The 115343-nt window shown below is 42.4% G+C and carries 113 protein-coding genes and 3 tRNA genes (1 of these 116 running past the window's edge); 32 read left to right on the top strand and 84 right to left on the bottom strand.

What is annotated here, in order from left to right:
- From OQY15_RS21790 to uvrB, 16 genes are all read right to left on the bottom strand, one after another.
- Window positions 1-280, bottom strand: the 5' portion of a protein-coding gene (locus OQY15_RS21790; protein ID WP_265794227.1) for an ROK family protein. It extends 593 nt beyond the left edge of the window; only the first 280 of its 873 coding nucleotides appear in the window; the start codon lies at window positions 278-280; its stop codon lies beyond the left edge, outside the window.
- A gap of 32 nt (window positions 281-312) precedes the next feature.
- Window positions 313-1173, bottom strand: a complete 861-nt coding sequence (gene rfbA / locus OQY15_RS21785) for a glucose-1-phosphate thymidylyltransferase RfbA (protein WP_265794225.1) — start codon at window positions 1171-1173, stop codon at window positions 313-315.
- A gap of 17 nt (window positions 1174-1190) precedes the next feature.
- On the bottom strand, window positions 1191-1757 hold the full coding sequence (locus tag OQY15_RS21780) for a DUF3109 family protein (protein ID WP_265794224.1): 567 nt from the start codon (window positions 1755-1757) through the stop codon (window positions 1191-1193).
- A 5-nt stretch (window positions 1758-1762) separates the two neighbouring features.
- Window positions 1763-2539: a DUF3108 domain-containing protein gene (locus tag OQY15_RS21775; RefSeq protein ID WP_265794222.1), complete on the bottom strand. Its 777-nt coding sequence runs from the start codon at window positions 2537-2539 to the stop codon at window positions 1763-1765.
- Between the two features lie 32 nt (window positions 2540-2571).
- Window positions 2572-3087 (bottom strand): DUF2480 family protein, encoded by a 516-nt coding sequence (locus OQY15_RS21770; protein ID WP_265794221.1) that lies wholly within the window; start codon window positions 3085-3087, stop codon window positions 2572-2574.
- Between the two features lie 62 nt (window positions 3088-3149).
- The gene (locus tag OQY15_RS21765; protein ID WP_265794218.1) at window positions 3150-5246 is read right to left on the bottom strand and encodes a SurA N-terminal domain-containing protein; all 2097 of its coding nucleotides are present in this window, start codon (window positions 5244-5246) and stop codon (window positions 3150-3152) included.
- Window positions 5247-5373: 127 nt separating this feature from the next.
- A complete protein-coding gene (locus OQY15_RS21760; protein ID WP_265794217.1) occupies window positions 5374-5946 on the bottom strand; it encodes a hypothetical protein in 573 nt (190 codons plus the stop codon).
- A complete protein-coding gene (locus tag OQY15_RS21755) occupies window positions 5946-7271 on the bottom strand; it encodes a hypothetical protein (protein WP_265794215.1) in 1326 nt (441 codons plus the stop codon). Before OQY15_RS21755 ends, OQY15_RS21760 begins: the two co-directional genes overlap by 1 nt.
- On the bottom strand, window positions 7255-8010 hold the full coding sequence (locus OQY15_RS21750) for a type III pantothenate kinase (RefSeq protein WP_265794214.1): 756 nt from the start codon (window positions 8008-8010) through the stop codon (window positions 7255-7257). Before OQY15_RS21750 ends, OQY15_RS21755 begins: the two co-directional genes overlap by 17 nt.
- Before the next feature lie 89 nt (window positions 8011-8099).
- Window positions 8100-9080, bottom strand: coding sequence for a DUF6427 family protein (locus OQY15_RS21745; protein ID WP_265794213.1), 981 nt, complete (start codon window positions 9078-9080; stop codon window positions 8100-8102).
- 24 nt (window positions 9081-9104) lie between these two features.
- Window positions 9105-10091 carry a glycosyltransferase family protein gene (locus OQY15_RS21740; RefSeq protein ID WP_265794211.1) on the bottom strand — a complete coding sequence of 329 codons (987 nt, stop codon included), beginning with the start codon at window positions 10089-10091 and terminating at the stop codon, window positions 9105-9107.
- 29 nt (window positions 10092-10120) lie between these two features.
- Complete coding sequence (locus OQY15_RS21735; RefSeq protein WP_265794209.1) at window positions 10121-10972, bottom strand: UDP-2,3-diacylglucosamine diphosphatase; 852 nt, start codon at window positions 10970-10972, stop codon at window positions 10121-10123.
- A 235-nt stretch (window positions 10973-11207) separates the two neighbouring features.
- The gene (locus tag OQY15_RS21730; RefSeq protein ID WP_265794208.1) at window positions 11208-13673 is read right to left on the bottom strand and encodes a YfhO family protein; all 2466 of its coding nucleotides are present in this window, start codon (window positions 13671-13673) and stop codon (window positions 11208-11210) included.
- Between the two features lie 87 nt (window positions 13674-13760).
- Window positions 13761-14012: a DUF4834 domain-containing protein gene (locus OQY15_RS21725; RefSeq protein ID WP_265794207.1), complete on the bottom strand. Its 252-nt coding sequence runs from the start codon at window positions 14010-14012 to the stop codon at window positions 13761-13763.
- 98 nt (window positions 14013-14110) lie between these two features.
- A complete protein-coding gene (locus tag OQY15_RS21720; RefSeq protein WP_265794206.1) occupies window positions 14111-14314 on the bottom strand; it encodes a YwbE family protein in 204 nt (67 codons plus the stop codon).
- A gap of 7 nt (window positions 14315-14321) precedes the next feature.
- A complete protein-coding gene (gene uvrB, locus OQY15_RS21715) occupies window positions 14322-16376 on the bottom strand; it encodes an excinuclease ABC subunit UvrB (protein ID WP_322973407.1) in 2055 nt (684 codons plus the stop codon).
- A 66-nt stretch (window positions 16377-16442) separates the two neighbouring features.
- Here uvrB and OQY15_RS21710 point away from each other — a divergent pair, with 66 nt between their 5' ends.
- Genes OQY15_RS21710 through OQY15_RS21680 form a run of 7 tightly spaced genes read left to right on the top strand, consistent with a single transcriptional unit; the run spans window position 16443 to window position 22558 of the window.
- A complete protein-coding gene (locus tag OQY15_RS21710) occupies window positions 16443-17561 on the top strand; it encodes a hypothetical protein (RefSeq protein WP_265794205.1) in 1119 nt (372 codons plus the stop codon).
- Entirely contained in the window at window positions 17542-18186 is a 645-nt protein-coding gene (gene upp / locus OQY15_RS21705; protein ID WP_265794203.1) for a uracil phosphoribosyltransferase, read from the top strand. Before OQY15_RS21710 ends, upp begins: the two co-directional genes overlap by 20 nt.
- 14 nt (window positions 18187-18200) lie before the next feature.
- Window positions 18201-18890 (top strand): YjjG family noncanonical pyrimidine nucleotidase, encoded by a 690-nt coding sequence (locus tag OQY15_RS21700; RefSeq protein ID WP_265794202.1) that lies wholly within the window; start codon window positions 18201-18203, stop codon window positions 18888-18890.
- 28 nt (window positions 18891-18918) lie between these two features.
- Window positions 18919-20238, top strand: coding sequence for a flippase (locus tag OQY15_RS21695; protein ID WP_265794201.1), 1320 nt, complete (start codon window positions 18919-18921; stop codon window positions 20236-20238).
- Window positions 20235-20882 carry an FkbM family methyltransferase gene (locus OQY15_RS21690; RefSeq protein WP_265794199.1) on the top strand — a complete coding sequence of 216 codons (648 nt, stop codon included), beginning with the start codon at window positions 20235-20237 and terminating at the stop codon, window positions 20880-20882. The genes OQY15_RS21695 and OQY15_RS21690 overlap by 4 nt, the downstream gene beginning before the upstream one ends.
- Before the next feature lie 10 nt (window positions 20883-20892).
- Window positions 20893-21654 carry a class I SAM-dependent methyltransferase gene (locus tag OQY15_RS21685; protein WP_265794198.1) on the top strand — a complete coding sequence of 254 codons (762 nt, stop codon included), beginning with the start codon at window positions 20893-20895 and terminating at the stop codon, window positions 21652-21654.
- A gap of 4 nt (window positions 21655-21658) precedes the next feature.
- The gene (locus OQY15_RS21680) at window positions 21659-22558 is read left to right on the top strand and encodes a glycosyltransferase (protein ID WP_265794197.1); all 900 of its coding nucleotides are present in this window, start codon (window positions 21659-21661) and stop codon (window positions 22556-22558) included.
- Here the strand turns inward: OQY15_RS21680 and OQY15_RS21675 are convergent.
- Entirely contained in the window at window positions 22550-23302 is a 753-nt protein-coding gene (locus tag OQY15_RS21675) for a class I SAM-dependent methyltransferase (RefSeq protein WP_265794196.1), read from the bottom strand. The two genes, OQY15_RS21680 and OQY15_RS21675, sit on opposite strands and share 9 nt — an antisense overlap.
- A 99-nt stretch (window positions 23303-23401) precedes the next feature.
- On the opposite strand from OQY15_RS21675, the gene OQY15_RS21670 reads away from it, so the two are divergent.
- The 3 genes from OQY15_RS21670 to OQY15_RS21660 all read left to right on the top strand — a co-directional run bounded on the left by OQY15_RS21670 (window position 23402) and on the right by OQY15_RS21660 (window position 26099).
- On the top strand, window positions 23402-24673 hold the full coding sequence (locus OQY15_RS21670; RefSeq protein WP_265794195.1) for a glycosyltransferase: 1272 nt from the start codon (window positions 23402-23404) through the stop codon (window positions 24671-24673).
- A 12-nt stretch (window positions 24674-24685) separates the two neighbouring features.
- A complete protein-coding gene (locus OQY15_RS21665; protein WP_265794194.1) occupies window positions 24686-25435 on the top strand; it encodes a glycosyltransferase family 2 protein in 750 nt (249 codons plus the stop codon).
- Between the two features lie 100 nt (window positions 25436-25535).
- Window positions 25536-26099, top strand: coding sequence for a type 1 glutamine amidotransferase domain-containing protein (locus tag OQY15_RS21660; protein WP_265794193.1), 564 nt, complete (start codon window positions 25536-25538; stop codon window positions 26097-26099).
- Between the two features lie 66 nt (window positions 26100-26165).
- Here OQY15_RS21660 and typA read toward each other — a convergent pair whose 3' ends face one another.
- Entirely contained in the window at window positions 26166-27971 is a 1806-nt protein-coding gene (gene typA, locus OQY15_RS21655) for a translational GTPase TypA (protein WP_265794191.1), read from the bottom strand.
- Between the two features lie 171 nt (window positions 27972-28142).
- Here typA and OQY15_RS22425 point away from each other — a divergent pair, with 171 nt between their 5' ends.
- The 4 genes from OQY15_RS22425 (at window position 28143) to OQY15_RS21635 (ending at window position 30422) form a co-directional block, all read left to right on the top strand.
- Window positions 28143-28304, top strand: a complete 162-nt coding sequence (locus OQY15_RS22425; RefSeq protein ID WP_265794190.1) for a FeoB-associated Cys-rich membrane protein — start codon at window positions 28143-28145, stop codon at window positions 28302-28304.
- 12 nt (window positions 28305-28316) lie between these two features.
- Window positions 28317-28904 carry a Crp/Fnr family transcriptional regulator gene (locus OQY15_RS21645; RefSeq protein WP_265794189.1) on the top strand — a complete coding sequence of 196 codons (588 nt, stop codon included), beginning with the start codon at window positions 28317-28319 and terminating at the stop codon, window positions 28902-28904.
- Window positions 28905-28991: 87 nt separating this feature from the next.
- Entirely contained in the window at window positions 28992-29522 is a 531-nt protein-coding gene (locus OQY15_RS21640; RefSeq protein WP_265794188.1) for a YceI family protein, read from the top strand.
- Between the two features lie 27 nt (window positions 29523-29549).
- Window positions 29550-30422 carry a pirin family protein gene (locus OQY15_RS21635; protein WP_265794187.1) on the top strand — a complete coding sequence of 291 codons (873 nt, stop codon included), beginning with the start codon at window positions 29550-29552 and terminating at the stop codon, window positions 30420-30422.
- 47 nt (window positions 30423-30469) lie between these two features.
- Here OQY15_RS21635 and OQY15_RS21630 read toward each other — a convergent pair whose 3' ends face one another.
- The 3 genes from OQY15_RS21630 to porV are packed head-to-tail and all read right to left on the bottom strand — an operon-like array spanning window position 30470 to window position 32394.
- A complete protein-coding gene (locus tag OQY15_RS21630; protein WP_265794186.1) occupies window positions 30470-30679 on the bottom strand; it encodes a hypothetical protein in 210 nt (69 codons plus the stop codon).
- A 42-nt stretch (window positions 30680-30721) separates the two neighbouring features.
- Window positions 30722-31201: a 2-C-methyl-D-erythritol 2,4-cyclodiphosphate synthase gene (ispF, locus tag OQY15_RS21625; protein WP_265794185.1), complete on the bottom strand. Its 480-nt coding sequence runs from the start codon at window positions 31199-31201 to the stop codon at window positions 30722-30724.
- Between the two features lie 11 nt (window positions 31202-31212).
- Window positions 31213-32394 carry a type IX secretion system outer membrane channel protein PorV gene (gene porV / locus OQY15_RS21620; RefSeq protein WP_265794183.1) on the bottom strand — a complete coding sequence of 394 codons (1182 nt, stop codon included), beginning with the start codon at window positions 32392-32394 and terminating at the stop codon, window positions 31213-31215.
- A gap of 236 nt (window positions 32395-32630) precedes the next feature.
- Here porV and OQY15_RS21615 point away from each other — a divergent pair, with 236 nt between their 5' ends.
- Complete coding sequence (locus OQY15_RS21615; protein WP_265794181.1) at window positions 32631-34253, top strand: SUMF1/EgtB/PvdO family nonheme iron enzyme; 1623 nt, start codon at window positions 32631-32633, stop codon at window positions 34251-34253.
- A gap of 48 nt (window positions 34254-34301) precedes the next feature.
- On the opposite strand, the gene OQY15_RS21610 is transcribed toward OQY15_RS21615, so the two are convergent.
- The 30 genes from OQY15_RS21610 to OQY15_RS21465 form a co-directional block, all read right to left on the bottom strand.
- Window positions 34302-34805: an acetyl-CoA carboxylase biotin carboxyl carrier protein subunit gene (locus tag OQY15_RS21610; protein ID WP_265794180.1), complete on the bottom strand. Its 504-nt coding sequence runs from the start codon at window positions 34803-34805 to the stop codon at window positions 34302-34304.
- Between the two features lie 3 nt (window positions 34806-34808).
- Window positions 34809-35468: a DUF4159 domain-containing protein gene (locus tag OQY15_RS21605; protein WP_265794179.1), complete on the bottom strand. Its 660-nt coding sequence runs from the start codon at window positions 35466-35468 to the stop codon at window positions 34809-34811.
- Window positions 35465-36169, bottom strand: a complete 705-nt coding sequence (locus OQY15_RS21600) for a 16S rRNA (uracil(1498)-N(3))-methyltransferase (RefSeq protein ID WP_265794177.1) — start codon at window positions 36167-36169, stop codon at window positions 35465-35467. The genes OQY15_RS21605 and OQY15_RS21600 overlap by 4 nt, the downstream gene beginning before the upstream one ends.
- An 8-nt stretch (window positions 36170-36177) precedes the next feature.
- Window positions 36178-37503, bottom strand: a complete 1326-nt coding sequence (locus tag OQY15_RS21595) for a hemolysin family protein (RefSeq protein WP_265794175.1) — start codon at window positions 37501-37503, stop codon at window positions 36178-36180.
- Entirely contained in the window at window positions 37503-38054 is a 552-nt protein-coding gene (locus OQY15_RS21590) for an inorganic diphosphatase (RefSeq protein WP_265794173.1), read from the bottom strand. Before OQY15_RS21590 ends, OQY15_RS21595 begins: the two co-directional genes overlap by 1 nt.
- Window positions 38055-38057: 3 nt before the next feature.
- Window positions 38058-38717 (bottom strand): DedA family protein, encoded by a 660-nt coding sequence (locus OQY15_RS21585; RefSeq protein WP_265794171.1) that lies wholly within the window; start codon window positions 38715-38717, stop codon window positions 38058-38060.
- A gap of 44 nt (window positions 38718-38761) precedes the next feature.
- A complete protein-coding gene (locus OQY15_RS21580; protein ID WP_265794170.1) occupies window positions 38762-40135 on the bottom strand; it encodes an NADH-quinone oxidoreductase subunit N in 1374 nt (457 codons plus the stop codon).
- 4 nt (window positions 40136-40139) lie between these two features.
- Window positions 40140-41606: an NADH-quinone oxidoreductase subunit M gene (locus OQY15_RS21575; RefSeq protein ID WP_265794169.1), complete on the bottom strand. Its 1467-nt coding sequence runs from the start codon at window positions 41604-41606 to the stop codon at window positions 40140-40142.
- 21 nt (window positions 41607-41627) lie between these two features.
- Window positions 41628-43520, bottom strand: coding sequence for an NADH-quinone oxidoreductase subunit L (nuoL, locus tag OQY15_RS21570; RefSeq protein WP_265794168.1), 1893 nt, complete (start codon window positions 43518-43520; stop codon window positions 41628-41630).
- A gap of 21 nt (window positions 43521-43541) precedes the next feature.
- On the bottom strand, window positions 43542-43871 hold the full coding sequence (gene nuoK / locus OQY15_RS21565) for an NADH-quinone oxidoreductase subunit NuoK (protein ID WP_265794167.1): 330 nt from the start codon (window positions 43869-43871) through the stop codon (window positions 43542-43544).
- Window positions 43871-44368 (bottom strand): NADH-quinone oxidoreductase subunit J, encoded by a 498-nt coding sequence (locus tag OQY15_RS21560; RefSeq protein ID WP_265794166.1) that lies wholly within the window; start codon window positions 44366-44368, stop codon window positions 43871-43873. The genes nuoK and OQY15_RS21560 overlap by 1 nt, the downstream gene beginning before the upstream one ends.
- A 75-nt stretch (window positions 44369-44443) precedes the next feature.
- Window positions 44444-44944, bottom strand: coding sequence for an NADH-quinone oxidoreductase subunit I (locus tag OQY15_RS21555; RefSeq protein ID WP_265794165.1), 501 nt, complete (start codon window positions 44942-44944; stop codon window positions 44444-44446).
- 33 nt (window positions 44945-44977) lie between these two features.
- A complete protein-coding gene (gene nuoH, locus OQY15_RS21550; RefSeq protein ID WP_265794163.1) occupies window positions 44978-46015 on the bottom strand; it encodes an NADH-quinone oxidoreductase subunit NuoH in 1038 nt (345 codons plus the stop codon).
- Window positions 46015-47019, bottom strand: coding sequence for a 2Fe-2S iron-sulfur cluster-binding protein (locus tag OQY15_RS21545; protein WP_265794161.1), 1005 nt, complete (start codon window positions 47017-47019; stop codon window positions 46015-46017). The genes nuoH and OQY15_RS21545 overlap by 1 nt, the downstream gene beginning before the upstream one ends.
- Window positions 47020-47034: 15 nt before the next feature.
- Window positions 47035-48402 carry an NADH-quinone oxidoreductase subunit NuoF gene (gene nuoF / locus OQY15_RS21540; RefSeq protein WP_265794159.1) on the bottom strand — a complete coding sequence of 456 codons (1368 nt, stop codon included), beginning with the start codon at window positions 48400-48402 and terminating at the stop codon, window positions 47035-47037.
- Window positions 48402-48914: an NAD(P)H-dependent oxidoreductase subunit E gene (locus tag OQY15_RS21535; protein WP_265794158.1), complete on the bottom strand. Its 513-nt coding sequence runs from the start codon at window positions 48912-48914 to the stop codon at window positions 48402-48404. The genes nuoF and OQY15_RS21535 overlap by 1 nt, the downstream gene beginning before the upstream one ends.
- Window positions 48907-50121, bottom strand: a complete 1215-nt coding sequence (locus OQY15_RS21530; RefSeq protein WP_265794157.1) for an NADH-quinone oxidoreductase subunit D — start codon at window positions 50119-50121, stop codon at window positions 48907-48909. Before OQY15_RS21530 ends, OQY15_RS21535 begins: the two co-directional genes overlap by 8 nt.
- 4 nt (window positions 50122-50125) lie before the next feature.
- Window positions 50126-50626 carry an NADH-quinone oxidoreductase subunit C gene (locus OQY15_RS21525; RefSeq protein WP_265794156.1) on the bottom strand — a complete coding sequence of 167 codons (501 nt, stop codon included), beginning with the start codon at window positions 50624-50626 and terminating at the stop codon, window positions 50126-50128.
- Window positions 50626-51168, bottom strand: coding sequence for an NADH-quinone oxidoreductase subunit B (locus OQY15_RS21520; RefSeq protein ID WP_265794155.1), 543 nt, complete (start codon window positions 51166-51168; stop codon window positions 50626-50628). Before OQY15_RS21520 ends, OQY15_RS21525 begins: the two co-directional genes overlap by 1 nt.
- 107 nt (window positions 51169-51275) lie before the next feature.
- Window positions 51276-51647, bottom strand: a complete 372-nt coding sequence (locus OQY15_RS21515) for an NADH-quinone oxidoreductase subunit A (protein ID WP_265794154.1) — start codon at window positions 51645-51647, stop codon at window positions 51276-51278.
- A gap of 81 nt (window positions 51648-51728) precedes the next feature.
- Window positions 51729-53462: a hypothetical protein gene (locus tag OQY15_RS21510; protein WP_265794152.1), complete on the bottom strand. Its 1734-nt coding sequence runs from the start codon at window positions 53460-53462 to the stop codon at window positions 51729-51731.
- Window positions 53463-53632: 170 nt separating this feature from the next.
- Window positions 53633-54538: a substrate-binding domain-containing protein gene (locus OQY15_RS21505; protein ID WP_265794151.1), complete on the bottom strand. Its 906-nt coding sequence runs from the start codon at window positions 54536-54538 to the stop codon at window positions 53633-53635.
- Entirely contained in the window at window positions 54539-54763 is a 225-nt protein-coding gene (locus OQY15_RS21500; protein ID WP_265794150.1) for a hypothetical protein, read from the bottom strand.
- An 8-nt stretch (window positions 54764-54771) separates the two neighbouring features.
- A complete protein-coding gene (locus OQY15_RS21495; RefSeq protein ID WP_265794149.1) occupies window positions 54772-55593 on the bottom strand; it encodes an energy transducer TonB in 822 nt (273 codons plus the stop codon).
- Between the two features lie 30 nt (window positions 55594-55623).
- On the bottom strand, window positions 55624-56160 hold the full coding sequence (locus tag OQY15_RS21490) for a biopolymer transporter ExbD (RefSeq protein WP_265794148.1): 537 nt from the start codon (window positions 56158-56160) through the stop codon (window positions 55624-55626).
- Window positions 56161-56171: 11 nt separating this feature from the next.
- Window positions 56172-56783, bottom strand: coding sequence for a biopolymer transporter ExbD (locus OQY15_RS21485; protein ID WP_265794147.1), 612 nt, complete (start codon window positions 56781-56783; stop codon window positions 56172-56174).
- 85 nt (window positions 56784-56868) lie between these two features.
- Window positions 56869-57699 (bottom strand): MotA/TolQ/ExbB proton channel family protein, encoded by an 831-nt coding sequence (locus OQY15_RS21480; protein ID WP_265794146.1) that lies wholly within the window; start codon window positions 57697-57699, stop codon window positions 56869-56871.
- A gap of 293 nt (window positions 57700-57992) precedes the next feature.
- The gene (gene pckA / locus OQY15_RS21475; protein ID WP_265794144.1) at window positions 57993-59594 is read right to left on the bottom strand and encodes a phosphoenolpyruvate carboxykinase (ATP); all 1602 of its coding nucleotides are present in this window, start codon (window positions 59592-59594) and stop codon (window positions 57993-57995) included.
- 132 nt (window positions 59595-59726) lie between these two features.
- Window positions 59727-60083 (bottom strand): translation initiation factor, encoded by a 357-nt coding sequence (locus OQY15_RS21470; protein WP_265794143.1) that lies wholly within the window; start codon window positions 60081-60083, stop codon window positions 59727-59729.
- Window positions 60084-60089: 6 nt separating this feature from the next.
- The gene (locus tag OQY15_RS21465) at window positions 60090-60989 is read right to left on the bottom strand and encodes a YegS/Rv2252/BmrU family lipid kinase (RefSeq protein ID WP_265794142.1); all 900 of its coding nucleotides are present in this window, start codon (window positions 60987-60989) and stop codon (window positions 60090-60092) included.
- Window positions 60990-61222: 233 nt separating this feature from the next.
- On the opposite strand from OQY15_RS21465, the gene metK reads away from it, so the two are divergent.
- Both metK and OQY15_RS21455 read left to right on the top strand, forming a co-directional pair.
- Window positions 61223-62491 (top strand): methionine adenosyltransferase, encoded by a 1269-nt coding sequence (gene metK, locus OQY15_RS21460; RefSeq protein ID WP_265794139.1) that lies wholly within the window; start codon window positions 61223-61225, stop codon window positions 62489-62491.
- A gap of 130 nt (window positions 62492-62621) precedes the next feature.
- The gene (locus OQY15_RS21455; protein WP_265794137.1) at window positions 62622-62969 is read left to right on the top strand and encodes a hypothetical protein; all 348 of its coding nucleotides are present in this window, start codon (window positions 62622-62624) and stop codon (window positions 62967-62969) included.
- A 70-nt stretch (window positions 62970-63039) separates the two neighbouring features.
- Here the strand turns inward: OQY15_RS21455 and OQY15_RS21450 are convergent, their stop codons facing one another.
- A complete protein-coding gene (locus OQY15_RS21450; RefSeq protein ID WP_265794135.1) occupies window positions 63040-63852 on the bottom strand; it encodes an SDR family oxidoreductase in 813 nt (270 codons plus the stop codon).
- 508 nt (window positions 63853-64360) lie between these two features.
- On the opposite strand from OQY15_RS21450, the gene OQY15_RS21445 reads away from it, so the two are divergent.
- Window positions 64361-65029 (top strand): ATP-binding cassette domain-containing protein, encoded by a 669-nt coding sequence (locus tag OQY15_RS21445; protein ID WP_265794133.1) that lies wholly within the window; start codon window positions 64361-64363, stop codon window positions 65027-65029.
- Here the strand turns inward: OQY15_RS21445 and OQY15_RS21440 are convergent.
- The 4 genes from OQY15_RS21440 to OQY15_RS21425 all read right to left on the bottom strand — a co-directional run bounded on the left by OQY15_RS21440 (window position 65016) and on the right by OQY15_RS21425 (window position 68233).
- A complete protein-coding gene (locus OQY15_RS21440; RefSeq protein WP_265794130.1) occupies window positions 65016-65945 on the bottom strand; it encodes a class I SAM-dependent methyltransferase in 930 nt (309 codons plus the stop codon). The genes OQY15_RS21445 and OQY15_RS21440 overlap by 14 nt on opposite strands.
- Before the next feature lie 169 nt (window positions 65946-66114).
- Window positions 66115-66188, bottom strand: a tRNA-Asp gene (locus tag OQY15_RS21435).
- 88 nt (window positions 66189-66276) lie between these two features.
- Complete coding sequence (gene prfA / locus OQY15_RS21430) at window positions 66277-67350, bottom strand: peptide chain release factor 1 (RefSeq protein ID WP_265794129.1); 1074 nt, start codon at window positions 67348-67350, stop codon at window positions 66277-66279.
- Window positions 67351-67477: 127 nt separating this feature from the next.
- Window positions 67478-68233, bottom strand: a complete 756-nt coding sequence (locus OQY15_RS21425) for a UDP-2,3-diacylglucosamine diphosphatase (RefSeq protein WP_265794127.1) — start codon at window positions 68231-68233, stop codon at window positions 67478-67480.
- A gap of 201 nt (window positions 68234-68434) precedes the next feature.
- On the opposite strand from OQY15_RS21425, the gene OQY15_RS21420 reads away from it, so the two are divergent.
- Together OQY15_RS21420 and OQY15_RS21415 are read left to right on the top strand one after the other, a co-directional pair.
- Complete coding sequence (locus OQY15_RS21420; RefSeq protein WP_265794126.1) at window positions 68435-69445, top strand: NAD(P)/FAD-dependent oxidoreductase; 1011 nt, start codon at window positions 68435-68437, stop codon at window positions 69443-69445.
- Window positions 69446-69447: 2 nt separating this feature from the next.
- The gene (locus OQY15_RS21415) at window positions 69448-69774 is read left to right on the top strand and encodes a 2Fe-2S iron-sulfur cluster-binding protein (protein ID WP_090560044.1); all 327 of its coding nucleotides are present in this window, start codon (window positions 69448-69450) and stop codon (window positions 69772-69774) included.
- Here OQY15_RS21415 and OQY15_RS21410 read toward each other — a convergent pair.
- Both OQY15_RS21410 and OQY15_RS21405 read right to left on the bottom strand, forming a co-directional pair.
- Window positions 69771-71465: a S41 family peptidase gene (locus tag OQY15_RS21410; RefSeq protein WP_265794123.1), complete on the bottom strand. Its 1695-nt coding sequence runs from the start codon at window positions 71463-71465 to the stop codon at window positions 69771-69773. The two genes, OQY15_RS21415 and OQY15_RS21410, sit on opposite strands and share 4 nt — an antisense overlap.
- A gap of 36 nt (window positions 71466-71501) precedes the next feature.
- A complete protein-coding gene (locus OQY15_RS21405) occupies window positions 71502-71717 on the bottom strand; it encodes a hypothetical protein (RefSeq protein ID WP_265794120.1) in 216 nt (71 codons plus the stop codon).
- Between the two features lie 126 nt (window positions 71718-71843).
- On the opposite strand from OQY15_RS21405, the gene OQY15_RS21400 reads away from it, so the two are divergent.
- Window positions 71844-74696, top strand: a complete 2853-nt coding sequence (locus OQY15_RS21400; RefSeq protein WP_265794118.1) for a M16 family metallopeptidase — start codon at window positions 71844-71846, stop codon at window positions 74694-74696.
- A gap of 52 nt (window positions 74697-74748) precedes the next feature.
- Here OQY15_RS21400 and OQY15_RS21395 read toward each other — a convergent pair whose 3' ends face one another.
- Together OQY15_RS21395 and OQY15_RS21390 are read right to left on the bottom strand one after the other, a co-directional pair.
- On the bottom strand, window positions 74749-76311 hold the full coding sequence (locus OQY15_RS21395) for a GMC family oxidoreductase N-terminal domain-containing protein (protein WP_265794116.1): 1563 nt from the start codon (window positions 76309-76311) through the stop codon (window positions 74749-74751).
- A gap of 119 nt (window positions 76312-76430) precedes the next feature.
- Window positions 76431-77963, bottom strand: coding sequence for a family 10 glycosylhydrolase (locus OQY15_RS21390; protein ID WP_265794115.1), 1533 nt, complete (start codon window positions 77961-77963; stop codon window positions 76431-76433).
- A 219-nt stretch (window positions 77964-78182) separates the two neighbouring features.
- On the opposite strand from OQY15_RS21390, the gene OQY15_RS21385 reads away from it, so the two are divergent.
- The gene (locus tag OQY15_RS21385) at window positions 78183-79091 is read left to right on the top strand and encodes a hypothetical protein (protein WP_265794113.1); all 909 of its coding nucleotides are present in this window, start codon (window positions 78183-78185) and stop codon (window positions 79089-79091) included.
- An 18-nt stretch (window positions 79092-79109) separates the two neighbouring features.
- Here the strand turns inward: OQY15_RS21385 and OQY15_RS21380 are convergent, their stop codons facing one another.
- The 4 genes from OQY15_RS21380 to OQY15_RS21365 all read right to left on the bottom strand — a co-directional run bounded on the left by OQY15_RS21380 (window position 79110) and on the right by OQY15_RS21365 (window position 84955).
- A complete protein-coding gene (locus OQY15_RS21380; protein ID WP_265794110.1) occupies window positions 79110-82826 on the bottom strand; it encodes an ATP-binding protein in 3717 nt (1238 codons plus the stop codon).
- A 27-nt stretch (window positions 82827-82853) separates the two neighbouring features.
- On the bottom strand, window positions 82854-83738 hold the full coding sequence (gene fabD, locus OQY15_RS21375) for an ACP S-malonyltransferase (RefSeq protein WP_265794109.1): 885 nt from the start codon (window positions 83736-83738) through the stop codon (window positions 82854-82856).
- Between the two features lie 159 nt (window positions 83739-83897).
- Window positions 83898-84533 (bottom strand): GTP cyclohydrolase I FolE, encoded by a 636-nt coding sequence (folE, locus tag OQY15_RS21370; protein ID WP_265794107.1) that lies wholly within the window; start codon window positions 84531-84533, stop codon window positions 83898-83900.
- 8 nt (window positions 84534-84541) lie between these two features.
- Window positions 84542-84955 carry a 6-carboxytetrahydropterin synthase gene (locus OQY15_RS21365; RefSeq protein ID WP_265794105.1) on the bottom strand — a complete coding sequence of 138 codons (414 nt, stop codon included), beginning with the start codon at window positions 84953-84955 and terminating at the stop codon, window positions 84542-84544.
- 88 nt (window positions 84956-85043) lie between these two features.
- Between OQY15_RS21365 and mqnB the strand changes: the two genes are divergently transcribed.
- The gene (gene mqnB, locus OQY15_RS21360; protein ID WP_265794103.1) at window positions 85044-85676 is read left to right on the top strand and encodes a futalosine hydrolase; all 633 of its coding nucleotides are present in this window, start codon (window positions 85044-85046) and stop codon (window positions 85674-85676) included.
- A 34-nt stretch (window positions 85677-85710) separates the two neighbouring features.
- On the top strand, window positions 85711-86562 hold the full coding sequence (locus tag OQY15_RS21355) for a 1,4-dihydroxy-6-naphthoate synthase (RefSeq protein ID WP_265794102.1): 852 nt from the start codon (window positions 85711-85713) through the stop codon (window positions 86560-86562).
- 3 nt (window positions 86563-86565) lie between these two features.
- Here the strand turns inward: OQY15_RS21355 and OQY15_RS21350 are convergent, their stop codons facing one another.
- The 7 genes from OQY15_RS21350 to OQY15_RS21320 form a co-directional block, all read right to left on the bottom strand.
- Entirely contained in the window at window positions 86566-86946 is a 381-nt protein-coding gene (locus OQY15_RS21350) for a hypothetical protein (protein WP_265794101.1), read from the bottom strand.
- Window position 86947: 1 nt separating this feature from the next.
- A complete protein-coding gene (locus tag OQY15_RS21345; RefSeq protein WP_265794100.1) occupies window positions 86948-88180 on the bottom strand; it encodes an ABC transporter permease in 1233 nt (410 codons plus the stop codon).
- 31 nt (window positions 88181-88211) lie between these two features.
- On the bottom strand, window positions 88212-88850 hold the full coding sequence (locus OQY15_RS21340; RefSeq protein WP_265794098.1) for an MBL fold metallo-hydrolase: 639 nt from the start codon (window positions 88848-88850) through the stop codon (window positions 88212-88214).
- A gap of 13 nt (window positions 88851-88863) precedes the next feature.
- Window positions 88864-89424, bottom strand: a complete 561-nt coding sequence (gldD, locus tag OQY15_RS21335; protein ID WP_265794093.1) for a gliding motility lipoprotein GldD — start codon at window positions 89422-89424, stop codon at window positions 88864-88866.
- A gap of 36 nt (window positions 89425-89460) precedes the next feature.
- On the bottom strand, window positions 89461-90204 hold the full coding sequence (locus OQY15_RS21330; RefSeq protein ID WP_265794092.1) for a shikimate dehydrogenase: 744 nt from the start codon (window positions 90202-90204) through the stop codon (window positions 89461-89463).
- A 17-nt stretch (window positions 90205-90221) separates the two neighbouring features.
- Entirely contained in the window at window positions 90222-90989 is a 768-nt protein-coding gene (locus OQY15_RS21325) for a phosphosulfolactate synthase (RefSeq protein ID WP_265794089.1), read from the bottom strand.
- Between the two features lie 82 nt (window positions 90990-91071).
- On the bottom strand, window positions 91072-92475 hold the full coding sequence (locus OQY15_RS21320; RefSeq protein WP_265794088.1) for a tetratricopeptide repeat protein: 1404 nt from the start codon (window positions 92473-92475) through the stop codon (window positions 91072-91074).
- 322 nt (window positions 92476-92797) lie between these two features.
- On the opposite strand from OQY15_RS21320, the gene OQY15_RS21315 reads away from it, so the two are divergent.
- Complete coding sequence (locus OQY15_RS21315; RefSeq protein ID WP_265794085.1) at window positions 92798-94339, top strand: aldehyde dehydrogenase family protein; 1542 nt, start codon at window positions 92798-92800, stop codon at window positions 94337-94339.
- Window positions 94340-94365: 26 nt separating this feature from the next.
- On the opposite strand, the gene OQY15_RS21310 is transcribed toward OQY15_RS21315, so the two are convergent.
- On the bottom strand, window positions 94366-94983 hold the full coding sequence (locus OQY15_RS21310; protein WP_265794083.1) for a DUF2807 domain-containing protein: 618 nt from the start codon (window positions 94981-94983) through the stop codon (window positions 94366-94368).
- A gap of 261 nt (window positions 94984-95244) precedes the next feature.
- Between OQY15_RS21310 and OQY15_RS21305 the strand changes: the two genes are divergently transcribed.
- Window positions 95245-98142, top strand: coding sequence for a DEAD/DEAH box helicase (locus OQY15_RS21305; protein WP_265794082.1), 2898 nt, complete (start codon window positions 95245-95247; stop codon window positions 98140-98142).
- Here the strand turns inward: OQY15_RS21305 and aat are convergent.
- The gene (gene aat / locus OQY15_RS21300; protein ID WP_265794081.1) at window positions 98139-98768 is read right to left on the bottom strand and encodes a leucyl/phenylalanyl-tRNA--protein transferase; all 630 of its coding nucleotides are present in this window, start codon (window positions 98766-98768) and stop codon (window positions 98139-98141) included. The genes OQY15_RS21305 and aat overlap by 4 nt on opposite strands.
- A 66-nt stretch (window positions 98769-98834) precedes the next feature.
- Here aat and OQY15_RS21295 point away from each other — a divergent pair, with 66 nt between their 5' ends.
- Both OQY15_RS21295 and OQY15_RS21290 read left to right on the top strand, forming a co-directional pair.
- Complete coding sequence (locus OQY15_RS21295) at window positions 98835-100265, top strand: DUF1800 domain-containing protein (RefSeq protein WP_265794080.1); 1431 nt, start codon at window positions 98835-98837, stop codon at window positions 100263-100265.
- A gap of 1 nt (window position 100266) precedes the next feature.
- A complete protein-coding gene (locus tag OQY15_RS21290; protein WP_265794079.1) occupies window positions 100267-101466 on the top strand; it encodes a DUF1501 domain-containing protein in 1200 nt (399 codons plus the stop codon).
- On the opposite strand, the gene OQY15_RS21285 is transcribed toward OQY15_RS21290, so the two are convergent.
- Window positions 101452-102441, bottom strand: coding sequence for a phosphatase domain-containing protein (locus OQY15_RS21285; RefSeq protein WP_265794078.1), 990 nt, complete (start codon window positions 102439-102441; stop codon window positions 101452-101454). The genes OQY15_RS21290 and OQY15_RS21285 overlap by 15 nt on opposite strands.
- A gap of 50 nt (window positions 102442-102491) precedes the next feature.
- Between OQY15_RS21285 and OQY15_RS21280 the strand changes: the two genes are divergently transcribed.
- The gene (locus tag OQY15_RS21280) at window positions 102492-103373 is read left to right on the top strand and encodes a YegS/Rv2252/BmrU family lipid kinase (protein WP_265794076.1); all 882 of its coding nucleotides are present in this window, start codon (window positions 102492-102494) and stop codon (window positions 103371-103373) included.
- A 1-nt stretch (window position 103374) separates the two neighbouring features.
- Here OQY15_RS21280 and OQY15_RS21275 read toward each other — a convergent pair whose 3' ends face one another.
- The 8 genes from OQY15_RS21275 to OQY15_RS21240 all read right to left on the bottom strand — a co-directional run bounded on the left by OQY15_RS21275 (window position 103375) and on the right by OQY15_RS21240 (window position 109830).
- Window positions 103375-104025 carry a TonB family protein gene (locus OQY15_RS21275; RefSeq protein ID WP_265794075.1) on the bottom strand — a complete coding sequence of 217 codons (651 nt, stop codon included), beginning with the start codon at window positions 104023-104025 and terminating at the stop codon, window positions 103375-103377.
- Window positions 104026-104043: 18 nt separating this feature from the next.
- Window positions 104044-104736 carry a peptidoglycan DD-metalloendopeptidase family protein gene (locus tag OQY15_RS21270; RefSeq protein WP_265794074.1) on the bottom strand — a complete coding sequence of 231 codons (693 nt, stop codon included), beginning with the start codon at window positions 104734-104736 and terminating at the stop codon, window positions 104044-104046.
- Between the two features lie 15 nt (window positions 104737-104751).
- Complete coding sequence (rbfA, locus tag OQY15_RS21265; protein ID WP_265794072.1) at window positions 104752-105135, bottom strand: 30S ribosome-binding factor RbfA; 384 nt, start codon at window positions 105133-105135, stop codon at window positions 104752-104754.
- 17 nt (window positions 105136-105152) lie between these two features.
- On the bottom strand, window positions 105153-106352 hold the full coding sequence (gene hflX / locus OQY15_RS21260) for a GTPase HflX (protein ID WP_265794070.1): 1200 nt from the start codon (window positions 106350-106352) through the stop codon (window positions 105153-105155).
- Between the two features lie 22 nt (window positions 106353-106374).
- Complete coding sequence (trpC, locus tag OQY15_RS21255) at window positions 106375-107166, bottom strand: indole-3-glycerol phosphate synthase TrpC (RefSeq protein ID WP_265794067.1); 792 nt, start codon at window positions 107164-107166, stop codon at window positions 106375-106377.
- A gap of 18 nt (window positions 107167-107184) precedes the next feature.
- Window positions 107185-107757, bottom strand: coding sequence for an aminodeoxychorismate/anthranilate synthase component II (locus OQY15_RS21250; RefSeq protein WP_265794064.1), 573 nt, complete (start codon window positions 107755-107757; stop codon window positions 107185-107187).
- Between the two features lie 10 nt (window positions 107758-107767).
- Complete coding sequence (locus OQY15_RS21245; RefSeq protein ID WP_265794063.1) at window positions 107768-109180, bottom strand: anthranilate synthase component I family protein; 1413 nt, start codon at window positions 109178-109180, stop codon at window positions 107768-107770.
- Between the two features lie 203 nt (window positions 109181-109383).
- A complete protein-coding gene (locus OQY15_RS21240) occupies window positions 109384-109830 on the bottom strand; it encodes a hypothetical protein (RefSeq protein WP_322973403.1) in 447 nt (148 codons plus the stop codon).
- Between the two features lie 188 nt (window positions 109831-110018).
- On the opposite strand from OQY15_RS21240, the gene OQY15_RS21235 reads away from it, so the two are divergent.
- Both OQY15_RS21235 and OQY15_RS21230 read left to right on the top strand, forming a co-directional pair.
- On the top strand, window positions 110019-113033 hold the full coding sequence (locus tag OQY15_RS21235; protein WP_265794061.1) for an amidohydrolase family protein: 3015 nt from the start codon (window positions 110019-110021) through the stop codon (window positions 113031-113033).
- Entirely contained in the window at window positions 113002-114339 is a 1338-nt protein-coding gene (locus OQY15_RS21230; protein ID WP_265794060.1) for an amidohydrolase family protein, read from the top strand. Before OQY15_RS21235 ends, OQY15_RS21230 begins: the two co-directional genes overlap by 32 nt.
- 69 nt (window positions 114340-114408) lie before the next feature.
- On the opposite strand, the gene OQY15_RS21225 is transcribed toward OQY15_RS21230, so the two are convergent.
- Window positions 114409-114552, bottom strand: a tRNA-Asp gene (locus tag OQY15_RS21225).
- Between the two features lie 26 nt (window positions 114553-114578).
- Window positions 114579-114686, bottom strand: a tRNA-Asp gene (locus tag OQY15_RS21220).
- Window positions 114687-114840: 154 nt separating this feature from the next.
- Here OQY15_RS21220 and OQY15_RS21215 point away from each other — a divergent pair.
- Window positions 114841-115317, top strand: coding sequence for an Lrp/AsnC ligand binding domain-containing protein (locus OQY15_RS21215; RefSeq protein ID WP_265794059.1), 477 nt, complete (start codon window positions 114841-114843; stop codon window positions 115315-115317).
- The last annotated feature ends 26 nt before the right edge of the window (window positions 115318-115343 follow it).

Raw genomic sequence — 115343 nt, 5'->3', positions numbered from 1 at the left:
TTGTTCCTTTCATCAGCGAAATACCTTTTTCATAATTGAAAGGTCCAGGCATTGCAATTCCAATATGTATTTGCTCCTCTCCCGAAGTTACGATCAGCGGGGTCAGGGCATCTACCCATGCTTTAATGATTACATCAGCGCCTTCCATGGAGGCTACACGTTCTCTGATCAGAGAACTTTTAACAATTTTGAAATCATCGGCATCAATGTGTGCTGCCGTGATGTGCGAACCTCCAATATCGACTCCTATATAAGGTAGTCTGGGCGATTTAAAACTCATATGCTTGGTTTAACTATATTGTGTTTAGATTATTATTTGATCAATTTTAACAGGTATGCTCCGTACCCGCTTTTTACGAGCGGCGTAGCGATTTTACGCAGCTGCTCTTTATCGATGAAACCCATTCTGAAGGCTACTTCTTCGATACATCCGATTTTAAGGCCCTGGCGCTCTTCAATGACCTGCACAAACTGTCCGGCTTGCATCAGGGAGGCAAAGGTTCCTGTATCCAGCCAGGCGGTACCACGGCTGAGTACTCCCACCTTCAGGTTTCCCTGCTCCAGGTAGGCTTTATTTACATCGGTAATTTCATATTCACCTCTTGGTGAAGGTTTGATATTTTTTGCAATTTCTACAACGCTGTTATCATAAAAGTACAGACCTGGCACAGCGTAATCAGATTTTGGATTTTCAGGCTTTTCTTCAATCGATACCGCTTTATTGTCGGCATCAAATTCTACTACACCATAACGTTCAGGATCTGAAACACGGTAGGCGAAAACGACACCTCCCTCAGGATCAGAACTGGCCTGCAGTAATCTGGCCATACCATCACCATAGAAGATATTGTCTCCAAGTACCAAAGCCACTTTATCTGTTCCGATAAAGTCTGCACCAATCACGAACGCCTGGGCAAGACCATTCGGCTCATGCTGCACTGCATAAGTGAATTTACAGCCTAGACTGCTTCCATCCCCCAGAAGTTTCTGGAAATTGGGAAGATCATGTGGGGTTGAGATGATAAGTATTTCATTAATTCCAGCCAGCATCAGTGTTGACAGCGGATAGTAGATCATCGGTTTGTCATACACAGGCATCATCTGCTTGCTCATGACTAAGGTTAAAGGATGTAGCCTCGTGCCACTTCCTCCTGCTAAAATTATTCCTTTCAAAATACTCGTTTTATATTTTACAGATTTGAAGATACACTATTTTCTAATTCCCTGTACCATTCTTCTCCATATTTTCTGATTAGCGGCCCTTTTAAAAAGGTATAAACAGGAACTTTGAGCTCTCTGCCAAAGGTACATGCATCAGAACAGATGTGCCAGCGGTCGTAATTAAGCACGTCAAACTCGGGATACTGGGTAATCCTGATCGGATACAGGTGGCAGGAAATCGGCTTCTGCCAATCTACAATCCCCTCCTCATGGGCTTTCTCTATCGCACATTTGGTAATTCCGTTTTCAAAAGTTACATAGGCACATTCTTTATTGCCATCCACACATGGTGTAGTGAGGTCGCCATCAGCATCAACTACTGAAGTGCCATACTCTTCTATCGCGGCTATACCTTTCGGGGCCAGCATGTGTTTGATCTTCGGATAAATTTCTGCTAAAATAGCGGTTTCTGCAACCTCGAGGGGAGCTCCTGCATCACCTTCCACACAGCAGATACCTTTACATTTGTTAAGGTTACACACAAAACTTTCGCGGATGACATCCTCATGTATGAGAGTGTTCTGTACTTCTATCATTGTTTTTATTTTTCTTTTGCCAGGGGATATTTTAATCCTGTGGCCGATTTAATTTCCATTGTAACGGCTCCTACAATGATTTCAACCTGGGCCTTTACAGGCACCCTGTTGCCATCATCGGTAATCCAGAGGTATAAATTGCTGTCTTTTCTAAAAATCCTGCCAGGCTCAATTGAAGGGCTGAATTTCAGACAGCGGATATCTCCCAGCTTACTTTTAACGACTTCCTTACCGACATATTTTATTTGCAGCTGATGTATTTCTTTTCCTAAAAAGTAGTTGAGTTTGAATTGTTCACCTATTTTGAGCTTGGTGATATCAAGGCTCCGTGCAAAATAATAGGCAGAAACGAGATCGAAGGTCTGGTTGGTAGGTGTGGTAAATGTACCCTTATTGGAAACGACCTTTTTAGTATCCTGATAAAAGCGTGCCTTATCCTGCCGCTTATATTTGGATTCTTTGATATCCTCCTGATAAAAATAAGGTGTCAGGTCCTCTTTATCAATATAAGAATCATAATGATCCCGGATCTTATAAAAAACGTCGAATGTACCCGATGTACGGGCATCAACCACCAGACGGTACGTAGGCTTATTGTTGAATTTGAGATCAGAGTTAAGTACTTTGATGATACCTTCGGCCGCTGTAATAATCCCGTATCTGAGCTTATACTCCAACACTTCACCTTCCTGAAAAACAGGTTCCTTAACTAAAGGCAACTCCTGTGCCTGAGCATTCATCAGGGCAATCAGGAAGATAGTCAGCAAGTATATTTTTCTCATACCCTGTTTAAACACAAAAAGCAATCCAGAAACTAATCCTTTCGTTTATAGATCGGCACAGTGGAACACGGTTCGCCATACATAATACTTTTAACGACAGGTGTTAACAAGGCTGTAATCTCTACATAGGCAGAAACCGGCACTTCTATATCAGCACAACCCTTGATCACTACACGCTCGTCTTTATAGGCGGAGATATCAATCTTTGACAGTGCTCTTGTAAATAAAACTGCTTCCAGAACTTCTGGTCCGCCAAAGACCACTTCATTGGCAAAAGGTTTCAACCTGTTTGCAAGCAGCATATACGCCCAGGTAGGCACAATGGCATCCGCACTGCAGATGATGGCAACGTTCTTACCGCTGTAAGCCGTCCAGTCGTGGGTTTTAATAAACTCTCTGAAATCCTTTTCTCTAAGGATTAAGCCATGGAAGAGATTTTCTTTGAGATCATATACCACACGCTCACCCTGATGATAATATTCTTCAAGGTTTAAGGTAATTAAACCACTTGAAGCTACCTTATTGACTATATTTTCCTGAATTTCCATGGCCGTAAAATAAAAAAACCGGAAGTAATGTTACTTCCGGTTTCAAAATTACGTATTTCAATCTAATAGAATTTCACTCTATTGTCTTTTATATCACTTTTATCCTGCAATGCCTGGAAAGCAGCTCCTAATGATCTTTGAGCAATACCCTGAAGCATAGATTCTTTTTGTTTGTAAGTGTTTCCAATTGGAGCCGGGTTAGTGAATCCGTTTACAGTAAACACGTACGCTGCGCGCTCGCCATCAATAGGCTTAGACACTTTATTTACAGCTGAACCAAATACGCTTCCGATAAGTTTGTTTTCCTGTGCAGCACCCGGAACGATTGGGTTTGCAAAAACAATATTCTGAACCGGTGTTACAGTTTTACCAAGTTTCTGAGCTACCTGTGCCAGGCTTGATGCACCCTGAGCAGCATTTTTAAGCTTTTCAGTGAGCATTTTTGCTTTAACAGCATTCAATACCATTGGCTCGATATCTTTCTTCACTGCTTCCAGTGGAAGGATACCTTTTGGTTTAATATCAGTAAGGTGAGCAATTACATAAGCATTATCCATTTGATATACTTCTGTAAGCACATCGCCTTTCTCTGCACCAAAAGCATCACGAATCAGCTGACGTGGATTATCAAGACCCGGGGCATAACCCTGACTTCCGGAGATCCTGTCTGCTACTGCTACAGTATATCCTGCTTTTTTAGCTTCTGCAGCGAAGTTATCGCCTTTAACACTATTTAAGAAGGCAGATGCTTTTTTGTAAGCCTGATCTTTAGTTTTGCTGCTTGGAGAAAGGTTTTTCTCGATATATGCCAGTTTAGCAACTTTAGAAGAGCCGATCTGGTTTTCAATTTTAATCAGATGTACACCGAATTGTGAACGTACTACTTTAAGATCACCGGTTTTACCGTTGAAAGCAGCATTCTCAAATTCAGGAACCATCTGACCTCTTGCGAAGGTACCCAGTTCACCACCTTTATCTTTAGATCCATCAACGCTGTACATTTTAGCCAGTGCTGAGAAGCTTCCACCATTCTGAACCAGAGTTTTCAGGGAGTCAGCAAATTTCTCTGCTTTATCTACCCCGCCCATTTTCGCAGCATCCAGCAAAATATGGCTTGCCTTAACAGAATCCGGAGACATACGTGTATCGATAACTTTTACCATCTTGTAAGAGTTACCCGAGAATACAGGTCCGTAGAAGCTACCACCAGGCAAAGCAAACACTGCCGAATCAATTTGCGGATCAAGTTTACCTTTGGTGATGTAAGCGTAAGGAACTTTTACATCAGAGTTGATTGCTGAAAACAATGAATCACTTTTTGAAGCCTGAAAGCCTGCAGCAAGTTTGTTAACCTGTACTTTGGTTGCAGCTGAATCTTCTTTAGTTGGGTTAACACTAAATGAAACGTATTCAAATGAACGTGTTTCAGAAGGGTTTTCAAATTTCTTCTTGTTATCGTTATAATAGTCTGAGTAATCAGCATCTGAAGGTTTAACAGAAGCGTCAGGAATACTTGCGTAATCAAGGCTTACATAGCTGAAGTTTGCCAGTTTATTTCTGTTCTGATATTCGTCGTTAGCTTCTAATGAAGTTACGTATACAGAGTTTTTAACCAGTCCGGCATATTTTTGCTGTAAAGCTTGTTTTTCGATTTCTGCTTCCAGAAGATCCCACTGTTGTTTCAACTGAGGATTTGCAGCACGTTGTTTCAGGGAATTGATTACCGCAGCACGGTCTACCTGACCAGTTTGTGGGTTACCAAAATATTGAACAATCAGCGGACTTGGATTTTTGCCCTGCATTAAGTCGAACAATTCATCTCCTGAGATATCAAGACCCAGGCGTTTGTATTCTTTTGACAATAAAATTGTGGCTAATTCACCATTCCAGGCATTATCAACAGCCATAGCTGTCATTTGTGGATTGGCACTACCGCCGTATTGTTGTTTGAACTGCTGCAGATTCTGATCTACTTTAGGACCGAACTCATCGATGTTGATTTCTTCACCATCTACGGTTCCAACAACTTTTTGTGATGCCGCCCAGAAAGGCTTACCTACGTTAATTGCATCACCAACTAAAAATGCAACAATTGCAAAACCGATGGCTCCTACCAAGATAAAGCCTGCGCGATTCCGCAAAGTGGTCATTAAACCCATAATATCTAATATTTATATTTTTTTTAAGAGGGCGCAAGATACAACTTTTGCCAAAAAAAGAAAACAATTATATTGTTTTGAATAAGTATTTAAAAATTAAGGGAATAAGACAGCAGAAATCTATGGATTACTGTGCCAAATCACCCTTCACATAAGTTTGTCCGGAGCCCTGTTCAAAATCTACAGAGCTGAAATCTTCGGGTGCACTGAAGTTAATTGCATTGAGCACCGTGCCGTCTGGGCGGGTTACGATACCACGTGGTGAAAAGAACATTCTTTTACGCTGATCCCAGGTGAGTTCTTCGGTATTAAAAGTCAGGTCATCCCTCACTACGACTACATTTTTCTTGAAAATTGTAAGCTGTTCAGTTTCTTTCCGGAGGGCATAATCTGAGACGATGGTACCCGTCACCTTTTGAAGGGGATCAAAGAAGGTAATTTTTACGCCCTTGGGCATCTCCTGGTACTTACTCCCGGAGCTGGGTGCTACCTGATCGAGTACGGGCGCATAACCTTTTGCCTTCACCACAGCAGAATCGCTGAAAACGATCTCTACCTTGAGCGACCTGTCTTTGCTCAGTACGAGTTTTTTTGAGGAAATTTCAGCCGCTTTTTTTAAATCATCATCATTACATGAAATTAAAAAAAGCGGTATAAGGCACAATAAAGCTATCCGCGAAAATATGCCTGCAGAATTCATTAGTCGAATTTAAATCTCTGGAACCATCTGTCATTGATGGTGAAGCCCAGGTGCAGGTTGATATAGTTCTCACGCAGGTCGTTGCTCACCATTGTTCCTCTGCGGCCGATCTCAGTAGTAAAGTTCAGCTTGTAGAATGCATTTCTTGAATTGGCCAGCGGAAGGCCCAGACCGAAGGATAAAGCCATCTGCTTAACGTCGTTGTCTGTCAGTTTGATGTACGTTTTATCATAGCTCAAACCGAGACGGTAATCAACTTTACTCCAGTAACTGTTGATGGAAGTGATATCAGGAGTAATCTGACCACCGATTGAAGCGCCTCTGCTGTTCTGCAGACCCTGGTTGACACCATTGATCTTCAGGTCAGACCAGTTGCCCATTCTGACATCGGCACCGATCATCCATTTGTTATATTTCTGAAGTACAATACCGAAGTTGTGCACCAAAGGAAGTTTAAGGTTGGATTTTCCGGTTCCTGTAGAATCCAGAGTTTCGATGGTTGTACCACCGTCTTCAATACCGTCGTATACAAATTTCGTAGCAAGGAATGTTCTTGTAGAATTAACCGTAGAAGCAGATGATCCTGAGTATCCCAGGGTAACGAGCATCTTTGAATTCAGGTGAATATCATACTGGGCACCGTAAGAAAACGCTACGCCACCTACACTGTTTTTGTTTTGCAGACGTACACCATAACTTCCCTGGCCGATCTCTGTATCATTTACCTGCAGGTCTCTGTTTTCGATCATATTTCCGAAAAGATACTCTACGTTAGCACCAATTCTAAAGTTTTCACCAATGCGGTATCCATAACCAAAGTAAGCTTTGGTCAATCCACCCTCACCATTGTATAAACTGGTTACATTTTGTGTAGCAGGGTTTCCTGTTCCGGAGCCACTGGTAACGGTACTGGTTTGTGAATAATTGTAACCTAACTCTGAATATGGAAGGATACCGAAACTCAATGCAGAATGTGTAGTAACGGGAAATGCAAGCGCCAGATGGCTCAGCGTAGCATTAAAACTCCTGTCACTGGCATCACCCTTGGTCAGGTTGGTAATGGTACCAGACATCCCTACATCAATAGTAGCAAGCGTAATTCCAGCATACGAAGCCGGGTTTGCCATATTGACGGTGTTGTATCCTGTAGGTTTATTTACTGCAGTAGAAATACCTCCCATTGCCCTGTACTGTGGAAGGAGGCTCCCTTTGAGGTTTCCAAGTCCGTACCTTGAGTAAGGCGACTGTATTGTAACTTGTGCGTGGACAGAAATGCTGGCAAGCAGCACCAGAACTGCAGTTATATAATTAATCTTTTTGTACATATTCAAATGCAATGACTTCGTTTAATCCTTTTAATACCAAATAGGGATCGTGTATAATTTGAGGCGCAAAGATGCTGTTTTTTAATTGTTCCAGCAAAAATGTAGCGTCGCCACCCGTTATTACTACCTTCAGGTCTGTATTTTTTTTATTCTGGAGGGAAATAAAGCCCTCAACTTCGTTGATTACTCCCTGTAAAACACCATTGGTGATTGCCGTCTGCGTATCTGTTCCGTCGGGAATGCCCTGTAATTCCTTGTCCCATTTTACCAGCGGAAGTTTACCCGTGTAATGATTCAATGCCTCGAACCTCATGTTGATACCCAGGCTGATACTACCGCCAAAATAAGCACTCTCATCGTTGAGCAGATCATAGGTAATACAGGTTCCTGCATCAATAACCAGGCAATTCTGCCCTGGATAAGCATGATGAACCGCTATGACCTTTGCCCATCTGTCCTGCCCCAGAGTTGCCCGTGTCTGATAATGATTCTGCACCCCTGTATTCAGCTGGGTAGAGAAAGGAATATAGTTGGTCGAGCTCTTCAGAATAGACACAATAGCTGAAACATCCTCTTTCACGCTGGAAAGAGTAGAGCTTACAATTTTGTATTTATCAATTAATTCTGAAAGGCTATGCTGGTCAATATGATCAGCGCTTTGGAAAAATACCAGCACTTTATCATCAAAAACAGCCATTTTGCTGTTGGTATTGCCAATATCTATGACCAGGTTATGCATTTATCACTCCCGGGAGAACAACTCCAAACTTCATGTTACAAAGCTATTAATCTTTACCAAGTTTCAAGGCTTCAAACTGTTAAAAAAAGTTAAACAAACAGAAAGACCTGTATTGCAATGACCAGAATAAGAAATAAACTTTCATAAAACCAACGTTTTGTGGCATTAGAAAAATAGTAGGCCAGCAATACTGCTCCGGGAGGCACGCACAATAAAAAATGATATAATTTGAAGGCTGGCTTGGTATAAAAACTGAAGATTGCAATTAAAAACATAAAGAAAAGCATCTGAAATGCCTTTCTTGTGCTGATAAAACTTCTGAAGAAATTTTCCCGCAGCTGGATCATGGCCAGCACCATCATCACGGTTACCGGCACCAGCACGAGGTAATCATTATACTGGATCTTAAGCACTGCAGGGAACCTGTTTTTAAGGGGAAGCCAGATCTTATAAAACATCCCGATGTTATCATTCCAGTAATAAAAAATAGCCAGAAAAAAGATAATACTGAGGAAACCAATCAGCCCTGATACCCATTCGCGCCAGTTAAATGACCTGTATAAAAGCAGGCTCAACCAGATCAGCAGGAGCATCATTACAAAGGGGAAGTAGATCAGTGTACCAAGAGCGATGAACATGCCTACATCAAACATAATCATGATGGCATTGGCAGATTTACCAATTTTGAGAAGCTTGTCCATGATGAGGATCAGCAAAAAATTACAGATCAGCGTGGGGCTTAACACCAGAAACGGCTCGAACAGACTTGCCGAGGTGATGAACAGCAATGCCGGCAGAAAACTCGGTTTAGCCATCAGGGCATGATTGTTCACGATCCTGTTGAAGATCAATGCCTGGATATAAATGAGTATCCCGGCTACAAGTATGTTGGTGACTGTAGAAAAATCATTCCCGATAGGGATCTGGATCATGAATTTGGTGTAAGACTCTAAGAACTCGAAATTCAACCTTTCGGGTGGATTTGCCAGAATAGCTATGCGCATAAAAAATGTATACGCAAAAAGCAGCAGCAGGTTAATAGGGTTTAGCGTTCTGAATTGATTGATCATGAATTGCCAACAAAGTAAAGAAATTTATCTGGCAAACTGCTTTACAACTTTTTCTATCACCATAGCGGTTTCATCAGGAAAATTGAACTGGTGTTCCTGTGTATCTGCCACCCATTTTTTTAAGACCGGCAGCCAGTTTTTATTGCTTCCCCAGATCACAGGAAGTCCCATCCGCTGCAGGGCATATGCATTACATTGCTGTTCGTACTGAAATTTCATGGGTACCACCAGGAGCTTTTTCCCCAGATACAGCGCTTCTGAAGGGCCTTCAAAGCCACCTCCGGTGAAGAGGCCGGTACAGCTGGCAAGGCTGGCGTTAAACTGTTCATTATTTACCGGGCATACACTTACGTTAGCATCAGTGTAACTACGCCTGGTATGTTTGGAAAACACCTGCCATTGAACCTGTGGGATCTGTTTGAGCAAGGGCAGTAGTATGCTGTCGTCTATCGCCGGAAGGTACACAGTATAGTGCCCAAGGTTGCTGGTAATCAGGTTTCTGATTTCAGAACGGATAACCGGGGTATGTATAAAATCATCATAGGGCTTGAAATGAAATCCCACATAATGTGTGGAGGGCGCATAATAATTCATCACCAGCTGGGCCCAGTTAATGCCTTTTGGCTTGGGCACTTTGCCCGATTGAAAGGATGCCTGATGGCTCAGTCCCACGCTTTCTATTCCGCGTAACCTGCATGCCCATGCAGTAACGGGTTCGAAATCGTTGAGAATAAGGTTGTAATCTTTTAGCGGCAACTTGCGCATGTCGTTGATGAATCTCGGTAGATTCATGGATTTCCAGGTTTGGTAATGGTTTACGCCACCCTTCTTACCGAAAATAAAACTAAAGCCGTGAAGCTGGAACCTGATCTCCTGACTTAACTTTACATCTGCCTGTGTACCACTGATGAGCAGATCTACATCACCATGCTGCTGTAACAAAGGTACGATCTCACGTGCGCGGCTGATATGACCGTTTCCTGTACCTTGTATGGCATAAAGTATTTTCATCCTGACCGAATATCTGTAATTTTTCTCCGCTAGACAATTTCTAATTTTATCTTTTGGAGTAAGACACTGACATCCAGTTTACTGTGTAAATCCTCACTATCAGACAGGGCTCCCTCTTCTACCTCATCGGTTTGGAAATCCTTGTTCTCATATTTGAAAATGGTCCATTCTTTATTTGAGTATTCCAGGGCCGTCAGGTTTTCTACCCAATCGCCACTGTTGAGATAGATTACTGAACCACCTTCGGTGCTGATGGTGCGTTTCTCAGGCTGGTGAATGTGCCCGCAGACCACATATCCGTAACCATTTTGAGCAGCCAGTTCTGCAGCAGTCTGCTCAAAACCATTGATAAATTTTACGGCGTCTTTAAACTGGGCTTTGATCTTTTTGGAAAAGCTCATCTTTTCCTGTCCGAACAAGGTGAGGGCCCAGTTGACCACACTGTTGATCAGAATGAGAGAGTCATATCCCACGGCTCCAAGCTTGGCCAGCCATTTGGAATGCTGCATGGTGACATCAAAGATATCACCATGGAAAAACCATGCCCGTTTACCATCCAATTCTAAGACCAGTTTATTCTGGAGGTGAAATCCCCCCATGTGCATGTCTGCAAATTTACGCAGCAGCTCGTCATGGTTGCCGGTAAGGTAATAGACAGGAACACCCTCAGCAACAAATTTCATCAGTTTTCTGACTACCTTCATATGCGTTTCGGGCCAGTATCTTTTACTGAATTGCCAGATGTCGATGATATCCCCGTTTAGGATTAACATCTTCGGCTTGATGCTCTTTAAATACTTGAGCAGTTCTTTTGCATGACAGCCATATGTACCCAAATGAACGTCAGAAATAACAGCAATATCTACTTCTCTTTTCTCCATGATTCATCCGTTTTATACATCATCCTCATCCATTCTCAATTCCCAGGGACTGAAAAAAAATATCACCAGGGCAACCACACAAACCGTAAGAGCTATTTCCTGCATATATTTCCAGTTTATTAGACAAAGATGCAATACACAGGTTAACAAGGTATTAAGGCAATATTATGATATATATAAAAGGGCCGTTACGATAGCGTAACGACCCTTAATATTTGATAGTGGAAGCGAATGTTTAGATCGCCTTCTTCACTTTCTTGTTATCTCTGTAAAATGCAAATCCAAGTCCTAACAACAGCAGGATTGACCCTGCCAGTGAGATTTTCTCACCCGTGTAATAAGAGGTTGGATGGAAGATAAATTCCAGTTTGTGGTTACCTGCTTCAAGCTGTGCAGCGCGAAGAACATAGTCTGCCCTGAAATATGGTCTTTCTTTACCGTCAATCAGCATTGTCCAGCCTTTATCATAATAGATTTCTGAAAACACTGCAATAACATCCCTTGGAGCGCTATATGAATAAATCATATGATCTGGGTGATAGCTGTCAAGTTTGATAGAAGCTGAGGGACCACCGAGACCTGCACGGGTGGTATCCATGGCGCTTTTGTATTTGATATCTACAATAGCTTCCTTTTTAGGATCAAAGCTGCTGATCGCCTTCATTTCTTCATCAGAATTCTGAACAAACTGCACTTTGTCTACAATCCAGGCATTACCTGCTGCAGTTTCATTACGCTGCATTTTGTACGAGCCGGTTTGCTGATCCTGTGTAATGATATATTTAGTGTTCAGCATGTCCAGCACATCCTGATTTACGCTCTTTGTAAACTGGTGGTCTACCAGCTCCTGGATACGTTTTAATCTGGCAGAGTGTGCCCCTCCCACGGTTTTGTGGAAATAGGAAGCATCAGCACTGGTAAATGTAGGGATTGAGGTATCAAACACCCTGTAATCAGGATCTTTATCCGCCATGATGAACGTATCCACATCTCTTGGCTGATAATGATTGGTTAAGGTGCTTTTAGCGACAAAGTTCTGGTTGTTCAGATAACGACGGTCTACCTGCCACATATCAAACAGGATAACTACCGCCAGGATACCGAAAACGACATCGGCTTTCATCTTTTTCGTAATCAGTGCCCAGATCAGTCCGAACCCTATTGCAACGAAAAATACAGTACGCATCGCATCAGCTCTGGCCATATCTACCCTGTCCTGAATTAAAGCATTACCAATCGTTGTAGCGAGGTTCCTGTCATTATTAAACATACGCATGATAGACTCAACCAGCTGATCGTGGTCAGCAGTTCTGAAGCTGAAAAATAATGTAGGCATTACTGCTACCAGTAAGGCAAAACCGCCAGTGATACCGGCAGACCAGGTCAGTTTTTTTATTAAAAATTTCTGATCATATTTACCTTCCTGTGCTTCTTTAATAGCCAACAGTGCCAAAATAGGGAACAATAGTCCTACTACCGCCAGGATAGACTCTACTGCTCTGAACTTATTATAAAGTGGAACATAGTCAAAGAAGAAATCGGAAATAAGCGGGAAATTTTTACCAAATGATAACAGCATCAGCAATATCGTAGCAGATAATATCCACCATTTCATTCGGTCGCGGACGATAAATAATCCGAAAACAAACAGGAAGCAGATAATTGCTCCAAAATAATATGGTCCGGCGGTAAATGGCTTATCGCCCCAGTATACCGGCAGACGTTGCGCAAAATCGGCCGCCTGATCTGGCGTAGCTCCTACCGTTTGTATTGCTTTCGCCACGTTCGAGTTGCCATCCAGACGCTCATTTCCACCACCGTATAGATTCGGGATCAGGAAAGTCAGTGATTCACTTACTCCCTGGCTCCATTGATAAGCATAATCTTTAGGCAGACCATTATCAGGTTCTGCGGCATCATTTTTAAGGTTCGATTTACCACGGATGGTTTCTTTACCATACTCATAGGTAGTCCACAGGTTACTGGCATTGATCATGACAGAAAGCAATACGGCTACACCCAGATAACCTAATACCTTGCCCAGCTCTTTTGTTCTTTTCTCTTTTACAGCTGCATAGATCTCAATTCCGATATAGATCAGAAGGGCAAGCAGCAGGTAATAGGTCATCTGCACGTGGTTGGCCCTGATGTTTAAGGCAAGGAAAAGTGCTGTTAAGCTGGCACCCATCAGATAACGGCCACGAAGGGTGAGTATGATTCCTGCCAGGATTGGCGCAAAAAAGCCGATAGATAATGCTTTATTGCTGTGTCCCGCAGCGATGATAATGAAGTTGTACGACGTAAATGAGAAGGCGATTGCTCCCGCAGCAGCGAGCCATGGGTTGACCTTCAGCACACAAAATAAAAGGTAAGATCCCAGCAAATACAAGAGTACCGTTCCTACCGGATCCGGAAAAGTATCCTTGATCAGGGAGATCCCATAGGTAGTTAAATTGAGTGGATACTGCACCCAGATCTGGTATGCAGGCATTCCTCCAAACATTTGATTTGTCCAGAGAGGGCCTTTGCCATCCTTGGCTTTGTAATCCATGACTTCCTTTTGCATGGCCTTGGCCTGCAAAACATCTCCCTGTTGCGGAACTTTACCCTGCAGTACAGGACTGAAGTACACAAAACATATAATTACAAAAAACGCACTGATGGCCAGATGTATGCCATTCCTTTTTAACCAATTATTCATTAAGGTTTGCTTATATTTAAACTAACCCCAAAAATATAAAATTGATACAGATTAGGAAGTAAAATTGATCGATTAGGGTAAAATAGTTTATTTGACCTCTTCGTATTCTACAAAATCCCCCAGTTTGTCTGAGTTCCCCTGTTTGTGCTGTGGTGGTACATAATCGATCGATATAGAACCTTCCGGCTTTGCCGAAGGCCTCTGACTTTGTTGTGCTTCTGCCTGCTCCTGCATTTTGCCAAAGACACTTTTGAGTACCATTGGAAATACCAGACGTAAGAGCAAACGGATAACCCAGAGTATTAATATAGTGATGAAAAGAAATTTTATAAGCCCCATGTTATGATTCAGTTGATTTACAAATATAGACAGATTTCAGAGCGCAATATTACAATTACGCGGTCATTGTTGCACAATAATTACAATACCGGGGAGATTTAGAAGTCTTCTTCAACGATTTCTGCCACTCTGCCGATCTGCCCATCCTCCAGTCTTACCTTGATTCCCCTTGAATGATAGGGAGAAGAAGTGAGCAGGTTAGCTACGATTCCACGTGTTAATTTACCACTGCGCTGATCCTTTTTTAAGATAATATCTACCTCTAGTCCCGGATAGATATCCGATCTGTTTTTTCCGTCCATTGAATACTTATACTTTTTTTAAACTGCCTTTGCCAAATCTTTCTTCGAATACCTTTTCCATGGCAAACATCTCGTCCCTCAGTCTTGCTGCCATCAGGAAGTCCATATCCTTGGCTGCCTTTGCCATATCCTTACGTGTTTTGTCGATAGACTTCTGCATTTCAGGCTTGGTCATATATTGCACCACAGGATCTGCCGCGATACTCACCTGGTCCACTTCCACATAGGCCGCTTTCCGTTCTGAGTTCTCGGAGAAGTCGAGCACCGACGTTTGCTCCAGGATCGCCTCCCTGCTTTTACCTACGGTTTTAGGTACAATGCCATGCTCGGTGTTATAGGCAATCTGCCTTTCGCGCCTGCGATTGGTTTCCTCCATAGTAATGGCCATAGAGTCTGTTATTTTATCTGCATAGAGGATTACCCTTCCCCGGTCGTTACGCGCAGCCCTTCCGATAGTCTGGATCAGGGAACGTTCCGATCTCAGGAAGCCTTCTTTATCTGCATCGAGGATAGCTACAAAGGAAACTTCAGGTAAATCCAGACCTTCCCTGAGCAGGTTGATCCCGATCAGCACATCAAATTCTCCCAGGCGCAATCCGCGCAGAATCTCTACCCTTTCCAGGGTTTTGACCTCTGAGTGAATATAGCGGCATTTGATATTGAGCCTGTCCATATACTTGGTTAACTCCTCGGCCATCCTTTTGGTGAGCGTGGTAACCAGGACACGGTCGCCCATTTTAATAGTTTTATCGATCTCGTCCAGCAGGTCGTCCACCTGGTTGATGGCCGGTCTTACTTCAATCACCGGATCCAGCAGTCCTGTAGGTCTGATCACCTGCTCAACATATACCCCATCAGATTTCTGCAGTTCATAATCTGCAGGAGTAGCGCTTACATAGATCGTTTGTGGTGCAAGACGTTCAAATTCTTCAAAATTCAAAGGTCTGTTATCCAAAGCCGAAGGCAGGCGGAAACCATATTCTACCAGCGACATCTTCCTGGATCTGTCACCTCCATACATCGCCCGGATCTGAGGTACAGTAACATGGCTCTCGTCGATCACCATCAGGTAATCATCCGGAAAATAATCCAGCAGGCAGAAGGGACGCATTCCCGGTGAACGCCCGTCAAAGAATCTCGAATAGTTCTCAATTCCTGAACAGTAGCCCAGTTCTTTCATCATTTCAATATCGAAGTTCACCCTTTCTTCCAATCGCTTGGCCTCCAGCAGCTGGCGATCTCCAATCAGCTGGTTCTTGCGCACTTCCAGTTCTTCCTGGATGCTCCAGATCGAAGACTGAAACCTGTCTTTTGGAGTAACAAAGAGGTTTGCCGGGTAAACGGCCATATCTTCGAGTTTCTCCAGTGTTTTACCGGTGACCGGATCAATGATACTTAATTCCTCAATATCATCCCCAAAGAAAGATACGCGGTAAGCATTATCCAGATAAGCAGGAAAAATGTCTACGGTATCGCCCTTTACTCGGAAAGTTCCGCGTTTGAAGTCAGTGATGGTCCTGGCATATAAAATCTCTACCAGACTGTGTAAAAATGTATTTCTTGACACCCTGGTGCCTACAGCAAAACGGAATACAGAACGTGAGAAATCCTCCGGGTTTCCCATACCATAGATACAGGAAATAGAAGATACCACAATGACATCTCTCCGGCCAGACATGAGGGCAGAGGTTGTCCTTAACCGCAATTTTTCGATCTCCTCGTTGATGCTAAGATCTTTCTCTATATAGGTATTACTGCTGGGCATGTATGCCTCAGGCTGATAATAATCATAGTAGGACACGAAATAGTTGACCTGATTTTCCGGGAAGAATTGTTTAAATTCTCCGTACAGCTGTGCTGCCAGGGTCTTATTATGACTCAGGATCAGGGTAGGCTTCTGCGTTTGCTGAATCACGTTGGCCACTGTAAAAGTTTTACCGGAACCGGTAACACCCAGCAGTGTCTGATAGTGCTCATCATTATTGACGCCTGAAACCAATTGCTCAATAGCATTAGGCTGATCGCCCGTTGGTTTATAGTCTGAAACGAGGTTAAATTTCATATATATTCAAAGATAAGAATTAATGGCGTATTGATATGTCGTGATTATATCCTAAATTTAATGTTCATGAAGCTACTTGTATATGTCCCCCTACTTACGCCAAGGATAAAGTACATTTTCAACTTTATCTTTAATGAAATCCTTCAAACACAGGTTGGCTTCAGCTCCAATGTTTCAGAATTTAAAAATTCAGCATTGCCCAAAGCTACCTACGGTGATCAGCCCGTGGCCGATGAACCCTTTTTCAGACAATCTGAATTCCTTTTATCACATTCCATATCCCAGCCCAATTTTAAGACCACCACGTTTGGTGACATGATTGTGCCCTTTGCTGTAGACAACAGCAGTTTACCCTTTGATGTTTTTGCGGCTGCCTTTTATTTTGTGAGCAGATATGAGGAGTATCTTCCTTTTACACCTGATCCGGACGGACAGTTTCCGGCAGAGGCCAGCCTGCAGACCAAACTGAAATTACTGGAATTTCCTGTTGTGGACGGGTGGGCGCTGATGCTGAAAAACATGTTGCTTAAGCATTACCCGAACTTATACTTTGGTAAGAAGGAGTTTGAGTTTGTTCCGCTGATCTGCATGTACCCGAAGGCGAAGCTGAGCCCCCTGATCAAGGCCATAAAGCTGTTCAGGAAACTACCTTTTCTGAAACAGGGCCCTGCTGTTACACCGAAAACAGGCGGACTACAGGCCTTTCTGAAAGAACAGCATGACAGTTATAATCTGAATGCTGTTTATTTTTATAAACCCGCACAGGAATTGGATATCGTTTGCGGCAGACAGCTGTCTTTTCCAAAAAGTTACCTTCACCTGATCAAAAGCGGGATCATCAAAGACTACCGCATGGGCTATGCACAAACCATCGGCTTTAGGGCGGGTACCTGTACGCCCTTTTTCTGGTATGACCTGCAGCTGGAGAAAACTACTCACCTGCTGATTCATCCCGTAGCGATAAATGATGAAATATTAAAGCTCAACAGAACGTTCAATATAGATGATGTCCTCCTGACTTGGGGAAGGATGATTGAAAATGTGAAATTGTTAAACGGCAAATTCTATCTGCTCTGGCACAAGGAGACACTACCGGAATTTGGCAAAGGTAAAATCGGAAGAAGATTATACCTGGAATTATTATCCACCTATTTATCTGAACGCAATGATATTCGACTTAAGTAAGACCAACTCTATAGCCAACACCTTCATTGCTGAACTGCGTGATGAAAAAATCCAGCTGGATGCCATGCGCTTTCGGAGGAACCTGGAACGACTGGGCGAATTTTTTGCTCTGGAGATCAGTAAAATGATGACCTATGTACCCACGTCGACACAAACACCGCTGGGCATAGCCAAAACACAGCAGCTGGAACAACAGCCGGTGCTGGCGACGATCCTGCGTGCCGGCCTGCCGATGCAGCAGGGCATGCTGAATATCTTTGACCGTGCAGAAGCCGCATTTATCACTGCCTACCGTAAAACGCATATCAATGCACCGCTGGAGATACAGGTAGATGCAGTATCTTCTCCGGACCTGAACGATAAGGTGGTGATTATTGCTGACCCCATGCTGGCCACAGGCCTGAGTATGGTTCGTTGCTGTAAGGACCTGGTGGCACAGTATAAAGTGAAAGAGTTGCACATTGTTTCTGCCATTGCCAGTGCCGAGGGACTGAAACATGTACGCGCAAATCTGCCTCTCGCAAAAATATGGCTGGGTGCAATTGATGAAGAGATGACCAGCAAATCGTACATTGTGCCGGGTTTGGGTGATGCAGGCGATCTCGCCTATGGCTCCAAATTATAAAATTTAAATGTATAATGATCAAACATATTTTTTTTGACCTCGACCATACGATCTGGGATTTTGATAAAAACGCACAGGAAACTTTAACGGAATTATACCACCATTATCAGCTGGGAGCAATTGGCCTGAACTCCTGCGATGCGTTTATCGAAAGGTATACAGAGAATAACCAGCTGCTCTGGGCAGAATATCATATGGGCAGAATCACCAAAGATACCCTGCGCGCACAACGCTTCCACAAAACATTTATTGAGCTGGGCATCGCTCCCGACCTGGTGCCACATCAGTTTGAAGAAGATTATGTACAGTTCAGTCCAAAAAAGACCAACCTCTTTGAAGGATCAGAGAAGGTGCTAGCCTATCTGCAAAAAAAATATACACTGCATATCATCTCCAACGGGTTTAAGGAGACGACGCTCACGAAAATGGACCGCTGTAATCTGAATCCTTATTTCCAGAATGTGATCATCTCGGAAGATGTGGGTGTGAACAAGCCTGACAAGGCTATATTTGAACACGCCCTGAGGAAAGCAGGCGCCGAGAAGCATGAGAGCATCATGATTGGCGACAGTATTGAGGCCGATATTCGCGGTGCGCAGGATTTTGGTATAAAGGCGATTTTCTTTAATCCGCTGAATAAGGAAAAACCGGCTGATGTGCAATGGCAGATCCTGCACCTCGAGGAATTAATGCTGCACTTCTAAACGCTTTTAATTTCACATCTTTGCGCCAATGAAATTACCCGGTATAAAAGGATTTGACGAAGAGGCGTTCAACAAGTATTTTAAAAATACGGGCTGGCTGATGTTTGGGAAGATCCTGAGTATGGTGGTGGGCTTTGTCATTGCTGGTTATCTGGGTGCATCTTCGTTTGGCGATTTAAGTTTTGCCAGCGCTTTCACAATGATCATAGCTGCTGTTGCTGCACTTGGTCTCGATAGCTTTATTATCCGTGAAATCATTAATGAACCTGCAAAAAAAGACGAGATACTGGGAACTGCATTGCTGCTGCGTTTAGTCGTCAGTCTGCTGCTGATTCCGCTTACTGTTGGAATATATATGATTTTTCATCGCTATGCAGACCAACCCGGAAATTCTTTAACCTGGGTGATCATGATTCTCTCCACTGCCTATTTTTTTAAATCGTTCAATGTTATTGACTCCTATTTTCAATCACAGGTGGCATCAAAGTATGTGGTTAAAGTGCAGAATGTCAGCGTAATACTATCGGCACTGATAAAAATTCTGCTGGTATCATTACAGCTGCCAGTGATCTGGTTTGCTTCCGCATTGAGCTTTGAAAGTTTATCTTTAGCCCTGGGGCTGGTATTTATGTATCATAAACGAGGATTCAGTCTGCTATCCTGGACTTTCAGCCGTTCAAGAGCAATGATGCTTTTAAAGCAAAGCTTTCCCCTGATTCTTTCTGCAGTGATGGTTTCTATCTACATGAAGATTGATGCCGTGATGCTGAAGGAAGTGGGAAGTGCTGAAGTAGGAATCTACAGCGTTGCCGCCAATATCAGCGAGGCCTGGTATTTCATCCCTGTTGCCATTGTAACTTCGGTATTTCCTGCAATCATACATGCACGGAAAACAGACCCGGAGCGCTATACCAAAAGGCTCAAAAACCTGTACGACCTACTTGTATTTATCAGTCTGCCGGTGGCGGTGCTGATTAGTTTCCTCGGAACAGATATTATCAACCTGATTTATAAAGATGCCTATGATGGCGCCGGACAGATGCTGTCAATTCATATCTGGTCTGGCATTTTTGTGTTTCTTGGCAGCGCCAGTTCACAGTATCTGCTCGCAGAAGGCTACACAATGATCTCTTTTCAGCGTACTGCATTTGGTGCTGTGGCCAATATAGTGCTCAACTTATGGCTAATTCCCAAATACGGGGGCGTTGGGGCTTCTGTAGCTACACTGATTGCTTGTATAATCAGTACCTTTTACTTATTATTCATTCCTAAAACTCAGAAGCAGGGCGTAATGATGTTAAAATCATTATTTTTGTTTACTGCATTTCAAAAAATATTTAAACGTTGAACAAACTCAAAGCATTCGCAACACTATTACAAAAGCCGGACAGGTTAAAGGCATTGTTATCTTACGGCCACAAAGGCTACCTGGCAAATATCGGCTGGTTCAGCTCATTCGACAATCAGCAGGCGATGGATCAGCAGGGAGATCCTCTGCCATGGGTTACGTATTCGTTTATTGACTTTATTAAGCCACGTCTCAGCAAAAACCTTAGTATTTTTGAATACGGATCAGGAAGTTCAACTTTGTTTTATGCCAAACATGTTAAAAGGGTGGTATCAGTTGAGCATGATGAAGCCTGGTACAATAAGATTGTAAAATCTAAAGCCCAGAACGCAGAGATGATCTTCAGTAAACTGGAGACCGGCGGCGAATATTCCAAAAAAGCAGCGACTTTGGGGGAACAGTTTGACATCATCATTGTTGACGGTCGCGACCGCGTAAATTGCTGTATCAGCAGCATATCGGCATTGACGCCTGCAGGAGTGCTGGTTCTCGATGATTCAGAACGTCCTGAATATGATAAGGCAAGAACCTTTCTGAAGGACGCAGGATTTAAGGAGCTTTCTTTCTCAGGGATCTCTCCGGGTTTATTCTACCTCAAGGCTACTTCGGTATTTTATAAAGCAGACAACTGTTTACATATATAAACATCAAACCATGTTAAGTAACGACGTAAAATCAGCATATAACGACTTTTACACAAAAGATGACTCGGAATGGCGGATGCTTGGTGCAAAATCCAAGGCGGCAAACATCGTTGCTGTTTGTAAAAGCATAAAGCCGGTAAAAGTGCTTGAAGTAGGTGCTGGCGATGGCAGTATCCTGCATTTTTTAAACGAATGGAACTTTGGTGAGCAGCTCTATGCACTGGAAATTGCAGACACAGGTGTTTCACGCATCAGGGAACGCGGTCTGGACAGGCTGGCAGAAGCCAGGAGTTTTGATGGCTATGAGATCCCCTACCCTGATGATAGTTTTGACCTGGTGATCTTATCCCATGTGCTTGAACATGTGGAACATGAACGGATTCTGATCAGGGAACTGAAAAGGATTGCCAAAAATATTGTTGTTGAAGTACCTCTGGATTATCGTTTTGGAGTAGACAAAAGAATGAAGCATTTTCTGGATTACGGGCATATCAATATGTATACACCTACATCCCTTCGTTTCCTGCTGCAAAGTGAAGGATTGAAAGTAGTTGCCGACACGCTATCAATGACACCGCCCGCAACAACAAAATTCAATGAGTTTGTGAATAAAAAAGCCCCTAAAGCTTTTTCGAAAATCATGAAGATTGAGATGGAATACCGGATTAAAAAAGTGATAGGCAGCATAATGGGCATCAGAAAGGAAGAACAATTTGCCAACGCCTATACCGTTCTTACCCAGAAATCTAACCAAACACTGCAAATATTTTAAGTACATGCAAAGCTTTGCCCCTATTGCCTTATTTGTGTACAACCGGCCTCAACATACTGAACGTACACTGAAATTTCTGAAACAGAACGACCTTGCTGCCGAAAGCAGGTTGTTTATATTTTCGGATGGCCCAAAGTCTGATGCTGACCTGGATAAAGTGACACAGGTAAGAGATCTGTTAAAAACAGTTGATGGGTTCCGGTCGGTAGAGATCATCGAAAGAAAAGAAAACATGGGCCTGGCAAACTCAGTAATTGCAGGTGTGAGCAGACTTGTAAAAGATTATAAGCAAGTAATCGTATTTGAAGACGACCTGATTACTTCTCCCTATACATTAACTTATTTTAATGATGCCTTAAACCGTTACCGTAATGAAGAACAGGTGATGCATATCGGCGCTTACATGTACCACCTGAAAGATAACACACTGCCGGAATCCTTTTTCTACAGAGCTGCGACCAGCTGGGGATGGGCGACATGGGAAAGGGCCTGGCAACATTTTGAGCCCAATATTGATACGCTCATGAGCCAGTTTGACGCTAAAAAGAAACATGAATTCTCCATTGAGCATACCATGAATTTCTGGAAGCAGATGATGGACTTCAAAAACGGAAAAAACAATTCCTGGGCAATCCGCTGGTATGCTTCGATCTTCCTGAAAAACGGACTTACGTTAAACCCCGCACATTCCCTGGTCAATAACATCGGGCATGACGGCACAGGCGTACATTCGGGTATCAATGACATTTACAATGTGGTCATCCATCCCAAACCTATCACTAAATTTCCGGAAGAGATTCAAGAAAATACCGCAGCATACCATGCAATCAGACAATTCCTGAGTACAAGAAAAGGCAGTTTATGGCAGCGGTTAAAACGCTATATCGTACAGCGTTTAAGATAATTTCCTGGCCACTAAAATAATATATGGAGAAAGCTGTCTTGAATTAAAAGGGAATATTTTTGTAAACACCTTGCCCGCAAGCCACAGTGATTTTTTGAGCAGTTGTACTCCGGCAGGCTTTTGTTTCTCATTCTCCAGCCAGAGGCTGAAATGCCCAAAGTATCTTGACTGTATGACCTCCAAACCGGCATCACGGCAAATTTTAGCCAGCAGTTGCGGGTCCATACATGCTATATTGTGTTTATCATAGTTGTCTTTATCGAACGATTTCTGGAACCATCCATTTAATGCCCTGAAGTTTGGAAGGGTAATCAGCAAGGTCCCCCCGGGTTTCACAAAGTCGATATGTCGCTGGATAATATCCCTGGTATCATTGAAATGCTCAATCAGTCCACAGGACAATACCAGATCATATTTCTGTTCTTCAGTGTGATTAAACAAATCCGTTTCAATGATATGGACATCACTTTCATTCAGGTTATTGGCCTGCAGCAAAGCATTGGTAACGGGCTGATGTACAAAGTAATCCAGCAGGGTAACATCCAGCTTAAAATATTTTTTCAGAAAAACGGCATAGTACCCAGGAAAGCCTCCCAGTTCAATGGCTGTTTTCACATTCTGAGTACTGATAATTGAAGCGAGTTCTTTATGGAAAAGGTAATCTGCCGGAATATTGACAGAAAGACCCGTTTTACTCTCCCAGTAATCCACCCAAAATTGTCTGTCCGTTAAAAGGTTACTCATATTTATTTTTATTAAAAGCTGTTGAAGGACTGAGAAAAGATATAATTTTGAAGGGGTGAAAATACATAAACGATCACAATAATATGTAATTTTGACGCATTGAAAGTAATACATTTAAATACATATGAAGGAAACGGAGGCGCCGGCAGGGCATGTCTCCGGCTAAGTGATGCACTGAATGCAAGTGGCGCCGACTCCAATGTGATGGTATACTATCAATTTAAGGAGAGCACTAAAGCTGTCGCATTTAGTAAGTCTCCTATCCAGAAAGCAAGGGCCGTTTTTAATATCCTCTCTGAAAGATATTTGTCGAAAGGTGTCGTAAAAGCATTGAAAACACCATTTTCAATACAATGGTTTGGACGGTCGATCACTAGCCACCCTGCCTTAAAAGAGGCAGACCTGATTCATCTCCACTGGATTAATCATGGATTCCTGCGGCCAAGGGATCTCGCCGCTCTGGAAGAACTGGATAAGCCGATTGTCTGGACTTTTCACGATAGTAACGCCTTTACGGGGGGATGCCATGTACGCTATTCGTGTGAGAACTTTCATAACCAATGCGGCTTCTGCCCGCTACTGAAAATTAGTGGCAAAAATGATATTTCGCATCAGAACTGGCTCAGAAAGAAAAAAGGTTATCAAAATCTTGGATTTCATATTATTGCCCCGAGTAAATGGATGGCAAAATCTATCAAATTCAGCAGCCTGATGGGTGCCAGAGAAGTTGCGGTTATTCCAAACACGATAGAAACGGATGTTTTTAAACCATATGTGAAGGCCGAAGCAAAGAAACTACTCAAGATTGACCCTGACAAATTTGTGCTCATGAGTGGCTTTATGCCCTCAAAGAATGACAAACACAAGGGCACGTCCTATCTCATTGATGCGCTGAATGATCTGGCAAAAAGACCAGGAATCATCAAAGAGAATATTGAACTGCTGATTTTTGGTAATAAGGAGAATGCTGAAATGCCGGAATTCCCTTTTAAAACTACTTTTCTGGGCACTATCAGTAATGACACACATCTGGCTAAATGTTATTCTGCAGCAGATGCATTTATCACGCCCTCTCTTGAAGATAACCTGCCCAACACAGTGATGGAAAGTCTGGCCTGCGCGACGCCTGTAGTAGCCTTTAAAACCGGTGGTATTCCTGATATGGTGGAGCACCTGGTTAATGGTTACCTGGCGGACTACGAATCTGCTGAAGACCTTGCTACAGGTATGGAATGGCTTTATCATGAAGACAGCGCCGCCGAGATCCAGAAACAAGCGCGACTGACGATCCTCAGCAATTTCTCAGAAGAGGTGATTGCCGAAAAGCATATGCTCCTGTACCAGTCGCTCATCAATTTACACCCCCGTTAATGATCAAAACCCATGCAGCCAACGCTTAGTGTTATCACCATCGTTTATAACAATGTAAAGGATATCGAGCGCACCATGCTTTCTGTCCTGAACCAAAGCTATCCCCATATTGAATATATCATTATCGATGGTGCTTCAACTGACGGTACTAAAAAAATTATTGATCAATACAGGGATCAGTTAGCTCAGTATATTTCTGAAAAAGACAATGGTATATACGATGCAATGAATAAAGGTTTATCGCTTGCTACCGGCGACTATCTGTTGTTCATGAACTCAGGTGATGAAATTTATAGTACTGACACAGTAAAGGAGGTCTTTGCAGCTGCTCCCGGTGCGGATATCTATTATGGAGAGACCGAAATGTACGACGAGGGCTGGCACAGCCTGGGTCAGCGCAGACATGAGGCTCCGGAGACGTTCAACTGGAAAAGTTTTAAGCATGGGATGAGTATCAGTCACCAGGCGATCTATGTAAAGCGCAGCCTCGCTGGCCCATACGATCTGCAGTATCAATATAGTGCGGATATTGACTGGATTATCAGGGTGGCTAAGAAGGCCTCAAGTATCATCAATACACATACCTACGTGGCCAAATACCTCACTGGTGGGATCTCCAAACAAAAACATATAGAAAGCCTGAAGGAACGTTTCAGGATCTTCAGCAAATACTACGGTCTGCTCCCCAACCTGTTCAATCATCTCGCCATTGCATTCAACCTCGCACGCTTCTACGTGAAACACAGGCGTACAAACGATTGATCTGCTCCTATAGATAATGCCATTTTAATATCAGTTTTCGATTTCAAAAAACAATACTTTTTGCGAGTTGTAGTATTTGTACATTTTAAAATATACTACTATGGGAACATTAAGTAATCGTAACATAGCTGTTTTATCAGCAAATGGATTTGAAGAATCTGAATTAACAAGCCCGGTTGAAAGACTCAAAGAAGAAGGGGCTACAGTACATATTATATCGTTAGAATCTGGTAAAATCCAGGGTATGAAACATGACCGTGAATGGACGGTGGATGTTGATGTAGATAAAACTGTAGCGGAAGCCAATTCTGATGATTACCACGGGTTGCTGATTCCTGGCGGTGTCCTTAACCCGGATTCATTGCGGAAAGATGAGGGAGCGCTGGCTTTTGTAAGAGAATTCTTTGATGCCGGAAAGCCTGTTGCCGCAATTTGCCACGGACCACAGGTACTGATCTCTGCAGGTGTGGTTAAAGGACGTAACCTCACGTCTACGAAAACGATCAAAATTGACCTGGAAAATGCAGGTGCAGTATGGGAAGACTCAGAAGTGGTAACCGACCAGGGTTTGGTGACTAGCCGCAGTCCGCGCGACTTACCTGCTTTCAATGATAAGATTGTGGAGGAGTTTGCGGAAGGTGTTCATGATGGTCAACACGCATAAGTAAATTAGCAATAAAAAAAGGGGCTGTATCAATGATACAGCCCCTTTACTTTTATAATCTAAATCCTATTGGAATTGTTTTCCTTTGATTTTACGCTCATTCTCTGTTAAGAAGATTTTACGTAAACGCATACTTACAGGAGTTACTTCAATGTACTCATCAGCCTGGATATATTCCATCGCTTCTTCCAGTGAGAATTTAATTGCAGGAGCAATACGCTGACTGTCATCAGTACCTGAAGCACGCATGTTAGTCAATTGTTTTCCTTTAACCAGGTTAACTACCAGGTCATTATCACGGATGTGCTCACCCATAATCTGTCCTTCGTAAACATCAACTCCCGGATCTACGAAGAAACGGCCACGGTCCTGTAATTTATCAATAGAATAAGCAGTTGTGCTACCTTTTTCCATAGAGATCAAAACACCATTTAACCTTCCAGGGATAGTACCTTTCCAAGGCTCGTAAGCTTTGAAACGGTGAGCCATAATGGCTTCACCACCTGTTGCAGTTAATACGTTGTTTCTTAATCCGATGATACCACGTGCAGGAATTTCAAACTCCAAATGCTGAAGATCACCTTTTGGCTCCATGATCAGAAGCTCACCTTTACGTTGTGTCACCAGCTCAATTACCTTACCGGCAACATCACCTGGAACGTCTACGATCAGGGTCTCAACAGGCTCACATTTTTTACCATCAATTTCTTTGATAATAACCTGTGGCTGTCCAACCTGAATTTCGTATCCTTCACGACGCATAGTCTCGATCAATACCGATAAATGGAGAATACCCCTTCCGTATACCAAATAAGCATCCGGAGATTCAGTCTCAACCACTTTCAGGGCAAGGTTTTTTTCCATCTCTTTGTATAAACGTTCTTTAATACGCTGAGAAGTAACAAATTTACCTTCTTTACCGAAGAATGGAGAGTTATTGATAGTGAACAACATGTTCATTGTAGGCTCATCAATTTTGATTACCGGCAGTTGCTCCGGAGCATCAAAATCAGCGATGGTATCACCGATATCAAATCCTTCAATACCTACCACAGCGCAGATATCACCTGATTTTACTTCAGTAGTACGGATCTTTCCAAGACCTTCAAATGTATATAATTCTTTTACTCTTGATTTTACCATTTTACCATCACGTTTAATCAACGTTACCGGTTGGTTTTCTTTAATTGTTCCGCGGTGAACACGTCCAACTGCGATACGTCCAACGAAAGATGAATAATCCAGTGAAGTGATTTGCATCTGCAATGTTCCTTCCAGCATTGGCGGAGGTGGAATGTTTGCTACAACAGCATCAAGTAACGGGAAGATATCTGTAGTTGGTTTAGTGTAATCAGTACTCATCCATCCTTGTTTTGATGAACCGTAGATTACAGGGAAGTCTAATTGCTCTTCTGTAGCTTCAAGGTTGAAGAATAATTCGAAAATCTGCTCATAAACCTCTTCAGGACGGCAGTTCTCTTTATCAACTTTGTTTACAACAACGATAGGCTTAAGACCTAATGAAAGCGCTTTCTGTGTTACGAAACGAGTTTGAGGCATCGCACCTTCAAATGCATCACATAATAACAAAACGCCATCAGCCATTTTCAATACACGCTCTACCTCACCACCGAAATCGGCGTGACCAGGAGTATCAATAATGTTGATTTTAGTGTCTTTATACATTACTGAAACGTTCTTGGAAACGATGGTAATACCACGTTCTCTCTCAAGGTCGTTGTTATCAAGTATCAAGTCACCTGTTTGTTCGTTGTCACGAAAGATAGAACAAGTGTGTAAGATCTTATCAACCAATGTAGTTTTACCGTGGTCAACGTGTGCTATAATAGCTATATTTCTTATTTTTTGCATAAAATGCGCCCTAATTTTGGCGCAAAGATAACGTAAATTTTTAATATATCATCCTATCCGCTAGGGCAATGTCATATATTTTGCGAAAAGGCTAAGCTATACAAGGGCCGTAACAAAAGAAATTGACACTTTGCAGACGGCTGTCGTAGCCCAATTCGTTATTTTTGTTTCATGGACGTGCAAATTATCTTAGTCGGACTTCTATTTTTGGCTGCGCTTTTCTATATTGGCCGCATCATCTACCGATCCGTGGTTCCCAAAAAAGGAGGCTGTGCATCTGGATGCGGAAAATGTGGTGTAGACTTCTCCAACGTGGAGATTAAGAAAAAATAGCTGCCAAATCATATGCTTGACCTGTTTAAAGATTACCTGCAAGAACGCATCACTCTTACCGACGAGCAGTTTGAGCTCATCTCCAAAGAGATAAAAGTTAAAACCTACGAGAAGAACAAAGTAATCGTTTCTCCAGGTGAAGTCAGCACCAAAACCTTTTTTGTAACAGAAGGATTGCTACGCTGTTATTCTGTAGACAGCAAGGCCAAAACAAATGTGATTCAATTTGCACCGGAACGCTGGTGGATGGGAGAAAGAAATGGCTTTTTTAATGAACCCTCTGATTTTTATATCGAAGCCATAGAACCCACTACAGCACTCCTTCTACCCCGTAACTTTTTCAATGATGCAGCACAACACGTACCATGCCTGTATGATCTGAATAGTACCATGTTAAATAACTCTATACGTTTTATGCAAAAACGGATTAATATGTTGTTAAGCGCTACCGCAGAAGAACGTTACCTCGATTTTGTAAAATTATATCCCAACCTTACACTCAGGGTACCCCAATGGATGATTGCCTCCTACCTGGGTATCACTCCCGAGTCGCTTAGCCGTGTACGCAAAGACCTCGCACACAAACACTTCAAAGCTTAACGATTTCTTATCATACATCAACGCCTGCCTGATTGAATAGTTCTAATTTTGGGTATAACAAATAACCAATCTTAAAAACATATAATTATGGCAACTACCAAATGGGCTTTAGACCCAATGCACAGCGAACTTCAGTTCAAAGTTAAACACTTAATGATCACTACTGTTACAGGTAGCTTCAATGACTTTTCTGCAGAATTGACTACAGAGTCTGAAGATTTTGACGGTGCTTCAGTGTCTTTCAAAGCAGGTGTGGATTCTGTGGATACAGGTAATGGCGACAGAGATGGTCACCTGAAAAGCGGCGACTTCTTCAACGCTGAAGAATTTCCGGCAATTACATTTGTATCTACATCATTTACAAAAAATGGCGGCGACTATAAACTGAGTGGAGACCTAACCATTAAGGATGTAACTAAACCCGTTACTCTGGATGTAGAGTTTGGTGGTACTGTTACAGACCTATACGGACAAAATAAAGCGGGATTCAGCATCAGCGGAAAGTTCAACAGAACCGACTTCGGTTTATCATGGAATGCAGCCCTTGAAACTGGTGGCGTAGTGGTAAGTGAAGAAGTAAGGATCTTAGGCGAATTACAATTTGTAAAACAAGCGTAGTTTCTGCGCATATTCATAAGAAATCCAATGAATGCTCATTTAAAATCAGTTTCGGCAGTGTTATCTCCGGCTACTCCTCACCTGGTGGGCGACGGCTTTAAAGTGAGTAACTTCTTCCCAAAGGGATATAAAATTAAAATGAGTCCTTTCTTTTTACTGGATTATAATGCCAAAATGGAAGTGGCACCCACGCCGGCCCAGGGAGGCGTGGGCGTGCACCCGCACCGGGGATTTGAAACTGTAACGTTGGCATATCATGGAGCAATTGCTCATCATGACAGCTCTGGCAATACAGGTGTGATCTACCCCGGCGATGTGCAATGGATGACTGCAGCAAAAGGGATTCTCCATAAAGAATTGCATGAAGAAAAGTTCAGCACAGAGGGCGGAACTTTCCAAATGGTGCAGCTATGGGTTAATCTGCCTTCAAAGGACAAGATGAGTCCTCCAAAATATCAGTCGGTTTCTCATAGCACTGTGAATAAATATGTGCTACCTGCTGAGGAAGGAATAGTTGAGGTGATCGCGGGTGAGTATAAGGGTACGGCAGGCTCCGTCTCTACTTTTACTCCATTACACGTATATAATGCAAGACTGAACAAAGGGGGAAAAGCCTCATTCAGCTTCCCTGCAGATTACAATACCGGATTCCTCGTTGTTGAAGGAAAGATAGCTGTAAATGAAAATGAAGTTGTAGCTGAAAATCAGTTTATCCACTTTGCTCATGATGGTGAGGAAATTCATTTGGAAGCATTAGATAGTAGCATAGTACTGATTTTGAGTGGTGAACCCATTAACGAACCTATCGCTCAGTACGGCCCTTTTTTAATGAACAGACCCGAGGAAATTAAACAGGCACTGGATGATTACAACCAGGGTAAGTTTGGTTATCTGGAATAACAATATCAAACCCATAAAAAAGGAGACCTTTTCAGAGGTCTCCTTTTTTATTTCTTCATACCTGTAGTATCTGTTTGCAAGCTGTCGATCAGTGAGGTATCAGACTCCTTTGGCGGGGTCACATTCTGATTTGCCAGATTTGTATCGATAGTTACTGAATCTGCTTTATTTTCGCTTCCCTTATCACCCATTGAACAGGCAGATAAGAACAATATGCCAGCACTCGCTATAAAAAGGTATTTAGTTACATTTTTCATAAATAGTAGTTTCAATAAAAACCCACTGAAACTGCAATTGTTTTACAATTTTTGTATCAGGCACACAGCATAAGCTACTACCCCCTCTTCCCTGCCAATGAAACCCATGGTTTCATTGGTTGTAGCCTTGATAGAAATATCTTCTATTGGCAGGTTTATAGCTTTTGAAATATTTTCCTGCATCTGAGGAATATGCGGATTAATTTTAGGGGCCTCCAGGCAAAGCATAGCATCTATATTACCGATTGTCCATCCTTTTTCAGCAAGTAATTTAACAGTTTCCTGTAAGAGGATCACGCTGCTTATACCTTTCCAGCGCGGATCAGTATTTTTAAAATGAAAGCCAATATCCCGCAGGTTTGCTGCTCCAAGAAGTGCATCACAAATTGCATGCAGCAAAACATCAGCATCAGAATGACCAAATGCCCCCTTGTGATGCTCCAGTGTTACCCCTCCCATCACAAAAGGATGCTGATCCTTCAACTGATGTACATCAAACCCAAATCCTACTTTTATCTTCATTTGTATTTATATTATTGTTCTGTATCTCCAAAATTGAATAACAGGGAAAACCTCAGCGTGTTTGCCAGAGGGCTTTTCTGAGGATTGGCCAGCAGGTACGATATATTCAATTCCATATTGTTATATCTTATCCCGGTACCCATCGTAAAATATCTTCTATCGCCCTTCTGAGGGTTTTCATAAAAATAACCAGCCCTCAGTGCAAACTTTTTATTGTACCAATATTCCAGTCCAGAGGCAATATTTATCTCCTTAAATTCCTCCCCGGCCCCTCCCGGCGCATCCGTGAAAGAACCAAATATTCCCGCGGGAACGGAACGGTTGGGGTCTCTGCCCGATTGGATACTCCCATCCTCATTATATAATGGCTGAGTGGGAACGAGTAGTTTATTAAAATCCAGAGCAATTGTAATTTCATTCTGGTCATCCAGGATGAAGGTTCCGGCTGCTCCTATCTTCAGGTTAGTTGGGAGAAAGTACTCATCGCCAGCGTCAGAGTAACTCATTTTTGTGCCGATGTTAGAAATATTTACTCCCGCTGAGACAATCGCATCATGACCAAGCAGGTAAGTAGGTTTTTTGAAATATGCCGAAACATCTACCGCCAGTGCCTGACCGGCCCTGGTATCCTGCCCTGCAGAAAACTGATTGGTTGCGATATTGGAATTGATATATCTGAGCGCTGTTCCAAGAGAGAATGAATCCCCAAAACGCCGCGCATAAGTAACATCAACAGCCAGCTCACTGGGACTAAAAGTTCCGAGGTCCTGCTGGTTGACATCGGTTAACTGTATTTTACCCAATGAAAAATAACGCAGGGAAGACCCAATAGTGCTGTTTGCATCCAATTTATAGAATCCGCTCAAATAGCCAAGGTTAATATCTGAGGCTATATTTTTAAGCCATGGACTGTAGGAGATAGAAAAACCCGATTGTTGTTCCAAAAACGCAATTTTTGAGGGGTTAATAGCCAGGGAATTGGCATCAGGTGCAATGGCTACCCCCGCTTCTCCCATTGCGCCTACCCTTGCATCAGGCGTGATCAGCAGAAAAGGAACAGCCGTTCTGATACTGTTGAACCTGCTGCCATTGGCCTGAGATTCGGTGAGCGTCTGGGCATACATCAGCTGAGTGCTATTAAGCACTAAAAGGAGCAATACAGAAAGAAACTGTAATAAGCGCTTGAGATTCATTGTCCGTAATTAATAGATTACCTCATGAAGCACCTTAAGCTGCACAATTTCAGAGAAGTAATATTTCCTCAAATATAATTAAATAAGCAATTCAATTATATCAATCAAAAAGTCCCGGTTGAAAAAGAGCTCAATGCACTGATCTAAAGTCGTTTTAACATCTTATTCTGCAATTCTTTTGGTGCATTGAATTTTTTTTGTGTAAATTTATCCTCATAATTACCCAACTAGGACATATGAAAAAAATATACTTATATTCTTTTGCTTTTTTACTGTCGGCTACAACAGTGATTTCCTGCAAGTCGAACAAAAATGCGACTTCAGAAAAGACCGGATTAGCCTATAACAGAGCAGAAAACGGAGGGTTCCAGGTTAACACCAAGTTCAGGCGCGGGCCCGGACCAGGTCTGGTTGAAATTGAAGGTGGGGTGTTTGTGATGAGCGGTAGTGCCATCGGCATCCCTGGTCAGGAACTGAAAGATTATAACCACAAAAGGGAAACTACAGTTTCATCTTTCTACATGGATGAAACGGAAGTATCAAACACCAACTGGCTGGAGTACCTGAACTGGATCAGGAGGGTAGACCCAACAAATTACGAATATTATTATAATGAACTTCCAGACACGCTGGTGTGGCGCAGACCACTTTCATACAATGAGCCTTATGTAGACAACTACCTGAGACATCCGGCCTATCAGGATTACCCTGTTGTAGGGGTTTCATGGGAACAGGCACAGAGATATTGCTCATGGAGAACAGACATCGTAAACGAATCCCTGCTAAGGGAACAGGGTTACATGTCTTCGTACAAGGATATGTACAGTGCTCAAAGCGGAAAGAAAGGCAGTACAGCTACTATGACGCCACGTCCTACCGGACCATTTACAACGGACCTGTACCAAAATGGCCAGTATGATGACAAAGGTAAAAGGGCAATGAAAGATCTGAGCCCACAGGGAGCGCTTGCTGCTGATGGTAAGCCAGTGAAAGGCGGAGCCACCAGAAATGTAAGACTGGAAGACGGTATCCTGAAACAACCTTACCGTTTACCTACGGAAGCAGAATGGGAATATGCCGCACTGGGCCTGATCGGAAACACAGAATACGAAAATATCAATAACAATAAAATCTATCCGTGGGATGGTTTAGGTATCGCCTCCGCTAAAAGTAAAACCCGCGGTTTGATCCTTGCCAACTTTAAAAGAACCAAGGGTGATTACATGGGTGTGGGAGGTTCACTGAACGATAAGGGAAGTATCACTGTACCTGTTCGCGCCTACGTTCCCAACGATTTTGGTTTATACAACATGGCAGGTAACGTGAACGAATGGGTATCTGACGTTTACCGTTCTAACACATTCGGAGATGCAGAAGCATTAAACCCGTATCGTGGTAACAACTTCCAGGATAAAAAAATCGCTGATCAGGTGACAGGAAAGCTGGAAAAAGACAAATATAACAGGCCAATTATGACCCCTGCTGTATCTGGCAGAAAACAGACCTGGGCAGAAAAACAAGCAGCTGTAGCTGCCAACACTGCAGACCCTCAGGCAAACCCTACAAATGGCACCACCTACATGGCTGACCAGAGAGGCTACCGCGATGAAGAAAACAAACTTTATGGCGAGATTACCCTGGTAAACAATAAATCAAGGGTTTACAAAGGCGGATCATGGGATGACCAGGCACTATGGTTAAATCCTGCAACAAGAAGATACCTGCAACAGGATGAATCAACTGCCGATATTGGCTTTAGATGTGCGATGACAATGTTAGGAGCATCAGAAATCAATCCTGGTGGCAAACCGCAGTTTAAACCTAAACAACAGAAGCCATTTAATGCGAAGAAAAGATAAGGCTTACCAAAGTCAAAAAAAGCAGTAGTTTAACACTACTGCTTTTTTTTATGCCGTAAACTCTATCAGTACCTGCCCTTTTTCTACCTTATCCCCTTTACCCGCAAAAATCTTCTTCACAACACCATCAGTAGTGGCCTTGAGCATATTTTCCATTTTCATTGCCTCCAGTACCAGCAGGCTATCACCTTTTTTTATTTCTTGTCCTTCGCTTACATTAATGCTCAGTACCAGGCCCGGCATAGGTGCCTTGATTTCCAGGGCCAGTTTCCCTGCCACACCATTAAGTCCCATCGCTTTTAACAGGCGATCATATTGGTCTTCCACAGTCACCTCATACAACCTGCCATTTACTTTCACAGCTACCGTTTTATCATCAGGATTCTGCGAAACAATTTCTGCCCGGTAAGATTTATGCTGATGGATCACATGCAGATGCCCGCCTGCGAGTTCCTTAACATTCAGATCAAGGGTTTCTCCATCAAGCTTGACAACACCATTTTCTGCATACAACTCAAAGTCATGGGCATCATTTACTTTTACCTTATACATCTCTTATTGTGTTAGTACATATTCCACTAAATTGGCGCCCATTTTAAGGGCCTGTAACCGCTTATCCTGTGAATCTCCGGGATATGTGCCCGCGTCTTCCCATCCGTTTCCCAAATCGCTCTCATAGGAATAAAAGCAAACCATCCGACCCTTCCATAACAGTGCCAATGCCTGCGGTCTTTTTCCATCGTGTTCATGAACTTTAGGAAGTCCCCCGGGAAATTTATATTTCTGATTAAATACCGGATGCTCGGGTGGCAGCTCTACAAATGATAATTCAGGAAATACCTTTTTCATCTGTATGCGGATAAACTTATCCAGGCCATAGTTATCATCTACATGAAGGAAACCTCCCCCGGTAAGGTATTTGCGAAGATTCTGTGCTTCCTGAGCGCTGAAGGTCACGTTTCCGTGGCCGGTCATATAGATCAGGGGATAGTTAAAGATTTCAGGGCTGCCTACTTCAGCAATAGCCTCTTCTTCAGCAAAATTTGTATGGAGGTTCTGATTACAGAAGGCAATCAGGTTAACCAAAGCGGTTCGGTCCCCATACCAGTCGCCCCCACCACTATACTTCAATCTCGCCAGCTGATAGCTGGGCACCTGATAGCTGCTGAATAAAACAACCAGAAAAGAAGATAAAATCAGTAACTTAATTCTCATCTGTTTAGATAATTCACCTCGAAACAAGCTGCCAATGCTGCAGTTTCCGTTCTGAGACGAGTATTACCTAAAGTTAATGGTTTAAAGTTATTTTGCAAAGCGAGCTGAATTTCGTTTGGTGTGAAGTCGCCTTCCGGTCCGATCAATATCAGGTAGCTGCTTCCCACAGGAGCGATCTCGCTGATATACTGGCGGGGCTCCCCATCAATACAATGCGCAATCATTTTATGATCTGCTTCATGTCTGCTGATCAGGTCTTTTAATGACATCGCCTCATTTAATAGCGGATGATAGGCTTGCAGGGACTGTTTTACTGCTGAAGTGATTACTTTGTTGAGCCTGTCCTCTTTAACAATTTTGCGTTCTGAGCGTTCACAGATCACAGGTGTGATCTGATCTATTCCTATCTCTGTTGCCTTTTCCAGAAACCATTCGAGCCGGTCGATATTCTTGGTCGGTGCCACAGCAATATGCAGACTATGATTTCTTTTTTGGTATTCTCTGGTAGATTTTAAAACACGCAGCGAAACATTTCTTTTAGATTCACCGGTGATTTCTGCTTCATATAAGCCTCCACGCCCATCAATGAGATGAACTACGTCCCCTGTAACCAGACGCAGCACCTTCATGCAATGCCTGCTTTCTTCTTCATTCAGGGTATACTCAGATGAACTGATATCAGGGGTGTAAAAAACGTGCATGTTTGTGATTAATGGTTATCAACCATATCATCCTTAGTGATGACCAGTTCAAGCTTAATGGTCTCGATATTCTGCTCAGTCTTTTTGAGGATCGTGAACAGATAACCGTAACATTCTTCACTGTCGCCTACATCAGGAATCTTGCCAAATGCATGCGAAACCAGCCCGCCTACGGTATCAAAGTCGAGATCTTCCGGCAGGTCATGCGGCAGGTGTTCGTTCACATCATATACCGTAGCATAGGCGTTGATCACAAACTCTGTGTCAGATATTTTCTCAACCGTAGGTTTTTCCTCATCATATTCATCCTGTATTTCGCCAACGATTTCTTCGACGATATCTTCCAGAGTAACCATTCCGGCAGTACCACCAAACTCGTCAATAACGATAGCAATTTGAATACGTTTCTGCTGAAGTTCACTCAGCAGGTCATTGATCTTTTTTGTCTCAGGAACAAAATAAGGCTTTCTGATGATGTCTTTCAACGCCCATTCTTTATTTCCCGCAAGGAGCGGTAAAACATCTTTGGCATGGATGATACCGATGATCTTATCAATAATGTCATCATAGACTGGCATCCTCGAATAACCCTCTCCGATGATCAGCTGAATGACCTCTTCTTTTTCGCTGGACAATTCAATCCCGGAGATTTTGGTGCGCGGCACCATGATATTCTTTACAACACGTTCGTTAAAATCGAACACATTACGGATCAGCTCATGTTCATTGGTATCTAAAGCACCGCTTTCTTTTCCCTGATCAAGCAGGTAATACAATTCTTCGGTACTATGTACCGACTCATGTCCACCAACAGTAGAAATCCCGAACAGTTTCAGTATGATATTGGCAAAGCCGTTCAGCAACCAGATGAATGGTCTGAATACCACATAAAAAACCTGTAATGGAAGAGAGATGAAAAGGGTTGTAGCAACCGGGCGCTGGATAGCAATGGATTTTGGGGCAAGCTCTCCGAATACAATATGCATAATTGTAATAAACGAGAAAGCGATAATTGGGGAAGCTGTTTTTGAGAAGGACTCTATAAACTCGGCATTCTGTGTAAATGAAGTCAACAGGTTGCGTAACAGGTGCTCCATTACTGATTCTCCAACCCAGCCTAGTCCCAGTGATGCTAATGTGATACCCAGCTGCGTTGCAGCCAGGTAACCATCAAGATGTTGTGTAATATATTTAGCAATATTAGCTACTCTATTACCAGATTTAGCTTTAATTTCTATTTGCGACGCTCTGACTTTAACGATTGCAAACTCAGCTGCAACGAAAAAGCCGTTTAAGACGACCAAGAAAAAGGTTAAGAATATTTGAAAGCCCATTAAGAGTTGTTTCTAAATGTACTATTATAAAGTTCAATACTTTCCTCAATTACTTTGTAAGCATAGGAAACGCCCATCAATTTTTCGATAGTTACGTTTTTAAGCTCTAATGCTTTATAGTCCTGGAAGAACCTAACGATTTCTTTCATCTGGTGCGGTGGCAATTCTGCGATGTCATTGATATAGTTAACAGACATATCATTTTTAGCCACAGCGATGATTTTATCATCCTGCTCGCCATTGTCTACCATGTGCATTACACCAATCACTTTTGCTTCGAGCAGAGTAAGTGGATAAACATCTACAGAGCACAGTACCAGGATATCCAATGGATCATTGTCATCGCAGTAAGTCTGAGGAATAAAGCCGTAGTTGGCCGGGTACATCACAGAGGAGAAAAGAACACGGTCTAATTTAATCAGATTAGAATCTTTGTCGATCTCATACTTTGCTTTTGATCCTTTAGGGATCTCGATAATAGCGTTTACCGATTCCGGTAAATTAGCACCTGGAGAAACATTATGCCAGGGGTGATTTAAGTCTATATTCATTTGTTATTCAGTGTTAGAAATATCTTCATTTGTATGTTTTTCAGCCCTTTTTCTAAAAAAGGCAATTGCCAGTGGTAGAGAAGTTATGGTGATAAAACCTATTATAATATACAGGAGGTAGTCATTAATTTCCTTTTCAAATTTCCTGCCAAGAAAATAGCCCAGCAAAGTTAAAGATGTTATCCATAATAATGCACCGCAGATATTATATAATGCGAACTTTTTAAAGTCAAGCTTCACTACACCTGCAAAGATAGGAGCAAAAGTTCTGACGATTGGTACAAACCTGCCCATGATCAGGGCAAAAGCACCTTGTTTGTTATAATATACTTCCGCGGCCTTAAGATAACGCTTTTTAAAAAAAAAAGTGTCCTTTCGGTGATATAATACAGGACCTGTTTTTTTACCAAACCAATACCCTGTAAAATTACCAGCCACTGCAGAAACGATTAACCCGAAGATGAGCAGAAAGATATTGACATCCAGTTTTCCGGTAGCGACGAACATCCCTGCCAGGAACAACAGGTAATCTCCGGGCAGAAAGAAGCCGAAAAATAAACCCGTCTCTGCAAAAATCACGAACATGACTACGTAAAAACCACCTTCTTTGAGTAATTTTTCAGGATCAATATACTGATGTAGGGAAGTCCAGAAATCGTGCATAGTTCAAGTATTCGTAAAACTACAAATAATTTTCCTGAGAATGCTTAAATCAAATTTAAAATTACTGAAGGATAAACTCCCAGAATGACAGTGATAATAACGGATAAAACCAGGACAACCTTATACTGAACAGGAGTCTCCAGATGAACCTCAGCCCCATCTTTGAAGTACATGGCCACAACGACTCTCAGGTAGTAATAGAACCCTACAAGAGCGTTTAAAATCGCAAATGCCACTAAATAGATCTGGTATTCATTCATCACATTCAGGAACATCAGATATTTACCCATAAAACCGCCCGTCAAAGGAATACCGGCAAGGGATAACATCGCTACCGTCAATGCCAGTGCAGTTAGCGGGTTGCGTTTACCCAAGCCATTATAACTTTCAAAATCATCACCACCGGTTTTTTGCTTAACCAGGATCAATACCGCAAAGGCCGTGATGCTGGCAAAAGTATAGGCTGCAGTATACAATAATACATTATTGTTGGATGAAGAGGTTAATGTAACAAGTGAGAACAACAGATAACCTACATGTGAGATACTTGAATAGGCCAGCATTCTTTTGAAATTTTTCTGAAATAATGCCGTAACGTTACCAATAAACAGGGTAAGACAAACGATTACCATCAGCGGTGGCATCCAGAAATCATGCAGTGGTGCAAATGTACCGGCAAAAATACGGATGAAAGCCGCAAAAGCAGCCGTTTTAACCACTGTAGACATGAAGGTGGTGATCAGTGAAGGTGAACCTTCATACACATCCGGAGTCCAGAAGTGAAAAGGTGCAGCACCAACTTTGAAACACATACCGATAAGCATCAGAATCACTCCAGGATAGAATAATGGTGAAACCATCTTGTAATTACCGATCAGATATGAGTTGATCGCTCCAAGGCTGAATGAGCCTGTTGCTCCATAGATCAGTGTAATTCCAAACAGGAGGAAACCTGTAGAGAAAGCACCCATCAGGAAGTATTTTAATGAGGCCTCATTAGAGGCAAAATTATTTTTACGGATACCGGCCAGAATGTAGGAAGAAACTGACATAATTTCCAGACCAATAAATAACATCGACAAGTTGGTATATGATACCATCATCACACCGCCAGAAAGCGCAAATAAGATCAGTGTATAATATTCAGCTTTATTTTCACTGTCCTTTGAGAAGTAATTCTCCGTCAGTAAAAAAATAAATGCCGTGCCTAAAATTAAAAGGGATGAAAAGGCGATTGCAAAATTACTCATTTGCATCATTCCATAGTAAATCGTGTTGTTATCCCATGAAGTAACACAGAAGCCAAGCGCTACCAGCAATCCCAATAAAGTAAGCGGCAGCAACGCTTTTGAAGCCTTAAACAAACCGGCATAAAGCACCGCCAGAGCTGTAACAACAATTGTTATAATGATATTCATTTCTTTATTTTACCGATGTTAATTTTTGATTTACCTGTTCTAATAATTGCTGTACCGAAGCTTCTGATAAATGAAGAATTGGTTTTGGATAAACTCCAAGGACAATAACCAGTGCGCAAATGATCACTAATACTAATGTTTCAGATCCTTTAATGTCTTCAAATCCTATGGTGAGTTCGTTTGTTTTACCAAGCATGATCTGCTGATACATTCTCAGCATATATACCGCGCCGAAGATGATCGTAAGGCCGGCAAAAACTACTGCCCAGATGTTATACTGATACACCCCCATTAGCAGCAGAAACTCTCCTATGAAACCATTGGTTCCCGGTAATGCTACGGTACCCAAAACAATGATCAGAAATGCAATGGCAAGTTTAGGTGCTACTTTAGCAATTCCGCCCAGTTCAGCGATCGTATTGGTCTTAAGTCTGGAAGATATAATATCCAGCACGAAAAACAGACCTACCACATTGATCCCATGGCTAAACATCTGGATCATCGCTCCCTGCATTCCCTGAGTATTCAGTGCAAAGATACCCGCAGATATCAGACCTACGTGAGCTATGGAAGAATACGCTACCAGTCTTTTTGCATTCTTCTGTGTGAAAGCAATCAGCGAAGCATATACAATACCGATTACAGATAATATGATGGCTGTAGTACCCCAATCCTGAACACCCGCAGGCACAATTGGCAACAACCAACGGATCACTCCGTAGATACCCATTTTCAGCATGATTCCCGAAAGCAGCATTGTACCTGCAGCCGGAGCTTCAGTATACGTATCAGGCTGCCAGGTATGGAATGGAAAAACAGGCATTTTAATCGCAAAGGCAATAAAGAACGACCAGAAAATCCAGCACTGTTGCGCAGGATCTAAACTCAATTGATAAAACGCTTGAATATCAAAATTATGAGCTGGGTTCTGCAGGTATAAATAGATAATTCCAAGTAACATAAACAGGGAACCAGCGATGGTATACACAAAGAATTTCATATTTACACGCACCCTGTCTTTTCCGCCCCAGATCGCACAGATAAAATAGATCGGTATCAATGCAGCTTCCCATCCAATGTAGAACAGGAATGCATCCATTGCAGTAAATACGACAAGCAGTCCTGCCTGCATAAATAAAATCAGTCCAAAGAATGATGCCGGGTTTTTGTAGTCATGCTGGTAGCTTGCCAAAATGATAATCGGGATTAGCACATTGGTCAGTAACACCGTGATCAGGCTGATACCATCAATTCCCGCATGGAAATTAATGCCCAGGCTTTGTATCCATGGCAGATTAACCGCAAATTGCGTAGTTGCATCCGGTGTGAACTGAGTGGCAACCGCTACTGCGATGGCCAGTGAAACTAAAGCAAAGACCATGGCCACATGTTTTGCGGCATTGCCGGTAAATGCTGTAACCAGCGCACCAACTAATGGTAAAAATATAAGAAGTAGTAAAACTTGTTCCATTATGTTTTCTTGGACGATCTTTTATAGAGATAAATAAGTATACAATAACAATGAGATGATTCCTGCCACCATCATGAAGATATAGAAACCAACATTTCCGGATTGCAGTAACCTGACACCTTTACTTGCCTCAGATGCACTCCATCCCAGGCCATTCACAATACCATCAACAATCTTTTTATCAAATACACGGTAAAAGAATCCGGACAGTGCATCAAGTGGTCTTCTGATCAGCATATCGTAGATCTCATCAATATAGAATTTATGATATGACAGTCCTGCCAGTGCAGTCCTTTTCGTTTCATCTGAAACAGGAACATGATTCTGTTTTACATATTTAAAGTATGCAATAACGATAGAAATGATCACACCGATTACTGATACTGCCATCAGAATATATTCAGTAGCGAAATCTTCTGCTCCGGCATGATGCGGAATCACAGGTGCGAGCCAGCCCGACAGCCAGTGATGGCCACCCAGTGCTTCTGGTATTCCCAATGCGCCACCAACTGCAGAAAGCACAGCCAGAACGATCAATGGGAAAGTCATACTTGACGGCGACTCATGGATTTTTTCTTCTGCATGATGTGTTCCCCTGTATGTTCCGAAGAAAGTCAGGAAGATCATTCTGAACATATAGAAAGCCGTAAGGAAGGCGGTAAATACACCTATGGCCCACATCACTTTGTTGTGTTCATATACATGCGCCAGGATCTCATCTTTAGAGAAGAAACCTGAAAACGGCGGCAGTCCTGAAATGGCAATTGTACCGATCAGCATCGTAATAAACGTTACAGGAAGTTTTTTACGCAAACCTCCCATATGTCTCATGTCTTGTTCGTGGTGCATGGCATGAATGACCGAACCTGCACACAGGAATAAGAGTGCTTTGAAGAACGCATGGGTAATCACGTGGAAAAATGATCCGTTATAAGCTCCTACACCTAATCCCAGGAACATATAGCCCAATTGAGACACGGTTGAATAAGCCAGTACTTTTTTAATATCTGTTTGTGTAATTGCAATCAGGGCACCCAGTACTGCTGTAGCTAAACCTACAATGGCAATGATATGTTGAACAACAGGCGCAAGGTCAAAAAGCACATTGGAACGTGCAATCATGTAAATCCCTGCCGTTACCATTGTGGCAGCATGGATCAGTGCAGAAACCGGTGTTGGTCCGGCCATCGCATCCGGTAACCAGGTAAATAGTGGCAATTGTGCGGATTTACCGCAGGCACCTACGAATAACAATAAGGCGATCAGTGCAATCGTTGAGTTGCCGGGAAGCATGTTTCCTGCCAGAGGAAAGACTTTTGAAAACTCAATACTGCCGAAAGTGGTAAAAATGAGGAATACTGCGATCAGAAAACCCAAATCCCCGATACGGTTCATTACGAAAGCTTTTTTTGCAGCTGATGCATAACTGGCATTGGTAAACCAGAATCCAATCAGCAGGTAAGAACATAGACCTACGCCTTCCCAGCCGATAAACATCACAATATAATTTGATCCGAGCACAAGTAAGAGCATGAAGAAGATAAACAGGTTCAGGTAGCTAAAGAACTTACCGAATCCTTCGTCATCATGCATGTAACCGATAGAATAAATATGAATGAGGAATCCGATACCAGTAATGATCAGGAGCATGATTGAACTCAGTGGGTCAACCAGGAATGATAGCGGAATTTTCAATGATCCTGCACTGATCCAGTCAAACAGGAAGATCTCATGTGATTTTACGGCATCATTGCCCAGTGCTAAAAAGATACCGATACTAATAACGAAAGAGATGAATATTACGCCACTTCCGATCAGACCGATCAGGTTTTTAGAAAATGTATTTCTTCCCACACCGTTGATCACAAAGCCCAACAAAGGAATTAACGGAACCAGCCAAACTAAATTTATCATTTTATAATTTATTCTTAATAATTACCACTTAAGGCGATTCAATACATTAATATTGGTAGACTGTGTGTTTCTGTAAACCATCACGATGATACTTAGCCCCACTGCAACTTCTGCCGCTGCCAGCGCCATGATGAAAAACACAAATACTTGTCCTGAAGGATCATTGCTATGTACCGAAAAAGCGGTAAGTAATAAGTTAACCGCATTGAGCATCAACTCTACCGACATAAAAATCACGATCGCATTTCTGCGGGTAAGCACGCCTATTACGCCAATAGTAAAAATAATGGCACTTAACCAGATGTAATGGTTAAGAGGTACGCCCTGTAAATCTTGAGTAATGTTTCCCACTATACTTTTTCTTTTTTAGTTAACAATACGGCACCCACCATCGCTGTCAGCAGAAGAATTGAAGACAATTCGAAAGGCAGCATAAAAGGGCCGAATAATTCTTTACCCAGGTTTTTAACCAATCCCAGATTTACGTTTTGTAATACCAGTGGATTAGATACTGCGGTTGCCTTTAATGACCCTGCCAGCGTAACCAGCAGACAACATCCGGCAACAATACCAACTACCTTTACCAGTCCGGATTTCAAAGGCTCATTATCCTTATTGAGATTGAGCAGCATCAGAACAAACAGGAAGAGTACCATGATTGCGCCCATATAAACAATGAAGTTTACCACTGCCAGGAATTGTGCATTCAGCAAGATGTAATGAACGGTGAACGTAAAGAAAGTTACGATCAGATAAAGTACGCTGTGCACAGGGTTCTTCGCGAAAATCACCATCAGTGAAAAGAAGATACTTAAGAAAGCGACCAGATAGAATACTGATGTACCCATTTATTATTTTTGTTTAAGCGCCGAAAGCGGCAAATGTATAAAATTTATAGCTGAAGCCTCAGGCCTCAATTCTTGTTATTTCTGAACTAAAGGCTGTTCTACCAGTTTATCCTTGCCATAGATAAAATCTTTACGCAGGTAATCTGATGGTACAATAGGGCCGTCTAAATAAATGGCTTCTTTTGGACAAGCTTCTTCACATAAACCACAGAAAATGCAGCGCAACATATTGATTTCATATACAGAAGCGTATTTCTCTTCTCTGTACAAGTTCTTCTCTTCAGGTTTACGCTCAGCTGCAATCATAGTGATCGCCTCTGCAGGACACGATAAGGCACACAGTCCACATGCCGTACAGCGTTCTCTGCCGTCTTCATCCCTTTTCAGAGAGTGCATTCCTCTCCAGTTGATCGACATTTCGCGTTCAACCTCAGGATATCTGATCGTCGCTTCTTTTTTGAAAAAGTGACTAATGGTAATAGATAAACCTTTAGTAAGTGCCGGAAGGTAGATCCTTTCAGCAAATGTCAGTGGCTTCTGAATTAATACTTTCTTTTTATTGGTTAATGGTTCCATTAAACCTCCTTTTATATTCCGCAGTACGGATAGTTAAAACTTTTCTACTATTGCAATCACGATACCCGTGATGATCACATTTGCTATTGCCAGTGGCATCAGAACTTTCCATCCCAAATGCATCAACTGATCATAACGGAAGCGGGGGATTGTCCACCTTACCCACATAAAGAAAAATATGAAGGCAAATATTTTAGCGAACAGGACTACCGTTCCGATAAGAGGTGCAATAACAGGGCCCGCAACTGTGGCTACGTAATCCATCCCGGGATAATTATATCCACCGAAGTACAGCGTAGACATCACTGCTGAAGACACAAACATGTTGATATATTCTGCAAACAGGTAAAAACCCAGTTTCATTGATGAATATTCTGTATGGTAACCACCAATCAGCTCTGTTTCACATTCCGGTAAGTCAAAAGGGGCACGGTTGGTTTCAGCAAATGCACAAACGATAAAAAGAATAAAGCCTACAGGTTGGTAAAGCACATTCCAGTGCCAGCCATGCTGCTGCTCTACAATTTCTTTAAGACTAAGAGTATTTGTTACCAGCAATAAGGCGATGATAGACAATCCCATGGCTACCTCATAACTGATATTCTGAGAAGCAGCGCGAATAGCACTGAGCAGAGAGTACTTATTGTTGGAAGCCCAGCCTCCGATCATTACGCCATAAACACTTAAAGATACTACACCAAAGATATACAGTACACCTACGTTAATATCTGTAACCTGTAATGAGATCACCTTGCTACCGATGGTTACCGGGCTTCCCCAGGGAATAACAGCTGTACCGATACAGGCAGTTAACATCGCCAGACCAGGCCCCACCATAAACAACCATTTATTGGCATGTGTTGGTATGATCTCTTCTTTCATAAACATTTTCAGTCCATCGGCCAGTGGCTGGAACATCCCTGCAGGGCCGGCACGGTCAGGTCCAAGCCTGTCCTGTAAAAATGCAGCAACTTTTCTTTCCGCATATGTTGAATACATCGCGATCAATAAACTTATACCGAAAATGACAGCTACAAGTACAAATTTTTCTATTACAAACGTGATATCCATTAGAATTTAGCGGTTTTTTCCAATTCAACTTTGTTAGCTTCCTGTAAACGCAGGTTTTCCTGAATAACAGGCAGAGGTATCATCGTCTCATAGTGATTAGAAGAAATCACAGAGGCATCGCTGATATGCGTAGGGTGTTCGATCACCCAATCATCTGTTTTCTTTTTATCGAAACGGCAGGTATTGCAGATAAACTCTTCTACCTCACCATAGATATCCTTACGTGCAGTTACACGTAACACATCTGCACCTTTATACCACAGCGTTACTTTACCGCTGCAGGTAGGACAATCTCTGTGGGCATCTACCGGTTTTGTAAACCAAACCCTGTTTTTGAAACGGAAAGTTCTGTCCGTTAATGCTCCTACAGGACAAACATCGATCACGTTTCCGGAGAAATCATTGTCAACAGCCGTTTGGATGTAAGTAGAAATTTCAGAATGGTCTCCCCTGTTGAGGATACCATGAACACGTTTATTGGTAATCTGATCAGCTGTAAACACACAACGGTAGCACAAAATGCACCTGTTCATATGCAACTGGATTTTATCACCAATATCTATTCTTTCGAAAGTACGGCGTTCAAACTCATATCTTGTTTTTTGTAAACCATGTTCATAACCGAGGTTTTGCAAATCACACTCGCCAGCCTGGTCACATACCGGACAATCCAGCGGGTGGTTGATGAGCAAAATCTCTACCACTCCTGCGCGGGCTTCCAGCACTTCTGGTGAAGTAATGTTCATCACTTCCATCCCATCCATTACTGTAGTACGGCATGACGCAACCAGCTTAGGCATTGGTCTTGGGTCTTTTTCAGAACCCTTGCTCACCTTTACAATACAGGTACGGCATTTCCCGCCACTGCCTTCCAGTTTAGAATAATAGCACATTGCAGGAGGCACAATATCTCCTCCAATCTGCCTTGCAGCATTCAGGATCGTTGTTCCGGGCTCAACTTCAACAGTTATCCCGTCTATGGTTACCTTAACTTTTTCACTCATTGTTAAAGATATTCTTTAATTTTCTGTAGTCACTTCTGCTTTGGCAATCGGCTCTGCATACTTTGCGATACCGTAATTGGTCTCCTGACTTTTCAGGGGCTCTCTTACATGCCATTCAAATTCATCCCTGAAATGCCTGATCGCACTGGCAACTGGCCATGCAGCAGCATCTCCCAAAGGACAAATAGTATTACCTTCGATCTTTCTTGAAACATCCACCAGCAGGTCGATATCACTCATTTTTCCATGACCGTATTCAATTCTGTGTAATACCTTTTCCATCCATCCTGTTCCTTCACGACATGGCGAACACTGTCCGCAACTTTCATGGTGGTAGAAACGAGAGAAATTCCAGGTATTTCTTACGATACACTGATCTTCATCAAAAGCGATAAAACCACCAGAACCCATCATGGTTCCTGTTGCAAATCCTCCTTCAGAAAGCGATTCATAACTCATTAGTCTTGGTTCGCCATTCGCAAGTTTAAGCGTCAGGTTAGCCGGTAAAACTGGTACTGAGGATCCTCCGGCTACCGTAGCCTTCAGTCTCTTGCCATTGGCAATACCCCCACAGTATTCGTCAGAGTAAATAAACTCTTCAACAGGAAGTCCCAATTCAATTTCATATACGCCTGGTCTTACCAGGTTTCCAGAAGCTGATATAAGTTTAGTACCCGTACTGCGTCCAATACCAATTTTAGCATATTCATCGCCACTCTCGTTGATAATAGGCACAACGGCGGCAATTGATTCTACGTTGTTTACCACTGTTGGGCAACCATATAATCCTGCAATAGCTGGAAATGGTGGTTTAATCCTTGGATTACCTCTTTTCCCTTCAAGCGACTCCAGGAGGGCTGTTTCTTCACCGCAGATATACGCCCCACCACCTGGCTGCACATATAACTCCAGGTCATAACCAGAGCCTAAAATATTTTTACCGAGGAGACCAGCGGCTTTTGCTTCAGCAATTGCTTTTTCCAGAATCCTGATTTGCGGCATCATTTCGCCACGCACATAGATATAAGACGTTTTAGCTCCCAGCGCATAACTAGATACGATCATTCCCTCTATTAAAGCATGAGGAATATACGTCATCAGATAACGGTCTTTAAAAGTTCCCGGCTCAGACTCATCTGCATTACACACCAGATAACGTGCTACGCCTTCAGGTTTTGCCAAAAAGCTCCATTTCATTCCCGTAGGAAATCCTGCTCCACCACGTCCGCGTAAGCCCGACTTTTTAACCTCTTCTACCACTTCGTCAGGGGTTAAGGTTTTTAAAGCCTTTTCAACAGCGCGGTATCCACCTTTCTGGCGGTAAACATCAAGTGTATTGATGCCTGGTACGTTTATATGTTCTAATAAGAGTTTACGTGCCATTATTTTTTGCGTAAGTCTGCTATCAATGTATCTACCTTTTGCTCGTCAAGGTTTTCATAAAATGTGTATTCAGGTCCTATCTGCAACACCGGGCCAAAACCACAGGCGGCCAGACACTCTACCCCTCTCCAGCTGAACAAGCCATCTGCAGTAACTTCATTTTCTTTGACACCCAATGTCTTCTCAATATGGTCCATCACTTTCTCGGCACCTACCAGACAGCAAGGCCCGGTACGGCAAACTTCAAGTGTATATTTCCCTTGTGGTTTTAAGAAGTACATACTGTAAAAAGATGCCACTTCATAAACTTCAATTGGTTCTATCTTCAGGTATTCTGCTACTTTATCCATTGCAGCAGCACTTAACCAGCCCAGCTCAGCCTGAACTTCGTGAAGAACAGGTAATAAGGCCGACTTCTGTTTGCCTTCAGGATATCTACTTGCGATCTCGTCAAACTTTGTGATCAAAGCTGGCGAAAACTCTACAGGTTGTTGTTGTTCTACTTTAAGCATCTAATTCTCCGGCAATAATATTCATACTACTCATGTTGATAATGGCATCAGATAACAGCATTCCCTCACTCATTTTTGCATACATTGAGTAATTGATAAAACTTGGTCTTCTGAAATGCAGACGGTAAGGAGTCCTTCCGCCATCATTGATCAGATAAAATCCAAGCTCGCCATTCCCGCCTTCAACAGCATGATATACTTCAGCTTTAGGAGCATCGATCTCGCCCATTACAATTTTGAAATGGTAAATCAGTGCTTCCATGTTGTTATATACTTCCTCTTTGGCCGGAAGATAAAAATCAGGAACATCTGCGTGGAACACTCCTGCAGGTTCATGTTTTATTTTCTCCATTGCCTGTTCGATGAGGCTAACACTTTGCCACATTTCCTCGTTGCGCACAAGGTATCTGTCGTAAATATCTCCGCTGGTTCCTACGGGAACTTCAAAATCGAAGTCGTCATATGAACAGTAAGGTTCATTTACACGGACATCATAGTCTACACCCGTGGCACGCAGAAGAGGTCCGCTCCAGCTATAACTTAAGGCATCCTCAGGCGTAACACAGGCAACACCTGCAGTACGATCAATGAAAATGCGGTTCCGGTTAAGCAGACTTTCAAATTCTTTAAGCGCAACAGGGAACTCTTTCAGGAACTTATTGATCTTCGCAAAAGCGATATCATTGAAATCTCTTTCAAAGCCACCAATACGTCCGATGTTTGTAGTTAAACGTGCGCCACATACCTCTTCATAGATCTCATAAATATGCTCTCTGAACTGAAAAAGGTACAGGAAAGTAGTTGTAGCGCCGGTATCCTGGGCGATGATCGTATTACAGATAATATGATCTGAGATCCGCGCCAGTTCCATGATGATGATCCTGAGATAATCAACACGTTTAGGAATTTTAATATTTAACAGTTTCTCCACTGTCATATGCCAGCCCATATTATTGATCGGCGATGAACAGTAGTTTAACCTGTCTGTCAGCGGGGTGATCTGGTAAAATGGTCTGTGTTCAGCTATCTTTTCAAAAGCACGGTGAATATACCCGATGGTGGAAACTCCGCTTACGATACGCTCTCCGTCTAACTGAAGAATATTCTGGAAAACACCGTGGGTAGCCGGGTGAGTGGGACCTAAATTAAGGGTTACCAGTTCATCCTGTGGATCGTTGTCTGTATATACTGGTTGATTGTGATTCATGTTCTTATCTACCAAAGTATTCGTCTTTTTTATCAACTCTGTTTGGATCTTCCAAAGGATATTGTTTCAGCATTGGATGCACGTTGAGCTCATCCATGTTTAAAATCCTTCTCAAATCCGGGTGACCTTCGAATTTAACTCCGAAAAAGTCATATGTTTCCCGCTCCATCCAGTTTGCTCCATTCCAGAGAACAGTGGCAGTAGGAATTGTAGGAGTTTGTTCATGGATAAACACTTTTATCCTCACCCTGATTTTATCCACCATATTGTGCAGGTGATACACCACAGCAATGTGATTTCTCTCAGGATAATGAACAGCAGTGATGTCAGTCAGGAAATTAAATCCTGATCCTGCGCTTTCCTTTAAAAAACCAAGGACATCAATAATCACATCTTTGGTGGTTTCAAAAGTAAGTAAACCATAAGGCTCATTAACGCCGGTTATTTTACTACCAAACTTATCGCCCAGCAGTTTAATCAGATCTTCATTGGTTATCGCAGCCATTAGTCTATTCCGTATGAAGCCAACATTTGTTTGTATTGATCAGAATGCCTTCTTCTGCCAGACTCATTCCTAACCAGCTCCTGGATCTTACCAAAACCATCTAAGATCGCTTCAGGCCTCGGTGGGCAACCCGGAACATAAACGTCTACAGGAATGATCTCATCGATTCCCTGCAATACAGAATAGGTATCAAAAATACCGCCGCTTGATGCGCAGGCACCAACAGCCATTACCCAGCGCGGCTCTGCCATCTGAAGATAAACTTGTTTTAATACAGGTCCCATTTTCTTAGCGATGGTGCCCATAACCATTAATAAATCTGCCTGGCGCGGAGAAAAACTCAGACGCTCAGAACCGAAACGGCCAAGGTCATAGTGTGAACCCATGGTAGCCATAAATTCAATTCCACAGCAGGATGTAGCAAATGGTAGGGGCCATAATGAATGGGAACGGGCAAGGCCGACAACCTTGTCTAAAGATGTGGCGAAAAACCCAGATCCTTCAATGCCCGGAGGCGCGTCTACTATATTGATGTCACTCATATCATAAAACAAAAAAGGCTCATTCTAATACAGAATGAACCACAAATCTACAATAATTAGGGGCAAATGATATGAACGTAACCAGATTTAGAAACGATCTAAATAGTTTAGTTCCAATCCAGTGCTTTCTTTTTCAGGATGTAAATAAAGCCCAGTAAAAGGGTTGCCATGAAAATAAACATTTCAATCAGGCCTGACCATCCCAGATCCCTGAAATTTACTGCCCATGGATACATGAAGATCACCTCCACATCAAAAAGGACAAACAGGATCGCCACCAGGAAGTATTTAATTGAGAAGGGCTGACGTGCATTACCAATCACCTTTACTCCTGCCTCAAAAGTACTCAGCTTATCTTTAGTCTTACGTGCAGGGCCTAAGAAGTGCGTAGCAAATAAGGTTACTACAACAAATCCCATGGCTACAATAACCTGAAATATAATCGGGAGAAAATCTGAAGGTAGACTTTGGGTTTCCATATTAATTGAATTTGGGTACAAAAGTAAAAGAAAAAGGCAGGAAATCAACCCTGCCTTTTCAATTTGTATTATTTATAACGTTTATTTCTTTTTAGGCGCCGCCTTTTTCACCGGAGCTTTTGGAGCCGGAGCTGTCAGTGACTTCAAACCATTGGAAGCGTTTGCATAAGATGGGTCAATCGCCAAAGCTTTGTTGAACATGTCAGTAGCTTTTGCTTTGTCCGTATTCATATACGCGTATCCTAGGTTAGTATAAGCTTCAAGGATATTACGCTTTTCAGCAGGTTGAGCTGCCAGTTCTGGTTTTTTAACCGTAACCAGGTCAATATATTGCTCGTAGTAAGGAATAACCAATCCTTTTGGATTTGTTGCATCATCCATGTAACGTGCTACACGACCTCTAGTGATGTAAGCTAAAGTAAAGTCCGGAGCAGTTTTGTTGATGAAAGCCAGTGCAGAATCAGCTTCAACTAACAATTTTTTATCCGGATTTTGTTTGTTCTGATCAGCAATTGCATAGTTGTAATAGTTTGCAGAAGCTAAATAGTAATAGTTGGTCAATGAACCTTTACCATTTGGATTTAACTTAATTGCATTTTTATAAACACCAGCTGCCTCAGCATATTTTTTGTTACCATATAAAGCTTTACCTACATCTTCCAAAGCTTCAACATTTGTTGAATCTTTCTCAACCGCTTTAGTAATGCTGATTAAAGCTAAACTATCTTGATTTGCCAATAACTGGGCTTTACCTAAATAAAGATAATCGGCAGCGATCAGGCGTGAAGTATCAGTGTTTTTAGCAAAGAAATCAGTTAACAGTTTCAAACTTTCAGGGTTTTTGTTTTCAGCAGCTGAATAGGCCTGTAAACGCTGAATAACAAGAGCTTTCTGGTTGTTTGGATATAATTTTGCAAGATCAGCAGTCTCTGTTTCCAGTGATTTGTAGTCCTTAGCATAGTACAGGAACTGCGCATAACGTAACCTTGCATCAAACGACTTATCAGTCAGGTCAAGATATTTTTTATAGTTTGTAATCGCTTCTGTAGATTTCGCTGCGAAGTTTGCCGGCTCAAAGTTAGCCCATTGCATATAAAGCTCAGCGATCTCACGGTAAGCAGGACCATAGTTAGGATCTGCAGTGATTACTTCTTTTAATTGAGTCTCAGATTCAGGAAATGCTCTTGATTCTTTGTACATTCTACCGATCTGAACTTTAGGTCTTACCTGAGTTTCGTTCATATTTAATGCACGCAGATAGTTACTTAAAGCTTCAGAGTTCTTTTTCTGAGCAGCATAGAAATCACCTAAAGCAACGAATGTTTCAGGATCTTTATCAGAAGCATCTAATTCATCAGCTTTTTGTAACATTGGCAGTGCAGCTGCGAAATCAGGCTTATCCTGTTCTACATAAGCTTTACCAATATACATGTAAGGAAGATAATCCTTTTTTGAAGCAGCAGCAATAGCTTTATCAAAACTTGCTTTTGCGCCCGTTGGATTGTTGGAAGCAAGCTCAGCTTTACCTAAACCAACATAGTTTAACGCATACTTGGCATCAGCGGCAATTCCTTTATTAAAAACTGCTTTGGCAGAGTCAACATAGTCATTTTTGAGATACACTTCTCCTAAACTAAAATAGTTCTCTCCTTTACCGGCTTGTGAATTTACCAGTGATTTTAGCATAGATGTAGCTTTCGCGTACTGCTCTGCATCAATCGCTTTCTTTGCGTCATTCAAATTTTGAGCAAAAGAGGCAGAACCCATTACTACTAAACCTAAACTTAAGGTTATTGCTTTCTTTGTCATTTTCATCTGTTCGTTGTTTGTTTTTCAGTATTTATCAAGTTATTCCTCTCTAATCTTATTTATCAGTCAATGAAGCCAGAACTCAGCTGTGCAGGCTCCATAAATGAATGAGTTTGCATTAGCAGCGAAATACATTATTAAATTTTCAAGCTGTAATTCCGGGCTCAATATAATATTTAATTCTCACTCTTTATATTAATGTCCCGCGAGTTCATTTTATTTGGGCCAAGTCCCGACTTAAGAACGATCAGCTGGCCCCTTTGACTTACTAACCAATTGGCAAAACCCGTGCCTAAATCGTTTTTTACTTCCGCTTTAATGATATAAACATTCCTTAAGAAAGGATAAATACCATTAATCAGATTTTTCTGGCTCGGTTTGTAAAACGCATCATCACCCTTCTTTCCCTTCACATTTTTTACACCAAGCACTTTTACCTGAGAGGTAAAATCAAAACTGTCCCTTTGCCCGTTGAGCAACCAGTTTACACCAACAATTCCAATATAGTTTTTGTGTTCTGCAACGTACTTTATAACGTCTTTATTGGTATTTAAAGTATAGATTCCTGATGTTGGAAGCACTTTTACTTCAGCAAGCTCCTTAAAATACCGGAGCGTACTTGAATTTGCATTATCAAAAACCAAATTGATGCCCTGAGGATTATTTCCTTTCATCATGGCTATCACCTGGTCGGCAGTAATCGTGGAATCCGGGTTATCATTACCTGTAATCAGGGCAATGCCATCGATTGCAAACCGGGAGCTGGAAATTCTGACATTACGCCTGGTGAATGCTTTTTCTTCATCAGGAGTTAATACCCTCGACAAAACTGCAGCACGCACACTGTCTTTGAGAAATGCCGGCATAATCTTGTTTTCACTCCCCTCTACAAGGTCAAACCGGGTATCAGGATAATCAATTTTAAATACTTCTATCTGATCCGCAAGAACTGAAGAAAAACTTTCGTCCACAATCAGCTTTACTGTTCCGGAGGTACGGGTTTCTTCAACAGGTTCTTTTTTGGTTTTCGGTTTACAGGCCGCAAACAGAATAACCGGGAGCAGAAAAAATAACTTATTCATTTAGTTGTCTTTTTGATTGATTAACCGGAAGAATCTTATCCCTGCATAAACGATCAGCAGGACACCAAATAAGATCCGGTAAGTAGGCTCGATATCAAATGGAATGTCTTTCCAGAAGATAAGATAGATTCCAAGTGCCAGATACATGGCAAACATCACTAGCCCTAAAATGAACAGAAACCGCTGTTGAGGCGATTTCTGTTTAAATGTATTGAAGTCAATCATTATGATGATTAGTTAGATAATGTAAAGCTGATAGGGATGTTATATTTTACCCTTACCGGCTTACCATTCTGAATACCAGGGGTCCATTTCGGACTTGCCTTTAGTACCCTTACGGCTTCTTCATCAGTACCACCACCCAATTTACGCTCTACTTTAATATCAGTTAAGCGACCATCTTTCTCTACTACGAAAGAACAGAACACTTTACCCTGAATATTGTTTTCCTGAGCCATAGGAGGATATCTGATCGCCTTACCTAAGTATGCGTAAAATTTATCCATACCACCAGGGAATCCTGGCTGAGTCTCAATACTTACAAAGTCATAAACTTTAGTATCTTCTACCACTGCTGCTTGTTTAGGGCCTTCACCTACCGGACCCACTACAACGATGTCCGCACCTGGATCACCTTCGATAGTTTTCTGTCCCGGGTCAGCTGCCTTCAACTGCTCAACCTGTGGAGGATCTTCATCACGAACCTCATTATCTGGCTTTACAACCGGAGGAGGGAACTTGATTTGATCCGTCTTTGGTGGCGGTGGCTCAACTGGTGGCGGTGGTGGAGTTTTTGGATCCACCGGCGGTGGTGGAGCCACGACAACTTCAGTTTGTTTCACGATCTCTTCTTCTGGCATTTGACCTTTGATCAAATCTACGATCTTAGGTAAAAGGAAAAGAAATATGAAGACTGCCGATGCCAAAAATAATGCCTTGCTTGTATTTGCTCCGTTTTCCTTACGCAGCTCATAAGCTCCGTATGATTTGTTTTTTCTTGCAAACACAACATCAAGCCATTCTTTGTCAAATAAATCTATTTTAGAACCGAACATTGCTTGTTATTTAAAGTGTTAATAATAGTATTATAAAATTCCCTGTTGCTTCATGAAAGCTTTTTCATTATCAAGGATGTTTTCATCATCAATCGCAGGAGCAGTTTTAATGCCTGTGATTAACAACTCGTCCATGATATCAACAAAGTTTTTATAATTAGCACCCTCAGTAGGTTTAATTACCATTACGATATCCTTACCTGTACTTTCTTTTACTTTTTTCTTATTATCCAGGATAGTCTGTCTGATCTGACTGAAACTCTGAATCTCAGGGGCTGTTTTACCTGCTTCTCCCATGTACCATGCTACTTTATTGTTTTTACCCAATAAGATAGTCATTGTCTGCGATGCCCTTAATTCTAATTTCTGCTCGTTCTTCTCATCTTTATCCGGCTTAGCGATATCCATCGCCTGTGGTTTACTCAGCGTGGTGGTCAACATAAAGAAGGTAATCAATAAGAACGCTAAATCAACCATTGCGGTTAAATCTACTCTCGTAGAAGCTTTCTTACTCCTGACCTTGCCTCCTTTTTTGCCACCCCCGCTGGAGGTATCTAATTCTGCCATGTTAGTATTAGTTAGTTACCGCCTTCAGCAGTAGTGATTAAACTAAATTTATTAATTTTTTGTTTCTGCAGGATATCAACGATCTTTTTAACCGTTTTATATTCTTCAGCAGCGTCACCTTTGATACTTACACGCATACCTTCAGAGTGTAGCTCAGCAACAGATTTACGTGCATTCAGAATCCAGTCGGACAGCTGATTGTTTGTTGAATCTGCCGGGATACCTGTTTCAAGACCAGATTTCTTTCTTTCACCGCCATCCATAGCAATAAACTTTTTAAGGTTCTGGATAGGGACACCAAAGGATCCGATTACGCTAAAGCGTTTTCGCTCTTCTGGCGTAAAACTGATTTTGTACTGTTCTCCCATCTTATCCAGAGTCGCAGCTCTGACATCAGGACCGGCAGTCTCAAAAAATACTTTGCCGGTTCCGATTGTTAAGATTGAAATATCCTTCTCCGGAACTTTGAGCTTATATGTAGAGGATGGTAACTTAACATCCAATGGATCCGGTTCTTTTGCAGTTGCTGATAATATGAAGTAAGTAAGTAACAGGAAGGATACGTCGCACATGGCGGTCATATCGATCGAGGTACTTTTTCTTGCAACTTTTGCTCTTGCCATAATTTTAAAATTACTTATGTTTTATATAATGATGTTAATTCTTCCGGTTTTCCATAAAGCCGGTAAAAAAAAATAACATTATTTTCTATTTATGCGTAGAAGCATAAGTTTGGATGATGCTAAAACCAGCTTCATCAATTGCATAAGTTAATTTATCAATTTTTGAAGTCAGGATGTTGTACATGATAATCGCTAAAGTTGAAGTACCAATACCTGTTGCTGTATTGATCAATGCTTCAGAGATACCTGTTGCTAACGCTGCTGAATCTGGTGAACCAGCTGCACCTAAACCACCGAAGGCCTTGATCATACCTGTTACTGTTCCCAATAGTCCCATCAGTGTACCTACAGATACTAATGTTGCAATTACTGTTAAGTTTTGCTCTAACATTGGCATTTCTAATGTAGTTGCTTCTTCGATATCTTTCTGGATAGCTAAGCATTTCTGATCTGTGTCCATGTTAGCTTCAACTTCCATTTCACGGTATTTTTTCAAACCAGATTTGATTACGTTGGCTACTGAACCTTTTTGTTTATCGCATTCTGCAATTGCAGCTTCGATGTTATTTGAATTTAAAAGCGCTTGTACTTTTTTAACAAAAGCATCTAAACCTGATGTACCTGTTGCTTTTCCGATAACGATGAAACGCTCAACAGAGAATACGATTACCATTAAAAGCATACCCATTAGGATCGGAACGATAAATCCACCTTTGTAAGCCATACCTGCATAGTTACCAGTTTTTGGAAGATTTTCAATGTTGTTGTCAATGAAGTTGTTTGGATCTCCAAGAACAAATTTGAAAAGGAGAATTCCGATAATAATACAAATTGGGATAACTAATGTAGCGAATAGATTAGAAGCTGATGAAGAGCTTTCTTGTTTAACTGTTGTTGGTTTTGGTGCGTTTGCCATTTTTTTTTAGTTTTTGAGTTTTTAGTACTTTGTTTTTTTAAATTTTCTAAATGTAGATTATTATTCTGTAATACACACAACGACGAATAGAATCAAATGTTGCAATAAACAAATTTATAACTTTGATTTAAATTCCAAATTAAATTATCGTTATCAGCTAAAATAGATTAATCGCGACCAAATTCTCTTTGCAGTAGTGTATATTAAAAAAGATTGCCTCGTTTGGGAGACAATCTTTCACAATGAAAACTAAAAAAAAATTGAAATGCAAATTTTTCCCTAAAAAAAATGATTTAAACGGTGTTTTCCACAACTTTTGGGATTGATTCCCATATTTCCCCAGTAGCCAGCTCCCCAAACTGACCAAAATTTTCAATAAACGCTTTCGCCAGTTCATTTGTTTTAAGATCATATTTATTTTTATCTTTCCAGGTATTTCTGGGGTCTAAGATCTCTGAAGGTACTCCCGGACAAGCTTCAGGCATTAATATCCCGAAAACAGGATGCGCTTTGAATTTCGCTGCTTTTAATTCCCCTTCCAGCACGGCAGTAATCAGTGCTCTGGTATGGCTCAGTTTCATGCGTTGCCCTTCTCCGTAAGCTCCGCCACTCCATCCCGTATTCACCAGCCACACATTTACCTGATGTTTATCCATCTTTTCTCCCAGCAGTGCCGCATATTTCGCAGGGTGAAGTGGCAGAAACGCTTTCCCAAAACAAGCCGAAAATGTAACCTGTGGTTCCGTTATACCTGCCTCGGTCCCTGCCACCTTAGCGGTATAGCCAGATATAAAATGAAACATCGCCTGTCCGCGTGTTAATTTAGAAAGCGGAGGTAATACCCCGAATGCATCTGCGGTAAGAAAGAAAATATTTCCGGGAACTGCTGCTATGGAAGGTACAGCAGCATTATGTATGTAATGTATCGGATAAGCTACCCTTGTATTTTCTGTCTTTTCAATATTTGAATAATCTACCTCCCTGCTGCCACTAAAGTAGTTGACATTCTCGAGCATGGCACCAAACCGTATTGCGGCATGGATCTCCGGCTCTTTCTCCGCCGTCAGATCAGCACACTTTGCATAACATCCCCCTTCAAAATTAAAAACACTATTTTCTCCCCAGCCATGCTCATCATCACCGATCAGGCTTCTCTGCGGATCTGCAGATAAGGTTGTTTTACCTGTCCCGGAAAGACCGAAGAAGATTGCAGTATCTCCTTTTGCTCCAACATTAGCAGAACAATGCATAGATAAGGTATGCCGCTGCTCCGGTAAAATAAAGTTCAATACAGAAAATATACCTTTTTTAATTTCACCGGTATACCCCGTGCCGCCAATCAGGATAATCTTCCTGGAGAAATTCAGAATTGAAAAATTAGCCTGTCTTGTCCCATCGGTTGAAGGATCTGCAAAGAAATCCGGGGCTGCAATAATTGTCCACTCCGGATGAGTAGTTTCCAATTCCTCTGGTCTTAAAAACAAATTGCAGGCAAAAAGATTCTGATAGGCAGTACCCGTGATTACCCTTATACCTATTCTGTAAGTTTCATCAGCACAGGCAAAGGCATCCCTTACATAAAATTTATTCTGGTTCAGATGGGAACACACCTTGCTAAGCAAAGAGTCAAAATCTGAAGGGCTGAAGCGTATATTGATATCGCCCCACCAAACAGTGTCACGTGTGATATCATCCAGAACAATAAATCTGTCTTTAGGAGACCGCCCTGTAAACTTCCCTGTATCTACTGCCAGGGCGCCTGCCGATGTAAGTGTACCTTCACCGTTCCTGACAGCTTCTTCGATCAGTTCAGGCACACTGAGCTGATACAATGCGTGATCATTACCCAGATTCAGCCATGAAAGGTCTGGCCCGGGCATTAAAACTTTGTTCATAACAAGAATATTTGGTATGACAAAGCTAAGGAGTTATTTATTTAAATTTTATTCTTTCAAATGAAAATTTTTAATATTGTAGCATTTACACTAACAATTAATAATCTGTAAATCAAATTATTAACAGCTATATTAGCCACCTGATTTTTTTGCTTTATATCCTTCTTTTTGTAAGATGAGCATGACCTTATCTCTGAAATCTCCCTGAATGATGATCTCTCCATCTTTGGCTGCCCCTCCTACCCCACACTTAGTCTTCAGCATTTTTGCCAGTATTTCCAGATCCGCGTCAATACCACGGTATCCCGTAATCAGCGTAACAGCTTTACCACCCCGGTTCTTACGGTCAAGTGTTACCCGGAGGTCCTGTTGATTATTCGCCGGCGTAGTTTCAGCAGCGTCCTGTTCCTGCTCATAATTGAAGGAGGGATCAGTGGAATACATGATTCCGCCAAGGTCGCTGAGTGATCTTTTCTTTGGGTTGCTCATATTTTATCAGATAATGGCAGCTGTCTCTGCCGGTACAATTACATTTAGAGAAAGGGGAGCGATGGAAACGGCTATTTCCCTGCCCATAAAAAATGGTTCTCCGTCAATATGTATAGGAGCATCTTCTACCCTTGTGATCTGGATTTCCCTGCCTTTGATAATTTCCACCATGTCTGACTGATCAGTACTTGCATTTAACATTTGATAGGCCAGCAGAGGAATTTTATATAGCGGAAATGATTTAATGATACATACATCAAGCAGGCCATCGGTTACCGAAGCCTGGGGCGATACATGGGCATTATTTCCATACTGTGATGAATTGGCTACGCTAACTACAAATGCCGTACGTGTGTATCCTTTGCCATCTATCAGCAAATGATAAGTTTCAGGCTTGTAATTCAACATCTCTTTCAAACCCAATTTTAAATAACCGGAAAGCCCCCTCTTTTTATTACCTACAAAAACAGAACTGATATGTGCATCAAATCCCATCCCCGCCATATTGAAGAAAAACTTATCATTAAAAGTTCCTGTGTCGATCTTTACTACATTTAGACCATTGATCACCTGGATCGATTTTGCTGTATTCATCGGGATCTGAAGAAATCTTGCCAGCCCGTTGCCGGATCCAAAAGGAATAATCCCCAGGGTCTTTTGCTGTTGCATCACTTTTGTTGCAATTTCGTTGATGGTACCATCACCACCTACAGCTACGATTACATCAAAATTTTTGTTGGCAGCCTCTTCAGCGATTTCCGCAGCATGTCCTACATATTCTGTGAAGCTATAGTTTGGATTAAACTTGGAGCGGTCCAGGTTTGCATCAATGATAGCTGGTATCTTCAATTTATCTTTCCCGCCAGATATAGGATTGATAATAAATAGAATGTTCGACTTTGCCAATGGGTAATGAATTAATTCGAGTACAAAATAATTGATATTTTTTGACTAAATTGAATATATATAGTAATTTTGCAATCCTAAGGTGGACTGATTTGCGATGTTATGTGTACATAACGGGATTGCAACCACGTAAAAAAAAGTGCTAACCATTCATACACTTCCTTTTACTGCCTGTTTTTGCAGGGTCATTATCCATTTTATATAATTGTTGATTATAAAATTAATTATTTAAAATGTCGTACTTATTTACATCAGAATCTGTTTCTGAAGGCCATCCGGATAAAGTAGCAGATCAAATTTCAGATGCACTCATCGATAATTTCTTAGCATTTGATCCAGAATCCAAAGTTGCATGTGAAACTTTAGTTACAACGGGGCAGGTATTTCTTGCTGGTGAAGTGAAATCTAAAGCTTATCTCGACGTACAAAAAATTGCACGTGAAGTAATCAGCAAAATTGGTTATACTAAAGGTGAATACATGTTCGACAGTAATTCCTGCAGTGTTTTATCCGCTATTCATGAGCAGTCTCCAGATATCAATCAAGGTGTTGATAAAGCTGACAAAACCACGCAGGGTGCGGGCGATCAGGGAATGATGTTTGGTTATGCCACCATAGAAACTGAGAACTACATGCCTTTAGCACTCGATCTTGCTCATAAGATTCTTATTGAGCTGGCAGCTATCCGCCGTGAAAACAGCGAAATCAAGTATTTACGCCCTGATGCAAAATCTCAGGTTACGCTGGAATATAATGACAACAACGAACCTGTAAGGATCGATTCAATTGTAGTGTCTACACAACATGACGATTTTGATGAAGAACAGGCAATGCTTAAGAAAATCAAGGAAGATATCATCAACATCCTTATTCCACGTGTATCCAGTCAATATCCGCAGTTTGCACATTTATTTAATAAGGATATTAAATATCACATCAACCCGACCGGCAAATTTGTTATCGGTGGCCCGCATGGTGATACTGGTTTAACAGGTAGGAAGATCATCGTTGATACTTACGGTGGTAAAGGTGCCCACGGTGGTGGTGCCTTCTCTGGTAAAGACCCATCTAAAGTTGACCGTTCTGCTGCTTATGCAACCAGGCACATCGCTAAGAACCTTGTTGCAGCAGGTGTTGCAGACGAAGTTCTTGTACAGGTTTCATATGCTATAGGTGTTGCCCAACCCATGGGAATCTACGTAAACACTTATGGAACCGCTAAAGTGAAGAATGCTGACGGCAATACTCTTACTGATGGTGCAATAGCTAAAGAAGTGGAAAAAATCTTCGATATGACGCCTTATGGTATCGAAACACGTTTAAAACTGCGTAACCCTATTTATTCAGAAACCGCAGCTTATGGTCACTTTGGAAAAAACAATGAGGTAGTTACCAAAGTATTCAAAGCTTCCAATGGCGAAGAATCTTCAGTTGAGGTTGAATTGTTTACCTGGGAAAAATTAGACCATGTAGATGCTGTGAAAACGGCGTTTTCTCTATAAAGAAAGAGGTGATCTCAAATCATCTGATCATAAGGGCTGTATCATTTATTTGATGCAGCCCTTTTGTTTTACAGACAAAAAAACGAAACCATTTCCTACAGCCTTTGTTATAATGAAAACAATCTTTATTATGGAACAGCCAATAGAAATGACCACACTTAGCCAGATTCTGGAAAAACTGAGACAAAAAGGTTTCGACAACGAAATAAAGATGACCGACCATGGTAAAATGCAAGGCGTGGGTCTCAACAAAATTTACAATCCTGAAGATCTGACCATCATAAAAACTTATCGTTTTGAAGGGGATTCTGATCCTGCTGATAACTCTGTACTTTATCTGCTGGAGGATAAAGACGGACAGATTGGGTATATCATGGATGCTTATGGAACGTACAGTTCGCAGGAAAACGCAGGATTTAATGACTTCTTAAAAAAAATCCCTACTGCTGACCGTGATCTGCAGGAACTGTTGAAATAACAGCTCAGAAAATTTGAAAAAAAACCAGATCGCTCAGGCAATCTGGTTTTTTTATTTAATGAAGTTAGAATTACTTGATATTATAGTATCCGTTGATCATTTTGGAAAACATTGTACTAGGCAATAGTGCCTTTACAATCAGCGGTAATTTGGTCTGATCAAAAGCACCTACCATATACCGGTGCGCAGGCTTAGATTTTCCAACAATCTTCGTAATCAGCTTTCCGACTATGGCCGGATTTCCGCCATTGACTTCATTCTTCTCCACGATTTCAATCGCAGCATCGTATTCCCTTTTTAGCTTTTCATGCGGCAATGAAAAGGGCAATTTTTCGCGGCTACTGGTATTATTTGTTTTAAAATCGCCGGGATTGACCACCGTGACATCAACTCCGGTATTTTGTAATTCCATACGGAGCGACTGAGAATATCCTTCAAGCGCAAACTTAGCTGCGACATAAGTTCCAACATACGGCAGACCAAATAAACCAGCCACAGAGCTTATATTAATCACCAATCCCTTCTTCCGCTCAATCATGCCTGGCAATACCGCAGTACTTACACATACTACACCAAAGAAATTAACTTCAAATTGTTTTTTTGCAAACTCAACAGAAGTGTCATACAAAGGACCAGCCAGCACAATGCCCGCATTATTGATCAATACGTCGATCCTGCCTTCTGCTGCAATAATGGTTTCGATCCCCGACTTTACTGATTCATCATCCGTAATATCCATTTTTAATGGAATAAAGGCAATATCTTTTAATGCATGAACACTCCTGCTTGCTCCGTAGACAGTATGACCAGCAGCCTGAAGGGCATTTGCAGTTTCACGGCCAATGCCGGAAGAAGCACCTGTAACAAGAATTACTTTTTTCATTATTTATTGTATGTGAGTTTTTTGTATAAACTGGAGCAATCTAAATTAGGTCTTTCCACCCTAATTGTACAATTATAGAGTTAATTGTTATATCCTACTCTTTGCGCATGCAATTTTATGGTTTTATATGTAAAGCCGAAATACCCTAAATAGGTGATTTATCTTCTTCAGCAGTGCCTGCGTGATTAATAATTCCCTATATTGGAAGCTCATCAAAGGACAGCAAGATGCGGATATTAACAGGTTTATGTTTATTTTATAAAAAAATTATCATTCCACCTTTACTGTTATCTATTATTCTCTCATTTTTATTGCTGCCACGCCCTTATCTTTTTATAGGTACCGGAACTGCATTCATTCTTCTGTTTCCCACTATACACTACTTTACCTATGAGATCCGTAAACCCCGGGAATACTATTTTTATTACAATCTGGGTCTTGGCAAATTGATGTTATGGACAACCACAATTGGTGTTAGTTTCCTAACCGGATTTTTAATAATGGCGATATGAGCGGACTGCATGCAGACAGTATCAGAAAGGCTATAGGAAACAGACAAATTCTGAACGATGTATTCATCTCTTGCCAACCCGGACAAATTGTAGGCTTGCTGGGAAGAAATGGTTCCGGGAAGTCTACCTTATTAAAGATTATCTTCGGCTCGCTACAGAGTGACAATAAGTACGTAGCAATTGGGGGAACTAAAATCAACTCACTATTTGCAGGTAGGAAACTTATACACTACCTGCCACAGGATAGCTTCCTTCCAGATCACTTCAGCATCAAAAAGGCTGTATCATGTTTCTGCAATAAGGACAAGTCTGGTATAATGCTCAGGGACGATCTGATCAAACCTTTTTTAGATAAAAAGATCAGTCAGCTCTCCGGCGGAGAAAGGAGAATTGTTGAAGTAATGCTATTGGTTCATTCTGACGCCACCTATCTCCTGTTTGATGAACCTTTTAATGGGATCTCACCCATTCAAATTGACATTCTGAAAGATATCATCAAACAGCACTCCACTGACAAAGGATTTATCATTACCGACCACAGTTACGAGAATGTCCTGGATATTTCATCAACAGTAGTTTTGCTCGATAAAGGAAATACAAAGGTCATTAAAGAGCGTGAAGAACTTATTCAGTTCGGGTATTTACCACCCCTTAAATCTTCTTAAGATAAAAAACTGCCTGATCTCCCTGATGACTATCATTCAAGCGCCGGGCTTCATGTTCATATTCTGCCAATACTTCCTCTGAGAAAAAATCGACTGCTCTTCTGTATGCTTTCGTTTCTGCCTCTACAAAAGAAATATCACGTTTATACAATTCACTTCCCCAAAATTGAAAACCACTTGAATCATAAATCACATCGGTAATGCTGAAACCAGATTGTTCCGCCAATATTGCTATACTTTCCTCTGTATGGATAAAAAAGTGCCGCGGCGCATCAAGCTGAATCCATTGGTCACGATATATCTCCCAGGCTTTTCCAACCACTGGTATTCTGACAATCAGGTATCCGTCCTTCTTCAGCAGCGCATGGCTCTTTTTTAGCTCTTCCAATGGCTCAGACATATGCTCGAATACATGATGCATCATCAGCAAATCATAATGCCCTTTTTTAAGCTCAGATAAATCCTTTTGGAACACTTTAACACCATGACCATAATCAATGTCTTTACTGATAAATTTATCTACCCCCTGAACTTTCTGAAAACCGATGTTAAACAACTCACAGATCAGCTTGCCATTTCCGCAGCCAATATCCAATATTTTCTGGGATGGTCTTACACCAAGGGGCTTCAACCATTTCAACTGATCATTTTCATTTTTACGGTATCTCTTTTTGATTCTAAAATCATTAACCAATCTTTTCATCAGAGGCAGAGGTTTGATTTTTGGAATCACCTCTGTAAATGAATAATAATATGGCGGGTAATAGTCTGTGATCGCGTCAGGCAGGGCAAGTATTTGTATGGTGCTGCAACTTTGACAAATTCCATATTCAAATTCATCCCGGAAACCCAGCATCATTTCTTTTACAGTAAATATTTCTGATAGACCGGCTGCACACACTTCACAATTCTTCATATTGCAATTATCAATTTATGAGGTAAAGACGCTAAGTTAGAACAAATAGTTAATTCTAATATATGTTCTTTAAATCAATATTAATAATCAGATATGGTGAAGAAAAAATGTGTGATGAGTATAGATGGTAAATAAAAAAGCCTCTAATCATAAGATTAAAGGCTTTTTGCGGACCGGACGGGACTCGAACCCGCGACCTCCGCCGTGACAGGGCGGCATTCTAACCAGCTGAACTACCGGTCCGTTCTCCCTTTCGGGAATGCAAATATAGGAACTATAATCACATTACAAAATTAATATTTCAACTATTTTTGAAATAAAATCTAACTCCTTATGCTACAGAGCCCTCTTTCATTTTTTCTGCATTCTCAGCAAACTGAAGCGCGTCAATAAGCTCTTGAACACCCCCATCCATTACTCCATTCAGGTTATAAAGGGTTAAACCAATGCGGTGATCTGTAACCCTTCCCTGAGGATAGTTATAAGTTCTGATCTTCGCAGAGCGGTCTCCCGTAGAAACCATCGTTTTACGTCTTGCAGCAATGTCACCATTCTTTTTCTGCAATTCTATATCATAAAGCTTACTCCGCAGCATCTCCATAGCAATCTCCCGGTTACCAAGCTGTGAACGCTCCTGCTGACAAACCACTACCAGTCCCGTAGGCCTGTGAGTAAGCTGCACTTTAGTCTCTACCTTGTTTACATTCTGTCCACCGGCACCACCTGAACGGGAAGTCTGCAGGTCAATATCAGCGGGGTTTAAGTAGAAGTCGATTTCTTCCGCCTCTGGCAACACTGCTACAGAAGCTGCAGAAGTATGTACGCGGCCCTGAGTTTCTGTGTCAGGCACGCGCTGTACGCGGTGTACACCAGACTCATACTTCAGCTGTCCGTAAACATCTTCTCCTGAAACCTTCATGATTACCTCTTTGTAACCACCGGCAGTACCTTCAGTCACATCTACCACTTCAACTTTCCAACGCTTCTGCTCAAAGAAACGGCTGTACATCCTGTATAAATCACCGGCAAATAAGGCCGCTTCATCGCCACCAGTTCCACCACGGATCTCAAATACTGCGTTTTTGGCATCTTCAGGATCCACTGGAATCAACATCAGACGAACACGTTCTTCGATCTCTTCCTGCTGTACCAACAGCCCATCAAGTTCTTCTTTCGCCATTTCCCTCATCTCTGCATCCTTTTCAGTGGCCAGGATTTCCTTGTTGGCATCAATATTACTCATCACGTTTTTATAGACTTTGTATACTTCTACAATCTTCGTGAGGTCTTTATATTCTCTATTTAACTGAGCAAACCGCTTCATGTCCTGCATGGTATCGGGATTACTCAATTGTTCTTCCACATCTTCCCAGCGGATTTTTATGGCTTCTAATTTCTCTAACATAATCGTTTATTGAACATAATTAATAACGGATATGCATAGCATCAAAATACAACGAAGCACCCGTTATTAAATGGGATTACAAAAATAAGCTTTTTAATAGAATTTTATATTTGTTTTTACGGATAGCTTAGCTGTCACTCTTTTCAAAGTACTTCAAGCTCAACTCTTCCCCATCGAAAACCACATATGAATTATAGTTAAACCAGTCTCCGGTGTTGTAATAAAAGCTGTGATCTCCGAGGTCGATGATCATTGGCAGGTGGCGGTGACCATATATAAAGTAATCATAATGCTGCTTTGCCAACACCTCCTTTGAATGTATAGCCAGCCATTCCTCCTTTTCTCCCAGAAAAGGCTCCTCAACCTTAATATTCACGTTTCTGCTTTTCACAGACCAGCCGGTTGCAATCCCAAGTCCTATTCTTGGCGGCAGCATTGAAAACAGCCATCGGCATACAGGGTTTCTGAAGATCTTTCTTAATATCCTGTAATTGCCATCCCCGGGTCCAAGCCCGTCACCATGATGCAGATAGAAACTCTTTCCGCCACGATGGATCACCAGTTCATCACTGACAATCTGCATACCCATCTCCTTGACAAAGTAATCTTCAACCCACATGTCATGGTTGCCCTTGAAGAAATAAAGCTTGATACCGGCATCCGACATCGCTGCCAGTTTTCCTTGCAAACGGATAAATCCCTTAGGGATCACTGTCTTGTACTCAAACCAGAAATCAAAGATATCCCCCATCAGAAATAATTCCGAGCAGGTCGGTTCTATCTCATTTAACCATCGTACTACACGGTCTTCACGAATGCGGCTCTGTTCATGATTTGGAGATCCCAGGTGGAAATCCGAAGCAAAATATATGTTCTTTGTCATCAATAGCTCAAATATAGGCAACCATTTGATCAATTGTACCCAAAAATGACTTTCATAGCAAATATGTCAAAAGTGCTTAAGAGGGGCATAAAGACTATTATGTCGGTATATATTGTCAGAATTAACTAAAATTTGAACCATTTCTATACAATTCAGAACCATTACAAACTATTTTTGTAAATTCGCGTCAAATTTAAATACATGATTTCTACAGATATAGCCGTTATAGGCGCCGGACCCGTAGGGTTGTTTGCTATTTTTGAAGCAGGTTTATTGAAAATGCGTTGTCATTTAATTGATTATCTACCCCAGATTGGCGGTCAGCTGTCTGAGATATATCCGAAGAAACCTATTTATGATATCCCTGGTTATCCAAGTGTTCTGGCTCAGGAACTGGTAGATAACCTGCTGGAACAAGCTAAACCTTTTCATCCTGGATTTACTCTTGGAGAAAGAATCGAGAGTCTGGAAAAACGTGGAGAAGCAGATTTCGTACTTACAACCAACATGGGTACTGTCATCGAATCTAAAGTCGTGGTAATTGCTGGTGGATTGGGCTGCTTTGAGCCACGTAAACCTGCAGTTGAAGGATTGGAGCAATTTGAAAATGGTCGCGGTGTAAACTATATGATCCTTGATCCTGAGAAATACAGAGGACAGAAAATGGTGATTGCCGGCGGTGGTGACTCGGCCCTTGACTGGACGATATTCCTTGCAGACGTTGTTGATGAGCTTACGCTTGTACACCGCAGCGAAAGCTTCCGTGGTGCACCGGATTCAGTAAACAAAGTGATGGAACTTGCAGAAAGCGGAAAGATCAACCTCATCCTGAACAGCAACCTTAAATCAGTTTCAGGAGAAGGAAAACTGGAAAGCGTAGAGATCGTTCATAACAAAACGCTTGAAGTTACCAATGTAGAATCAGACCACCTGATCCCTCTTTTTGGATTGAGCCCTAAGTTAGGACCTATCGAAGCCTGGAACCTGAACATCAGCAAAAGCGCTATTGAAGTAAACACTGATGATTATTCTACAAATATCCCGGGTATCTATGCTATCGGCGATATCAACACTTATACAAACAAACTCAAACTAATCCTTTGTGGATTCCATGAGGCAGCATTGATGAGCCATAGTGCTTACCAGTATATGAACCCTGGTGTTAAATACACCATGAAATATACAACTGTTAATGGAGTAGCAGAATTTTAATAATGGAAGAAAATAATATTACCGTACACGTTCAGAATCCAGATGGTAGTCTAACAGCTCTGGAAGCGCCTGTGGATATGGGTTTAAGCCTGATGGAGTACCTCAAAGCCTGTGAATATGATATCCTGGCAACCTGTGGCGGAATGGCCCTTTGTGCCACCTGCTGCGTAGATGTTTTGGAAGGTGAAGAGAAGTTAAAGGAGATGACAGACGATGAATATGCGATGCTGGATACCTTACCGGATCTTTTGCCAAACTCCAGACTCGCCTGCCAGTTACAGCTGAGCCATGATATGGACGGCCTGGTTGTGAAATTACACGGAACTTAATTATTATCGGCGTCTGTGAGCGTTTTTGCAGGATCGCCGATAGTTTTATAAGCACCCTCACCTTTTAATATTGCAAGCATTTTAGTGGAGCTCGCCAGCACTGATTTTGCTGCCTCCAGCTCTTTATCATACTGGAATGCTTGCATTATTCTACCTTTCTCAAAATAGTACCTGCTCACGATCTGGCTTTCCAGTATTCTTTTGATCTCCGGTTTATGCGTGATCAGATCTGTTTTCCTAGCAACCAGCATCTTTGCCTTTAAATCGTCCAGGTCCGCTTTCACTTCCGGTAGCTTTTGTTCTTTCTCTGCTTCGGATCTCAGGTCATTCAATAATTTCTCCGTATTGGATACATAAGCATAGTCCTTCCCTTCGAGTGAGTTGGTAAATGCCGTATAATCCTCATCACTTAACTTAAACTCTGCTGCCGGAGCAATCACGGGATGACTTTTCTTATAGGCGTTTGCAAAGTCAAAGAACATGCTTTTGCTGATCAGAGATATTGTCACCGGACTCAATTTACTGGCACCCAGCACTACATCAGGATAGATTCCATTTCCATCATACACACTTCTGCCCGTCCTGGTATTGAATTTTGCAATCAGTGAATCGGCTATCCTGCCACTTTTACCGGCGGCACTTTTTTGCGAATAGTCGATAGCCTGGATACACCTGCCTGAAGGTGTGAAGTATTTAGCAACAGTAATTTTTACAAGACTGTTATAAGGCAGATTAAATGTTTGCTGTACCAAGCCTTTTCCATAACTGCGCTGACCAACAATCACCGCCCTGTCCAGGTCCTGCAGTGCCCCGGCTACAATTTCTGAAGCCGAAGCCGATGATCCGTTGATCAGAACTGTTAACGGTAAATCCGGCAGAAATGGCAGGGCATTGGTCTTGTAGTTGATGGTCTTTTCAGGATTACGCCCCTTTTGGGTGACGATAAGCATATCCTTGTTCACAAAAAGGTTCACAATTTTTACAGCTTCCTGCAGGATCCCTCCCCCATTATAACGCAGGTCCAGGATCATTCCCCTAGGGTGGAGTTTGTTTAATTCTACTGCAGCATTCTGCACTTCCTGGGCAGAGTTCTCCAGGAATTTATCCAGGCGGATATAAGCCACATCTCCTAACATCCCAGAATAGGTCACATTAGGCTGTCTGATCTCATCGCGGACCAGTTGTTTCTGGAGTAATGATCCTTCACGCAGCAGCAGCAGGTCAATGGCCGAGCCCCTTGGACCGCGTAACAGTGCACTTACCTGAAGACGGTCTTTACCTTTGATTTCCGTACCATTGATCTTCATGATCTGGTCGCCCGCCAGCATCCCTTGTTTAAAGGCCGGATAACCCTCGGTAACTTCATTCACGAAGAGTTTCCCCTCAATGAATACCGTGGATACACCTATTCCTCCGAACTGCGTACTCACATATTTAAGTTTGAAATCTTCTACCTCAGATTCGGGAACATAGACCGTATAGGGATCTAGTGTCTCCAGCATAGCATCAATCCCGCTTTTCATCAGATCTGCCGGGTCAGTCTCATCTACATAATTGATGCTGATCTCTTTGTAAAGTGATGCAAAAATATCCAGGTTTTTGGAAACCAGAAAAAGGTCTTCCTTAAAAGACCATGTAAAAGAGGCTATTGCAACAGTTGCAATCAGCAGTGCAAACTTATTTTTATTCATGAGCATGCAATTAGTAAACGGGGATGAAACCGATTTTTATAGCCTGTTTCCGGCAGGGTCGGCAAGTGCCTTGTTGATCGTGAATTCCACGTATCTGACATCCCTCTTTAGCAGTTGCGTCAACTGATCTACCAATTGATCTTCATTGCCAGGCGCAAAATTCAAATTCTCCTTAGCTAACTCCCTGTATTTTCTCAAAACTTTGATCTTAACGCGTTGCGCCGTTTCGGGAGTGAATGTAAAACTTGCCATATATAAATTCTTTATTACAAAAATATAAAAAAAACAGCAGATCAATCGTACTTCTTATATTTACCAGCTACCAACCTTCAAAACCATCCCGATTAAATCTATACCAAACAACCTATCAACTAGCTCATGATTAAAAAAACTAATTTTGCCTTACTGGGTATCGCCGTATGCCTCGCAGTCAGTACACCAGTATCAGCGCAAAAAAAGCCTCTCAAACCTAAGCAGTCTGCACCGGTAACTGCAGGAAGAACTATTCCTACAGACCCAGAAGTTAAGATTGGAAAACTGCCCAACGGTCTTACCTACTACATCAGGAAAAATACCGAACCTAAAAAAAGGGCCGAGCTCTATCTCGCAAACCGTATCGGCTCTCTGATGGAAAATGACGACCAGCAGGGACTGGCACATTTTACTGAGCATATGGCCTTCAACGGAACACGGGATTTCCCGAAGAATGATATCATCAATTATTTGCAGAAAGCAGGAGTACGCTTTGGTGCCGATCTCAATGCTTATACAGGATTTGACCAGACCGTTTATCAGCTGCCTATCCCTACAGACAGTGCAGAGGTGTTTAGAACAGGATTTAAAATCCTCTCCAATTGGGCCGGACGCATTTCAATGGCTGGAGAAGAAATAGACAGGGAACGTGGTGTGATTATCGAAGAAGATCGTCAGCGCGGAAAAAATGCACAGGAAAGGATGACAAAACAACTCCTGCCGGTACTGCTCAAAGATTCCAGATATGCAAACCGCATCCCTATCGGCAAGACAGACTTACTAAAAACGTTTACGCACGATAAGATCAAAAACTTTTATGCCGACTGGTACAGGCCCGACCTGCAAGCCGTAATTGCCGTGGGCGATTTTGATGTCGCTGAAGTTGAGAAGCTGATCATTGCAAACTTCTCAGATCTCAAAAATCCGCTGAAAGAAAAGGAAAGGGTTAAATACAGCCTGCCCGACAATAAGGAGCCACTGGTAAAAATCATTACTGACCCTGAACAGCAGTACAATATCGCCCTGGCTATTTATAAACACCATGGCACTGTCACAAAAACTACGGCCGACCTGCAAAAGAGTCTGATGTACAGCATGATCAACGCAATGATCTCTGCCCGCTTCCAGGAAATCCTGCAAAAAGGAAATGCGCCGTTCCTGTTTGCCCAAAGTGCTTACGGACCTTTCCAGGGTGGAATTATTCCTAATCTGGAAGCGTTTCAGACGGTGGTGGCAGCGAAATCGGGTAAAGATCTGGAGAGTGCTATCACTGCTGCCGTTGCAGAAACCGAAAGAGTAGTAAAATTTGGCTTTGTACAATCTGAACTGGATGTCGTAAAAAGGAACATTGAAGCGGGTAACGAAAAGAAACTGAAGGAGAAAGACAAAACTGCATCTGCCTCCTTTGTACAGCAATACCTCAACAATTTCCTCACTGGTTCTCCAATGGGATCCATTGATTTTAGCTATGCCGAAACAAAGAAAAGCCTGACTGCTATTACCCTGTCCCAGGTTAATATCCTTGCTAAAACTTTGCTTACACCCGAAAATCAGATTCTGATCGTACAGGCTCCTGAAAAAGAGAAAGCTAACCTCCCAACACAAACAGCATTGCTGGCGGCATTTAACAATGCCGGAAAAAACATTACAGCCTATGTTGATGATGCAGTTAATAAACCACTACTCACAAACAAACCTGTCGCAGGTAAAATAACTGCAGAAAAGAAATATGCAGATATCGACGTTACGGAGTGGACACTGAGCAATGGAATCAAAGTGATCCTTAAACCTACAGATTTTAAGAATGATCAGATCGCTTTCAGCTCTTTTGGCAGAGGCGGAACTTCCCTGGCCAATCCGGACGATTATCAGTCGGCCGACTTCTCCGGCATCATCCAGCAAAGTGGTGTAGGAGATTTTAATCCCTCCCAGCTGAATAAGTTGCTCGCAGGTAATACCGGCAGGGCAGAATCCTACATCGATGAGCTCTACCAGGGATTTTCCGGTTCTTCTTCGCCTAAGGATATCGAAACGGCATTCCAAATGGTGTATGCCTATGCTAACTCCCCAAGAAAAGACAGCGAGATCTACAATAAATATATCAGTGATTACAAAGTGACTCTCGAGAATAAAAATGCCAATCCGGCAAGTGTTTTCGCAGATACCGTACAGGCTGTCCTTTCTTCCTATAACAAAAGGAATATGCCAAATACATTGGCTGATGTGGATAAGGTATCACTTGATAAGGCTTTTGCTTTCTACAAAGAACGCTTCGCCGATCTTGGCGAACAAACTTTTGTGTTTGTGGGCAATTTTGACCTGGCAACAATCAGACCTCTGGTAGAGACCTATATAGCCAGCCTGCCTTCACTTGGTAAAAAACAGAACTTTGTGGATCTCGGAGCTAACCCTCCAAAGGGCCTGGTTAGCAAAACCGTTTACAAAGGGCTCGAAGATAAGGCCAGTGTACAATTGTATATTCATGGGGACTATGATTACACTGCAGGGAACAACGTCCAGCTCGAAGCATTAAGTACCGCATTGGAGAACAAAATTCTGGAAAGACTCAGGGAAAAAGAAAGTGGTGTATACAGCCCCTCAGTTAGACTCAGCGTGAGCAAATTCCCGAACTCACATTATTACTATACCATTTCATTCAGCTGTGCTACAGCCAATGTAGAAAAGCTGATTGCAGCTGCAATGGAAGAAGTCAGGGACATCAAAACCAATGGTGCAACTGCGGATGATATTTCCAAGTTCAAATCCGAAGAACAGCGGCAGACAGAACTGAACCTACGTAATAACGGTTACTGGCTCAGTTACCTGACTACGCGGCTCAAGTATGGGGACGATCTCAACCAGTTGCTGGGCGATAAAAAACGTATTGATGCGGTATCAGTTGAATCCACTAAAGCAGCTGCACAGCGGTTCCTGAATGGGGACAACTATATCCGTTTGGTACTCATGCCACAGAAATAGCCAATAAAAAAGCCGTCTCCCGGGGAGACGGCTTTTTTATTAAACGACACTATTAAAGGTTTTCAATTATCTCTTTTGAAGCAAACTCACCAATCATCATCGAGGTTGCATTGGTATTGGCAGATGTGATAGATGGCATTATAGAAGCATCGGCAACTCTCAATCCTGTAACACCATGGACCCGCAGCTTACTGTCTACTACGGCTTCAGGACCTGAACCCATTGCACAACTGCCTACAGGGTGGTAGTACGAGGATACCGCATCACGTACGAAAGCTACAATTTCATTTCTGTTTTTCAGGGAAAGAGGCGCCGCCAGTCTCTTGATTAAACTTTTGAAAACGGGCTGATCAGCGAGCTCAAGACCAATTTCTACTGATCTTACCAGAGCTTCAAGGTCTGCTGGATCAGTAATGTAATTTGGCTGTATTTCCAGAGGGCCATCATAGCGTGCCGTTTTCATTTTCACATAACCTCTGCTCTTTGGCTGCACCAGTCCCGGAACCAGACAAAAATAATTTTCCGGAACAGGATATTTTTGCACAATCTCAGCACTTAGAAATGGTGCGTGTATAGGTAAAAACATCAGGTCGGGAACACTGAGCTGTTGATTACTCTTCCAGTATGCCTGACTGCCGCAAAGATTATTGTTCGGGCTCCCCAGTGGTTCAAAAGTCTCATAACACATGCCTGCCAGCAAAATGTGATCCTGCAGATTCTTACCTACACCTGGCAGGCTGATCTGTGGGTCGATGCCTAACTGCTTCAGTTCATCAGCATCGCCAATACCGGATAACATCAGTACTCGCGGTGAATCGATAGCCCCTGCGGACAAGATTACTTCCTTCTCCGCTGTAACAGTATGGATGGCCCCCTGCCAGTCTAATTCTATTCCTGTACAATGGGTACCATTCAGATGTAGCTTTAATACCTTTGCATGCGTCAGTACCGTAAGTCGCTGATTACCTATTACAGGTTTCAAATATTCTGTTGGACTTTGACGCACACCGTCCTTCACGTTTAATGTCATCGGCCCTACACCTTCGGGTTCAGGACCATTGGCATCCTCAAAAACTGGCATACCGTACGTACGACCTGCTTCTATCAGAGCTATAGAAGACAAATGGAGATTTTTGGCGTTTCCAATGCCAATTGGCCCACCGGCACCGTGAAAATCAGTCTCCCCGCCTTCCCAATCTTCAATTTTTTTAAATAACGGGAGTACAGATTTGTAATCCCAACCTACGTTTCCGGCAGCGGCCCAGCCATCATAATCGGCCCTGTGCCCACGGGTCCATACTAATCCGTTAATACTTCCTGAACCACCAAGTACTTTTCCACGTGGAATAGGGATGATTCTGTTATTGATAGCGGGTGTTGGTTCAAAATTATAGAGATGGTCATATTCAGTTCCCATATTCTGAACCCATTGGGTTGGGTTGCTGATGGTTTCTATACCTGCATTTGGTCCGCCAGCTTCCAGAAGCAGCACAGAGGCATCTGTATGATCTATCAGGCGGCGAGCAATCACACAACCTGCGGAACCGGCACCAATGATTATATAATCGTAATGAGACAATAAAGTGGGAGTAGTGTTTTTAATCTGCGAATCCATGTTTCTTATATTTTTTAATACAATTTGAAATTATTTGTATGCAAAAATATAGGAACGCGTATTGCACAAACATCGCCAATACCGGGGGTATTTATAATACCTTACTGATTATTAGGAAACTACAAAACTTCGACTCCAACCGGACCACTTGGCCCACTCTCATTCTTCAGCCGGTCCAGTGCAGTGATCAGGTAGTTATACCTCTTTCCTTTTTCAACATTTGTATCCATAAAAAAGGTAAAATCTTCAAAACTTATTCTGATAATCTTTGAAGGATCAAGTATCTCAGGTTTTTCACCCTCATTAAAACGGTAGATCACGTATCCCGAAGCTGTTTCTCCATCCTCGGCTTTCAGCGGTGCTGTCCATTTTAGCTGTACACCTGTTGCAGTGGCTTCAGCAGTAAACGTCTGGGGAGCGTTTGGTACCACTTCATCCAACCAGGGCATTTGCGGTGGCAGTGCAGGATATTTGTACAAATTGTTTCGCAGTGAATCTGCTGTGCCCCTCGCCACTGTAGACAGTGACTTTGAACTAAAAAATATACTACCCTGCACCCGGTTATTGGACCGGATATATCTGATCTGATTGGGAATTTCCTGTGGATTTCTCCATGCAGCTTCCATACGCTGGTTGACCAGATAGGCGGCCTGACCGATATATAAATGTCTGCCATAGGTATTATTGCTCCACCAGTCTACAAGCGTAGCAAAGGGGGCAGCTCTCCTGGTGAAACTAAAATAGATTTGTGGATTGATGTAATCTACCCAGCCCTCTTTAATCCACTTTCTCGAATCTGCATACAGCTCATGATAATTGGAAAGACCGTGTGTGGCAGAGCCCAGCGTATCTTCCTTACTGTTTTTCCAGATTCCAAAGGGACTGATTCCGAACTTCACATATTTCTTATAATGGTGGATGCTATCATCCAGCTGTTTGATCAGCAGGTCCACATTGTTTCTTCTCCAGTCTTTGATATCAGTAAAGCCGTTTGAATATTTACTGAAAGTAGCGCCGTCATTGATACGCTGGCCTTCAATTGGATATGGGTAGAAGTAATCATCGAAATGGATACCGTCTACATCATAGCCTTTTACAACATCCAGGATCACCTGCACAATATATTCCCTTACCTCAGGCATCCCAGGGTCAAACTGTTTTTTTCCTCCGTAAGTAAAGAAAAGATCTGGTCTTTTGCGCGTCATGTGGTCTTCGCTGGCGTAAGAATTAGCAGACATGGACGCACGATAAGGATTGAACCAGGCATGAAGTTCCATCCCACGGGAATGCGCTTCTTTTATGGCAAATTCCAGCGGGTCATATCCTGGTGCAGGAGCAAGCCCCTGTTTTCCCATCAGCCATTGGCTCCAGGGTTCACGTGATTTCCTGTAAAAAGCATCAGCTGTAGGGCGTACCTGCAGGATGATCGCATTCATACCAGTGCGCTTGTGTTGCTCCATCAGGCCAATCAGCTCCTGCTTTTGCTGGTCTATACTTAAACCGGCTTTTGAAGGCCAGTCGATATTCTCTACAGTGGCTACCCATACGCCTCTAAACTCCCTTTTTGGAGCAATTTTTGTTGGTATCTGTGCAATTAAGATGTAGGGGGTAATTAAAGTTGTGAAAATTGTAAAAACAATCTTTTTCAGCATTATACTTGTTTTTGGTAGTGTACAGTTTAACTCAAAATGGGGAATTACTGGCGAACAGCAGCTCTCAACATCAGCAAGTAAACGATTTTTTTTTAAAGGTCTTATACAATTTTTAGATTTTTTTACCACGAATTATATAATTTATCCTATGTTCGTTCTTTTTAATACATAGGTAAGCACAAATAAACAAAGCATAAAGACCTCAATTTTTTGATTCAAATGTCAGACCAAAAAGATCCTGTTAACAAGGGAGACCGCAATAAAATTTATTTTCTCATCGTCGTTATCTTAGCATTATTGGGAACTAATGCTTTTCTTTTTTTTAGGGACAAACACGAAAAAGAACGTTTTGTCACCACCAATACTGAAAAAGACAGATTAAAGCTGGAAGTGGAAAAGATTGAAGTGGAGTTTGATAAGGTGAACCTGATGAACGTCGCGCTGACGGAAAAACTTCAGAATGAGCAAAAGCAGGCCAGAAAAAAGATTGCTGAACTGAAAAGAGCTTTACAAAAAGGAGAAGTTACCGAGGCTGAACTCGCCGCAGCCCAAGATGAGCTCAAGAAACTTAAAGCGTTCTTGTCTGGCTATAAAGAAGATATCGGTCATTTAGAAAAAGAAAACACCTATCTGAAATCGGAAAGGGATAGCCTTACTACCTCAGTTAATTCTGTGAAAGCCATAGCGAGCGACCTGGAAAAGAAAAATTCTGAACTGGCGGCAAAGGTAAAGAGCGGCGCAGCCCTCAAAGCATTTAACGTACGTCTCGTAGCTTATAAAGTGAAAAACAGCGGCAAGAATGTAGAGGTATCAAAAGCTTCCGGAGCACAAAAATTGACTACCTACTTCAGTATTATTCCCAATCAGCTGGCCGAGAAAGATTACCATAAAATCTACATCCGTATTTTTGATCCTGCAGGAAACCTGATCGCCAATGAAACAAATATGTTTGAGGCCGACGGACAGGAAATGCAGTATAGTGAGATGATCAGTATTTCATACAACAATGATGATACGACCTATAATATGGAATGGGTGAACCCAAAACCTTTTATTAAAGGTACTTATTCAGTGATTCTCTATGCAAACGGATTTACCATGGGTAAAGCCGCACTGGACCTGAAATAAGTAACAGCAACTGGCTTGCTACACTAAAGGAAAACTCAGGTAGAATACAGTACCTGTCTCTGCGGAGGATTTGAAATTGATCGATCCTCCGGCATTCTCTACTGCCTGTTTAACAAAGGCAAGCCCTAGCCCCGTACCAGAAGATTTGGTGGTAAAATTAGGTACAAAGATTTTTTCCTGCAGATCCAGATCAATGCCTTTGCCATTATCTTCCACTTCCACAAAGACAAAGTCGGTATCGTTCGTGATTTTCACATATACCAAACATTTTTCTTTGCCGGAAGTAGCTTCAATAGCATTCTTTAGCAGATTGTTAAATGAACGCAACAGCTGATCTTTATCGCCAAGAATAAGGGTTTCTTTATTGCTGAGGTTAGAAATATAGATTTCCGCACCAGAGGTATTCACAAACACATTCCTGCTCTGCTCAATAATAGGCACCAGCAGTAACTGCTCCAGCTTGGTATCAGGCATCTTTGCGAAGTTGGAAAATTCTGAAGCAATGGTGGCTAAACTGTCAATCTGTTCCACGAAAGATTTGTAAAAACGTTCAAATTTAAGCTCAAAATTTGGATCCTTCTCTTTCCATGACTTCTCCAGTAGCTGTACACCAAGTTTCAAAGGCGTCAGTGGGTTTTTAATCTCATGTGCTACCTGTTTAGCCATTTCCCTCCAGGCGCTCTCCCGTTCAGATTTTGCCAGCTTTACGGCACTATCCTCCAGGGCAGAGATCATTTTATTGTACTCTTTGATCAGGGAGCCGATCTCATCATGCCTCGACCATACGATCGGCTGGTTTTTTTGTCCCAGCTTCGTCTTTCTGATGCTTTCCTGGATAAATGTCAGCGGACTGGTGATCTGGTTCGCCAGGAAAACCGCAAGGACTCCGATAGCCACAAATACCAGCGCATAGATATTGATCAGTGTATTGATAAACAAGCCAATTTTAGATTGATAATCCGCTTCGTTTCCATAATAAGGAAGGCCGATATAAGCTACGGTCTGGTTCTGTGCATTCCGGATGGGTGCATAGGCGGCCGAGTAAGTAAAGTCCCCTAAGGCTTCTGTTGGATTCGTATATTCTGAACGCTGCAGCAGCTTCAGGTAAATCATTGCCTTGGCCCCCATTTTTGCCCCCACAATACCATAATCATAGAGTTTGGGTAAAGACGTGAACAGGAGGTTTCCATTGACGTCAAACAGGTTCAGATAGGCAGAGTTAATATCTGCAAACTGATTAAAGTTCATGATGGCCTGATCTGTATTCTTGGGAATACCTGTAGCAAAAATTTGTCTTTCATAAGAAAGCTGCACCTTTCTGATCCTTTCGCGGATAAAATCCTCCTGCTGTTTTCTGTATTCATCCCTGATGTAGAAGAAAGTTGACCATCCCACGATCAGCAGGGTTGCTACTACAGATAACACGATGGAGAATTGTATCCTTGTCTTGTAAAGGATCTTATTAGCGTTGATCATCAATGATCTGTTGATGTTAAACCAGCCTCCCCAGCTTTCGTCAATATTTTTTAACAACCAGATCACTACATAGAGTGCCGCAGAAAACAAAATGAATACCAGAAAGAAGAATGATAATGCCGCTAATCTGACTATATAGGTTACCTTCTCCTTACTGATCACAATGATCTTGGAATTGCTTGCGGTATATATCAGATGGCTATATCCTGCTTTGGGCTCGTTTAAAAAGACAGGCTCACCAAATTTTCCTTTAAACTCATTATTGGCCAGTTTGTATGTGTATTTGCCGGATTGTTTGATGAGTTTATTGTTGTTGTAAAAGGCAAAGGAGTAATTGCTGTAATCATCCTCACTTTTCAGTTTCCCGTCAATCAGCAGTTCAGGGAACTGACTGCTGTAATTGTACTGCTGGGATTTCAGCTCTACAACCAGCGTCCCGAGGATATGGCTGTCGTCAAATATCGGAACGATGCCAAAATAGTTCTGATAGCCAAATGTATCGTTCAGGCGGTAAAAGTAATTAGAAATCTTTACCGAGCCTGAGCGTACCAAATTCTGATAATGTTCAAGTGAGTTGTCTCCATTCTGGTTCTGTACAGAATCTTTGACATTGAACTCATAAAAGTTATGTTCAAAGGGAGAGAGGTAGCCATCTAAGAAGGTCTTTGTAATATAATTCTGCAGGGCAAGGTGCCTGTTGGATTTTGGGCTTTTAAAATAGTCTGCAATAAACAGGTCATTGGAGATTCCGGTACCCAGACTCTCGATAGAGTTGAGCACTTTTGGATCATCAGAAGATTGTAGCTTTTTAGCGATCACATATCTGTTACTGCGCTCCTTGATATCATTAAACTTGAGATATTTTATCGAAGAGATGAATGCCAGGCAAAAGAACATCGCTGCAAAAACCCCGATAGAGAATTTATTACGCTGAATATAAATATTGTATGAAATGATAAAGAGGAACAGCGCATATGCGATAAAAAACACCGTAAAAGCTGTGCTCATCATAAACATGAAATACAATGCAAACATCCCAAAAAACAGCACCAAACGTTCTTTATGGCTTACCTCCAGTTGTTTCGTCAGTTCAATGACGATGCTGGCAATCAGATATACGTTAAACCAGACCAGGCAGAGGATAACGATACATACCCAGCTCAGCCAGCTAAGGTTAATGATATTTGTAATATCAAAGTTGATTTTGGAATTATAGATCAACCCAAAAAACACGGAATTGATCAGGAACGCAATCCCCGAAAAAAGTAAAATGGCAATCAGATGGAACGCTAAGCCAATTGGCCTGCTCTCAGAAATCCAGCGTGGAAACCTGAATCTTTCCCTGTAGGTATAAATAAATAAAACAACCCATGTTAAAGCCAGTACATTGAGCAAAAAATCTCCCAGAGAAGGTAAGAAGAAACTCTCTGCGTAGATAGAAGGACTAAAGATTGCGAGGTTAAACTGGTGATTGAACCAGCCATACTGCAGGTCTGTGATTCTTATCGCCAGAAAAAACAAGGCCAGCAGTAAGACAGCCTTGATCAAATGTCCCTTTTTTACCAGCCATGCACAGCAGGAATTGGTAAATAAGGCAAAGCAAAACAAGCCTACTACCCATAACCAGACCTGTATCGCGGCATAGATGCCCTGAGTATAATTCGGGTTAAGTTTTACCTCAAAAAGCAGCTTGCCATCCAGATTGGTAATCCCAAACACCTCCTCGTCCATAAAAGAAGCCAGCACAAGAGAATTGTCTGTAGACAACGTCTTTACAATTCCATTATTGAGATACCTGTTCTGAATACTATACTGGTTTTTTACATCAATCAGGAAGATAATCGAATAATTTCCCTGTGTTTTCTTTATCACTTCATACCAGCCGTTGGGAAACTGGATAAAAGAAGATCCTTCCTTTATCTTGGAAGGATCTGATGGTATGGCTTTATAGGAGCTCCAGAATCGTAATACCGAATTTTCATAGGTCAGTACATTGATTCCTTTAACTCTGTAGTTATTGATAAAATTTAATGCATAAACTTCGTTCAGATGGAACTGCTTCGCATGTTCTACCTTCTGCCCGTCTGCAAGATAACTATATACTATCCGTTCATTTGAGGCCAGGTTTTCCTGAAGAGTCTCAGCCTCGTGCTGTAAAAGGTCCTTATTGGTTATGGAGTGCTTTAAAGATATTGCTGTAGCGATGCAGCATGCCCCCAGGATCAATAATAGAAATCTGATTTTAGCCCCAATACTCACACCGGATATAATTAATAAAAATTAAAATTAAACTGGAACCGCTGCTGAACTGGTCTGCACAGCCCGGTTTACTTTTTTAACCAGCCCCTGCAGAACATTACCCGGACCTACTTCGATAAATTCATCAGCACCATCGGCCAGCATGCGTTCTACCGTCTGGGTCCAGCGTACAGCACCTGTAAGCTGCGTAATCAGGTTAAACTTAATTTTTTCAGGATCTGTCTGTGGAATAGGGTCAACATTCTGATAAATCGGACATACAGGAGGCAAAATTGTAGTATTTTCAATCGCATCCTTCAATTCGATCCTTGCTGGCTCCATCAAAGGCGAATGGAAAGCACCTCCAACATTTAACTTCAGCGCTCTTTTAGCTCCTGCTTCAGTCAGTTTTGCACAGGCAATATCCACGCCTGCAATGCTTCCTGAAATCACCAGCTGGCCCGGGCAGTTGTAGTTTGCCGCAACTACCACTTCATCTATTTCCTCGCAAATCTTTTCCACTACATCATCCGCCAGTCCAAGAATTGCTGCCATCGTTGAAGGCTGTAATTCACAAGCTTTTTGCATTGCGTTAGCTCTGGCAATAACCAATTTCAAGCCGTCCTCAAAAGAGATAGCAGAGGCGGCAACAAGAGCAGAAAATTCACCCAAAGAGTGTCCTGCAACCATATCAGGCTTAAAATCGTTACCTAAAGATTTTGCAAGGATTACAGAATGCAGGAATACTGCGGGCTGTGTAACTTTTGTTTGTTTAAGTTCTTCTTCAGTACCAGAAAACATGATATCACTGATACGGAAACCTATAATATCATTTGCTTTTTCAAATAGCTCTCTGGCGATTTCGCTTTCGTAAAGCTCCTTGCCCATGCCAGAAAATTGTGCTCCTTGTCCAGGAAATAAATATGCTTTCATCTATTAAATATTGTTTTATATGTCAGATGGAGCCTTCGATGATTCAAATAATTATTGCCTTAGGCTTTAATAATTATTTGAATCATGTCGGGTTCATTAGTCTTCGTCTATAATTATAAAAGGCTCCGGAGAACCAGTATTAGTATTAAATATTTAGTGCTAATGCAGTTTTGCAGTAATCAACCTCAAAAACTCGGCCCTGGTTTTATCACTTGCAAATCCACCTGTAAAGGCAGAGGTGGTAGTTACTGAGTTTTGCTTCTGTATGCCCCTCATTGCCATACACAAATGCTGACATTCGATGACCACTGCTACACCCGCAGGCTGTAAAGTTTCCTGGATACAATCCCTGATTTCATTCGTCAGACGCTCCTGCACCTGTAACCTTCTTGCAAATGCATCCACTACACGCGGGATTTTACTCAAGCCTACAATATGTCCGTTAGGGATATATGCTACGTGCGCTTTCCCAAAAAAAGGAAGCATGTGGTGCTCACACATAGAATATACTTCTATATCTTTAACGACCACCATCTGGCTATAGTCCTCTTTGAACATCGCCGACCGAAGGATCTCTGCCGGGTCAAGGTCGTAACCATGGGTAAGGTACTGTAGTGATTTTGCTACCCGCTCAGGTGTCTTCAGCAATCCCTCACGCGAAGGGTCTTCACCAAGTGTACTGAGAATATCAGCATAGTGACTGGAAATAGACGCAATCTTACTCGAATTGTAACGGTCTACTTTGATATATCCATCGTTCTCCTCATCAAAAGGATCTTGTATATGATTTTCCATTGATATGTTTAATTACCGAAATATTCAACAAAGTTATTTTCGGTCTCGTAAATTTTGATGCAGTGCAGTTGCGCTCCACCTGCATTGATATGTGGTATCAGCTGCTCCCAGATTGCAACAGCAAGATTTTCTGTAGAGGCTAGTTTATCCTTCATGAAATCCACATCCAGGTTCAGGTTCCTGTGATCAAGTTTATCAATAATATGTTCATTGATAATAACCTTCAACCATTTGAGGTCCACCAGAAAGCCCGTCTCGGGATTGATTTCACCTTTTACGGTAACAAAAAGCTGATAGTTATGACCATGCCAGTTAGGATTGGCACATTTGCCATAGACCTCCAGATTATGATCCGCTGACCAGTCGGGTCTCGCCAGTTTATGTGCAGCGTTAAAAGATTCCTTACGGGTTATATAAATCATTCTTCAAGTAATTGACTGCAAATATACGCAGAAAGCTTAAAGTAGAAAGTTTTATAAGGCTTTTGGTTTGTTCTCGTAACTTCGTTAAATGAAGACATTGATTGTAGCAGCAACAAGAGCCGAGCTATCCGGCTTGTGCAGCCATTTCGAACTGCCTGAGGGTAATTTCATTGAAACTCCGGCATTTGACCTGCTAATTACCGGCGTCGGGATGACTGCAACAGCTTATGCGCTGGGGAAACACCTTTCAGCATCATACAGCCTGGTGCTCAATCTGGGTATTGCAGGATGTTACGAATGGAAATACCCTCTGGGCAGCATTCTGAATATCACAAGCGATACATTTGCCGAGCTGGGTGCCGAAGATAAAGACGAGTTTCTGCCAATAGACAGCCTGGGGTTTGGAAGAAGCAGATATGAAGCTCAACATGCTGTCAGCATGCCAATGCTGGCCACCTTACCCTGCGTCAGTGGCATTACAGTCAATAAAGTACATGGCAATAAACTCAGCATCAAAGCCATCGAAAAACGACTGCAGCCAACCACCGAGAGCATGGAAGGCGCAGCGGTATTTTACGCCTGTGAACATTCGGATCTTCCTTGTCTGCAGATCCGAAGCATATCCAACTATGTGGAAGAAAGAAACCGTGAGTCATGGAAAATAGGTTTGGCCATAAAGAACCTGAACGACTGGGCTATTGACTTTTTGACAAATCATTAACCTACCGCCTTCACGAAGTGCTTACATTTACCACATGAAACTTTCACTTGGATTTTCCCCCTGCCCTAACGATACATTTATATTTGATGCACTAATCCATCATAAAATTGATACCGAGGGACTGGAATTCGAAGTTTCTTTCGATGATGTGGAAACGTTAAACCAAAAAGCGGTAAAATCAGAACTTGATATCACCAAATTGAGCTTCCATGCCTTTGCACACCTGGCAGACAAATATGCGCTCCTGGATGCCGGCAGTGCTTTAGGATTTGGTGTTGGCCCACTCCTGATCTGTAAAAATGAAGGACTGATCACAAGTGAAAAATTAAGAATTGAAAATTCTCCCCTGAGAATAGGTATCCCCGGACAACTGACCACTGCGAATTTTCTGCTGGGTATCGCTTTTCCCAATTTACGCAATAAACAGGTCATGGTATTTTCTGATATTGAGAATGCCTTGTTAAATGATGAGATCGATCTGGGGCTGATTATCCATGAAAACCGCTTTACCTATATGGATAAGGGGCTGCACAAAGTGGTGGACCTGGGTAGTTACTGGGAAGAACTTACCGGTTGTGCAATCCCTTTGGGTGGTATCGTCATCAACCGCGAACTGGACGAAGAGGTACAAAAGAAGGTAAACAGGCTGATACGCAAGTCTGTAGAGTTCGCCTTTGAAAATCCGAAATCAGGAATAGATTTTATCTCTGCACATGCACAGGAAATGGACGAAGCAGTGATGTACAAGCACATAGAACTCTATGTGAATCAATATTCTGCTGATCTGGGGACTGAAGGCAGAAATGCGATCAATACGATGTTCAAAATGGCACATGACAGAGCAATCATACCAGCCATTTCCAAAGATCTTTATGTCACCAAATAGCGCTTACTGATTGCAGGGACCGTCCGGAATTTCTTTTGTAATTCTGATTAATTTGGTAACCACCAGTGTAGAATCAAAATCTGCTGATACCATGATGCTGTCAGATTTAATGACATGACATTCTGCCTCAATATAGACTGGCTCATAAGGTTTCTCGAAGTTGAATTTACTGTAAGCAAGTTCAAGCGTTTTAGCACTGTCTGCCACCCAAAATTCCCGGCCCTCTTCACAATCAGTAAAAGAATGTATTTCAGGCCCATAGCTATACAGTCCTTTTATTATTCTGGTGGTCTTCTTTTGCTCTTGTGACTCAGGTTGATTACAGGCAGCAAAAATAACAGACACCGCAGAGAATAATAATGCTGTATGTTTAAAGGAATTCATGTTAAAGATCTTTGTTTAAATTATTGATGTTCTTAACGCTCAAATTAGATGACAAAGCTGATGCCATAAAAGAGAAAATACTCACCGTAACAAATACTAATAAAAAATCTTTCCATTTCAGGCCAATTGGGTAGGCATTACTGATCAGCAGATTTTCCTGCGACATCTTGATCCACCCAAATTTCTGTTGCATCAGACAAAAGCCCAATCCTATAAGTAACCCAAAAATACAGCCTGCCATAGTGATCATCATCCCTTCAAAAAGAAAGATTCTTTTGATCAGGCTCTTACCCGCACCCAGACTGCTGAGAATAGCAATATCCTTCAATTTATCTATCACCAACATGGTTAATGAACCAATAATATTAAAGATGGCAATAATCAGGATAAAGGTCAGGATAATATAAACAGCCCATTTCTCAGTACCCAGGATATTATACAATGCCTTGTTCTGCTCAATCCTGTCCTTTACGATAAAGCCCGCACCAAGCTGTTCCTCAATAGTCTCTTTAAATTTATCAGCATCTATCCCTTTCTGAAGATTGATTTCGATGGATGATATCTTAGTATCCTCCTGTAATAATTTTCGTGCAAAACTCAGGGGGACAATCGCGATATTATCAAAATCCTGCTGAACTTCAAAAATTCCCGAAACCGGGATATACAGATCCACAAAATCATCTGAGGGATTAACAGATCCTGTGGTGATACCCTTACGCGGTGAGAATACCTGCAGTTGGGTAAAAGGATCATTGGTGTTCACCATCAGGTAATTCTGTATGGCAGAGCCCAGAACAGCACTTGGCCCACTGCTGTTTTGAATCACAAATTTACCCTGTATGGTAATACTGTCCAGGCTTTTGTTCTTCAAATAGGAAGTACTTACCCCCTTTACCAGCCCAACCGACTGCTTGTCATGATACCTGAGCAGCGCATTCTCAGAAAGCACCTCAGTGTAGGAATAGATCGACTGATTGGCACTGAGTTTTTTAAAATAGGCCGTATTGGGATCAAATGTTTTACCCTTAGCTGGAGCAATTACCAGCTGGGGCGTTATCGTATTGAACATTTTCAGCACAACCTCCTCAAAGCCATTGAAAACTGACAGGATGATGATCAGCGCCGCACTTCCTACAAAAACACCCAAAACAGATATTGTAGAAATAATATTTATAGCATTGGTGGACTTTTTAGCAAAAAGATACCTGCGGGCAATATAGAGGGCTGTGTTCAAATGTGCGTCGTTTATTCAAATATACAGGTCCTTAATTTAAAAAAGGATTGTTTTGCTTCTCATACCCGATATTGGTGATACCACCATGTCCCGGATATACAACCACATTGTCCGGCAGCACAAAAAGCTTTTCCCTGATATTGTTTAACAGTTGTGCGTGATTGCCACCAGGCAGGTCTGTGCGCCCAATGCTGTTTTGAAACAAGACATCCCCACCAATCAAAAAGTTATCTTCCCTGGCATAAAAACAAAGATGTGCCGGAGAATGACCCGGTGCAAAAATCAGTTCCAGTTCACTGTTGCCAAAAACTACTGTTCCTGTTTCTGCTAAAAATACTTCAGGTTCTGGTGACAACTCATAACGCATGCCCATCTGCGGTGCATAACCAGCAACGGCATGCAGTACCTGCAGCTCCCCCTCATGAAACTGCGGCTTTAAGCCCCAGTTATCAAATACAAATTTATTACCCAGCACATGGTCAATATGACAATGTGTGTTCAGCAGCAACACGGGTTTTAATCCGCTTTCCCTGATCCATCCCGCAAAAATATTTTGTTCGTTGCCATCATACATTCCCGGATCAATAATGATACATTCGCCTGTTTCATCATATAAAACATAGGTGTTCTCCTGATAAGGATTGAAGGTAAACCGCTGGATTGTTATCATTTGGATCTGTTATTTATTTTTTCCACTTAAAGGTATCGATCATTCTTTCAATATCCTTCTTTATAAAACTCACTACTGGGGCTACAGAGTCATATTGCGGGCGCTCATTAAAATACAATGCCCCTCTGAAATAATGTTTGGCACTGTCGGTTAAAAAAAACTGAACTGAAGATGCCGTATTCCCTTCGATAGCGTAATATACGCCATAAACCTTACGGTCGGGAAAATTTATCAGCTTTTGATCGATCGCATTGGCTTTGACGGTATGTTTAAAGGCCAGTGTCCTCGCATCCTCCACCAATCCGTAATATTCCTTGGCCGATGACACATCATAATAAGTGAGGTGAAGCCTCGCATTAAACTGCGGGAAATTCAGATTATTCCAGCAATTCCCGGCATTACGTTCCTCATCGGCCTCAATCTTTGCATACCTGGGATATTCAAAAGTAAAAGGACAGTCCTCAGCATAGTTCAGGTATTCCTTTTTCGGAAACTTGATATTGAAATAACCTCTTGGCTTGGGTACATAGCTATCATTATTACAGGCCGAAACACTGCATATGAATAGTAACATACTCAATAATACCAGGTTTTTGATCATCGTTATATGTTAAGGATTCCAGATAGACCAGCCACGGAGTGCCTGCAGCTGCAGCATTTCCAGGCCATTCTTCACCGCAGCTCCCTGAGCTTTTGCGCGGCGCATGAACTCAGTCAATTCAGGATTATAAACCAGATCGTAGGCAAGATGCTGATCTGTGATTAAATGATAAGGAATTTCCGGAGCCCCTTCAACATTTGGAAAAGTCCCAAGCGGGGTGGTATTGATTATAACCTGATGTGTAGACATCAGCTCTTCAGTGATCTGGCTGTACAGGATGGCACCAGGCAAGCCCGATCTTACCACAGAAAGGTAAGAAATATTCAGCTGGTCCAGCACATATTTCACTGCCTTCGCAGCACCACCGTCACCGAGAATAAGAGCTTTGGTATGGTGTTCCTTTAAAAATGGTTTCAGAGATTCTGCGAATCCAAAGGCGTCAGTATTGTGGCCTTTAAGCCATCTTTTGCCATCCTTTTTCTCCACAGAAATACAATTTACCGCACCTATGGTCCGGGCTGCATCGTCCAGCTCATTCAGATATGGCAGCACATTAACTTTATGAGGTATCGTAATGTTTAATCCCCTCAGGGTATCATTGTCTGCGGTTAAAGTATTGATTGAATCAATATTTTCCATAGGAAACAACTCGTAGCTGCAATCCTCTATGCCCTCTTTCTCAAATTTCTCCGAAAAAAACTTCTTTGAAAAAGAATGTCCCAGCGGGAAGCCTATCAATCCAAATGTTCTCATGACCTTAACCGCTGCGTTTATTTATTTAAGTTCAGAAAGTAATCAAAAGTATCACCCCTTAGTCCCAGACGGATAGTTTCCAATGGAATTACTTCTGCTGGCGCAATATTACCCAGGTTTACATTGCTGCCGATCAGTTTGATAAACCAGACCTGCTGCTCTTTTTGCGGAGCTTCCCAGATAATGGTTTCCTCAGGAATCTGTGTAAGAATTTCATCTACCAGGCCTTCACGCACTTCTCCGGAGCCCCTGTAAATACCTACATTTCCACCCTCCCTGGCTTCAGCGATTACCTTCCAGGCTCCTGCTTCAATCTCAGCGTTCATCAGCTTGATCCATTTATATGGCGCAAATATTTTTGTTGCGTCTTTAGATCCTACTTCAGATATTACGGTTACATGTTTGGCCAGTTTACTGATATATTCACACTTCAGATCGTGCTCAATCTCGATAGAACCATCTGACACTTCAGCATACTCCATTCCATACTGTTCCAGCACACGGATGTAGTCATCAAACTGGTTGCGAATGATAAAAGCTTCGAATAATGTTCCTCCAAAGTAGGTGGGAATACCCGCACTGCGGTATATATCGAGTTTCTCTTTCAGTTTTGGTGTCACAAAGGAAGTGGCCCAACCTAATTTAACAATATCTGAATGTATGCCAGCAACATCTATAAAGTCTTCTGTCTGTCTTAAACTAAGGCCTTTGTCCATTACCATGGTAATGCCGCTCTGGCGTGGTTTAACCGGACGTTCCGGAATATTATTTAATGGGTAATTCATATCTGCTGCAAAGGTGATAAAAAAAATCAAGACTGTTCATTAGAATATTTTTGATTTTCGTCACCTTTTTGTGGTCAGTATCTTACTTGATGTACTTATTGATCACCTCTACAATGGCCCTGTTATCCTGCAGTTGCGGCAGATATTCAAACAGGATGTAGTGTTTGTCAGGATCTGTCACCAATGCTGTTTCCAGATAAACAATGGCTTCATTATTTTGTCCCAGTGCAAACAGGTAAGCCACCATACGGTAGTAAAGTTCCGCAGCATCAGGATTATTTTTTATACCATCAGCTATCGTTTCCGATGCGTCCAGCAAACGCCCCTGCTCATATAAAACCGTGGAGAAATCCAGCCATGCTTCAATATCAAGCGGATTATATTCCAGGACCTTATAATACGCTTCAACAGATTGTTCGATCTGCCCCAATTTATAATATGCATCTGCCATTGCAAACCAGAAGTCAGGATTTTCTTCATCCAGCTCTATTGCTTTCTTGTAAAAGTGGAGCGATTCAAAATAACGCTCCTCAAAGTTTAGCGTTACTCCTATGCCAAACCAGGCATCTGCCAGTTTACCGTCCATCTTTACAGATTTCTTATAATAAGCACGTGCTTCGTCCATACGTTCGAGCTTCTCGTAACACTCTCCTATAGCACAGTACGTATCTGCATTGGGTTTTTCGTACTCCCAGGTTTGTTTGTAAACCTCAATAGCCTCCGCATAACGGTCCAGTTGTACCAGCGCATTGCCTTTATTATAGTAAGCTGAGGCAAAATTATCCTTAATCAGAATCGCATAATCATAGGCATCAATTGCTTTTTCAAAAAGATCCAGCTTGTGGTAAGAGTTGGCAAGGTTATACCATGCCGCATATGAATAGGGGTCGTTATCGATATACTCCTGATAAAACTGGATACTTTCCTCCTGTTTATCCAGAATATCATAACAGAAGGCCAGTTCATACAGACCATCCTTATTCTCCATATTCTGCTCCAGACTCTGTTTAATATACTTGATAGCGTTTTCGTAATCCAGCATATTCTGATACACATAGGCAATCTGCAGCAGGATCTCGTCCGTAGTTTCTGCAAAAGTAAGGGCGATCTGGAAATTATCCAGAGCTTCCGAATAACGCTCCAGGCTGTTGTAAATGTTTCCCCGGAGTACATAGATTTCAGATTCTGAAGCTTCCAGCATCTCTGCCTTTTGCAGCGAGAAAAATGCCCGCTCAATCTGATCTGTTATAAAAAATAACTGCGCTTGTTTGATTAGAAATACCGCAGCATACGGGTGCTGGTTCAGGGCATATTCTATAACCTGAAGTGCCTTTACAGGGTCACTCTTTTCGATATAATAGTCGATGATATTTTCGAAAGCCTGGGCATCAAAGAAATACTGATCCTGATTCCTTAACATCTCCTCGTAGCGCTCAACAGAACGCTGTGCATCATCACTAAAATCAAAGTAAAATTCTTCTTCCATTGTATTTACTAATTAAAGAACATCTCCCTTTTCTAAAATACAATATAAGTTTACAGTATTATGTAGCATCTGACCTAAATAATTATCAACATACAAACATATTGGCATCTAATAAGCTGATAATATTAATTTTATCTAAGAATGGCTGATTAGCCTTGTTGGCATCTTTTTATTGTAGCTGGGATCTTTTCTAGAATTACTACAAAGATAATGCAACTTTATGGTAAGTACAGTAATATTCGGGTCAGGAAATGAAGCCCACTGTTTTCAGCCTTTCGCATTTTTTTTTGTTGATTTGTATAAACCAAATATCCATTGAACTATGCAGACTGATATCAATTCTGTTTTGAAAAATCTGGGCATCGCAGACAATAATCCTGCCTGGAGCACAGGAAGCAACTGGGGCGACCACGGAAACCTGGGTACTATAGATAGTTTCTCTCCGGCAGATGGCAAAAGGATCGCTTCAGTAAAACTCGCAGACCTTACCGATTATGAATATATCATTAAACATTCTCAGGAAGCTTTAATCTTCTGGCGGAGCCTCCCTGCACCTAAAAGAGGCGAGGTCGTCCGTCAGTTTGGAGAGGCACTGCGTCTGCACAAACATGATCTCGGAACACTGGTATCCTATGAAATGGGAAAAAGCCTGCAGGAAGGTTTGGGCGAGGTGCAGGAAATGATTGATATATGCGACTTCGCTGTAGGGCTTTCGCGCCAGCTGTATGGCCTGGCTATGCATTCTGAACGCCCTCAGCACCGTATGTACGAGCAGTGGCATCCACTGGGGATTGTAGGGATTATCTCCGCTTTTAATTTCCCTGTAGCGGTATGGAGCTGGAATGCAGCGCTGGCATGGGTATGTGGCAATGTATGCATCTGGAAACCTTCTTCTAAAACGGCATTATGCGCAATTGCCTGCCAAAAGATTATTGCTACAGTGCTTAAGAATAATGAGATGCCTGAAGGGATTAGCTCCCTGCTGATCAGCGAGGAATTGATAGGTGATCAGATCAGTAATGATAAACGTATCCCGCTGGTATCCTTTACTGGCTCTACGAGGGTAGGCCGGATAGTTTCAGCGGCGGTGGCTTCGCGCTTTGGGAAAAGCATCCTGGAGCTGGGCGGCAATAATGCCATCATCATCTCAAAGGATGCCGATCTCGATATGTCCGTAATCGGGGCTGTATTTGGGGCTGCAGGTACTGCGGGTCAGCGCTGCACATCCACACGACGCCTCATTATCCATGAAGATATCTATGAAGATTTTAAAAACAAACTGGTTCGTGCTTATGCACAGCTTAGAATAGGTAATCCTCTGGACGAGCACAATCATGTAGGACCATTGATCGATCAGCATGCCGTGGAACTTTACATAAAAGCCATTGAAAAGGCAAAAGCCGAAGGAGCAAATTTTGTTGTGGAAGGTGGAGTACTAACCGGCGAGGGCTACGAATCCGGATGTTTTGTCAAACCCTGTGTTGCCGAAGTGGAGAATCACTACCAGATCGTACAGGCAGAAACATTTGCACCGATCCTTTACCTCATAAGGTATACAACACTGGAAGAGGCGATCCGACTGCAGAATGATGTACCCCAGGGGCTATCTTCTGCGATCATGACGCTCAATCTGCGTGAAGCTGAGCTTTTCCTTTCTGCTGCCGGATCGGACTGTGGCATTGCCAACGTCAATATAGGTACTTCAGGAGCAGAAATCGGGGGTGCATTTGGTGGAGAAAAGGAAACCGGTGGAGGCAGGGAAAGTGGCTCAGATGCCTGGAAAGGATATATGCGCAGGCAAACAAATACAATAAATTATTCGGAAACACTGCCTTTAGCCCAGGGAATCAAGTTTGATCTTTAAAGCTAAAGGCAGCTATCCTGCCATTACTACTTAAGCGTAGACTCCTTTTTACCAACCGTATCTTTAATCATTGCTGTTTCGGTATCTGGTTGTTCATGGTTTGTTACCAGCGCAGCAAATCTTTCTGTATTCATTGTTGCAGTACCCTGAGTTTTGATGATATGTTTTTCAGAGTTACCTAATAATTCCAGGTCAGCCCGGTCATTTACCACAGTATAGATACTGAGTGTATTAGCTTTAATACGCGCTGTCGCATTATCTCTCAGCATCACCTGAAGGTATTTTACATTAAATTTCCCGATAGTTTTCACACATGCCTGTTGTGATGCATCAATACGGTAGATATCTTTCACATACACAGTAATGCTGATCGGTCTTTTTACTGATGAACCTACAGTCAGCGTATTGCCAACCTGTTTGATTGATACCTGATCACGATCTTCTTCATCCAGCGAAATCCATTCAGATTTACTCTGAACTACAAATACTTTTAGATTGCCTGTAACCACAACTTTTTTAATGTCAGGGTTAGCAGATCTGATGTCAATCATTGTACCTCTTGCCGCAGCAGTGGAGGTTAATACTGTTGCAGATAAAACGATTGCAATCATCGCTGATGAGAATAATGTTTTTAAAGTTTTCATATGAATAAGTTTTAAGGTTCTGTTATAAACCGTTGTTTCTAAATAGTTTACACATAAGACGCAAACTCCTATTCAACGTTGCAGAAAAAACTGGCTTTTATACCACAGGCCAGATTCAGCCGACGAACTCCCCTTCAATTTCGACCAACTCTACATAAAAAATCATCTTTAATTTCTATTCTAGTTGACAGCGATTCAAATTTGATGTATGTTTAGAGATTTAATAAGATTTAACCTCCTTCCTTTTTAATTAATTAGCTCATGTTACGCGTAGATAGCTCAAAACCCTGCAAAATCGTTTATTCATTGTGCAAACATGAGTATCTGGGCTACCTTATTGAACCGCATATCGTACAGCTTAATCCGCAGGGCGATTTTTCTCTCACCTACCAGCGTTTATTTAGCCATACAGCAAAGGAATTTACCAGACACCTTACAGAATCAGACCTCAGGATCATCAAAATTCTCGACGAAACGGAGCAGGACCACGTGATTAAGAAGTTTTACAAAAAAGCGATCCGCCCCTTTGAGTTCTTCAGTAAGTTTTATGACGACCGCTTCTATGAATCAGTACGTCCTAAGATTGAGAAGAAACTCGCAGAAGTACTGGAGATCTTAAAAGATAAAGATGCCCTCTACCTGATGGATAAAGATGGATGGCCGGCAGAGCGGAAGATTGAGCTCGCAACAGAACCTGCAACAATCCTCTTTCACTTCCGCAGAAGCGAGGAAGAGACACGCTATTTTCCAACCATCAAATACCAGGGACTGCGCATAGAATTTATGTTTAAAGATGCCCAGATCGTTAGCAACCAGCCTTCCTGGATGCTGTTAAACGATATTCTCTACTTTTTTGAACAGGATATCGAGGGTAAAAAGCTGGTGCCTTTCCTCAATAAACGCTACATATCCATTCCTACGGCCAAAGAAGAAACCTACTTTGAGAAGTTTGTTGCACCGCTGATCGAAAAGTATCACGTATATGCAGAAGGTTTCGAGATCAAAACCGAAAAACACGATCCATCGGCAATGATCAGGGTTATTTATGTAGAAGGGGGAATCTCGCAGATACAGCTGTGTTTTTGTTATGGAGACCATGCATTTGCGCTGGGAGATGAAAAAAAGGTAACGGTACATGTAGAGAAACGGGATAACAACTATGTATTTACCAGGGTAAGGAGAGATACGGCATGGGAAAAAAGTAAATACAACGAGCTGGTTAAAATGGGGCTTAAAAAGGTTAGTTCCCTGTTTTACAACCTGGAGCTGAACGCTCATCCTGAAGGAGAAAACCAGTCTTACGGACTACTCAACTGGGTAAATGAACATGTAGAGCTGCTAAAAGAAAAAGGCTACTCCATAGAACAATCTACCAGCAATAAAAAATTCCTCTTTGCCTCCAGTAAAATCGACTTTGAGATTAAGGAGGATAACGACTGGTTTGATATCAATGCAATAGTTTATTTCGGAATCCACCCTGTTCCATTTATTTCCCTGAAACAGCATATCCTTCATAAAAAGAGAGAGTTTACCCTCCCTGATGGCACCATTGCCATTATCCCGGAAAAATGGTTTTCGCAATATGGCAGTCTCTTCAGCCTTGCCGATGGGGGAAAAAACCTGAAGCTCAAAAAACACCACATTGGCCTGATCAATGATCTCGCAGGCGATGGCATTGCAAACGTTACCCTTCAGCGCAAACTGCAAAAGCTCAATGACTTTGAGAACATCACCGATACCCAGATGCCGGTAAACTTCAGGGGCGAACTTCGCAGTTATCAGAAAGCTGGTTACAACTGGTTCAGCTTCCTGCGGGAATATAACTTCGGCGGCTGCCTTGCGGATGATATGGGTCTGGGTAAAACTATCCAGACGCTTGCGATGCTGCAAAAGCTAAAGGAGGAGGACGAGATGAACAATACACACAGCACCTCGCTGATCATCATGCCGACCTCCCTAATCTATAACTGGCTCAATGAGGCGAAAAAGTTTACTCCTAAATTGAAGATCCTTGCCCATACCGGCAGCAACAGGAATAAAGATGTAAGCCAATTTATCAAGTATGATATTGTCATCACTACTTACGGCATTACAAGGGTTGATGTCAATGAGATCCAGGATTTTTATTTCAATTATATTATCCTTGATGAAAGTCAGAATATCAAAAATCCTTCTTCCAAGTCGTTCAAGTCGGTACGTTTACTTAAATCACGCCATAAACTGGTGCTCAGCGGTACACCCGTAGAAAATTCTGTGGGCGACCTATGGACACAGCTTACCTTCCTCAATCCCGGACTGCTCGGCACGCAGGCATTTTTCAATGAGGAGTATGTTCAGGCCATCGAGAAAAGAAAGGATGAAGAAAAAGCTAAAAAGCTACAGGCGATCATCAAACCTTTTGTACTGAGACGAACCAAGGAACAGGTTGCAGAAGAACTTCCCGCAAAAACAGAACAGGTATTCTATTGCGATATGAGCGAAGATCAGGCAGCATATTACGAAAAAACTAAATCGGCTTACCGCAACGACCTCCTCAGCAGTATGGATGATGGCACCTATGCTAAAAAGCAGGTACAGCTTTTACAGGGGCTGACAGCTTTACGCCAGCTTGCAAATCATCCGAAGATGATTGATGAGAGTTATATGTCTGATTCCGGAAAATTTGAAAATGTGATCCATACCCTGGACAATGTGCTTAAAGGCGGCCACAAAGTGCTGATATTTTCACAGTTTGTAAAACACCTGCAGATCTTCAGGCAACACCTCGAAACCGAAGAAATACCTTTTACATACCTGGATGGGGCAACTAAAAACAGGGGTGAGATCGTTGCCGAGTTCCAGGACAACAAAGAACTTAAGGTTTTCCTGATTTCCATCAAAGCCGGCGGTGTCGGTTTAAACTTAACCCAGGCAGATTATGTGTTTATCCTGGACCCATGGTGGAACCCTGCAGTAGAGCAGCAGGCAATAGACAGATCACACCGCATCGGACAGGAAAAGAAAGTATTTATCTATAAATTCATTGCCAAAGATACCGTAGAGGAAAAGATTCTTGCCCTCCAGAACCGCAAGAAACGCCTGGCAAGTTCACTGATCACCACTGAAGAGAGTTTCTTCAAATCCTTGAGTAAAGAAGATATCAGGGAGATCCTGAATTAATCTTCCAGAATTGAAAGATATTCTGCCTGCGGGATCATTACGGCCCCCAGGCTCAGCAGATGGTCGTTCGGCAGCTGGCAATCGATTAGTCTGTAATCCGGATTTCGGCAAAGCCAGATCAGTGCTGTCTTGGAGGCGTTGCTCATCAGACTGAACATGCTTTCTCCGCAAAAAACACCATTAATAGCAAGGCCATATAAGCCGCCTGCAAGTATGCCGTCATGCCACACTTCCACACTGTGTGCCCAGCCATTTTCATAAAGGTCGATGTAGGCGTCCTGCATTTCCGTCGTAATCCAGGTGCCATCCTGCCCTTTTCTCGGCGATTTAGCGCAATTCAGGATCACCTCCTTAAATGCCTTGTCCATCGTTACACTGAACAACCCGGCATCAAGAACCTTGCGCATACTTTTACTGACCTTTACCTGCTCAGGTACAATAACGCAGCGCTCCTGAGGTGAGTACCAGCATATGGGATCACCCTCACTAAACCAGGGAAATATCCCATTCTGATAGGCAAGGATCAACCTCTCCCTGCTCAGGTCGCCGCCAATAGCCAGCAGTCCATCGGGCTCTGCCAGAGAAGGGTCAGGAAAAATCAGTTCTTCTGTAAGCCTAAATATCATAAACAAAAGTAAAGGAATTAAACTTATACTAAGAGCATCAGTCATAGTAACATTGTAAAAACAAATATGATGGACAGCAACGACAATTTTCTCCATATAAAGCATCTTTATAACAGAGCAGGTTTCGGAATATCCTACCCTGACCTGCATCAGCTCAGTAAGAAAAGACGCAGCAAGGTAGTGGATGCACTGTTCAAACACCGGCAGGAAACGGAAGAGCTCCATCTCCTAAGCCGTGATGAATTTCTATCACAGCAGTCCCTGCTGGCAAGCCTTGGCACTAAAAAAGAACAGACTGCAGAAGAAAAACAGCAGCGAGAGGACATTACGAAGGCGCGGAATGAGAAAAACCGCGAGCTCAATATTCGCTGGATTCAGCAAATGATGACCACTGAAGACCCTTTCCTCGAGAAAATGACGCTCTTTTGGCATGGGCATTTTGCCTGCCGTACCAACCAGCCCTACTATGCCCAGCAACTCAACAATATTCAGCGCACAAATGCCCTCGGAAGTTTCAAAACTCTTCTGATAGAAGTCTCAAAATCTCCGGCAATGCTGGATTATCTCAATAACCAGCAGAACAGAAAAGGCAAGCCCAATGAAAATTTCTCCAGGGAGCTGATGGAGTTATTTACCCTTGGCCGTGGCAGCTATACAGAAAACGATATCAAACAAGCTGCCCGCGCTTTTACCGGCTGGGCTTATAACAAAAGCGGCGACTTTGAATTTAATCCCCGTGTCCATGATGATAAAGAAAAAACTTTTTTTGGACAGACCGGTCTCTTCGATGGAGAGGCAATCATAGATCTGATTCTTGCCAAACCGGAAACGGCTACATTTATATGTCGCAAGCTATATATCTTCTTCGTTAATGATACCCCCGATGAAAATCATGTTAAAGAGCTCTCAGATCATTTTTACAAAGAAAAATATGATATCACAGCGGTGATGAAGAAACTGTTCAATGCCGATTGGTTTTACGAGAAAGCGAACACCGGAAATAAAATCAAATCACCTGTAGAGTTGCTAGTAAATATGAGCAGGGAATTTTATGTGACTTATAATAAACCACAGGTGCTGATTCAGCTGCAAACCAGTCTTGGCCAGTACCTGTTTAACCCGCCAAATGTTGCGGGATGGGCCGGCGGCAGAAACTGGATCGACAGTTCATCATTGATGCTGCGCATGAAAATTCCCTCACTGGTTTTGAATGACGGACTGCTCGATTTCAATGGAAAAGCTGACCCTGAAGATGAAGCTGTCATCGCACTCAACAGAAGGGCGAAGCCTAAACCTGTACGCTCATATGTCAATGCAAAGGCCGACTGGGAAAAGTTTCTTGCAAGTTTGCCCAGGGATATGAAACAGACAGAACTGGCTACCTTTCTCCTGCAGCCTGTCATAGGGCAGAAGATCAGTACGCTGGTCAACACCAATCAAAATTTGAAAAATACGGCAATTGCGGTAACCAGCATGCCTGAATATCAATTATGTTAAGATGGAAAGAAGAGATTTTTTAAAAAAGGCCGCTTTAGCTGCTGCAGGTACGATCTTCGTTCCTGCTTTTATGAAGCCCTTTGAAGCATTGGCACTTGACGAACTTAGTCTGCACAAAAATCTGGTTGTGGTACAGCTTTCAGGTGGAAATGACGGACTCAATACTGTGATACCATATGGCAATGATATTTATTACCAGATGAGGAAGAATATTGCGATCAAAGCCCAGGATGTCATCCGTCTGGATGATATGCAGGGACTAAACCCCAATCTCAATTGCCTCAGGGAACTCTATGACCAGGGATGGCTGTCGGTGATCAATGATGTGGGCTATCCCAATCCGGACCGCTCCCACTTCCGGTCAATGGATATCTGGCAGACAGGCAGCGATGCAAATCAGTATCTTTCTACAGGCTGGATAGGCAGATACCTCGATTCTAACTGCAGTACCTGCAATTCTCCATACACCGCAATCGAAGTGGATGACAGCCTCTCACTGGCCATGAAGGGTAACAGCAAAAAAGGTATTGCCCTGAAAGATCCGGCAGCATTATTCAGGAATACCAATGAACCCTTTTTCAGGGAAATGATCAATGGAGATAAAGAACATCTCGACGAGGACAACCTGGGTTATCTGTATAAAACCATGATAGAAACCTCTTCCTCGGCAAATTACATCCAGAACACTTCTAAAATCTACAAGCCTAACTATAGCTATCCCACAACGGCATTCTCCAACCAGCTCAAAACAGTGTCTAAGTTTATATGCTCCGGACTTAGAACGAGAGTATACTACGTTTCTCTGAGTGGATTTGATACACACGTCAACCAGAACAATCAGCAGGGCCGTTTACTGCAACAATATGCCGAAGGCATGAACGCTTTTATCAAAGACCTGCATCAGAATAATAAGCTGGATGATACTTTAGTAATTACATTCTCTGAGTTTGGCCGCAGGGTAGCCCAGAATGCCAGCAATGGTACAGACCATGGTACAGCAAACAATATGTTCTTATTTGGTGGAAAACTGAAGAAAAAGGGAATTTACAATGCGGCTCCCAATCTGTCAGATCTCGACAATGGGGACCTGAAATACCAGATTGATTTCCGCGAAGTATACGGTACAGTGCTGGATAAATGGCTGGATGTAAATAATGGACAGGTGCTGAGCAAGCAGTTTAATACGCTAGATTTTGTCTAAGCTGATCAAACCGATGCCTGCAGAATGATCAATTGCCTGCTGGCTATCCGTAAACAGACAAGTATGAATATGCAGCTCTTCCACCTTTGCCAGTAAGGCTTCAGTATACGCGGTCCTCTCCGGCCTGATATTCCTGATGTAAATCGCCTCTATGTTTTTGGGATACCTGAGGGCAATGGAAGAATAAATATCCGGGTCCTGCTGCGAGTTGTCGCCAAAAAACACAAACTTCTGATTCGGAAAAGCATCCAGGATCCGCATTACCCTGATCAGCTTACCCTCATGTCCGGTCTTGCCGGTCTTAATGAGGTTCTTCCAGCGTTTGATCTGGTTGAGCAGGAAAACACCCTCCGGGAGTTTGTTAAATCTGAATGTTTCCAAAAGGTAATCGTACAGGTTCCACTCACTACTGGATACGTAAAAAAATGGATTGGGATGGGCAGCATCTGTATGCGATAGTGCCAGCAGTTCATAATGCCTGGCCACATTTTGAAAGGTTTTCCTTGTCCGTGGGTTTTTAATAAACAGCTCCCTTAGTCTCCGCCCGATCGTAGCAGAATGCGAAACCATTACAGTATCATCAATGTCTGAGATGAACGCGTATTGGGTGATATGAGGGACATATACATTCCCGCTACACTCCGCAAGTACCTGCCCATGTTCGTCCAGCAGCTCTGCCTTTACATTATGCCAGCCTGCACTGATATTTTCAGCAGCCTGCCACTCAAACTTAAAAAAGCCGTCGTATTCGGTCTGCTGAAGGATCACCTGGTTTTCAAAAGTTAACCGCACCTCAGCCCGGGGATAGGGTTTCAGCAGGAACAGCCTGAACAGATATCTGATGTTCACAAAAAGGTTATTGCTATAATTCTGCTTGCTCTCTGCTCTGAATTTAAAAGCATGACCATATACCACCAGATTGTGTGTATGTCCATAGCCATGATACAGTTTGATGCTGAAAGAATTATTATTCATTATAATTCAAACAGAGCATTGGGGAAGTTGTTTGGTTATAAACAACAGTAATGGCAGTTGCAGAAAAAGGAATGAAGCTCCTCTTTATAGTTAATCCCGGTTCAGGAAGTGACGACACCGATTTTAAAACATTAATCACTGATTTTTTTGCAGATGGAGCGCATACTGCGGAAATCTATGAATTAAAAAAAGACTGTCACCCGGACCAGATCAAAAAGGCTATTCATCAGTCGAAAGCCGACCGGGTCATTGCCGTTGGAGGTGACGGGACGCTTAAGCTTGTTGCAGAATGTCTGCAGGGTACAAAAACTCCAATAGGCATTATTCCCGCAGGTTCCGCAAATGGTATGGCGAAAGAGCTCGGCATCCCCACAGATATTTCTGAGGCCCTTCAACTCACTGTATCGGGACAGCCCAAAGAAATTCATGCGGTATCAGTAAACGGTGAGTTGTGTATCCACCTCTCAGACATTGGCTTTAATGCTTATATCGTCAAGAAATTTGATGACCTCAGCGAGAGAGGCATGCTTGGGTATGCCAAGGCAACCTGGAAAGCCTTATGGAGCCATCACAAGATGCAGGTAGAAATTAATTTAGAAGGCGAAACCATTCGCTCTGAAGCAGCTATGGTTGTGATTGCCAATGCTACAATGTATGGCACCGGTGTAAAGATCAACCCTGAAGGTAAACTGGATGACGATGTATTTGAAGTCATTCTTGTAAAGAAATACTCGGTATTCGAGATCCTGAAGGCTCGTTTTACCAGCCTTCCCTTTAATCCAGAAAAGATCGAGCTCTTTCACACCAGGAAGTTCAATATCAAAGCCCGCCATAAGGCCCACTTTCAGGTAGATGGAGAATATAAAGGGAAAGTAAACGAGATAGATGCAGAGATATTTCCAGCTGCTATTTCAGTAATAGTAAATGCCTGACCTACCTGCAGTACTTAGCCAGAAGATCATCAGCTAATGAAGAACCCATATATTTTACGAAGAGAAAATCTTCACATGCTCCCTGCCGGTCTTTTTGCTGTAGCTTTTTCTTCCCCTCATCAATCTTCTTGCTGAGGTACTCATCATCATAACCCAGCTCCGCTTTGAGGGACAATACCTTTTTCTCTTCCGCTTCGTTTTGTTTGCCCTGTGCCTTATTGCGGTAATAATTGGTAATGGCATCAGTCAATCCCTGGTTGGCCTTGTAGACTGCAATGGCCTTATTCATATCCTGCTGGCTCACCCTGTTACAATCCTCACTGGCCAGCCTGAAGTTTACCGGCGCCACCAGTACGTAGGTGCTGTCATAATCTGACGGAACCTTCCACTGTCCACTGCTCATCCTGATGAGCCGTAAAGCCTCCTGGTCCAGGTCTATCCCGGGACCACTGCTGACACTGGAGGAATAGACCTCACCGCGACTATTGATTTTGAAGCTGATGCGAATTGTTCCCTGTACACAATTCTGATACGAATAGGCAGGATAGCTCAGGTTCTTATTGATAAAAGCATCCAATCCACCCTTCAGCACAGGCTGCGCATGCAGGGTTAAACCCAACAAAAGGAAAAATATGACGATGATCTTTTTCATATGCTAAAATACTGAATTTTAGTGCTTCCCAAAAGTATACTGAAGAATAAGGGCTGGATCGGGACAATTTTCAAGAAAGGCTGCTCTCTTCGAGAACTGGCAAACACCCGGGTAATCTCCCTCTTTTCCTTCCATATCCAGTATCAGCTGCATATGCAAATGCGGAGGCCAGTGGCCGTTCTCTTCAGCCGTACCGAATATGGCAAAAGGTTTCCCGCCGGCTATACATTTTCCTTCGTACAATCCGTCCAGAGACGATAAACTCAGGTGTCCGTATAATACATGCAGTATCCCCCCTCCCAAATCATATTTCAGGATGATAGTTGCCCCATAGTCTCCAAAATGATCATTATACCGGAAACTATGTACTTCAGCATCAAAAAAATTATAAACCGCGGTACCTGCTTTCCCCCAGATATCTACCCCAAGATGTAACCTCCGGGGTTCTTCATCGGTATCGAAGTGAGAACTGCGGGTGTAGATTGTCCTGTGTTCGTCGTAACCGCCAATACCATAACGGCAGCCAGAGGTTTCAAGCTTTGAGGCTGCCCAATCGGTAAATGCTGAGGTATCATTCAGGATATCGTCCGTAAGTTCATGATTTTGAGCAGTAAAGTCGAAAGGATACAGACGGTCGGTCGAGGTATTAAAATCTACCACATTACCAATTCTGGCTTTATTCTTCAGCAACCACGCTTCAATACCTTCCATGACAACGATCGGGAACTAACCTTCCGCTTCTTCTTCACCATGTTCCTTACGCTCTCTGGAAATCTTATCAAAGATCTTATCCATATGCTCAACGTACGTATTGGTGTCATCAACAAAAAAGGTAAGTGTAGGCACCACCCTTGCCTGATGACGGATGCGGGTACCCAGCTTATAACGTATCTCACCTGCGTGAGAGTTTACGGTTGCAATAGATAAGCCCGTGTTATTGGTACTTAAAAAACTCAGATATACTTTTGCTACAGCCAAATCCGGAGATACACGAACTTTTGTAATTGTAACCAGTGTATTAGGTAGGTACTCTGCTCCTTCTCTCTGAAATATGGTCGCTAATTCCTCTTGCAGTACACCAGCAAATTTCTGTTGACGTTTACTTTCCATGATTTTTGATGTTTGTATTAGTATAATAATTTGTCATAAGGATAGCGCGCTACATGTAAAGCAACGATCTTGTCATAAAGAAGCTGTTTAAATTCCTCCAGATTCTCCTTATGCAATGCCGAAATAAATAATGATGGCGTATTGTGCTGCGCCATCCAGCTTTTTTTAAACTCCTCTAATGTAAAAGGAGCTCTTTCTTCTTCGTCTTCATTGAACTCATCAGCTTCCGGACTTACATAGGCATCAATTTTATTGAACACTACGATCGTTTCCTTATCCCTTGCTCCAAGATCCTTCAGTGTTTCATTCACCACATTGATCTGGTCCTCAAAGCTTGCATGAGAGACATCAACCACATGGATCAGGATATCAGCTTCCCGTACCTCATCCAATGTAGATTTAAAGCATTCTACAAGGTGATGGGGTAGCTTGCGTATAAATCCAACAGTATCAGACAACAGAAATGGCAGATTTTCAATCACCACTTTTCTTACCGTAGTATCCAGCGTAGCAAAAAGTTTGTTTTCCGCAAAAACCTCAGATTTTGAAACCATGTTCATGATCGTAGATTTCCCTACGTTGGTATAACCAACCAGGGCTACCCTTATCAGGGCCGCACGATTTTTACGCTGCGTTTCATTCTGCTTGTCGATCAGTTTCAGGCGACCTTTCAAAAGGGAAATTTTCTCCAGGATCATCCTCCTGTCACTCTCAATCTGGGTTTCACCCGGACCACGCATACCGATACCACCCTTCTGGCGCTCAAGGTGAGTCCATAAACGGGTAAGCCTTGGTAACAGATATTGTAATTGTGCAAGCTCCACCTGGGTTTTTGCCTGTGCCGTTTGTGCCCTTCCGGCAAAGATATCCAGGATAAGGTTACTCCGGTCCAGGATTTTCACCTGTAGCTCGCGTTCTATGTTCCGCAGTTGTGAAGGCGATAGTTCATCGTCAAACACAACCATGTCTATTTCTTCAGATTTTACGTATGCTTTTATTTCTTCCAGCTTTCCTGTCCCCACAAATGTGGCACGCTCAGGACGCTGCATCTTTTGTGTAAAAGTATTTTCCACCACACCACCAGCCGTATCAACAAGAAAGGCCAGCTCATCCAGATATTCTTTAGTCTCTTCCGGTTTTTCACCCGGTCTTACCACGCCGACAAGAACAGCACGTTCCTGTTTGACAGCGGTATCATAAGTTTTTAATTTTCCCATGTAAAGTACAAAGATACAAAAGTTATACCGAGATCATCTCCCCGGCAAAAGTCCGTATGGCCGCTCCCGGATCAGAAGTCTTCATAAAGTTTTCTCCGATCAGAAATCCGTTAAAACCGGCACTTTTCAGCTGGTTGATGATCTTCGGATCAGAAATCGCGCTTTCCGAAACCTTTAAGAAATCTGCCGGAATCTCCCTTGCGAGGTCAAATGAGGTCTGTATGTTTACGGTAAAGTCGCCCAGGTTACGGTTATTTACGCCTATAGCATCAACATTGGGATTAATACTGCGCTGCAGTTCTTCCAGGTTATGCACTTCCAGCAGAACGTTCAGACCCAGACTTTTCGCAAGCTTTGCAAAGGTATTAATCTGCAGAGGTGTCAGGATGGCAGCAATCAGCAATATAATGTCAGCACCAAGGCTTTTTGCCTCCACGATCTGATACTCATCAATCATAAAATCCTTACGCAATAACGGAACCTGGGTAGCCTCACGCGCTTCCAGCAGGTCGTTCGGGTGTCCTCCAAAGAAATCGATATCCGTAAGTACAGAAATTGCCGAAGCTCCTGCTGCTGCATAGTCCCTGGTTACTTCTACCACAGTGGAATGGTCATTGATCACACCTTTTGATGGCGAACGACGTTTAAACTCGGCAATGATGCCATTGCGATCGTCAGCCAGCATAAACTCCCGCAGTGAATACGGAGTTCTGCTGTAATATGCTCCATTTTCCAGTTCTTTAATAGACACCAGTTTTTTAGCCTGCTCTACCTCTTCAGTTTTACGCAGTACAATTTTATCTAAAATGTTCATTTTTAACACATAAAAGGTTTAATTCTCCAACCAGTTTTTCATCATCTGCTTGCCATGCTCGGTCAGCACGCTCTCCGGATGAAACTGTACACCTCGTACATCATAGGTTTTATGTCTCAGTGCCATAATCTCCGTGCTTTCATCCGTAGCCGTCACCTGCAGGCAGGCAGGCAGGTCATCCTGATTTACTACCCAGGAGTGGTAACGCCCTACGCTGATTACCGCCGGACAATCTTTAAACAATGTTTCTTCGGTGTCTACCACCGTCACCGGCGTAGCGATTCCATGCATAGGTCTCCCTAAGTTCAGCAGTGACCCGCCAAAAGCTTCAGCAATAGCCTGCTGCCCCAGACAGATACCCAGGATACTCTTCTCTGCGGCATACGTACGGATCACCTCCAATAATAGTCCCGCTTCCTCCGGGATTCCCGGTCCGGGCGACAATAATATTTTATCAAAAGCTGCAACATCTTCAATGGCGAACTTATCATTTCTCCATACTTCCACCTCTCCGCCAAGTTCGTTGATCAGATGTACAAGATTGTACGTGAATGAATCGTAGTTGTCAATAACCAATATCTTTTTGTTCATATCCATGATCTTAAATCACATTAATTTCTTTAGCCATTTCTACCGCTTTACGCAAGGCAGCAATTTTATTGTTTACTTCGTTTAGTTCATTGATCGCCACGGAATCGGCCACAATCCCCGCTCCCGCACGATAATGGAGCTGGTTGTTTTTACTCATGAAAGTCCTGATCATAATCGCATGGTTAAACTCATCCCCAAAGCCCATATATCCTATGGCACCTGCATAAAAATTCCTTCCCAAACCTTCATATTCGTCAATCAGCTGCATGGCCTTATATTTTGGTGCCCCGCTCAAAGTGCCCGCAGGATAGGTATCTGCAACAATACTAAATGCAGAAACATCCTTCTGTAGTTTCCCGCTAACCTTAGATACAAGGTGAATCAAATGTGAATAATATTGTACTTCTTTAAACGATTTTACCTCCACGTTAGTACAGTGTCTGCTAAGGTCGTTTCTGGCCAGATCCACCAGCATCACATGCTCTGCGCTCTCCTTAGGATCCTGTTCCAGTGCCCTTGCAATCTCGGCATCCTCCTCGTCATTTCCGGTACGTTTAAAAGTTCCTGCAATTGGAAAGATATTCGCCACACCATTTTTGATCGTAATCTGTGCTTCTGGCGAAGAGCCAAAAAGCTTAAAACTTCCGTAATCAAAATAAAACAGATACGGTGAGGGGTTGATGGAACGCAGACAGCGGTATACATTAAATTCATCTCCCTGGAAACCCTGATTATAGGCACGTGAAGGTACGATCTGGAAAACATCCCCCCGAAGGATATGTTTCTTCATCTTCTCCACGATATCCATAAAAACCTCATTCGTGAGATTGGAGTGCTCTTCGCCCACGGTATTGAAACTGTATTCCGGGAAGTTCTTGTTCTGGATCAGGTATTCGATCTTCTCCAGTCCCCCGTTCTCCTCACCATTGAAATAGTTGCGGAACAGGGTAACCTCATTTTTAAAGTGGTCTACGGCAATAATATATCTGTAAACATGGTACTGCATCAATGGGATTTCCTCATTTTCACGCGCTTTGGCCTGCAATGTGATATCCTCAAAATGCTGCACCGTGTTCCATGTAAAATAACCAAACAAACCCGTTGAGATATACCGTTTTTCTACTACTGGCTCAATGTCAAACATGGCCTTAAAAGCATCAATCTCTTCGGTAAGGACAAATTTATCCTTAACCTCTTTCTCCCCTCCGGGGAAATAGGTGGATAGCTTTCCGCCCTGTAATGTGATCCCGGCTACAGGATCTGCACATACATAGCTCACAGAGTTTTCACGACTGTGGTAATCCGAGCTTTCCAACAAAAGCGTATTCGGAAAAACGTCTCTTAAACGCAGATAAATGCTTACCGGGGTAATCGTATCTGCAAGTCTCTTCTTAAAAATGGTGTTAATTTTTACTTTTTCCATGTGCTTTAAAACAAAAAAAACCCGACGTGGTACGTCGGGTTAGTATGTGTGGTTTGGTTTAGGTTGATAAACTATAAGGTACACAAGGCTACGACGATACTCTTTGCAGAATAACCACGCCATTGCCAGGTATGTATATTGTTAATCATGTGTAGCAAAAATAGAAATAAATCTAATAAACCAAAATTAAATCAATAATTTAATTACATCGCAAATAAGTGTCTGCTTGGGTCGGCATGGATCATCCCGAAAATAGCTCCGGTGATCAGTAAAAGGCCCAGCCCGAAAAACACAAATATACTGCGGTGTTTCATGAGCGCACTATCCATCCTTTTAGATTTTGCATTCCCTACAGTAATGAGGATGATCGCCACCAGCATCATAGCAATATGCTCCATCTTCCAGTAACGCTGGATAGCAACAGACATGTCACCTTTGTACCAGTCGTGCATAAAGTATAACAGCAATCCTAAAACCAGTTGAATATGTGAACTGATCAATGCAAACACGTTCAATTTACGGTTACCTTCTGTATACGGCTTTCTGCCCAGATATCCCATTAACGCATTGATAAACGCTACCAGCAATAAGATGATTACCAGATAACGCCATCCAGAGTGTGCACTCTTCAAGATTTCATAAATACCCATAGTCTTTTTTTCTTCAAAAATAAGAAAATACTTGCTGTTATAGGGGGTCACAATTATTTATTGATATTTATAATCATTATAAAGATTGCCTGAAAATAACATTATAAATCAGGTAATAAGATTGATAGACAGTTCCGGGAGTAATAATTTTTTCTAAATTTAAATCATTAACTAAATATTTACAATTCATGAAGAAAACGCTACTTACGCTCGCGTTAGTCTTTTCAGCTGCAGTTCTATTTGGTCAGCAAACCTATCCCGTAAACGGATCCTATGATACCAGGCCGGGCTTATTTGCTTTTACCAATGCAACCATTGTAGTGAATGCTAACCAAACTATCAGCAATGGCACATTGCTGGTCAAAGGTCAAACCATCCAGTCGGTAGGCTCAGGAACCACAGTTCCTGCCGGATATGTGGTCATCGACCTCAAGGGAAAGTATATCTACCCTTCCCTGATTGATCCCTTTACAACCTATGGCATCGCAGAACCTGCCCGCACCGCCGGTGGAGGTTTTGGTGGCAGACAGTCTATCTTCCTGACCACAAAAAAGGGCTCTTACAACTGGAACGAAGCAATCCGCCCCGAAACGGAAGTCCGCACACTCTTCACCATTGATGCAAAAAAGGCAGAAGAGCTGCGTAAAGCAGGATTTGGAAGCGTAAACACCCTGAGTCATGATGGCATTGCCCGCGGTACTTCTGCCGCAGTGAGCCTCAGCGATGAGAGAGAAAATAAGATCATGCTCAAGGACCAGACGGCAGCCAACTATTCTTTTAATAAAGGAAGCTCGCAGAACGATTATCCTACCTCACTGATGGGCTCCATAGCCCTGCTGAGACAGACGTACTACGATGCGCAATGGTACAGCAAACAAAAAGAAGAGTATAACATCTCTTTGGAACAATTTAACAAACAACAGAACCTGCCGCAAATATTTGAGGTTGATGGATGGCAGAACATACTCCGCGCTGATAAAATAGCAAAAGAGTTCGGAAAGCAATATATTATCAAGTCTTCGGGTGACGAATATCAGCGGATTGATGCAGTTAAAGCAACTGGTGCAAGCCTCATCATCCCTCTCAATTTTGTTAAAGCCTATGATGCAGAAGATCCTGCAGAAGCAAGAAATATTACGCTTGCCCAAATGAAAAACTGGGAGATGGCACCCGGAAATCCTGCAGCAGTAGAAAAAGCTGGCATCAGGTTCTCACTCACCGCCTATGGCCTGGAGAGTATTAAAGATTTCTGGACCAACATCCGCACAGCAATAGATAACGGGCTCAGCGAGAAACAAGCATTGCTTTCCCTGACAGAAGTTCCTGCGGCAATGATCGGGATCGCTGACCAGACGGGTACCCTGGAAAAAGGTAAACTCGCTAATTTCCTGATCACCTCCGACCAGCTTTTCAAAAATGGCAATGTGATCTTCGAAAACTGGATACAGGGAAAACGTTTTGTAGTGAGCAAAATGAATGTGAACGACCTCACAGGTAACTATGCGCTTACGATAGATAGTATTGGTGCACTGAACCTGAAAATTAATGGAACAACAGCAGTCATACAACGTCCCGGAGCAGATACGACTAAGATTACTGCCAGCTTTACACGCAACGGCGATTGGGTAGGACTGAGCTTCAATCTAAAGAAAACCCCTTCAGGAGAAGTCAGGCTGAGCGGATACCTCACCTCAGCAAAGCCGGTGATGCTGCGTGGCGAATCTGTCCTGGCATCAGGAACCGCTGGCAAATGGTCTGCACAATTTACCTCCGTCAATACAGATGCGCCAAAAAAGGAGAAACCTAAAGCCATCACTCCAGCTGGTAAGCTGATCTATCCTTTTGTTGCCTTTGGCAGCGAGAGCAGCCCTAAACAGGAGTCTGTGCTGCTTAAAAATGCGACAGTATGGACTAACGAAAAAGAAGGTGTGCTGCTCAATGCAGATGTGCTGCTTGAAAATGGAAAGATCAAAGCTGTGGGCAAAGGCCTTTCCGCCGGAAGCGCCAGAGTAGTTGATGCTACAGGTAAACATATTACCGCAGGTATCATCGATGAACATTCCCATATTGCCGTAATTGGTGGTGTTAATGAAGGCGCACAGTCATCATCTGCCGAAGTTCGGGTGGCTGATGTAGTGAACTCCGAAGATGTAAACATCTACAGACAACTGGCAGGTGGCGTGACTACCTCTCACCTGCTGCATGGATCTGCCAATCCTATTGGTGGACAATCGCAACTGATTAAACTGCGCTGGGGTAAAAACCCTGAAGAATTGAAGTTCGGTGGCAATGATGGCTTTATTAAATTCGCTCTCGGTGAAAACGTGAAGCAGAGTAACTTTGGTTCCGGACTACGTTTTCCGGTAACGCGCATGGGTGTTGAACAAAGTTATATCGATGAATTTACACGTGCCAAGGAATATAAAGCAGGGTTAGCCGCAAAAGGTAACAATGTAAGAAGAGACCTGGAGCTGGATGCGATCGTAGAAATCCTGGATAACAAACGTTTTATTACCTGTCACTCTTATGTGCAGTCAGAAATCAATATGCTGATCCATGCGGCTGACAGTATGGGTTTCAAGATCAACACTTTTACACATATCCTGGAAGGATATAAGGTTGCTGACAAAATGAAGTCGCACGGCATTGCCGGTTCTACCTTCTCCGACTGGTGGGCCTACAAAATGGAGGTTGCCGAAGCCATTCCTTACAACGGAAAGATCATGCACAATGTCGGAATAACCACAGCTTTCAATTCAGATGATGCAGAAATGGCCCGTCACCTGAATCAGGAAGCCGGCAAGTCTGTATTGTATGGAAATGTTCCTGAAGAAGAAGCTTTAAAATTCGTAACACTGAACCCGGCTAAGATGCTGCACATCGATCAGCGCGTAGGAAGCCTCAAACCAGGTAAAGATGCGGATGTAGTCGTATGGTCAGATCATCCATTATCAATCTATGCGAGGGCTGAAAAGACCTATGTAGACGGTATTCCCTACTGGGATATGGAAAAAGATGCAGAGATACGCAAACAGCAGCAGGCTGAGAAAGCACGCATCGTACAGAAAATGATCGAAAGCAAAAGCAAGGGTGCCAAAACACAACGCCCAACGGCAGAAGCTCAACGGATTTATAACTGCGAATCGCTGGAAGATTATTCTGCAGCATTAAATGAAATGGAAGGAGTACACGCACATGAATAAGTATATATTAACGCTACTGCTCAGCGCAGCCGGCGCCATCAGTTGTTACGGACAGGCCAATATCGTTCCTGCAGCAAAACAAACAAAAACTATCGCCATTACAGGAGCCACTATCCATGTGGGCAATGGCACAGTGATCTCCAATGGCACTATCGTTTTCAGTGGCGGGAAGATTCTTTCTGTAGCTGCAAACGGACAAGCCCCGCAGGATGATGTACTACTGATCAAAGCTGATGGCAAACATATTTACCCCGGTCTGATCGCCCCCATTACCAATTTGGGTCTGATCGAATATTCGTCGGTAAAAGCCACACTGGATTTTACTGAGATCGGCAACTTCAATCCGCACATCCGTACATTGGTAGCATACAATACTGACTCCAAAGTTCCTGCAACCTTAAGAAGTAACGGAATCCTGATGGCAGAGATTACCCCCGAGGGTGGTACGATCTCCGGCAGCTCTTCTGTGATGCAGCTTGATGCCTGGAACTGGGAGGATGCAGCCATTAAAAAGGATGATGCGATGCACATGACCTGGCCTGCAATACCTGCCTCCCGGGGAGAATTTGGTGGACGCCGTCAGTTAGTAACCCCCGAAGTACTGGCAGAACGTAAGCAAAATGCGATCAATGAGCTGGATCAGTTCTTTTCGGAAGCAAAAGGATACGCAGCAATTGCAAAACCTGCAGTCACCAACACGCGTTTTGCCGCAATGAAACAGCTTTTTAGCGGAAAGCAACAATTGTTTATCACTGCAGATTCTCAAAAGGATATTGTTGCTGCTGTGAACTTCGCCAAGCGCTTCAATATCAAACCTGTTATCGTAGGTGGTGATGAGGCATACCTGATTACTGACTTCTTAAAGGAAAATGATATTTCAGTAGTGGTGAAACAGCCGCATGCACTTCCCAATTCTACAGATGATGATGTCAATATGCCCTACAAAAATGCTGCAGTACTGGACAAAGCTGGTATCAATGTAGTCATCAGTATTGAAGGCTACTGGCAGCAAAGGAATCTGCCCTTCATGGCCGGTACGGCCGTTGCATGGGGAATGGATAAAGAGAAAGCCCTTTCAGCGGTTACACTGAACACCGCGAAAGTGTTGGGTATCGATAAAACTACCGGAAGTCTGGAAGCTGGAAAGGATGCTACTTTATTCATCTCGGCCGGTGACGCGCTGGACATGAGAACTAACCGTGTAGAAAAGGCATTTATTCAGGGGAGGGATATCAACCTGGATAACCTGCATAAACAGCTGGACAAAAAATTCAGCGAAAAATATGGATTGAAGGCTGCAAATTAAATCCTGAAAACAAAAAAAGGCAACCCGCCTCCAGGTTGCCTAATTAACTAACTTATTAAATAAAAAAACTGGCTGTTGGGGAAGGAGTCGAACCTTCAAGGGGAAGTTAGCCTCAGTTCAAAATTAATTTGTGGTCAACCCGTAAACTGTGTTTATCCCATGATCCCCACCACCGAGACAAGAAGGTGTGTCTGCCAATTTCACCACCCAACATTAAATAAAGAACGTCTGTTCTTTAGCTGTAGGAGAAGGAGTCGAACCTTCAAGGAGTGGTTAGCCTTTTCAGGTTTCCCAATTTCTCCACCACCGAGACAAGGAGGTGCGTCTGCCAGTTTCGCCACCCTACAGAGTATAAGCAAATGTTAAAAAGAACTATTTTTTCTTACTTGCTTGATACAAATGTAACAAGAGTTACCATACATTACAAATATATTAATGATATAATTTTATTATTATGATTATTGTAATTATATTAGAGCATCATTAGAATTAATTGAAATCATGCTGAAAAAAGAAAGCCAAAATTTAGAAATTGATAACCTTGATATTGATATTTTAAAGCAATTAATGCAGGATGCGACGAAACCTTATACAGAAATCGCAAAAGATTTAATCGTTTCAGGGGGTACAATACATGTTCGGATGAAGAAACTGCAGGAAATGGGGATTATCAAGGGCTCCCACCTGATTATTGATCCGCAAAAAGCAGGATATGATATTTGTGCTTTCCTCGGGATTTATCTTGAAAAAGGTATTCAGTATAAGGATGCCGTTGCGCAGCTAAGCAAAATTAAGGAGGTTGTAGAGCTTCATTATACCACAGGTGCCTACAGCATGTTCGCCAAGATTATCTGCAGGGATACGAATCATTTAAGGCATGTATTAAATGAAGAGATCCAGGCGGTATCAGGTATACAGAGAACAGAGACTTTAATCTCCCTTGAAGAAAGTATCAGAAGACAAATTGAACTGGGCTAGTCCCGGTTTCTTTTTTAAATGGCTTA

Origin of the sequence: Pedobacter sp. MC2016-15 (assembly GCF_026239695.1) — a bacterium.
Classification (GTDB): Bacteria; Bacteroidota; Bacteroidia; order Sphingobacteriales; family Sphingobacteriaceae; genus Pedobacter.
This window is presented reverse-complemented; position numbering and strand designations above follow the sequence as displayed.

What these genes read in the sequence shown, in the direction of transcription:
- OQY15_RS21245 (WP_265794063.1), bottom strand. Translation starts at nt 109,180, where the DNA reads ATGGAAAAAGTAAAAATTAACACCATTTTTAAGAAGAGACTTGCAGAT.
- OQY15_RS21680 (WP_265794197.1), top strand. Translation starts at nt 21,659, where the DNA reads ATGCAAAGCTTTGCCCCTATTGCCTTATTTGTGTACAACCGGCCTCAA.
- trpC (WP_265794067.1), bottom strand. Translation starts at nt 107,166, where the DNA reads ATGAACATTTTAGATAAAATTGTACTGCGTAAAACTGAAGAGGTAGAG.
- OQY15_RS21400 (WP_265794118.1), top strand. Translation starts at nt 71,844, where the DNA reads ATGATTAAAAAAACTAATTTTGCCTTACTGGGTATCGCCGTATGCCTC.
- OQY15_RS21235 (WP_265794061.1), top strand. Translation starts at nt 110,019, where the DNA reads ATGAAGAAAACGCTACTTACGCTCGCGTTAGTCTTTTCAGCTGCAGTT.
- OQY15_RS21505 (WP_265794151.1), bottom strand. Translation starts at nt 54,538, where the DNA reads ATGAATAAGTTATTTTTTCTGCTCCCGGTTATTCTGTTTGCGGCCTGT.
- OQY15_RS21295 (WP_265794080.1), top strand. Translation starts at nt 98,835, where the DNA reads ATGATGGACAGCAACGACAATTTTCTCCATATAAAGCATCTTTATAAC.
- OQY15_RS21275 (WP_265794075.1), bottom strand. Translation starts at nt 104,025, where the DNA reads ATGAAAAAGATCATCGTCATATTTTTCCTTTTGTTGGGTTTAACCCTG.
- OQY15_RS21770 (WP_265794221.1), bottom strand. Translation starts at nt 3,087, where the DNA reads ATGGAAATTCAGGAAAATATAGTCAATAAGGTAGCTTCAAGTGGTTTA.
- hflX (WP_265794070.1), bottom strand. Translation starts at nt 106,352, where the DNA reads ATGGGAAAATTAAAAACTTATGATACCGCTGTCAAACAGGAACGTGCT.
- OQY15_RS21305 (WP_265794082.1), top strand. Translation starts at nt 95,245, where the DNA reads ATGTTACGCGTAGATAGCTCAAAACCCTGCAAAATCGTTTATTCATTG.
- OQY15_RS21480 (WP_265794146.1), bottom strand. Translation starts at nt 57,699, where the DNA reads ATGGCAAACGCACCAAAACCAACAACAGTTAAACAAGAAAGCTCTTCA.
- OQY15_RS21575 (WP_265794169.1), bottom strand. Translation starts at nt 41,606, where the DNA reads ATGGAACAAGTTTTACTACTTCTTATATTTTTACCATTAGTTGGTGCG.
- OQY15_RS21765 (WP_265794218.1), bottom strand. Translation starts at nt 5,246, where the DNA reads ATGGGTTTAATGACCACTTTGCGGAATCGCGCAGGCTTTATCTTGGTA.
- nuoL (WP_265794168.1), bottom strand. Translation starts at nt 43,520, where the DNA reads ATGATAAATTTAGTTTGGCTGGTTCCGTTAATTCCTTTGTTGGGCTTT.
- OQY15_RS21495 (WP_265794149.1), bottom strand. Translation starts at nt 55,593, where the DNA reads ATGTTCGGTTCTAAAATAGATTTATTTGACAAAGAATGGCTTGATGTT.
- OQY15_RS21740 (WP_265794211.1), bottom strand. Translation starts at nt 10,091, where the DNA reads ATGAAAATACTTTATGCCATACAAGGTACAGGAAACGGTCATATCAGC.
- OQY15_RS21390 (WP_265794115.1), bottom strand. Translation starts at nt 77,963, where the DNA reads ATGCTGAAAAAGATTGTTTTTACAATTTTCACAACTTTAATTACCCCC.
- OQY15_RS21320 (WP_265794088.1), bottom strand. Translation starts at nt 92,475, where the DNA reads ATGGAAGAAGAATTTTACTTTGATTTTAGTGATGATGCACAGCGTTCT.
- OQY15_RS21365 (WP_265794105.1), bottom strand. Translation starts at nt 84,955, where the DNA reads ATGATTTATATAACCCGTAAGGAATCTTTTAACGCTGCACATAAACTG.
- OQY15_RS21270 (WP_265794074.1), bottom strand. Translation starts at nt 104,736, where the DNA reads ATGGAAGGTATTGAAGCGTGGTTGCTGAAGAATAAAGCCAGAATTGGT.
- OQY15_RS21600 (WP_265794177.1), bottom strand. Translation starts at nt 36,169, where the DNA reads ATGCACGTTTTTTACACCCCTGATATCAGTTCATCTGAGTATACCCTG.
- OQY15_RS21535 (WP_265794158.1), bottom strand. Translation starts at nt 48,914, where the DNA reads ATGCTTAAAGTAGAACAACAACAACCTGTAGAGTTTTCGCCAGCTTTG.
- OQY15_RS21490 (WP_265794148.1), bottom strand. Translation starts at nt 56,160, where the DNA reads ATGGCAGAATTAGATACCTCCAGCGGGGGTGGCAAAAAAGGAGGCAAG.
- ispF (WP_265794185.1), bottom strand. Translation starts at nt 31,201, where the DNA reads ATGAAGATAAAAGTAGGATTTGGGTTTGATGTACATCAGTTGAAGGAT.
- OQY15_RS21340 (WP_265794098.1), bottom strand. Translation starts at nt 88,850, where the DNA reads ATGATAACAATCCAGCGGTTTACCTTCAATCCTTATCAGGAGAACACC.
- OQY15_RS21685 (WP_265794198.1), top strand. Translation starts at nt 20,893, where the DNA reads ATGTTAAGTAACGACGTAAAATCAGCATATAACGACTTTTACACAAAA.
- OQY15_RS21750 (WP_265794214.1), bottom strand. Translation starts at nt 8,010, where the DNA reads ATGCATAACCTGGTCATAGATATTGGCAATACCAACAGCAAAATGGCT.
- OQY15_RS21595 (WP_265794175.1), bottom strand. Translation starts at nt 37,503, where the DNA reads ATGGGCTTTCAAATATTCTTAACCTTTTTCTTGGTCGTCTTAAACGGC.
- OQY15_RS21325 (WP_265794089.1), bottom strand. Translation starts at nt 90,989, where the DNA reads ATGAATTACCCATTAAATAATATTCCGGAACGTCCGGTTAAACCACGC.
- OQY15_RS21525 (WP_265794156.1), bottom strand. Translation starts at nt 50,626, where the DNA reads ATGGCTGCGATAACCAATGAAGATCTGATTAAACTGCTGGGCGATAAG.
- OQY15_RS21700 (WP_265794202.1), top strand. Translation starts at nt 18,201, where the DNA reads ATGATCAAACATATTTTTTTTGACCTCGACCATACGATCTGGGATTTT.
- OQY15_RS21760 (WP_265794217.1), bottom strand. Translation starts at nt 5,946, where the DNA reads ATGAATTCTGCAGGCATATTTTCGCGGATAGCTTTATTGTGCCTTATA.
- porV (WP_265794183.1), bottom strand. Translation starts at nt 32,394, where the DNA reads ATGAATCTCAAGCGCTTATTACAGTTTCTTTCTGTATTGCTCCTTTTA.
- OQY15_RS21405 (WP_265794120.1), bottom strand. Translation starts at nt 71,717, where the DNA reads ATGGCAAGTTTTACATTCACTCCCGAAACGGCGCAACGCGTTAAGATC.
- OQY15_RS21695 (WP_265794201.1), top strand. Translation starts at nt 18,919, where the DNA reads ATGAAATTACCCGGTATAAAAGGATTTGACGAAGAGGCGTTCAACAAG.
- OQY15_RS21630 (WP_265794186.1), bottom strand. Translation starts at nt 30,679, where the DNA reads ATGAAAAATGTAACTAAATACCTTTTTATAGCGAGTGCTGGCATATTG.
- OQY15_RS21385 (WP_265794113.1), top strand. Translation starts at nt 78,183, where the DNA reads ATGTCAGACCAAAAAGATCCTGTTAACAAGGGAGACCGCAATAAAATT.
- OQY15_RS21500 (WP_265794150.1), bottom strand. Translation starts at nt 54,763, where the DNA reads ATGATTGACTTCAATACATTTAAACAGAAATCGCCTCAACAGCGGTTT.
- upp (WP_265794203.1), top strand. Translation starts at nt 17,542, where the DNA reads ATGATATTCGACTTAAGTAAGACCAACTCTATAGCCAACACCTTCATT.
- OQY15_RS21530 (WP_265794157.1), bottom strand. Translation starts at nt 50,121, where the DNA reads ATGAATCACAATCAACCAGTATATACAGACAACGATCCACAGGATGAA.
- OQY15_RS21555 (WP_265794165.1), bottom strand. Translation starts at nt 44,944, where the DNA reads ATGGAACCATTAACCAATAAAAAGAAAGTATTAATTCAGAAGCCACTG.
- OQY15_RS21455 (WP_265794137.1), top strand. Translation starts at nt 62,622, where the DNA reads ATGGAACAGCCAATAGAAATGACCACACTTAGCCAGATTCTGGAAAAA.
- OQY15_RS21520 (WP_265794155.1), bottom strand. Translation starts at nt 51,168, where the DNA reads ATGAGTGACATCAATATAGTAGACGCGCCTCCGGGCATTGAAGGATCT.
- OQY15_RS21450 (WP_265794135.1), bottom strand. Translation starts at nt 63,852, where the DNA reads ATGAAAAAAGTAATTCTTGTTACAGGTGCTTCTTCCGGCATTGGCCGT.
- nuoF (WP_265794159.1), bottom strand. Translation starts at nt 48,402, where the DNA reads ATGGCACGTAAACTCTTATTAGAACATATAAACGTACCAGGCATCAAT.
- pckA (WP_265794144.1), bottom strand. Translation starts at nt 59,594, where the DNA reads ATGAACAAAGTTTTAATGCCCGGGCCAGACCTTTCATGGCTGAATCTG.
- nuoH (WP_265794163.1), bottom strand. Translation starts at nt 46,015, where the DNA reads ATGGATATCACGTTTGTAATAGAAAAATTTGTACTTGTAGCTGTCATT.
- OQY15_RS21415 (WP_090560044.1), top strand. Translation starts at nt 69,448, where the DNA reads ATGGAAGAAAATAATATTACCGTACACGTTCAGAATCCAGATGGTAGT.
- OQY15_RS21745 (WP_265794213.1), bottom strand. Translation starts at nt 9,080, where the DNA reads ATGATCAATCAATTCAGAACGCTAAACCCTATTAACCTGCTGCTGCTT.
- OQY15_RS21510 (WP_265794152.1), bottom strand. Translation starts at nt 53,462, where the DNA reads ATGAAAATGACAAAGAAAGCAATAACCTTAAGTTTAGGTTTAGTAGTA.
- OQY15_RS21585 (WP_265794171.1), bottom strand. Translation starts at nt 38,717, where the DNA reads ATGCACGATTTCTGGACTTCCCTACATCAGTATATTGATCCTGAAAAA.
- OQY15_RS21545 (WP_265794161.1), bottom strand. Translation starts at nt 47,019, where the DNA reads ATGAGTGAAAAAGTTAAGGTAACCATAGACGGGATAACTGTTGAAGTT.
- OQY15_RS21560 (WP_265794166.1), bottom strand. Translation starts at nt 44,368, where the DNA reads ATGGGTACATCAGTATTCTATCTGGTCGCTTTCTTAAGTATCTTCTTT.
- OQY15_RS21710 (WP_265794205.1), top strand. Translation starts at nt 16,443, where the DNA reads ATGAAGCTACTTGTATATGTCCCCCTACTTACGCCAAGGATAAAGTAC.
- OQY15_RS21660 (WP_265794193.1), top strand. Translation starts at nt 25,536, where the DNA reads ATGGGAACATTAAGTAATCGTAACATAGCTGTTTTATCAGCAAATGGA.
- OQY15_RS21725 (WP_265794207.1), bottom strand. Translation starts at nt 14,012, where the DNA reads ATGGGGCTTATAAAATTTCTTTTCATCACTATATTAATACTCTGGGTT.
- gldD (WP_265794093.1), bottom strand. Translation starts at nt 89,424, where the DNA reads ATGTTACTATTCATATGCAGTGTTTCGGCCTGTAATAATGATAGCTAT.
- OQY15_RS21640 (WP_265794188.1), top strand. Translation starts at nt 28,992, where the DNA reads ATGGCAACTACCAAATGGGCTTTAGACCCAATGCACAGCGAACTTCAG.
- OQY15_RS21250 (WP_265794064.1), bottom strand. Translation starts at nt 107,757, where the DNA reads ATGAACAAAAAGATATTGGTTATTGACAACTACGATTCATTCACGTAC.
- OQY15_RS21350 (WP_265794101.1), bottom strand. Translation starts at nt 86,946, where the DNA reads ATGAATTCCTTTAAACATACAGCATTATTATTCTCTGCGGTGTCTGTT.
- typA (WP_265794191.1), bottom strand. Translation starts at nt 27,971, where the DNA reads ATGCAAAAAATAAGAAATATAGCTATTATAGCACACGTTGACCACGGT.
- prfA (WP_265794129.1), bottom strand. Translation starts at nt 67,350, where the DNA reads ATGTTAGAGAAATTAGAAGCCATAAAAATCCGCTGGGAAGATGTGGAA.
- OQY15_RS22425 (WP_265794190.1), top strand. Translation starts at nt 28,143, where the DNA reads ATGGACGTGCAAATTATCTTAGTCGGACTTCTATTTTTGGCTGCGCTT.
- OQY15_RS21310 (WP_265794083.1), bottom strand. Translation starts at nt 94,983, where the DNA reads ATGAAAACTTTAAAAACATTATTCTCATCAGCGATGATTGCAATCGTT.
- OQY15_RS21280 (WP_265794076.1), top strand. Translation starts at nt 102,492, where the DNA reads ATGGCAGTTGCAGAAAAAGGAATGAAGCTCCTCTTTATAGTTAATCCC.
- OQY15_RS21590 (WP_265794173.1), bottom strand. Translation starts at nt 38,054, where the DNA reads ATGAATATAGACTTAAATCACCCCTGGCATAATGTTTCTCCAGGTGCT.
- OQY15_RS21515 (WP_265794154.1), bottom strand. Translation starts at nt 51,647, where the DNA reads ATGGAAACCCAAAGTCTACCTTCAGATTTTCTCCCGATTATATTTCAG.
- OQY15_RS21665 (WP_265794194.1), top strand. Translation starts at nt 24,686, where the DNA reads ATGCAGCCAACGCTTAGTGTTATCACCATCGTTTATAACAATGTAAAG.
- OQY15_RS21580 (WP_265794170.1), bottom strand. Translation starts at nt 40,135, where the DNA reads ATGAATATCATTATAACAATTGTTGTTACAGCTCTGGCGGTGCTTTAT.
- uvrB (WP_322973407.1), bottom strand. Translation starts at nt 16,376, where the DNA reads ATGAAATTTAACCTCGTTTCAGACTATAAACCAACGGGCGATCAGCCT.
- OQY15_RS21615 (WP_265794181.1), top strand. Translation starts at nt 32,631, where the DNA reads ATGAAAAAAATATACTTATATTCTTTTGCTTTTTTACTGTCGGCTACA.
- OQY15_RS21440 (WP_265794130.1), bottom strand. Translation starts at nt 65,945, where the DNA reads ATGAAGAATTGTGAAGTGTGTGCAGCCGGTCTATCAGAAATATTTACT.
- OQY15_RS21720 (WP_265794206.1), bottom strand. Translation starts at nt 14,314, where the DNA reads ATGGACGGAAAAAACAGATCGGATATCTATCCGGGACTAGAGGTAGAT.
- OQY15_RS21605 (WP_265794179.1), bottom strand. Translation starts at nt 35,468, where the DNA reads ATGAGAATTAAGTTACTGATTTTATCTTCTTTTCTGGTTGTTTTATTC.
- OQY15_RS21635 (WP_265794187.1), top strand. Translation starts at nt 29,550, where the DNA reads ATGAATGCTCATTTAAAATCAGTTTCGGCAGTGTTATCTCCGGCTACT.
- OQY15_RS21410 (WP_265794123.1), bottom strand. Translation starts at nt 71,465, where the DNA reads ATGAATAAAAATAAGTTTGCACTGCTGATTGCAACTGTTGCAATAGCC.
- OQY15_RS21215 (WP_265794059.1), top strand. Translation starts at nt 114,841, where the DNA reads ATGCTGAAAAAAGAAAGCCAAAATTTAGAAATTGATAACCTTGATATT.
- OQY15_RS21330 (WP_265794092.1), bottom strand. Translation starts at nt 90,204, where the DNA reads ATGAGAACATTTGGATTGATAGGCTTCCCGCTGGGACATTCTTTTTCA.
- OQY15_RS21730 (WP_265794208.1), bottom strand. Translation starts at nt 13,673, where the DNA reads ATGAATAATTGGTTAAAAAGGAATGGCATACATCTGGCCATCAGTGCG.
- OQY15_RS21425 (WP_265794127.1), bottom strand. Translation starts at nt 68,233, where the DNA reads ATGACAAAGAACATATATTTTGCTTCGGATTTCCACCTGGGATCTCCA.
- OQY15_RS21395 (WP_265794116.1), bottom strand. Translation starts at nt 76,311, where the DNA reads ATGGATTCGCAGATTAAAAACACTACTCCCACTTTATTGTCTCATTAC.
- OQY15_RS21445 (WP_265794133.1), top strand. Translation starts at nt 64,361, where the DNA reads ATGAGCGGACTGCATGCAGACAGTATCAGAAAGGCTATAGGAAACAGA.
- OQY15_RS21675 (WP_265794196.1), bottom strand. Translation starts at nt 23,302, where the DNA reads ATGAGTAACCTTTTAACGGACAGACAATTTTGGGTGGATTACTGGGAG.
- aat (WP_265794081.1), bottom strand. Translation starts at nt 98,768, where the DNA reads ATGATATTTAGGCTTACAGAAGAACTGATTTTTCCTGACCCTTCTCTG.
- OQY15_RS21610 (WP_265794180.1), bottom strand. Translation starts at nt 34,805, where the DNA reads ATGTATAAGGTAAAAGTAAATGATGCCCATGACTTTGAGTTGTATGCA.
- fabD (WP_265794109.1), bottom strand. Translation starts at nt 83,738, where the DNA reads ATGAAAGCATATTTATTTCCTGGACAAGGAGCACAATTTTCTGGCATG.
- OQY15_RS21735 (WP_265794209.1), bottom strand. Translation starts at nt 10,972, where the DNA reads ATGGAGAAAAGAGAAGTAGATATTGCTGTTATTTCTGACGTTCATTTG.
- metK (WP_265794139.1), top strand. Translation starts at nt 61,223, where the DNA reads ATGTCGTACTTATTTACATCAGAATCTGTTTCTGAAGGCCATCCGGAT.
- OQY15_RS21230 (WP_265794060.1), top strand. Translation starts at nt 113,002, where the DNA reads ATGAAATGGAAGGAGTACACGCACATGAATAAGTATATATTAACGCTA.
- OQY15_RS21315 (WP_265794085.1), top strand. Translation starts at nt 92,798, where the DNA reads ATGCAGACTGATATCAATTCTGTTTTGAAAAATCTGGGCATCGCAGAC.
- OQY15_RS21420 (WP_265794126.1), top strand. Translation starts at nt 68,435, where the DNA reads ATGATTTCTACAGATATAGCCGTTATAGGCGCCGGACCCGTAGGGTTG.
- mqnB (WP_265794103.1), top strand. Translation starts at nt 85,044, where the DNA reads ATGAAGACATTGATTGTAGCAGCAACAAGAGCCGAGCTATCCGGCTTG.
- OQY15_RS21485 (WP_265794147.1), bottom strand. Translation starts at nt 56,783, where the DNA reads ATGGCAAGAGCAAAAGTTGCAAGAAAAAGTACCTCGATCGATATGACC.
- OQY15_RS21285 (WP_265794078.1), bottom strand. Translation starts at nt 102,441, where the DNA reads ATGAATAATAATTCTTTCAGCATCAAACTGTATCATGGCTATGGACAT.
- rbfA (WP_265794072.1), bottom strand. Translation starts at nt 105,135, where the DNA reads ATGGAAAGTAAACGTCAACAGAAATTTGCTGGTGTACTGCAAGAGGAA.
- OQY15_RS21645 (WP_265794189.1), top strand. Translation starts at nt 28,317, where the DNA reads ATGCTTGACCTGTTTAAAGATTACCTGCAAGAACGCATCACTCTTACC.
- OQY15_RS21355 (WP_265794102.1), top strand. Translation starts at nt 85,711, where the DNA reads ATGAAACTTTCACTTGGATTTTCCCCCTGCCCTAACGATACATTTATA.
- folE (WP_265794107.1), bottom strand. Translation starts at nt 84,533, where the DNA reads ATGGAAAATCATATACAAGATCCTTTTGATGAGGAGAACGATGGATAT.
- OQY15_RS21290 (WP_265794079.1), top strand. Translation starts at nt 100,267, where the DNA reads ATGGAAAGAAGAGATTTTTTAAAAAAGGCCGCTTTAGCTGCTGCAGGT.
- OQY15_RS21470 (WP_265794143.1), bottom strand. Translation starts at nt 60,083, where the DNA reads ATGAGCAACCCAAAGAAAAGATCACTCAGCGACCTTGGCGGAATCATG.
- OQY15_RS21775 (WP_265794222.1), bottom strand. Translation starts at nt 2,539, where the DNA reads ATGAGAAAAATATACTTGCTGACTATCTTCCTGATTGCCCTGATGAAT.
- OQY15_RS21755 (WP_265794215.1), bottom strand. Translation starts at nt 7,271, where the DNA reads ATGTACAAAAAGATTAATTATATAACTGCAGTTCTGGTGCTGCTTGCC.
- OQY15_RS21780 (WP_265794224.1), bottom strand. Translation starts at nt 1,757, where the DNA reads ATGATAGAAGTACAGAACACTCTCATACATGAGGATGTCATCCGCGAA.
- OQY15_RS21240 (WP_322973403.1), bottom strand. Translation starts at nt 109,830, where the DNA reads ATGGGTATTTATGAAATCTTGAAGAGTGCACACTCTGGATGGCGTTAT.